General features: G+C 71.0%; 101 protein-coding genes, 5 tRNA genes and 6 pseudogenes (2 of these 112 only partly in view). 43 read left to right on the top strand and 69 right to left on the bottom strand.

Going from position 1 to position 112,929, the window contains the following annotated elements; genetic code table 11:
* The 8 genes and pseudogenes from KKZ08_RS27795 to KKZ08_RS27760 all read right to left on the bottom strand — a co-directional run.
* Positions 1-4,219 carry the 5' portion of an SDR family NAD(P)-dependent oxidoreductase gene (locus KKZ08_RS27795; RefSeq protein ID WP_263303408.1) on the bottom strand. It extends 1,625 nt beyond the left edge of the window, so the window shows 4,219 of its 5,844 coding nt (coding positions 1-4,219); the start codon lies at positions 4,217-4,219; the stop codon falls past the left edge of the window.
* On the bottom strand, positions 4,201-5,982 hold the full coding sequence (locus KKZ08_RS27790) for a polyketide synthase (RefSeq protein ID WP_223777027.1): 1,782 nt from the start codon (positions 5,980-5,982) through the stop codon (positions 4,201-4,203). Before KKZ08_RS27790 ends, KKZ08_RS27795 begins: the two co-directional genes overlap by 19 nt.
* Positions 5,983-6,222: 240 nt before the next feature.
* Entirely contained in the window at positions 6,223-8,157 is a 1,935-nt protein-coding gene (gene ftsH, locus KKZ08_RS27785; RefSeq protein WP_223777026.1) for an ATP-dependent zinc metalloprotease FtsH, read from the bottom strand.
* A gap of 134 nt (positions 8,158-8,291) precedes the next feature.
* A complete protein-coding gene (gene ffh / locus KKZ08_RS27780; RefSeq protein WP_223777025.1) occupies positions 8,292-9,845 on the bottom strand; it encodes a signal recognition particle protein in 1,554 nt (517 codons plus the stop codon).
* A gap of 735 nt (positions 9,846-10,580) precedes the next feature.
* Positions 10,581-13,031 (bottom strand): annotated as a pseudogene (locus KKZ08_RS27775) ([protein-PII] uridylyltransferase).
* 58 nt (positions 13,032-13,089) lie between these two features.
* A complete protein-coding gene (locus KKZ08_RS27770; protein ID WP_127912634.1) occupies positions 13,090-13,428 on the bottom strand; it encodes a P-II family nitrogen regulator in 339 nt (112 codons plus the stop codon).
* Entirely contained in the window at positions 13,425-14,783 is a 1,359-nt protein-coding gene (locus KKZ08_RS27765) for an ammonium transporter (RefSeq protein ID WP_223777024.1), read from the bottom strand. Before KKZ08_RS27765 ends, KKZ08_RS27770 begins: the two co-directional genes overlap by 4 nt.
* Positions 14,784-15,121: 338 nt before the next feature.
* The gene (locus tag KKZ08_RS27760; protein WP_223777023.1) at positions 15,122-16,594 is read right to left on the bottom strand and encodes a hypothetical protein; all 1,473 of its coding nucleotides are present in this window, start codon (positions 16,592-16,594) and stop codon (positions 15,122-15,124) included.
* A gap of 435 nt (positions 16,595-17,029) precedes the next feature.
* Between KKZ08_RS27760 and KKZ08_RS27755 the strand changes: the two genes are divergently transcribed.
* Positions 17,030-17,692 (top strand): bifunctional DNA primase/polymerase, encoded by a 663-nt coding sequence (locus KKZ08_RS27755; RefSeq protein ID WP_223777022.1) that lies wholly within the window; start codon positions 17,030-17,032, stop codon positions 17,690-17,692.
* A 243-nt stretch (positions 17,693-17,935) separates the two neighbouring features.
* Here the strand turns inward: KKZ08_RS27755 and ftsY are convergent, their stop codons facing one another.
* The gene (gene ftsY / locus KKZ08_RS27750) at positions 17,936-19,156 is read right to left on the bottom strand and encodes a signal recognition particle-docking protein FtsY (protein ID WP_223777021.1); all 1,221 of its coding nucleotides are present in this window, start codon (positions 19,154-19,156) and stop codon (positions 17,936-17,938) included.
* 198 nt (positions 19,157-19,354) lie between these two features.
* Between ftsY and KKZ08_RS27745 the strand changes: the two genes are divergently transcribed.
* Positions 19,355-20,800, top strand: a complete 1,446-nt coding sequence (locus KKZ08_RS27745; protein WP_223777020.1) for a cytosine permease — start codon at positions 19,355-19,357, stop codon at positions 20,798-20,800.
* Positions 20,801-20,916: 116 nt separating this feature from the next.
* The gene (locus KKZ08_RS27740) at positions 20,917-21,909 is read left to right on the top strand and encodes an LLM class flavin-dependent oxidoreductase (RefSeq protein ID WP_223777019.1); all 993 of its coding nucleotides are present in this window, start codon (positions 20,917-20,919) and stop codon (positions 21,907-21,909) included.
* 55 nt (positions 21,910-21,964) lie between these two features.
* Here KKZ08_RS27740 and KKZ08_RS27735 read toward each other — a convergent pair whose 3' ends face one another.
* The 4 genes from KKZ08_RS27735 to KKZ08_RS27720 all read right to left on the bottom strand — a co-directional run bounded on the left by KKZ08_RS27735 (position 21,965) and on the right by KKZ08_RS27720 (position 28,279).
* A complete protein-coding gene (locus tag KKZ08_RS27735) occupies positions 21,965-23,389 on the bottom strand; it encodes a sugar porter family MFS transporter (protein WP_223777018.1) in 1,425 nt (474 codons plus the stop codon).
* Positions 23,390-23,607: 218 nt separating this feature from the next.
* Complete coding sequence (gene smc, locus KKZ08_RS27730) at positions 23,608-27,156, bottom strand: chromosome segregation protein SMC (protein ID WP_223777017.1); 3,549 nt, start codon at positions 27,154-27,156, stop codon at positions 23,608-23,610.
* 231 nt (positions 27,157-27,387) lie between these two features.
* Positions 27,388-27,591, bottom strand: a complete 204-nt coding sequence (locus KKZ08_RS27725; RefSeq protein ID WP_223777016.1) for a hypothetical protein — start codon at positions 27,589-27,591, stop codon at positions 27,388-27,390.
* 406 nt (positions 27,592-27,997) lie between these two features.
* Entirely contained in the window at positions 27,998-28,279 is a 282-nt protein-coding gene (locus KKZ08_RS27720; protein ID WP_223777015.1) for an acylphosphatase, read from the bottom strand.
* 173 nt (positions 28,280-28,452) lie between these two features.
* On the opposite strand from KKZ08_RS27720, the gene KKZ08_RS27715 reads away from it, so the two are divergent.
* Together KKZ08_RS27715 and KKZ08_RS27710 are read left to right on the top strand one after the other, a co-directional pair.
* Positions 28,453-29,364 carry a CAP domain-containing protein gene (locus tag KKZ08_RS27715; RefSeq protein WP_223777014.1) on the top strand — a complete coding sequence of 304 codons (912 nt, stop codon included), beginning with the start codon at positions 28,453-28,455 and terminating at the stop codon, positions 29,362-29,364.
* Between the two features lie 71 nt (positions 29,365-29,435).
* On the top strand, positions 29,436-29,816 hold the full coding sequence (locus KKZ08_RS27710; protein WP_223777013.1) for a helix-turn-helix domain-containing protein: 381 nt from the start codon (positions 29,436-29,438) through the stop codon (positions 29,814-29,816).
* Here the strand turns inward: KKZ08_RS27710 and mutM are convergent.
* The 9 genes from mutM to KKZ08_RS27665 all read right to left on the bottom strand — a co-directional run bounded on the left by mutM (position 29,789) and on the right by KKZ08_RS27665 (position 38,928).
* Positions 29,789-30,649 carry a bifunctional DNA-formamidopyrimidine glycosylase/DNA-(apurinic or apyrimidinic site) lyase gene (gene mutM / locus KKZ08_RS27705; RefSeq protein WP_223777012.1) on the bottom strand — a complete coding sequence of 287 codons (861 nt, stop codon included), beginning with the start codon at positions 30,647-30,649 and terminating at the stop codon, positions 29,789-29,791. The two genes, KKZ08_RS27710 and mutM, sit on opposite strands and share 28 nt — an antisense overlap.
* 130 nt (positions 30,650-30,779) lie before the next feature.
* Entirely contained in the window at positions 30,780-31,601 is an 822-nt protein-coding gene (gene rnc, locus KKZ08_RS27700; RefSeq protein WP_223777011.1) for a ribonuclease III, read from the bottom strand.
* Positions 31,602-31,608: 7 nt separating this feature from the next.
* Complete coding sequence (gene rpmF, locus KKZ08_RS27695) at positions 31,609-31,782, bottom strand: 50S ribosomal protein L32 (protein WP_026165248.1); 174 nt, start codon at positions 31,780-31,782, stop codon at positions 31,609-31,611.
* Positions 31,783-31,784: 2 nt separating this feature from the next.
* Entirely contained in the window at positions 31,785-32,495 is a 711-nt protein-coding gene (locus tag KKZ08_RS27690) for a DUF177 domain-containing protein (protein WP_223777010.1), read from the bottom strand.
* Positions 32,496-32,605: 110 nt separating this feature from the next.
* Positions 32,606-33,679, bottom strand: coding sequence for a cell division initiation protein (locus tag KKZ08_RS27685; RefSeq protein WP_223777009.1), 1,074 nt, complete (start codon positions 33,677-33,679; stop codon positions 32,606-32,608).
* Between the two features lie 111 nt (positions 33,680-33,790).
* On the bottom strand, positions 33,791-34,270 hold the full coding sequence (coaD, locus tag KKZ08_RS27680; protein WP_223779214.1) for a pantetheine-phosphate adenylyltransferase: 480 nt from the start codon (positions 34,268-34,270) through the stop codon (positions 33,791-33,793).
* Between the two features lie 26 nt (positions 34,271-34,296).
* The gene (rsmD, locus tag KKZ08_RS27675) at positions 34,297-34,926 is read right to left on the bottom strand and encodes a 16S rRNA (guanine(966)-N(2))-methyltransferase RsmD (protein WP_223777008.1); all 630 of its coding nucleotides are present in this window, start codon (positions 34,924-34,926) and stop codon (positions 34,297-34,299) included.
* A 19-nt stretch (positions 34,927-34,945) separates the two neighbouring features.
* Complete coding sequence (recG, locus tag KKZ08_RS27670; RefSeq protein ID WP_223777007.1) at positions 34,946-37,174, bottom strand: ATP-dependent DNA helicase RecG; 2,229 nt, start codon at positions 37,172-37,174, stop codon at positions 34,946-34,948.
* Between the two features lie 59 nt (positions 37,175-37,233).
* The gene (locus KKZ08_RS27665) at positions 37,234-38,928 is read right to left on the bottom strand and encodes a DAK2 domain-containing protein (RefSeq protein WP_223777006.1); all 1,695 of its coding nucleotides are present in this window, start codon (positions 38,926-38,928) and stop codon (positions 37,234-37,236) included.
* Between the two features lie 239 nt (positions 38,929-39,167).
* Here KKZ08_RS27665 and rpmB point away from each other — a divergent pair, with 239 nt between their 5' ends.
* Entirely contained in the window at positions 39,168-39,353 is a 186-nt protein-coding gene (rpmB, locus tag KKZ08_RS27660; protein WP_016642993.1) for a 50S ribosomal protein L28, read from the top strand.
* Between the two features lie 115 nt (positions 39,354-39,468).
* Here the strand turns inward: rpmB and thiD are convergent, their stop codons facing one another.
* Both thiD and KKZ08_RS27650 read right to left on the bottom strand, forming a co-directional pair.
* Complete coding sequence (gene thiD / locus KKZ08_RS27655; RefSeq protein ID WP_223777005.1) at positions 39,469-40,263, bottom strand: bifunctional hydroxymethylpyrimidine kinase/phosphomethylpyrimidine kinase; 795 nt, start codon at positions 40,261-40,263, stop codon at positions 39,469-39,471.
* On the bottom strand, positions 40,260-41,228 hold the full coding sequence (locus KKZ08_RS27650; RefSeq protein ID WP_223777004.1) for a thiamine-phosphate kinase: 969 nt from the start codon (positions 41,226-41,228) through the stop codon (positions 40,260-40,262). The genes thiD and KKZ08_RS27650 overlap by 4 nt, the downstream gene beginning before the upstream one ends.
* A 209-nt stretch (positions 41,229-41,437) precedes the next feature.
* Here KKZ08_RS27650 and KKZ08_RS27645 point away from each other — a divergent pair, with 209 nt between their 5' ends.
* On the top strand, positions 41,438-41,671 hold the full coding sequence (locus KKZ08_RS27645) for an Lrp/AsnC ligand binding domain-containing protein (protein ID WP_016642988.1): 234 nt from the start codon (positions 41,438-41,440) through the stop codon (positions 41,669-41,671).
* A 20-nt stretch (positions 41,672-41,691) separates the two neighbouring features.
* Positions 41,692-42,189 (top strand): DUF3515 domain-containing protein, encoded by a 498-nt coding sequence (locus KKZ08_RS27640; protein ID WP_223777003.1) that lies wholly within the window; start codon positions 41,692-41,694, stop codon positions 42,187-42,189.
* Positions 42,190-42,208: 19 nt separating this feature from the next.
* Here KKZ08_RS27640 and KKZ08_RS27635 read toward each other — a convergent pair whose 3' ends face one another.
* Genes KKZ08_RS27635 through KKZ08_RS27625 form a run of 3 tightly spaced genes read right to left on the bottom strand, consistent with a single transcriptional unit; the run spans position 42,209 to position 45,265 of the window.
* A complete protein-coding gene (locus KKZ08_RS27635) occupies positions 42,209-43,414 on the bottom strand; it encodes a D-alanine--D-alanine ligase family protein (protein WP_223777002.1) in 1,206 nt (401 codons plus the stop codon).
* Between the two features lie 34 nt (positions 43,415-43,448).
* The gene (locus KKZ08_RS27630; RefSeq protein ID WP_223777001.1) at positions 43,449-44,486 is read right to left on the bottom strand and encodes an NAD(P)H-dependent glycerol-3-phosphate dehydrogenase; all 1,038 of its coding nucleotides are present in this window, start codon (positions 44,484-44,486) and stop codon (positions 43,449-43,451) included.
* The gene (locus KKZ08_RS27625) at positions 44,483-45,265 is read right to left on the bottom strand and encodes a lysophospholipid acyltransferase family protein (protein ID WP_223777000.1); all 783 of its coding nucleotides are present in this window, start codon (positions 45,263-45,265) and stop codon (positions 44,483-44,485) included. Before KKZ08_RS27625 ends, KKZ08_RS27630 begins: the two co-directional genes overlap by 4 nt.
* 142 nt (positions 45,266-45,407) lie before the next feature.
* On the opposite strand from KKZ08_RS27625, the gene cofC reads away from it, so the two are divergent.
* Together cofC and KKZ08_RS27615 are read left to right on the top strand one after the other, a co-directional pair.
* A complete protein-coding gene (gene cofC, locus KKZ08_RS27620; RefSeq protein WP_223776999.1) occupies positions 45,408-46,043 on the top strand; it encodes a 2-phospho-L-lactate guanylyltransferase in 636 nt (211 codons plus the stop codon).
* 37 nt (positions 46,044-46,080) lie between these two features.
* Positions 46,081-46,284 carry a hypothetical protein gene (locus tag KKZ08_RS27615; protein WP_223776998.1) on the top strand — a complete coding sequence of 68 codons (204 nt, stop codon included), beginning with the start codon at positions 46,081-46,083 and terminating at the stop codon, positions 46,282-46,284.
* Between the two features lie 98 nt (positions 46,285-46,382).
* Here KKZ08_RS27615 and KKZ08_RS27610 read toward each other — a convergent pair whose 3' ends face one another.
* The 4 genes from KKZ08_RS27610 to leuC form a co-directional block, all read right to left on the bottom strand.
* Positions 46,383-47,078 carry an HU family DNA-binding protein gene (locus KKZ08_RS27610; RefSeq protein WP_223776997.1) on the bottom strand — a complete coding sequence of 232 codons (696 nt, stop codon included), beginning with the start codon at positions 47,076-47,078 and terminating at the stop codon, positions 46,383-46,385.
* 162 nt (positions 47,079-47,240) lie between these two features.
* Complete coding sequence (locus KKZ08_RS27605) at positions 47,241-47,477, bottom strand: hypothetical protein (RefSeq protein ID WP_223776996.1); 237 nt, start codon at positions 47,475-47,477, stop codon at positions 47,241-47,243.
* Positions 47,478-47,725: 248 nt separating this feature from the next.
* Positions 47,726-48,319, bottom strand: coding sequence for a 3-isopropylmalate dehydratase small subunit (leuD, locus tag KKZ08_RS27600; RefSeq protein ID WP_223776995.1), 594 nt, complete (start codon positions 48,317-48,319; stop codon positions 47,726-47,728).
* Between the two features lie 5 nt (positions 48,320-48,324).
* Positions 48,325-49,749 carry a 3-isopropylmalate dehydratase large subunit gene (gene leuC, locus KKZ08_RS27595; protein WP_223776994.1) on the bottom strand — a complete coding sequence of 475 codons (1,425 nt, stop codon included), beginning with the start codon at positions 49,747-49,749 and terminating at the stop codon, positions 48,325-48,327.
* 181 nt (positions 49,750-49,930) lie between these two features.
* Between leuC and ndgR the strand changes: the two genes are divergently transcribed.
* Complete coding sequence (ndgR, locus tag KKZ08_RS27590; RefSeq protein WP_010984119.1) at positions 49,931-50,647, top strand: IclR family transcriptional regulator NdgR; 717 nt, start codon at positions 49,931-49,933, stop codon at positions 50,645-50,647.
* Between the two features lie 82 nt (positions 50,648-50,729).
* Here the strand turns inward: ndgR and KKZ08_RS27585 are convergent, their stop codons facing one another.
* Positions 50,730-51,215 (bottom strand): DUF4188 domain-containing protein, encoded by a 486-nt coding sequence (locus tag KKZ08_RS27585; protein ID WP_223776993.1) that lies wholly within the window; start codon positions 51,213-51,215, stop codon positions 50,730-50,732.
* A 105-nt stretch (positions 51,216-51,320) separates the two neighbouring features.
* On the opposite strand from KKZ08_RS27585, the gene KKZ08_RS27580 reads away from it, so the two are divergent.
* Positions 51,321-51,995: a MerR family transcriptional regulator gene (locus tag KKZ08_RS27580; protein ID WP_223776992.1), complete on the top strand. Its 675-nt coding sequence runs from the start codon at positions 51,321-51,323 to the stop codon at positions 51,993-51,995.
* Between the two features lie 41 nt (positions 51,996-52,036).
* Here the strand turns inward: KKZ08_RS27580 and KKZ08_RS27575 are convergent.
* The 9 genes from KKZ08_RS27575 to KKZ08_RS27535 all read right to left on the bottom strand — a co-directional run bounded on the left by KKZ08_RS27575 (position 52,037) and on the right by KKZ08_RS27535 (position 56,277).
* Positions 52,037-52,109, bottom strand: a tRNA-Glu gene (locus tag KKZ08_RS27575).
* A 19-nt stretch (positions 52,110-52,128) separates the two neighbouring features.
* Positions 52,129-52,200 (bottom strand) — tRNA-Gln (locus KKZ08_RS27570).
* 24 nt (positions 52,201-52,224) lie between these two features.
* Positions 52,225-52,297 (bottom strand) — tRNA-Glu (locus KKZ08_RS27565).
* A gap of 62 nt (positions 52,298-52,359) precedes the next feature.
* A tRNA-Glu gene (locus KKZ08_RS27560) sits at positions 52,360-52,432 on the bottom strand.
* A gap of 40 nt (positions 52,433-52,472) precedes the next feature.
* Positions 52,473-52,544: transfer RNA gene (locus KKZ08_RS27555), tRNA-Gln, on the bottom strand.
* 87 nt (positions 52,545-52,631) lie between these two features.
* Positions 52,632-53,360 carry an HAD family hydrolase gene (locus tag KKZ08_RS27550; RefSeq protein WP_223776991.1) on the bottom strand — a complete coding sequence of 243 codons (729 nt, stop codon included), beginning with the start codon at positions 53,358-53,360 and terminating at the stop codon, positions 52,632-52,634.
* 375 nt (positions 53,361-53,735) lie between these two features.
* Positions 53,736-55,211, bottom strand: coding sequence for a glutamate--tRNA ligase (gene gltX, locus KKZ08_RS27545; protein WP_223776990.1), 1,476 nt, complete (start codon positions 55,209-55,211; stop codon positions 53,736-53,738).
* Positions 55,204-56,001: a fumarylacetoacetate hydrolase family protein gene (locus tag KKZ08_RS27540; RefSeq protein ID WP_223776989.1), complete on the bottom strand. Its 798-nt coding sequence runs from the start codon at positions 55,999-56,001 to the stop codon at positions 55,204-55,206. The genes gltX and KKZ08_RS27540 overlap by 8 nt, the downstream gene beginning before the upstream one ends.
* A 75-nt stretch (positions 56,002-56,076) precedes the next feature.
* Positions 56,077-56,277 carry a hypothetical protein gene (locus KKZ08_RS27535; protein WP_223776988.1) on the bottom strand — a complete coding sequence of 67 codons (201 nt, stop codon included), beginning with the start codon at positions 56,275-56,277 and terminating at the stop codon, positions 56,077-56,079.
* Positions 56,278-56,863: 586 nt separating this feature from the next.
* Between KKZ08_RS27535 and KKZ08_RS27530 the strand changes: the two are divergent.
* The 7 genes and pseudogenes from KKZ08_RS27530 (at position 56,864) to KKZ08_RS27500 (ending at position 66,754) form a co-directional block, all read left to right on the top strand.
* A pseudogene (locus KKZ08_RS27530) lies at positions 56,864-60,650 on the top strand (nitrate- and nitrite sensing domain-containing protein).
* Positions 60,651-60,659: 9 nt separating this feature from the next.
* Positions 60,660-61,073: a roadblock/LC7 domain-containing protein gene (locus tag KKZ08_RS27525; protein WP_030787430.1), complete on the top strand. Its 414-nt coding sequence runs from the start codon at positions 60,660-60,662 to the stop codon at positions 61,071-61,073.
* Positions 61,074-61,218: 145 nt separating this feature from the next.
* On the top strand, positions 61,219-61,620 hold the full coding sequence (locus KKZ08_RS27520; RefSeq protein ID WP_030787427.1) for a DUF742 domain-containing protein: 402 nt from the start codon (positions 61,219-61,221) through the stop codon (positions 61,618-61,620).
* Positions 61,601-62,200: an ATP/GTP-binding protein gene (locus KKZ08_RS27515; RefSeq protein ID WP_125515316.1), complete on the top strand. Its 600-nt coding sequence runs from the start codon at positions 61,601-61,603 to the stop codon at positions 62,198-62,200. The genes KKZ08_RS27520 and KKZ08_RS27515 overlap by 20 nt, the downstream gene beginning before the upstream one ends.
* Before the next feature lie 341 nt (positions 62,201-62,541).
* Positions 62,542-65,664: a nitrate- and nitrite sensing domain-containing protein gene (locus tag KKZ08_RS27510; protein WP_276573908.1), complete on the top strand. Its 3,123-nt coding sequence runs from the start codon at positions 62,542-62,544 to the stop codon at positions 65,662-65,664.
* A gap of 183 nt (positions 65,665-65,847) precedes the next feature.
* Positions 65,848-66,189, top strand: a pseudogene (locus KKZ08_RS27505) (DUF742 domain-containing protein); the annotation flags it as partial.
* Positions 66,170-66,754, top strand: a complete 585-nt coding sequence (locus KKZ08_RS27500) for an ATP/GTP-binding protein (RefSeq protein ID WP_030361923.1) — start codon at positions 66,170-66,172, stop codon at positions 66,752-66,754. The pseudogene KKZ08_RS27505 and the gene KKZ08_RS27500, both read left to right, overlap by 20 nt.
* Before the next feature lie 216 nt (positions 66,755-66,970).
* On the opposite strand, the gene KKZ08_RS27495 is transcribed toward KKZ08_RS27500, so the two are convergent.
* The 6 genes and pseudogenes from KKZ08_RS27495 to KKZ08_RS27470 all read right to left on the bottom strand — a co-directional run.
* Positions 66,971-67,162 carry an acyl-CoA carboxylase subunit epsilon gene (locus KKZ08_RS27495; protein WP_223776987.1) on the bottom strand — a complete coding sequence of 64 codons (192 nt, stop codon included), beginning with the start codon at positions 67,160-67,162 and terminating at the stop codon, positions 66,971-66,973.
* 21 nt (positions 67,163-67,183) lie between these two features.
* On the bottom strand, positions 67,184-68,776 hold the full coding sequence (locus KKZ08_RS27490; RefSeq protein WP_223776986.1) for an acyl-CoA carboxylase subunit beta: 1,593 nt from the start codon (positions 68,774-68,776) through the stop codon (positions 67,184-67,186).
* 307 nt (positions 68,777-69,083) lie between these two features.
* Positions 69,084-69,929 carry an ABC transporter permease gene (locus KKZ08_RS27485; protein ID WP_223776985.1) on the bottom strand — a complete coding sequence of 282 codons (846 nt, stop codon included), beginning with the start codon at positions 69,927-69,929 and terminating at the stop codon, positions 69,084-69,086.
* A gap of 34 nt (positions 69,930-69,963) precedes the next feature.
* Positions 69,964-70,935 (bottom strand): ATP-binding cassette domain-containing protein, encoded by a 972-nt coding sequence (locus tag KKZ08_RS27480; protein ID WP_223776984.1) that lies wholly within the window; start codon positions 70,933-70,935, stop codon positions 69,964-69,966.
* Positions 70,936-71,101: 166 nt separating this feature from the next.
* Positions 71,102-71,941: a DUF4097 family beta strand repeat-containing protein gene (locus KKZ08_RS27475; protein ID WP_223776983.1), complete on the bottom strand. Its 840-nt coding sequence runs from the start codon at positions 71,939-71,941 to the stop codon at positions 71,102-71,104.
* Positions 71,942-72,175: 234 nt separating this feature from the next.
* Positions 72,176-72,541 (bottom strand): annotated as a pseudogene (locus KKZ08_RS27470) (hypothetical protein); the annotation flags it as partial.
* 214 nt (positions 72,542-72,755) lie between these two features.
* Here KKZ08_RS27470 and KKZ08_RS27465 point away from each other — a divergent pair.
* Together KKZ08_RS27465 and KKZ08_RS27460 are read left to right on the top strand one after the other, a co-directional pair.
* On the top strand, positions 72,756-73,373 hold the full coding sequence (locus KKZ08_RS27465; RefSeq protein ID WP_223776982.1) for a YceI family protein: 618 nt from the start codon (positions 72,756-72,758) through the stop codon (positions 73,371-73,373).
* Between the two features lie 70 nt (positions 73,374-73,443).
* Entirely contained in the window at positions 73,444-73,998 is a 555-nt protein-coding gene (locus KKZ08_RS27460) for a hypothetical protein (RefSeq protein ID WP_223776981.1), read from the top strand.
* Positions 73,999-74,014: 16 nt separating this feature from the next.
* Here the strand turns inward: KKZ08_RS27460 and KKZ08_RS27455 are convergent, their stop codons facing one another.
* Positions 74,015-74,920 carry an alpha/beta hydrolase gene (locus KKZ08_RS27455; protein WP_223776980.1) on the bottom strand — a complete coding sequence of 302 codons (906 nt, stop codon included), beginning with the start codon at positions 74,918-74,920 and terminating at the stop codon, positions 74,015-74,017.
* A gap of 600 nt (positions 74,921-75,520) precedes the next feature.
* Between KKZ08_RS27455 and KKZ08_RS27450 the strand changes: the two genes are divergently transcribed.
* The gene (locus KKZ08_RS27450; RefSeq protein WP_223776979.1) at positions 75,521-76,153 is read left to right on the top strand and encodes a hypothetical protein; all 633 of its coding nucleotides are present in this window, start codon (positions 75,521-75,523) and stop codon (positions 76,151-76,153) included.
* Here KKZ08_RS27450 and KKZ08_RS27445 read toward each other — a convergent pair.
* The 5 genes and pseudogenes from KKZ08_RS27445 to KKZ08_RS27425 all read right to left on the bottom strand — a co-directional run.
* A pseudogene (locus KKZ08_RS27445) lies at positions 76,135-77,095 on the bottom strand (hypothetical protein); the annotation flags it as partial. The gene KKZ08_RS27450 and the pseudogene KKZ08_RS27445 sit on opposite strands and share 19 nt — an antisense overlap.
* Positions 77,096-77,144: 49 nt before the next feature.
* Positions 77,145-78,749 carry a citramalate synthase gene (gene cimA / locus KKZ08_RS27440; RefSeq protein WP_223776978.1) on the bottom strand — a complete coding sequence of 535 codons (1,605 nt, stop codon included), beginning with the start codon at positions 78,747-78,749 and terminating at the stop codon, positions 77,145-77,147.
* Between the two features lie 330 nt (positions 78,750-79,079).
* Positions 79,080-80,339, bottom strand: coding sequence for a hypothetical protein (locus KKZ08_RS27435; protein ID WP_223776977.1), 1,260 nt, complete (start codon positions 80,337-80,339; stop codon positions 79,080-79,082).
* Positions 80,340-80,515: 176 nt separating this feature from the next.
* Positions 80,516-81,127 (bottom strand): TetR/AcrR family transcriptional regulator, encoded by a 612-nt coding sequence (locus KKZ08_RS27430; RefSeq protein WP_223776976.1) that lies wholly within the window; start codon positions 81,125-81,127, stop codon positions 80,516-80,518.
* A gap of 129 nt (positions 81,128-81,256) precedes the next feature.
* Positions 81,257-81,502 (bottom strand): hypothetical protein, encoded by a 246-nt coding sequence (locus KKZ08_RS27425; RefSeq protein ID WP_223776975.1) that lies wholly within the window; start codon positions 81,500-81,502, stop codon positions 81,257-81,259.
* 146 nt (positions 81,503-81,648) lie between these two features.
* On the opposite strand from KKZ08_RS27425, the gene KKZ08_RS27420 reads away from it, so the two are divergent.
* The 3 genes from KKZ08_RS27420 to KKZ08_RS27410 all read left to right on the top strand — a co-directional run bounded on the left by KKZ08_RS27420 (position 81,649) and on the right by KKZ08_RS27410 (position 83,376).
* Positions 81,649-81,891 carry a hypothetical protein gene (locus KKZ08_RS27420; protein WP_223776974.1) on the top strand — a complete coding sequence of 81 codons (243 nt, stop codon included), beginning with the start codon at positions 81,649-81,651 and terminating at the stop codon, positions 81,889-81,891.
* Positions 81,892-81,904: 13 nt separating this feature from the next.
* Entirely contained in the window at positions 81,905-82,054 is a 150-nt protein-coding gene (locus KKZ08_RS27415) for a hypothetical protein (protein WP_223776973.1), read from the top strand.
* Positions 82,055-82,155: 101 nt separating this feature from the next.
* Positions 82,156-83,376 (top strand): right-handed parallel beta-helix repeat-containing protein, encoded by a 1,221-nt coding sequence (locus KKZ08_RS27410; protein WP_223776972.1) that lies wholly within the window; start codon positions 82,156-82,158, stop codon positions 83,374-83,376.
* A 48-nt stretch (positions 83,377-83,424) separates the two neighbouring features.
* Here the strand turns inward: KKZ08_RS27410 and KKZ08_RS27405 are convergent, their stop codons facing one another.
* Positions 83,425-84,258: a hypothetical protein gene (locus KKZ08_RS27405; RefSeq protein WP_223776971.1), complete on the bottom strand. Its 834-nt coding sequence runs from the start codon at positions 84,256-84,258 to the stop codon at positions 83,425-83,427.
* 376 nt (positions 84,259-84,634) lie between these two features.
* Between KKZ08_RS27405 and KKZ08_RS27400 the strand changes: the two are divergent.
* From KKZ08_RS27400 to KKZ08_RS27385, 4 genes and pseudogenes are all read left to right on the top strand, one after another.
* A pseudogene (locus KKZ08_RS27400) lies at positions 84,635-85,231 on the top strand (N-acetylmuramoyl-L-alanine amidase); the annotation flags it as partial.
* Between the two features lie 122 nt (positions 85,232-85,353).
* On the top strand, positions 85,354-85,608 hold the full coding sequence (locus tag KKZ08_RS27395) for a holin (RefSeq protein ID WP_223776969.1): 255 nt from the start codon (positions 85,354-85,356) through the stop codon (positions 85,606-85,608).
* Positions 85,609-85,628: 20 nt separating this feature from the next.
* On the top strand, positions 85,629-85,979 hold the full coding sequence (locus KKZ08_RS27390; protein ID WP_223776968.1) for a hypothetical protein: 351 nt from the start codon (positions 85,629-85,631) through the stop codon (positions 85,977-85,979).
* Positions 85,976-86,644 (top strand): collagen-like protein, encoded by a 669-nt coding sequence (locus KKZ08_RS27385; protein WP_223776967.1) that lies wholly within the window; start codon positions 85,976-85,978, stop codon positions 86,642-86,644. The genes KKZ08_RS27390 and KKZ08_RS27385 overlap by 4 nt, the downstream gene beginning before the upstream one ends.
* A gap of 52 nt (positions 86,645-86,696) precedes the next feature.
* On the opposite strand, the gene KKZ08_RS27380 is transcribed toward KKZ08_RS27385, so the two are convergent.
* Positions 86,697-87,365 (bottom strand): HAD hydrolase-like protein, encoded by a 669-nt coding sequence (locus KKZ08_RS27380; protein WP_223776966.1) that lies wholly within the window; start codon positions 87,363-87,365, stop codon positions 86,697-86,699.
* An 82-nt stretch (positions 87,366-87,447) separates the two neighbouring features.
* Here KKZ08_RS27380 and KKZ08_RS27375 point away from each other — a divergent pair, with 82 nt between their 5' ends.
* From KKZ08_RS27375 to KKZ08_RS27365, 3 genes are all read left to right on the top strand, one after another.
* On the top strand, positions 87,448-88,650 hold the full coding sequence (locus KKZ08_RS27375; protein ID WP_223776965.1) for a transcriptional regulator: 1,203 nt from the start codon (positions 87,448-87,450) through the stop codon (positions 88,648-88,650).
* 102 nt (positions 88,651-88,752) lie between these two features.
* Positions 88,753-89,085 (top strand): hypothetical protein, encoded by a 333-nt coding sequence (locus tag KKZ08_RS27370; protein ID WP_223776964.1) that lies wholly within the window; start codon positions 88,753-88,755, stop codon positions 89,083-89,085.
* Positions 89,086-89,196: 111 nt separating this feature from the next.
* A complete protein-coding gene (locus KKZ08_RS27365; RefSeq protein WP_223776963.1) occupies positions 89,197-90,303 on the top strand; it encodes an NAD(P)-dependent oxidoreductase in 1,107 nt (368 codons plus the stop codon).
* A gap of 4 nt (positions 90,304-90,307) precedes the next feature.
* Here the strand turns inward: KKZ08_RS27365 and KKZ08_RS27360 are convergent, their stop codons facing one another.
* Positions 90,308-91,192, bottom strand: coding sequence for a glycosyltransferase (locus tag KKZ08_RS27360; protein WP_223776962.1), 885 nt, complete (start codon positions 91,190-91,192; stop codon positions 90,308-90,310).
* A gap of 95 nt (positions 91,193-91,287) precedes the next feature.
* Between KKZ08_RS27360 and KKZ08_RS27355 the strand changes: the two genes are divergently transcribed.
* Together KKZ08_RS27355 and KKZ08_RS27350 are read left to right on the top strand one after the other, a co-directional pair.
* A complete protein-coding gene (locus KKZ08_RS27355) occupies positions 91,288-91,980 on the top strand; it encodes a DapH/DapD/GlmU-related protein (RefSeq protein WP_223776961.1) in 693 nt (230 codons plus the stop codon).
* A gap of 195 nt (positions 91,981-92,175) precedes the next feature.
* Complete coding sequence (locus tag KKZ08_RS27350; RefSeq protein ID WP_223776960.1) at positions 92,176-92,415, top strand: hypothetical protein; 240 nt, start codon at positions 92,176-92,178, stop codon at positions 92,413-92,415.
* 44 nt (positions 92,416-92,459) lie between these two features.
* Here the strand turns inward: KKZ08_RS27350 and KKZ08_RS27345 are convergent, their stop codons facing one another.
* Positions 92,460-93,005, bottom strand: a complete 546-nt coding sequence (locus KKZ08_RS27345) for a hypothetical protein (protein ID WP_223776959.1) — start codon at positions 93,003-93,005, stop codon at positions 92,460-92,462.
* A 63-nt stretch (positions 93,006-93,068) separates the two neighbouring features.
* Positions 93,069-93,440, bottom strand: a complete 372-nt coding sequence (locus KKZ08_RS27340) for a hypothetical protein (protein ID WP_223776958.1) — start codon at positions 93,438-93,440, stop codon at positions 93,069-93,071.
* A 181-nt stretch (positions 93,441-93,621) separates the two neighbouring features.
* Between KKZ08_RS27340 and KKZ08_RS27335 the strand changes: the two genes are divergently transcribed.
* Positions 93,622-93,831, top strand: coding sequence for a hypothetical protein (locus KKZ08_RS27335; protein ID WP_223776957.1), 210 nt, complete (start codon positions 93,622-93,624; stop codon positions 93,829-93,831).
* A gap of 323 nt (positions 93,832-94,154) precedes the next feature.
* Here the strand turns inward: KKZ08_RS27335 and KKZ08_RS27330 are convergent, their stop codons facing one another.
* From KKZ08_RS27330 to ureA, 3 genes are read right to left on the bottom strand one after another with little or no spacing between them, the layout of a single operon-like run.
* A complete protein-coding gene (locus tag KKZ08_RS27330; protein ID WP_223776956.1) occupies positions 94,155-95,201 on the bottom strand; it encodes an agmatine deiminase family protein in 1,047 nt (348 codons plus the stop codon).
* A gap of 35 nt (positions 95,202-95,236) precedes the next feature.
* Positions 95,237-96,958, bottom strand: a complete 1,722-nt coding sequence (locus KKZ08_RS27325) for an urease subunit alpha (RefSeq protein ID WP_223776955.1) — start codon at positions 96,956-96,958, stop codon at positions 95,237-95,239.
* Entirely contained in the window at positions 96,955-97,755 is an 801-nt protein-coding gene (gene ureA / locus KKZ08_RS27320; RefSeq protein ID WP_223776954.1) for an urease subunit gamma, read from the bottom strand. Before ureA ends, KKZ08_RS27325 begins: the two co-directional genes overlap by 4 nt.
* A gap of 157 nt (positions 97,756-97,912) precedes the next feature.
* Between ureA and KKZ08_RS27315 the strand changes: the two genes are divergently transcribed.
* Positions 97,913-99,382, top strand: a complete 1,470-nt coding sequence (locus KKZ08_RS27315) for a cytosine permease (protein ID WP_223776953.1) — start codon at positions 97,913-97,915, stop codon at positions 99,380-99,382.
* A 45-nt stretch (positions 99,383-99,427) separates the two neighbouring features.
* Here KKZ08_RS27315 and KKZ08_RS27310 read toward each other — a convergent pair whose 3' ends face one another.
* Positions 99,428-100,357, bottom strand: a complete 930-nt coding sequence (locus KKZ08_RS27310) for a zinc-binding dehydrogenase (RefSeq protein ID WP_223776952.1) — start codon at positions 100,355-100,357, stop codon at positions 99,428-99,430.
* A gap of 123 nt (positions 100,358-100,480) precedes the next feature.
* Here KKZ08_RS27310 and KKZ08_RS27305 point away from each other — a divergent pair, with 123 nt between their 5' ends.
* Complete coding sequence (locus KKZ08_RS27305) at positions 100,481-101,116, top strand: TetR/AcrR family transcriptional regulator (protein WP_223776951.1); 636 nt, start codon at positions 100,481-100,483, stop codon at positions 101,114-101,116.
* A 142-nt stretch (positions 101,117-101,258) separates the two neighbouring features.
* Here the strand turns inward: KKZ08_RS27305 and KKZ08_RS27300 are convergent, their stop codons facing one another.
* Entirely contained in the window at positions 101,259-102,350 is a 1,092-nt protein-coding gene (locus KKZ08_RS27300) for a branched-chain amino acid aminotransferase (protein WP_223779212.1), read from the bottom strand.
* Between the two features lie 258 nt (positions 102,351-102,608).
* Positions 102,609-103,658, bottom strand: a complete 1,050-nt coding sequence (locus KKZ08_RS27295; protein ID WP_223776950.1) for a 3-isopropylmalate dehydrogenase — start codon at positions 103,656-103,658, stop codon at positions 102,609-102,611.
* 128 nt (positions 103,659-103,786) lie between these two features.
* Between KKZ08_RS27295 and KKZ08_RS27290 the strand changes: the two genes are divergently transcribed.
* Positions 103,787-105,403 carry a metallophosphoesterase family protein gene (locus KKZ08_RS27290; protein WP_223776949.1) on the top strand — a complete coding sequence of 539 codons (1,617 nt, stop codon included), beginning with the start codon at positions 103,787-103,789 and terminating at the stop codon, positions 105,401-105,403.
* Here the strand turns inward: KKZ08_RS27290 and KKZ08_RS27285 are convergent.
* Positions 105,397-105,534, bottom strand: coding sequence for a hypothetical protein (locus KKZ08_RS27285; RefSeq protein ID WP_167515840.1), 138 nt, complete (start codon positions 105,532-105,534; stop codon positions 105,397-105,399). The genes KKZ08_RS27290 and KKZ08_RS27285 overlap by 7 nt on opposite strands.
* Before the next feature lie 242 nt (positions 105,535-105,776).
* Complete coding sequence (locus tag KKZ08_RS27280; protein ID WP_223776948.1) at positions 105,777-106,664, bottom strand: LysR family transcriptional regulator; 888 nt, start codon at positions 106,662-106,664, stop codon at positions 105,777-105,779.
* A 101-nt stretch (positions 106,665-106,765) separates the two neighbouring features.
* Between KKZ08_RS27280 and KKZ08_RS27275 the strand changes: the two genes are divergently transcribed.
* Positions 106,766-107,770 carry an NADP-dependent oxidoreductase gene (locus tag KKZ08_RS27275; RefSeq protein ID WP_223776947.1) on the top strand — a complete coding sequence of 335 codons (1,005 nt, stop codon included), beginning with the start codon at positions 106,766-106,768 and terminating at the stop codon, positions 107,768-107,770.
* Between the two features lie 15 nt (positions 107,771-107,785).
* Here the strand turns inward: KKZ08_RS27275 and KKZ08_RS27270 are convergent, their stop codons facing one another.
* Positions 107,786-108,319, bottom strand: coding sequence for a GNAT family N-acetyltransferase (locus KKZ08_RS27270; protein ID WP_223776946.1), 534 nt, complete (start codon positions 108,317-108,319; stop codon positions 107,786-107,788).
* A 78-nt stretch (positions 108,320-108,397) separates the two neighbouring features.
* On the opposite strand from KKZ08_RS27270, the gene KKZ08_RS27265 reads away from it, so the two are divergent.
* Positions 108,398-109,105, top strand: coding sequence for a nitroreductase family protein (locus tag KKZ08_RS27265; RefSeq protein WP_223776945.1), 708 nt, complete (start codon positions 108,398-108,400; stop codon positions 109,103-109,105).
* Here KKZ08_RS27265 and KKZ08_RS27260 read toward each other — a convergent pair.
* Complete coding sequence (locus KKZ08_RS27260) at positions 109,084-110,235, bottom strand: alkene reductase (protein ID WP_223776944.1); 1,152 nt, start codon at positions 110,233-110,235, stop codon at positions 109,084-109,086. The two genes, KKZ08_RS27265 and KKZ08_RS27260, sit on opposite strands and share 22 nt — an antisense overlap.
* A gap of 56 nt (positions 110,236-110,291) precedes the next feature.
* On the opposite strand from KKZ08_RS27260, the gene KKZ08_RS27255 reads away from it, so the two are divergent.
* The 3 genes from KKZ08_RS27255 (at position 110,292) to bla (ending at position 112,546) form a co-directional block, all read left to right on the top strand.
* Positions 110,292-110,654 (top strand): MerR family transcriptional regulator, encoded by a 363-nt coding sequence (locus tag KKZ08_RS27255; RefSeq protein ID WP_223776943.1) that lies wholly within the window; start codon positions 110,292-110,294, stop codon positions 110,652-110,654.
* A 105-nt stretch (positions 110,655-110,759) separates the two neighbouring features.
* Complete coding sequence (locus KKZ08_RS27250; RefSeq protein WP_223776942.1) at positions 110,760-111,656, top strand: alpha/beta hydrolase; 897 nt, start codon at positions 110,760-110,762, stop codon at positions 111,654-111,656.
* A 2-nt stretch (positions 111,657-111,658) separates the two neighbouring features.
* A complete protein-coding gene (gene bla / locus KKZ08_RS27245; RefSeq protein ID WP_223776941.1) occupies positions 111,659-112,546 on the top strand; it encodes a class A beta-lactamase in 888 nt (295 codons plus the stop codon).
* 87 nt (positions 112,547-112,633) lie between these two features.
* Here the strand turns inward: bla and pruA are convergent, their stop codons facing one another.
* A protein-coding gene (gene pruA / locus KKZ08_RS27240; RefSeq protein WP_223776940.1) for an L-glutamate gamma-semialdehyde dehydrogenase crosses the window boundary here: on the bottom strand, positions 112,634-112,929 show its end. Its footprint extends 1,336 nt past the window's final position; the window shows 296 of its 1,632 coding nt (coding positions 1,337-1,632); its start codon lies beyond the right edge, outside the window — the gene reads right to left on this strand; the stop codon is at positions 112,634-112,636.

Below are 112,929 nucleotides of genomic sequence, written 5' to 3'. Positions count from 1 at the left end.
CCCGCTTGGCGGGTGTGCCCGCGGTGGCGATCACCCGGGCGCCGCACCGGTGGGCGTACTGGAGGACGGCGAGGCCGATGCCACCGGCGCCGCCGTGCACCAGGACCGTCTCCCCGGCCCTGAGCCGCGCCAGGTGATCGAGGCTGTAGTGGACGGTGGAGAAGACGACCGGCAGGGTCGCGGCCTCGGTGAAACTCATCCCCGCGGGCATGTGTCCGAGAGCCTGGGCGGCGGTCAGGGTGTGGGAGGCCAGCGACGCCGGCGCCAGGCCGTACACCCGGTCGCCCGGCCGGAACCCGGTCACGTCGGGCCCGACGGCCGTCACCACCCCGGCGCACTCCAGGCCGAGGCCGACCTCCGTGTACGTCCCTTCGATCGCCTCGGCCGGCAGCAGACCGACCGCCTGCATCATGTCGCGGTAGTTCAGCGCCGCGGCCCGTACGGCCACGGCCACCTGGCCCGGCCCCGCGGGCAGGGGCGTGTTCTCGACCCATGCCAGTTGGTAGGAGAGCCCGGGGGAGCGCACCTCAAGGCCGAAGGACGCCTCTCCCCCGGCCGTCTCCTCCGTGCGAGCGGCGGGCAGCTCTCGCTCCCGGGGGACGAACCGGCCGCCGCCCGCGGTGAGCACCACTTCGGTCTCGGTGTCTTCCGCCAGCAGTTCGCGGGCCACCCGGTGGGCGTCGGTGGCCGTCTCTCCGGAGCGGTCCAGCGAGACGGCGCGGAGGGACAGGCGGGGTTCCTCGTTGGCGAGGGTGCGGGCGATGCCCCACACCGCCGCGTCGTGGGTCGCCTCCGGCCGCTCCGGGTGCGGCAGGGCGCCGCTCGGCCGGGTCACCAGCGTCAGCGAGACCGACGCGGTGCCGTCGAGAGCCGCGCAGGCCCCGCTGAGCGCACGCAGGAGCGCCGCGCGCCGGGTGGTGAGCGCGACGGCCCCGGCCGGTTCGTCGCCGGGCGCGTCACCGAGGAGTACGCACACGTCCGCGCCCCCGGCCCCGAGGACGCCCGCCCAGTCGACCGCGCCCTCGTCCGGCGCGTGCACCGAGGCGCGGGTGCCGTCCGCGGCCGGCGGCAGGAGGTCGGCGACGGCTCGGGCCAGGGCGACTTCACCGGCCGTCTCGGCGGCGATCACCCGGTGGCGGCTGGCCGGGGCGGTCGGCAGCGCGGGCGGGGCGAGGGCACGGCGGGGGGTCGCGGCGAGGAGTACGGAGAAGTCGTCGCGGCACTCCGGGGCATCATCATCCGTGCGCACGACGTCGACGAACCCGCACCTGGTCAGCAGGTCCGGCCAGCGCTCGCTGGGCAGCAGCGGTGAGCCGGGGCGCTCGTCGTGGTCGATGCGGTCCCAGAAGGTGTCCACGGTGCCGAAGTAGGGGGCCAGGCAGTGCGTGTCGTGGCTTTCGAGGGCCAGGAGCATGCCGCCGGGGGTCAGGAGACTCGCGACCCGGCGCACGGCGGCTTCGAGGTCCTTGGCGGTATGCAGGGCGTTGGCGGCGATCACCACCTCGAACCGCTCCTCGTGCAGCCCCTGTCCGGCCGGGTCGGCGTCCAGGTCGAAGGTGCGGTAGGTCACGAAGTCGTGGGCGGCGAAGCGGCGTTCGGCGCGGTCGAGGAACGCGGGTGAGACGTCGCTGAAGACGTAGTGGGTCCGCTCGGCGGGCAGGAGGGGGAGCACGGCGGCCGTCATGCCACCCGTGCCGGCGCCCACTTCCAAAACCCGCAGGGGCCGGTCCCCCGGCCAGGCCCGTACCGTCTCGCGCAGGAGTGCCTGCGCGAGACGGTTGTGGAAGCGGAGGGTGACGGCGGTGTCGTAGAGCTGTTCGATGTCCGCGAGGCTTCCGTCGGAGGCCGCCAGGTCCGCCGGGTCGCCTCCGGGGGCCAGGCGGTCCCGCGTGCGGCTGATGGCCAGCCGGCTCTCGGTGGAGTACCGCGGGAACTCCAGGGTCAGTTCGCGCAGGAGTTCCGTGTCCTCGAACCGCGACCGGGTCAGCCGCAGCCGCCCGTCCCGGGCTTCCTCGGCCAGGCCGTGGCGGATCATCTCGGGGCGCATCGTCTCGGCGAACGGCACGCGCCGCGGCTCCATCCCGGCGCCGACCAGGTCATCGATGCCGAAGGCGGCACCGGGATCGGGCAGGAGGGCGGCGACAGCGGCGGCGTACCGGTGGGCGGCGGCCTTCTTCAAGAGCGCGATGAAGCGGTCGTAGCCGGCGTCGTGCCAGTCGGCGCGGCAGGCGGCGATTCGGTCGGCGGCGGCCGAGGCGATCTGCCGCGGGGTGACCGGCGGCCCGTCGCCGGGCCAGGGTCCCGGGTCGGGCGCGGCCCGCATCGTGGTGTGGTGAGTCGTCAGGGCGGTGCGGTGGGCGCCGGCCAGCTTGCGCAGCCGGCAGCGGAGCAGTTCGACGCAGACCCGTCCGACGTCGTCGGTCACCGTGATGTCCCAGCAAGTCTCGGCCGCCGAGAGGGACCGCCGGCGGACGTGGACCCAGCCGCGGGAGGCGGGCGCGCGCCACACGCGGGCGGACCCCACGGCGGCGGGCAGGAAGACCGTGCCGTCCTCCACGGCCGCGCCGATCAGCGGTGCGCCCGCCTGCAAGGCACCGTCCAGCAGGGCGGGGTGCGCCTCGTACTCCTGGCTCGGGGCCTGGTGCACGTACGTGGCCAGCACCTCCCCGTCTCCGACGCGCAGTTCGCGCAGGACCTGGAAGGCGGGGCCGTACTGGAGGCCGGCGCGGCCCACCGTGTCGTAGTGCCGCGCGCCGTCCACGACCCGTGGGCAGCGTGCCCGGACGGCGGCGAGGTCGATGTCGGCGGGCGCCCGGCCGAGCAGTGCCCTCACCCTGGCCCGTACGTGCGCGCGGGGCCGGGCGCTCCGCGCGTCGGTGCTGGTGATGCTCACCAGGCCGTCGTCCGGTGTGACGGCCAGCTGGACGCGTACGCTGCCGGCGTCCGCCCAGGGCACGACCAGCGGGCGGGTGATCTCCAGGCAGTCGACTTCCGCCGGGCCGTCGAGGGTGAGCCGCCCGGCGGCCATCGCCATCTCGACGTAGGCCGTCGCCGGCACGACCACCGAGCCCGCGAGGCGGTGGTCGGCGAGCCAGGGAGCCAGCGCGGGCTCGATGGCCCCCTCCCAGGTAGGAATAGGGGAGGGCAGCCGCTCGCCGAGCAGCGGGTGGTCCAGGCGACCGGAGCCGCTGGTGCGCAGCCAGGTCTGCGGCGTCCCGTTCCAGTGGCGCTCGCGCTGCCAGGGGTAGGCGGGAAGGTCCACCACGCGGCCCGGGCGCGGGAAGTACACGTCCCATCGCAGCTCGGCGCCCTGGGCCATGAGCGTGGCCACGGCGTGGTCCATGGCGTCGGATCCCGCCACGTCACGGAGCAGGGTGGGCGTCACGGCGACCGGGTCCCGCGTGCGGGAGTGGGCGACGCGGTGCAGGTAGGAGCGGAGGACGGGGTGCGGGCCGATCTCCACGAAGACGTCGGCGCCGTCCTCCAGCGCCTTCTGCGTGGCGTCGGAGAAGCGGACGGGTTCCCGAACGTTGCGCCACCAGTAGGCCCCGTCCAGGCCGGAGCCCTCGATCCGGTCGCCGGTCACGGAGGAGAACATCGGCAACTGGGCCGTGGTGGGCCGCAGTTCGGACAGCCCCCGGCGCATCGGTCGCTCGATCGGGTCCATCGCCGCGCTGTGGAAGGCGTGGTCGAGGTCCAGCTCCTTGCAGGCGACTCCCTTGCGGGTCAGCTCGGCCAGGAAGGCCCGCAGGACGTCGGTGGGGCCCGCCACGGTCACGTCCTGGCCGCTGTTCACCGCCGCCACTTCGGCCCCGGGGAAGACGGCGGCTTCCTTGGCCGCCTCGTCCGCGGGGAGCGCCACGGCCGCCATCCGGCCCGTCCCTGCGGTGGTGGCCTGGGTGCGGCTGCGCTCGACGATCACGTGGGCGGCCTGTGCCAGGTCCAGGGCGCCGGCGACATGGGCGGCGGCGACCTCCCCCACGCTGTGGCCGAGCACGCCGTGAGGGGTGATTCCCCGCGCCTGGAGCATCCGCACCAGGCCGATCTGGACCGCGAACAGCAGGGGTTGGGCCACCTCGGTCAGCGCCAGCCGTGAGCGTTGGGCCGGTGCCGACAGCTCGTCGGTCACCGACCAGCCCAGCCGGGGCGCGAGCGCCGCGTCCACGTCCGCGACGGCCTCCCGGAAGACGGTGCTTTCGGTCAGGAGGTCGGCCGCCATGCCGGGCCACTGCGAACCGTTGCCGGAGAAGACGAACGCGATACGCCCCCGGGACACCGCCTGCGGGGCGGTGGCGACAGCTCGGCCCTGCTCGTCCGCCTCACGCGGCGGCGGGATGAACGGCGGCTGGTCCGCCGCGTCGACGCTCGACGCCGTCCCGGAGGGGGCCTTCCCGTCGACGGCCGGTGTCGGACCGCCGAGTGCCCGCAGCCGCTGGGCGGCGGTTCGCGGTCCGGCCAGGACGACCGCACGGTGCGGGTGGGCGCCGCGGCGCAGGCAGGTGGTGTAGGCGATGTCGTAGAACTCCTGCGCGGTGGCCGCGGCGAGCCGGTCCGCCATCCGCGTGGCGGCCTCGGCCAGGGCCTTGGGGGTACGGGCCGAGACCATGACCGGGAGCGCCCGCCCTTCCTGGGCGGTGGGGCGGTGGCCGGGCTCCTCGCGCCGGGGAGCCGACATGGCGGGGCCCCGGTGAGCACGACGTGGGCGTTGGAGCCGCCGAAGCCGAAGGAGTTGACCCCCACGACCGGACGCTCTACGGGGCCGAGTGGCATCGTGTCGTCGGCGGTCAGCAGGTTCAGCGCCGCGAAGTCGATGTCGGGGTTGGGCGGGGAGGCATGCAGCGACGGCGGGATCGTCCGGTGCCGCAGGACGAGCAGGGCCTTCAGCAGACCGGCGATCCCGGAAGCAGGCTCCAGGTGCCCGATGTTGGTCTTGACGGAGCCGATCGGCAGCACACCGGTGGTGCGGCGGCGCCCCAGGGCGCCTCCGATGGCCCGGCACTCCAGAGGGTCGCCGACCAGGGTTCCCGTGCCGTGCGCTTCCAGGTAGACGAGTTCGTCGGGGGAGACGCCCGCGTGGTCGTACACCGATCGCAGCAGGTCTTCCTGTGCGTCCGGGTTGGGCAGCGCGAGTCCCATCGTCCTGCCGTCGCTGTTGGAGGCGCTCGCGAGGACGACTCCGTGGATCCGGTCGCCGTCCGCCATGGCGTCCGCCAGCTTCTTCAAGACGACCAGACCGCCGCCTTCCGCGCGTACGAACCCGTCGGCCGCGGCCGAGAAGGAGGCGCACCTGCCGCTCGGCGACAACATGGCCGCCTGTGAGAACCCCACGTAGTGGTACGGGCTGAGCAGTACGTTCACGCCGGCGGAGAGCACCACGCGGCTGCTGCCGTCGAGCAAGGTGCGACAAGCCCGGTCCAGGGCCACCAGGGACGAGGAGCATGCGGTGTCCACCGCCATGCTCGGGCCGCGCAGGTCGAAGTAGTGGGAGAGCCGGTTGGCGGCGATCGAGGAGGCGGCGCCCGACATCGTGTAGGCGTTGACGCTCTCCGGGGCCATCATCTGGAGGCCGCCGTAGGAGGCGTCCGACACGCCTACGTAGACGGCCGCGTCGGTGCCCGCCAGGCGCTCCGGGGCGATTCCGGCGTCGTCCAGCGCCTCGACGGCCAACTCCATCAGCAGGCGGTGCTGGGGGTCCATGCGGGACGCCTCCTTCGGCGCGATGCCGAAGTAGGCGGCGTCGAAGCCGGTGACGTCGTCGAGGAAGGCGCCCGCGGCGGTGTAGCTCTTGCCTGCGCGTGGCGTCGCGGTGTCGACGAACCGGGACGACTCGAACCGGTCGCCCGGGATCTCACCGACCACGTCGCGGCCCTGCCGCAGCGCGTCCCAGAGCCGGTCCAGGTCGTCGATGCCGCCCGGCAGGCGACACGCCGCCCCGACCACCGCGATGGCCCGCCCCGTCGTCGTTGTGTCGATGTCGTGCATACACAGGCTCCCGGGAGGGGTGACGGGCCATGGATTCGCATGTCGCGGCGCCATTCAACGCATTGGAATCACCCCATGACAAACGGTCACTGAGCCGTGAGTGTTGTCGGCATGCTCGTCCGAAAAGCATCGAATGCGACGAAGCACGTATGCCGCCCCACCCGGCCGCACCGACAGCACGGGCCACGCCCGCCGAGCCCGGGGAGCCGTGGGCGCCGAGGGAGCCGGGGACAGCGGTGATCAGCGGGCCGGCGGGGCCGCGCGCGGGACGCCGGCGACCCGGTAGGCCTCGGCCTCCTCCAGGGTCTCGTTCGCCAGCAGCGCCGCGGCCAGGGCGTCCAGTTGGTCCCGGTGGTCGCGCAGCTGGCGGCAGGCGTTCTCGTAGCACTCGTCGACGATCCGCCGCATCTCGCCGTCGATCACATCCAGCGTCTGCGGGGCGGCCGACAGTCCGTACGCCTGCTGCGCGTCGCTCGGCAGGGCGGACAGGCGCCCCACGAGTTCACTCATGCCCCAGCGGCCGACCATGCCGCGGGCGATGTTGGTGACCTGTTCCAGGTCGTTCTCGGCGCCGGTGGTGACGACTCCGTAGACGACGTGTTCGGCGGCCATGCCGCCAAGGGCGCCGATGATGCGGCCGCGGAGATACTCCTCCGTGTACGCGTACTTGTCGGAGTCCGGGGTCGACAGCGTGACGCCCAGGGCACGGCCGCGCGGCACGATCGTGATCTTGCGGACCGGGTCGGCGCCGGGCTGGAGCATGCCGAGCAGGGCGTGGCCGCTCTCGTGGTACGCCGTGCGCCGCCGCTCCTCCTCCGGCATCACCAGCGGCCGCTCGGCGCCGAGCTGGACCTTCTCCATGGCTTCGGAGAGGTCGGACTGCGTGACCGTCTTCTGCTTGCGCTTGACGGCGATCAGGGCGGCTTCGTTGGCGAGGTTGGCGAGTTCGGCGCCGGTCATGCCCGGTGTCGTACGGGCGACGTGCGCGAGGTCGACGTCGTCGGCCAGTGGGATGGCGCGCGTATGGATCCGGAGGATGGCCTCGCGCCCGCCGCGGTCCGGCGGCGAGACGTTGACGACGCGGTCGAAGCGGCCGGGCCGGGTGAGGGCGGGGTCGAGCACGTCGGCACGGTTGGTGGCGGCGAGGACGATGACGCCCTCGGCCCCGGAGAAACCGTCCATCTCGGTGAGGATCTGGTTCAGGGTCTGCTCGCGCTCGTCGTGGCCGCCCATGCCGCTGCCGCCGCCCCGGGCGCGTCCGATGGTGTCGATCTCGTCGATGAAGATGATCGACGGGGCGACCTTGCGGGCCTCGGTGAAGAGTTCCCGTACGCGCGAGGCACCGACGCCCACGATCATCTCGATGAACTCCGAGGCGGAGGCCGAGAAGAAGGGCACACCGGCCTCGCCAGCGACGGCGCGCGCGAGCAGCGTCTTGCCCGTGCCGGGCGGTCCGGCGAGCAGCACGCCGCGTGGCATCTTGGCGCCCATCGTGCGGTAGGCGTCCGGGTTCTTCAGGAAGTCGACGACGTCATTGAGCTCGCCCTCCACCTCGTCGATCCCGGCCACGTCCTCGAACGTGGTCCGCTTCGCCCCGGGCTCCAGTTCGACCGGCTTGGGCGGCGTCTTGCGCCCGAGCATGCCGCCACCGCCCATACCCGCGCTCATGCGCCGGGCGATGAAGATCCACAGCACCACGAGGAGGAGCATCGGGGCGAGCGAGATGAGCAGGTTGGAGAGGAAGCTGCGCTCCTGCACGACGGGCTCGGCGGTGACGGTGACGCCGTGCTCGGTCAGGTCGTCCCAGAGCTTGTCGTCGGCGAAGGCGGGCCGTTGGGTGGTGAACTTGGTGTACGTCCCCTTCTCATCGCCCGGCTTGTCCCGCTCCTTCTTGAGCTGCCCCTGGATCGCGTCGCCCTTGGAGTAGATCTTCGAGACGTTCCCGGCGTCGACCTGCTTGCTGAACTCGGTGTACGAGATGGTCGGCTCGTCGCCCTCGTTGAAGAAGGACAGCACGAGGTTGGCGATGAGGTAGACGATCAGAGCCGTCAGGATCAGCCCGCCCCAGCCGCCCGGCATCCTCTTCTTCGGAGGCGGCGTCGGAGCGGGCGGGGGCGCGCCCTCGGAGCGCCATGGCTGATCGGGCGCCCGGCGCGGCGGCACAGGGTTGCTCATATCCGGACGTTACGTCACGAAACACACCACGGCACCCGCGCCGGTTCACCCGGAAGACGCCTGGGGCGCCCCTCTTCAGAGGGACGCCCCAGATGTCGTACGAGACCCGGACCGCGCCGGGCGACCTGCCTGCCTCAGCCCATGAACTTCTTGAACTCGTCCGGCAGCTCGAAGTTCTGCGCGGCCTGTCCACCCGGGAGGCCGAAGGCGCCGCCGTCCTGGCCGGCCTGCTCGCGGCGCGTGGCCGCCTCCAGCTCCTCCTGCTTGCGCTTCATCGGGTTGCCGGAGCGGCGCTTGCCCTTGGCCTGCTTCTGCTTCTTCTTCTGCTTGCCGGCGCCACCGCCCATGCCCGGCATCCCGGGCATACCCGGCATGCCGCCGCCCTGGGCCATGCGGGACATCATCTTCCGGGCCTCGAAGAACCGCTCGACGAGGTTCTTCACCGCGCTGACCTCGACGCCGGAGCCCTTGGCGATACGGGCGCGCCGGGAGCCGTTGATGATCGTCGGCTCCTGACGCTCTGCGGGCGTCATGGACTTGATGATGGCGGCGGTGCGATCGACGTCGCGCTCGTCGATGTTGTTGATCTGGTCCTTGATCTGCCCCATGCCGGGCATCATGCCGAGCAGCTTGCTGATGCTGCCCATCTTCCTGACCTGCTCCATCTGGGCCAGGAAGTCGTCGAGCGTGAAGTCCTTGCCCTTGCTGCTCGCCAGCTTGGAGGCCATCTTCTCGGCCTCTTGCTGGGAGAAGGTCTGCTCGGCCTTCTCGATGAGCGTGAGCATGTCGCCCATGCCGAGGATGCGGGACGCCATGCGGTCCGGGTGGAACGCGTCGAAGTCGTCCAGCTTCTCGCCGTTGGAGGCGAACATGATCTGGCGGCCGGTGACCTGCGCGATGGAGAGCGCGGCACCACCGCGGGCGTCACCGTCGAGCTTCGACAGGACGACACCGTCGAAACCGACGCCGTCGCGGAAGGACTCCGCCGTGTTGACGGCGTCCTGACCGATCATGGCGTCGACGACGAACAGGACCTCGTCCGGGCTGACCGCGTCGCGGATGTCCGCGGCCTGCTGCATGAGCTCCTGGTCGATGCCGAGGCGGCCGGCGGTGTCGACGATGACCACGTCGTACTGCTTGGTCTTCGCGAACTCGATGGAGTCCTTGGCGACCTGCACCGGGTCGCCCACGCCGTTGCCCGGCTCGGGGGCGTACACGCCGACGCCGGCGCGCTCGGCGACGACGCTCAGCTGGTTGACGGCGTTGGGGCGCTGGAGGTCACAGGCCACCAGGAGCGGGGAGTGGCCCTGCCCCTTCAGCCAGAGGCCGAGCTTTCCGGCGAGGGTCGTCTTACCGGCGCCCTGGAGACCCGCGAGCATGATGACGGTCGGGCCGGTCTTCGCGAAGCGCAGGCGCCGGGTCTCGCCACCCAGGATGCCGATGAGCTCCTCGTTGACGATCTTGATGACCTGCTGGGCGGGGTTGAGGGCCTGGGAGACCTCGGCGCCGGCCGCGCGCTCCTTGATCTGCTTGATGAAGGCGCGTACGACGGGCAGGGCCACGTCCGCCTCGAGCAGGGCGATGCGGATCTCGCGCGCCGTGGCGTCGATGTCCGCCTCGGACAGGCGGCCCTTGCCCCGGAGGTTCTTGAATGTCGCTGCGAGGCGGTCGGAGAGAGTATCGAACACGGCGGTCGCGAATCCTCAGGTCTGGGGGCGGGCTGACAGGTCGCCTTCCAGAGTATCTGCCGCGCGCCAGTGCCTGGGGCTGCGGTCGCTTCTCCATGCCGCGGGGCACCCGGCGGTATCCCCTTGCCCGCCGCTCCGCGCCGGATTTCCCCCACCCACCCGCCCGTAACCCGGCGTCGAGACGTCGAGGCAGGAGCAGGCCGGGGTCACGCACCCCGCCGGGCGGTACAAGCGCCCGGCGGTAGCCCCTACCCCGCCGCTCCGCGCCGGACGTCTCCCACCCACCCGGCCGTTACTCGGCGTCGAGACGTCGAAGTAGGGACAGGGAGGGATGGGCACCGCCCGCAGACGGATGCGCCCCCGAAGGGAACAGGGAAACAAGGGCCGATGACGCCCCGCAGCTACTCGCGCGCGGCAGAGGAAAGACGCGAGCCGACGATGGCCCGCAGTTCTCCATGCGCCGGGGGAGGGCATGAGCCGACAATGGCCCGCAGTCGTCCACGCGTCTGAGCGAGGGCGCGAGCCGACGACGGCCCGCAGGCGCTCGCGCCCCTGAGGGGACGTGGGGGTATGTGCGCGCGGAGCACAGTGGTGGTCATGAGGGTGGGCGAAGCAGCAAAGGCCCCGCGCCAAGATGGCGAGCACGGACATACCCCCGCGGCCCCGCCCCAAGACGCGCCCCAGGCGCCCCGCGGCCCCACCTACCCGCACCCGCACCCGCACCCCCCACCCCCGCTACCCCCCCACCCCCAACACCTCCTCCACCTCCCGAGCCACCCCCACCGCCCGCTCCCCCACCAACGGCCCCCCATCCCCCCCAGTCACATAGAACGCATCCACCGCATTCGCCCCCCACGTCGACACATGCGCACTCCGCACCACCACCCCGCCCCTCCAACGCCCGCCCGATCCGATGCAACAACCCCGGCGCATCCTGGGCCCGCACCTCGATGACCGTGGCGAGCCGTGACCCCGCCGACGCCACCGTCACCCGCGGCGGCGGCGCCACCGTCCCCCGCCGACGCGGATACGCGGCGTCCCGCTCGGCCAGCCGCCCGGCGATGTCCAGGGACCCGTCCAGCGCCCGCACCAGATCGGCCCGCAACCGCGCCGCCTGCGGCAACGACCCGTACTCCGCCGCCACCCGCCAGTCAAGGAGCAGGACCGAGCCCGCCGCCCCCTCGATCCCCGGCGGCAACGACACCTCCCGCAGCTCCGCCGTCCGCACCGTGAGCCGGTGCAGCGCGAGCACCCCGGCCACGGCGGGCAGCACCCCCGCCCGCTCCGGCACGGCGACGAGCAGTTCCACCCCGAGCGGCTCCGGCTCATCCACGGGCTCCTCCGCCCGCAACGCCACCACCGGCCCACCCGTACGGAACGCCTCCACCGCCAGCCGCTCCTGCTCGGCCGTGGGCGCAGCCCCTTCCTGCGAGGAGCCGGAGTCCGGCTCGTCCCCCGACAGCGACGCCGCCACCCGTTTCACCAGATCGCCGACGAGCGCCCCCCGCCACGCCGACCAGGCCGCGGGCCCGGTGGCCAGGGCGTCCGCCTCGGTCAGCGCGTGCAGCAGCTCCAGCGTCCCCACGGACCCGACGGCCTCGGCGACCCCCCGCACCGTCGCCGGATCGTCGAGATCGCGCCGCGTCGCCGTCTCCACCAGCAGCAGATGGTGCCGTACGAGACAGGCGACCACGGCCACGTCACCCGCGTCGAAGCCGACCCGCGCCGCGACGTCCCGCGCGATGATCTCCCCGGCCACCGAGTGGTCCCCGGGCCACCCCTTGCCGATGTCGTGCAGCAGCGCGGCCACCAGCAGCAGGTCGGGCCGGCCCACCCGCCGGGTCAGCGCGGCGGCCCGTACCGCCGTCTCCACGAGGTGCCGGTCGACGGTCCACGTATGGACGGCGTTGCGCTGCGGCCGGCACCGCACCCGCTCCCAGTCCGGCAGGAGCCGCGTGATGAGGCCCTCCGCCTCCAGCGCCTCCCACACCTCGACGGTCGGCGGCCCCGCGCCGAGCAGCGTCACGAGCTGCTCGCGGGCCTCGGCGGGCCACGGAGTCGGCAGCGGCCGCCCCACCGCGGCCAGCCGCCGCACGGCGTGCAGCGAGCAGGAGCCCGGCCTGCGCGGCGGCCGCGGCGGCCCGCAGCGGCAGCACGGGATCGCGTTCGGGCCGGGCGGCGCGGGCGAGCACGGCCTCCCGTCCTGCTCCACGACCCCTCGGCCAGCGGCGTCCGCTCGGCCGCCGCGCCCCGCCCGCCGAGCATGGCCCGCAGCCGTGGCCGCACGGACCGCGCCCGCAGGACGCGGCCGACCTCGCGCCAGGTGACGTCACCGGCGTAGGAGACGACGCGCGCGGATTCGTACACCTGTCGGAGCAAGGTGTCGGCGTCCAGCAGGCCGAGCGCGGCCGCCACCTGGTCCTGTTCTTGCAGGGCGAGCCGGTCGGTGGCCCGCCCGGTGGTGAGGTGCAGCGCGTCGCGGACGTCGAGCAGTCGCCGCCGGGCATCGGCGAGGCCTTCGCGCGGCGCGTCCGCGAGCCAGGACGCGGCGACGGCCCGCAGCGCCGTGACGTCGCGCAGGCCGCCCCTGGCCTCCTTCAGGTCGGGTTCGAGGAGGTGGCCCAACTCGCCGTGCCGCACCGCCCGTTCCTCGCACAGCTCGCGCAGCTCCGGCAGCCGCTTCGGGGCCTGGTTGCGCCAGTCGGCGAGGACGGCGGTGCGCAGCCCCGCGGTCATCCCGAGGTCCCCGGCGACGTGCCGCGCGTCGAGCAGCCCGAGGTGCGCCTTGAGGTCCTCCCCGGCGGTCTTGCGCGCCTCCGCCGGGGTGCGCACGGAGTGGTCGAGGGCGAGGCCGAGGTCCCAGACGGGGTACCAGAGGCGGTCGGCGAGGGCGGCCACCTCCGCGGCGTCCGCGCTCCCGTCGTGCAGCAGCAGCAGATCGAGGTCGCTGCGCGGCGACAGTTCGCCGCGTCCGTACCCGCCCACCGCGACGAGCGCGACGCCACGGGGCAGCTTCTCGGCACCCGCCCGGAAGAGCCCGGCCAGCCAGTCGTCCGTCAGTTCGGAGAGGGCGGAACGGCGCGGCGGCCCGGACCGCGACCCCTCTTGGAGGAGCCGCAGCCGGGCCGCCGCGTAGCCGCTGGGTACGGTGTCTTCCGCTTCGGTTCGTACGCCCACACTCGTCACCCGGCAGCTCCTGTCCGTTCCGCTCAGTTCAGCCCAGCCCCCTGTCAAAGCCCGCCGCTCACAACGCGTCGGGCCCGCGCTCCCCCGTACGCACCCGCACGGCCGTGTCGACCGGCACGCTCCAGACCTTGCCGTCCCCGATCTTGCCGGTGCGCGCGGCCTTCACCACGACCTCGACGACCTGCTCGGCGTCGTCGTCCTCCACCAGCACCTCGATGCGGATCTTCGGCACGAGATCCACCGTGTACTCGGCGCCCCGGTAGACCTCGGTGTGCCCGCGCTGGCGTCCGTATCCGCTGGCCTCGGTGACCGTCAGGCCCTGGACACCGAAGGCTTGCAGCGCCTCCTTGATCTCGTCGAGCCGGTGCGGCTTGACGACCGCGGTGATGAGCTTCATGCGTCCACCTTCTTGTTCCGCTGTACCTGAGTGCCGTCCACGACCGGGCCGGGCACGGCCGCCGTACGCGGCGCCGTACCACCGCCCGCGCCACTGAAGTCGTAGGCCGTTTCCGCGTGTTCGACCTGGTCGATGCCCAAGACCTCGTCATCCTCGCTGACCCGCATCCCGATCGTCTTGTCGATCAGGAGGGCGAGGATCGCGGAGGCGATCAGGGAGTACGCGAGGACGGCTCCGACACCGGCGAGCTGCTTCCACAGCTGCTCCAGGCCACCGCCGTAGAAGAGGCCCTGGGCCTTCGACTGTCCGCCGCCGGTGGCGAAGAAGCCGACGAGGATCGAGCCGACGACACCGCCGACCAGGTGGACACCGACGACGTCGAGGGAGTCGTCGAAGCCGAACCGGAACTTGAGGCCGACGGCCATGGCGCAGAGCAGACCGGCGATCGCGCCGATGGCGATGGCGCCGAGCGGCGAGCAGGAGCCGCCTGCCGGGGTGATGGCGACGAGTCCTGCGACGGCGCCTGAGGCCGCGCCCAGCGTGGTGAAGGCGCCGTGGCGGATCTTCTCGTAGATGAGCCAGGCGAGCATGGCGGCGGCAGTGGCGACCTGGGTGTTGACGAACATCAGCGCGCCGACGCCGTCGTCGTTGCCGAGCCACGATCCGGCGTTGAAGCCGAACCAGCCGAACCACAGCAGGGCCGCGCCGAGCATCACGAGCGGCAGCGAGTGGGGCCGCATCGGGTCCTTCTTGAAGCCGACGCGCTTGCCGATGACGAGGATGACGCCGAGCGCCGCGGCCCCGGCGTTGATGTGGACGGCCGTGCCGCCCGCGAAGTCGATGACGCCGAGCTCGAAGGCCCAGCCGCCGGTGCCCCACACCCAGTGCGCGACGGGGAAGTACACGACCGTGGCCCACAGCGCGACGAAGAGCGCCCAGGCGGTGAATTTCACGCGGTCCGCGAGGGCGCCGCTGATCAGCGCGGGCGTGATCACGGCGAACATCAGCTGGAAGACGGCGAAGACGTAGACCGGGATGGTGTAGCCGTCCCAGAGCTGGTTGATGCCGAGGCCGCTGAGCCCGACGTAGTCGCCGTTCCACCCGAAGAGGCTGCCGTGGTCGGTGCCGAACGCGACGGAGAAGCCGTACAGCACCCAGAGGATGGTGACGATCCCGAGGCTGATGAAGCTCATCATCAGCATGTTCAGGGTGCTCTTGACGCGGACCATGCCTCCGTAGAAGAAGGCGAGTCCCGGTGTCATGAGCATCACCAGGGCGGAACAGATGAGCATGAACCCGGTGTTGGCGGCAGACAGCTCGGGGGCGTCTGCGGCGATCGTGATGCCTGGGGGCATCGGCGTCTCCTCGTCGTCGTATGCGGCCCGTGCGGGCGAAGCCTGTGCGGTGCCGAGGGGGCCCGTGCTCCTGGGGAGGCGGGGCTGTGGGCCGGTTATGCGCCAAGAGATTGGCGCAGCGCGGTTTCGGCGGGCGCCCCTCGGTGTTTCACCGCAGTGACGAAGAGGTCGTGCGTGTTACGCGGCCATGAACTGCCGGGTCGCGCGGGGCGCGGTTTCCTACCCTGCCCGGGGCGTACGAACCGGCCGCGGCGGCCATCCGGCTGACTGGCGTAGGGGGAGCCGAGTCGGGCTGTTCGGGATGGTTGCGCCGCGGCCGGGGCCGGTCGTGCCGGGCTTCAGACCGCCTCCGCGGTCTCCGGCATCTCGATGGCGAGCCGCTCGGTGATCTCCACCACCTCGGCGACGTCGCCGAAGTCCCGCACGGCGGTGTCGACGGTCTTGCGCAGGCGCGTGTTGACCCGCTCGGAGCGGACCTTCTTGGCGATGTCGAGGGCTTGCCCGGCAAGCACCGTGCTCTGCTCGGGCTCGCGCTGGAGCAGGTGGACGGTGGCCTTGCCGATGAGGTTCAGGGCGTACGAGCGCTGGTGCTCGGCGTCGGTCTCGAAGAGCTGCACGGCGCGGTCCATGACGGGCTCGGCGAGCGAGGCATAGGTGGGGCTGCGCCCGGCCACGTAGGCCAGGTCGCGGTACGAGTGGGCGTTCTCCCCGTTCAGCTCGGCCTCGGAGAAGAAGCGGATCCAGTCCGGCTCGGGCTCGTCGAACTCCTCGGCGTCGGCGAAGGTGTCCTCGGCCATCCGCACGGCCCGCTTGCACTTGCCGGGCTGGCCCATGCTGGCGTACGCCCGGGCCTCCATCGCATACAGCATGGCCTGGGTGCGGGGGCTGGCGCAGTCACGGCTGCCGTACTGCGCGAGGTGGATCAGTTCGAGCGCGTCGTCGGGCCGGCCGAGGTGGATCATCTGGCGGCTCATGCTGGAGAGGATGTACGACCCGAGGGGCTTTTCGCCCGCTTCCTTCGCGGCGTGCAGGGCGAGGACGAAGTACTTCTGGGCGGTGGGCTGCAGACCCACGTCGTAGCTCATCCAGCCGGCCAGCTCGGCCAGCTCGCCCGCGACCTTGAAGAGGCGCTTGGCAGTGGCTTCCGGCTGGGGTTCCTGGAGCAGGTCCGTGACCTCGTGGAGCTGCCCGACGACGGCCTTGCGCCGGAGCCCTCCCCCGCACTGGGCGTCCCACTGGCGGAACATCACCGTGGTGGACTCCAGGAGGTCGAGCTCCGGCTTGGACAGGCGCGCCGGGCGGCGCATCGCGGCGGGCTCGGGCTCCTCGCGGGGCGTCGACGGCGAGGGCACCAGCCAGCGCTGCATGGGCTCGATGAGGGCGGGTCCGGCGGAGAGCGCGAGCGAGGTGCCGAGGAAGCCCCGGCGGGCGAGCATCAGGTCGCTGCGCGAGAACTCGCTGATGAGCGCCACGGTCTGGGGCCCGGTCCAGGGCAGGTCGACCCCGGAGGAGGCGGGTGTGCGGTGCGCGGCGCGCAGGCCGAGGTCCTCGATGGCGACGACGCAGCCGAACCGCTCGGAGAACAGCTCGGAGAGGATGCGCGGGATCGGCTCGCGCGGATTCTCGCCGTCCAGCCAGCGGCGCACGCGGGAGGTGTCCGTGGAGATGTGGTGGGCGCCCAACTGGCGTGCCCTGCGGTTCACCTGCCGGGCCAGCTCGCCCTTGGACCAGCCGCTGCGCACGAACCAGGACGTGAGCATCTCATTGGGGCGCTTCTCAGCGTTCGCTCCGCTTCCGCCACTGCCGCCCACTGGAACGCCCCCATCCTTCAAGCCACCTGTGCGCCGTCACGCTGTGCGCTTCCTACGCCAAGCCCTAACAGAATGCCGCCTCTTGCGGCTGTCCGTCCGGAGAATGTCACCCGTCGAACAGGAAACCGACTTGCCTCCGGCATACCCACGGGAAGTCGAGATCCCTGGGTCGTGTACTCAAAGTAATCCTACGATCACCGCTCCCGCGAGGGCGATCCCGGAAACGCCACCATTCGCCACCCCTTCGAATGAACTCCCGCTCTACGCAACGCGATTGACTTGACAGCGATGACGGAAAGCGGTGGAAAGGAGTGCGCCGGGGCGCATGTCGCCGGATGCACCACCCCTGAGACCTCCAAGCGCCGTCTCAAGAGCAGAGGGTCACGTTCCGATTCCCTCACGTAACCGCGGCACGCTCGACCCGTTGGAGGGGGCATGGGCTTCACGATCGGCGGCACCCGGGGGACCGACAAGCTCCGGACCGTATCAAGGCGGCGCGGCCGCCCGTCGGACTGTACGGCGGTGGCGGAGTACACCGGACTGTGGGGCTGGGACGCGGTGCCCGGCGCCCGCGCCCTGGACGGCACCTGCTCGTGCGGCGCCACCGACTGCGCGGCCCCCGGCGCGCACCCCCTGGGCTTCGCCCCCGAGATCCCGGCCGGCGCCACGCTCGACGAAGTGGCGGACGCCTGGGCCGAGTTCCCCGGAGCGGCCGTGCTGCTGCCGGTGGGGCGTGCCTTCGACGTGATCGAGGTGGCGGAGACGGCGGGGCGGCGCGCCCTGGTCCGCCTGGAGCGGATGGGCCTTCCCTTGGGTCCGGTGGCGGTCACGCCCGACGGCCGCGCGCAGTTCTTCGTCGCCCCGGGCGCCGCCGCCGAACTCCCCCGCCTGCTCTACCGCATGGGCTGGGACGACGCCGCCCTGGACCTCCACGGCCTCGGCCCGGGCGACCACATCACGGCACCCCCCTCCGACCGCGGCGGCCTCGGCCCGGTCCGCTGGCTCCGCTCCCCCGCCCTGGACTCGGCGACGGACCCACCCCAGGTCCGGCTCCTGCTCGGCACGCTGGCGTACGTGGCGCATCGCTCGCCGGCGTAGGGCGCCGGGGGCACGCGTAAGCCGCGGGGAAGCGTTGAGGGGACCCCGAGCGGGGCACGGGGCCGCGCGACGCCCCCGGGACGGAGCTTCACTCCGACCCGCATCGCGTGCGCTGCCCGCTGCCCACCAGGGCGGCGCCGGGGCAAGCGTTCCCCTGAGGGCGGGCCTTCGCGCACCGGCACGCGAAGGCCCCCTCACGCACTCACCGCGCGAGGGGGCCTTGCAACAACCGCAGGCGGACGGTCAGTCGCCGATGAGCGCGTCCACGAATGCCTCCGGCTCGAACGGCGCCAGGTCGTCCGCGCCCTCGCCGAGGCCCACGAGCTTGACCGGTACGCCCAGTTCGCGCTGGACGGCGACGACGATGCCGCCCTTGGCGGTGCCGTCGAGCTTCGTGAGGACGATGCCCGTGATGTCGACGACCTCGGCGAAGACCCGTGCCTGCACGAGGCCGTTCTGCCCGGTCGTGGCGTCCAGGACGAGCAGCACCTCGTCCAGCGGCGCGTGCTTCTCGACGACGCGCTTGACCTTGCCGAGCTCGTCCATGAGGCCCGTCTTGGTGTGCAGCCGGCCCGCGGTGTCGATGAGCACGACGTCCGCGCCCTCGGCGATGCCTTCCTTGACGGCGTCGTAGGCGATCGACGCGGGGTCGCCGCCCTCGGGGCCGCGGACGGTGCGGGCACCGACGCGCTCGCCCCAGGTCTGGAGCTGGTCGGCGGCGGCCGCGCGGAAGGTGTCGGCGGCGCCGAGGACGACCGAGCGGCCGTCGGCGACGAGGACGCGCGCGAGCTTGCCGGTGGTGGTGGTCTTGCCGGTGCCGTTGACGCCGACGACCATCACGATGCCCGGGGTCTCCAGGCCGGACTCGGTCTTCACGGTGCGGTCGAAGTCCGTACCGGCACCCGTGCCGAGCAGGGCGATGAGCTCCTCGCGCAGCAGCGTGCGCAGCTCGTCCGGGGTCCGGGTGCCGAGCACGCGCACGCGCTCACGCAGCCGCTCCACGAGCTCCTGGGTGGGCGCGACGCCGACGTCCGCCGTGAGCAGCGTGTCCTCGATCTCCTCCCAGGTGTCCTCGTCGAGGTGCTCGCGGGACAGCAGCGTGAGCAGCCCCTTGCCGAGCGCGTTCTGCGAGCGGGAGAGCCGGGCGCGCAACCGGACCAGGCGGCCGGCGGTGGGCTCGGGGGTCTCGATCTCCGGGGCGGCCGGTTCCTCGACCACCACGGGGGCGGTCGCCGAGGGCTCGGCGAGCGGGAGGTCCACCTCCTCGATCGTGCGGCGCGGTTCGTCGCGCGGCGTCTCGGCCTCGTCGCCGACCTTCGGTTCGGCGGGAGGTGCGGTGATGGTGGGCGTACTGGACGGGGCCTGCGGGGGCAGCTGCTTCTTCTTGCGGCTGCCGATCACGAGCCCGCCGAGCGCGCCGATCACGACCACGGCGATGACTACAGCAAGGATGACGATTTCCATAACCCACCCAGTATCCGGCATGGCCCTTCCAGAGGCCCAGATTGTGTCTTCCTCCAAAGAACATATGCCACTAGAAGGCACTACTCGGATTAAAGTACGATGGAGGTCCCCGCATCAACGCGCGTAGAGTCCATCGCGATCACCCCCACCGACGGATCGCGACGTTGCGAGCCGAGCGAGAGGCACGGACCCACCCCCATGAGCAGCACCACCGCCGAAACCGAAGGCGCCCTCGAAACACGTGGCCTTGAGCCCGTCCCGGACGCCGAGCGCACGGGCAGGACCCGTGAGCTGTTTCCCACTTGGGTGGCGGCCAACATCAGCGTCCTGCTGCTCACCATGGGCGCGGGTCTGATCGTCTCCAACGGCCTGAACTTCTGGCAGGTCCTGGTCGTCGCCCTCGTCTCGCCCCTGCTGAGCTACGGCATGGTCGGCCTGATCTCCATCGCCGGCAAGCGCGGCGGCTCGCCGGGCATGACGCTCTCGCGCGCGGTCTTCGGCCAGCGCGGCAACCTCTTCCCGGGCGCGCTGATCTGGGTCGCCCGCTGGGGCTGGGAGACCATCAACGCGGTCACGGGCGCGTACGCGATCATCACGGTCCTCAACATCTGCTTCGACGTGGAGTCGAGCACCTGGCTGACCGTCGTCACGCTGGTCGCCTTCGTCGCCTGCACGTTCCTGATCAGTGGCCTCGGCCGCAAGATCCTGCACATCTGCAGCACGTGGTCGACGTACGCCTTCGGCGCGTTCAGCGTGCTCGTGCTGGTCTACCTCCTCGCCGAGACCGACTGGTCCGCCGTCTTCGACAAGCCCGCGGGCTCCACGGCGATGATGGTCGCGGGCGTCGGCACGATCGCCGCGGGCGGCATCAGCTGGGTCCCCACCGGCCCGGACTTCACCCGCTACCTGCCGCGCAACGCCTCGAACAAGCCGCTGGTGGGCCACGCGGTCGGCGGCGCCGCCATCGTCGTCGTCCCGATGGTCCTGATGGGCGCCGTCATGGCGGTCTCCGCGCCGAAGCTCTCCACCGCGCAGGACCCGGTCTCCTTCCTCGGCTCGCTGCTCCCGACGTGGATCGCGGTGCCGTACCTGATCATGGCCCTGGTCGGCATGCTGCTGATCAACTCGATGTCGATGTACTCCGCCGGCTTCACCGCGATGACCCTCGGCATCAAGGTCCCGCGCGCGTGGGCGGTCAGCGTGAACGCGATCATCAGCCTGATCTTCGGCTACATCCTGATGAACGTGGCGACGAGCTTCATGGGCTCGTTCATCTCCTTCCTGACCCTGCTCGCGGTCGCCTTCTCCGCCTGGATCGGCGTCTTCGGCATCGACATGCTGCGCCGCAAGACCTACGACGGCCAGGCCCTGATGGACACCAAGCGCACCAGCGCCTACTGGTACAAGGCGGGCTTCGCCTGGCAGGCCATGACCGCGTGGGCGATCGCCCTGGTCGTGGGCCTGCTCTTCACCAAGGTCGACTGGTTCAGCGGCCCGCTCGCCACGTCCTGGATCGGCCGCCACGGCCTCGGCTGGCTGGCCACGATCGTCGTCGCCGCCGTGCTGTACGCGGTGCTGCCGAAGACCCCGCTCGTCGAGAAGGACGCGGCCGGCAAGGGCGAGCCGGACCTGGTCTCCGCCTGACCGAGAGCCCGCGGAGGCGGTGATACCCGCCAACTTCCGCCACGCTCTACCCATCTGACATGACGTCAACTAACGTCCCCCTTCGCCGCCCACGCTCGGTGAAGGGGGACGTATCCATGCCCACCACAGTCGTACGGTTCAACCTCGTCGATCCCGCGGCCACACCCGCCTCGCTGAGCGAGCGCTACAAGGCCGCCCTGGAGATGGCCACGTACGCGGACGACCGCGGCATCTCGACCGTCCAGACCGAGGAGCACCACGGCGCCGAGAACAACTGGCTGCCCTCCCCGTTCGCCTTCGCCGGCGCGGTCTTCGGCGCGACGCGGCGCATCGCGGTGACGGTGTCCGCGATCATCGGCCCGCTGCACGATCCGCTGCGGCTCGCCGAGGACATCGCCGTACTCGACCTGCTCAGCGGCGGCCGCCTGGTCACCGTGGCGGGGATCGGCTACCGGCCCGAGGAGTACGAGCGGGCGGACGTCGACTTCAAGCGGCGCGGTGAGCTCCAGGACGAGCTTCTGGAGACGCTGCTCGCGGCCTGGACGGGTGAACCCTTCGACTTCCGCGGCCGCACGGTGCGCGTCACCCCGCGCCCGTTCAGCCGGCCGCATCCGCTGCTGCTGGTCGGCGGCTCGTCGAAGGCGGCGGCCCGGCGCGCGGCCCGGTTCGGCCTGCCGTTCTTCCCGAGCGCGCACCTGCCCGAGCTGGAGGCGTACTACACGGAGCAGCTCGCGGAGCACGGCACCGAGGGCTGGACGATGATGCCCGCCGCCGAGACCCCGCTCCTGCACATCGCCGACGACCCCGACCGCACCTGGGCCGAGCACGGCGCGCACTTCCTGCACGAGGCCCGCACCTACGCCTCCTGGCAGACGCGGGCGAAGGGGGCCATCCGCTCGGCGGTGAAGTCGGCGGCCACCACGGTCGAGGAACTGCGCGCGGAGGGCATCTACCGCGTCCTGACGCCGGAGGAGTGCGTGGCGTACGCGAAGGGCGGCACCGGCGGCCTGATCCTGCACCCGCTCGTCGGCGGGATGCCCGTGGACGAGGGCTGGCGCAGTCTGCACCACTTCTGCGAAAACGTACTGCCCCGGCTCAAGGACAGGTAGTGAGCACGAGTCCTTGAGCCGGGGCAGCTTCCTGGAGAGGAGGGGGCAGCGGGGTTTAGCCCATCTCCTCCAGGGCCTTGCCCTTCGTCTCCTTGACGAACTTCATGACGAAGGGGATCGAGATCGCGGCGAAGGCGCCGTAGACGATGTACGAGCCGGTCAGCGACCACTCGGACATGCTCGGGAAGGTCTTGGTGATCGCGAAGTTGGCGAGCCACTGCGCGGAGGCGGCCACACCGAGCGCGGCGGCGCGCAGCCGGTTCGGGAAGATCTCGCCGAGCAGCACCCAGACGACCACACCCCAGGACAGGGCGAAGAAGAGCACGAAGACGTTGGCGGCGATGATCGCGGTCAGGCCCTGCGCGTTGGGCAGCGAGACGTGGTCACCGGAGCCGGTCCGGTACGAGAACGCCCAGGCCATGGTGAAGAGTGCGGCCGCCATGCCCGCCGAGCCGATGATCGCCAGCGGCTTGCGGCCGATGCGGTCGACGAAGATCATCGCGATGACCGTGCCGATGATGTTCACGATCGACGTCTCGAACGAGTACAGGAACGAGCTGGAGGGGTCCTTGCCGATCGACTGCCACAGCTGGTTCGAGTAGTAGAAGATCACGTTGATGCCGACGAGCTGCTGGAAGACCGAGAGCCCGATGCCGATCCAGACGATCGGCAGGAAGCCGACCTTGCCGAGCAGGTCCTTGAAGGACGGCTTGTGCTCCCTGCGCAGGCCGTGCTCGATCTCGTCGACGCGCGCGTCCAGGTCGATGGCGTGGCCCTCGACCTCGCCGAGGACCTTCTTGGCCTCGGCGTGCCGGCCGGCCGAGACGAGGAAGCGCGGCGACTCCGGGATGATGAAGGACAGCAGCCCGTAGAGCAGGGCCGGGATGACCATGACGCCGAGCATCCACTGCCAGGCCTCCAGGCCCGCCAGCTTGCCGCGCTGGTTGCCGTCGGCCATGTTCAGGATGCCCCAGTTGACCAGCTGGGAGACGGCGATGCCGATGACGATGGCGGCCTGCTGGAAGGAGGCGAGGCGGCCGCGGTAGGCGGGCGGCGCGACCTCGGCGATGTACGCCGGGCCGATCACCGATGCCATGCCGATGCCGATGCCGCCGATCAGGCGCCACATGGTCAGGTCCCAGGCCGCGAAGGGCAGGGCCGAGCCGACGGCGCTGGCCGCGAAGAGCACGGCGGCGATCTGCATGCAGCGGATGCGGCCGATGCGGTCGGCGATGCGACCGGCGACGGCGGCACCGACGGCACAGCCGAGCAGCGCGGTCGCGATGATCCAGCCGAGCGTGTCGGCGTCGACGTCGAAACGGTGCTGGATGGCGACGGTGGCGCCATTGATCACCGAACTGTCGTAGCCGAAGAGGAAGCCACCCATCGCGGCGGCCGCCGTAATGAAGATGACATGGCCGAGATGGTCCGGATGGGCCTCTCTGGCTCCGGACTGCGGCGCCTGCGATGTGCTGGTCACGTGTACTCCTCGGGCCACCGGCTGCACTGCCGGGGGTGGGGGCGAGCCCTTCAAGTGGCGCACAACTTCACGCCGCCCACCACCTGAAGGTAAAAGCAACGTTGCAGAGACTATGCCTTCAAGTTTCGAAGTCAATAGTTGGTCTGCTGTGAATTTTTAGGCACCGTGAGGACGCTCATGTTCAAGTCTTGAAGACGTGGGTGACAGCACAACCGCGCCTAGCGCAGTCGCTGGCTGATCACCTTCGAGACGCCGTCGCCCTGCATGGACACGCCGTACAGCGCGTCCGCGACCTCCATCGTGCGCTTCTGGTGCGTGATCACGATGAGCTGCGAGGCCTCCTGGAGCTCCTGCATGATCCGGATCAGCCGCTGGAGGTTCGTGTCGTCCAGAGCGGCCTCGACCTCGTCCATCACGTAGAACGGGCTGGGCCGCGCCTTGAAGATCGAGACGAGCAGCGCCACGGCCGTGAGCGAGCGCTCACCGCCCGAGAGCAGCGAGAGCCGCTTGACCTTCTTGCCCGGCGGCCGGGCCTCGACGTCCACGCCCGTCGCGAGCATGTTGTCGGGGTCGGTCAGGACGAGCCGCCCCTCACCGCCGGGGAACAGCCGCGAGAAGACGCCCTCGAACTCGCGGGCCGTGTCCCGGTAGGCCTCGGTGAAGACCTGCTCGACGCGTTCGTCGACTTCCTTCACCACTTGGAGGAGGTCGGACCTGGTCTTCTTCAGGTCTTCGAGCTGCTCGCTGAGGAACTTGTGGCGTTCCTCCAGCGCCGCGAACTCCTCAAGGGCCAGCGGGTTCACTTTCCCGAGCTGCTGATACGCCCGTTCGGCTGACCTCAGCCGCTTCTCCTGCTCCTCGCGGACGAACGGCACCGGCTTGTTGCGCGGATGCTCCGGGTCCTGCGGCAGCTCCTCGCCCTCGGCGGGGGGCGAGGGCGGCACGGGCTGATCGGGGCCGTAGTCGGCCACGAGCCCCGCCGGTTCCACACCGAGTTCCTCCAGTGCCTTGGCCTCCAGCTGCTCGATCCGCAGCCGCTTCTCAGCACCTAGTACCTCGCCGCGGTGGACTGAATCCGTCAGCTTGTCGAGTTCTTCCTTCAGGCCGCGTCCCCGGGCACGCTCGGCCGCCAGCTCCCGCTCCCGCACCTCCTTGGCGCGCTCGGCCGCCGTGCGCTCCTCATCGGCGCGTACGAGGGAGACCTCGACGTGGGCGAGCAGCTGCCGCCCACCGGAGGCGACGGCCTCCGCGACGGCGGCCTCGTGGCGCAGCCGTGCCTTGCGCCGTTCGGCACGCGCGCGTGCCTCGCGTTCGGCGCGCGCGGCCCGGTCGAGCGAGTCGGCGCGGCCCGCGAGGGCCTTCACGCGCTCCTCGTGCGTACGTGCCTGGAGCCGCGCCTCCATCTCGGTCTGGCGGGCGTTGGCCCCGTCGGCGGCGAGGCGGTCACGCATGGAGGTGTCGGGCTCCTCCTCCGCCGGGGTCTCCTCGGCCACGGCCAGCCGCTCCGCCAGCTCCTCGGCCTCCTCGACCGCCCGCTCCAGCGCCTCCTGTGCCTTGGCCGCCGCGGCCGCCGACCGCTCGGCCTCGCCCGACGCGCCCCGCGCCTGCCCGGCGAGCCGCCCCAACTGCTGCGCCACGGAGGACTTCTCCCGGTCGGCGGCCCTGCGCCGCTCCCCCAACTCCTCGACGAGCGCGGCACATTCCTTGCGCCGCTCCTCCGCCATGTGCTGCCGGTCCGCCAACTCCTCACACCGCGAGGCCAGTTCGGAGAGCTCCGCCGCGGCCTCGTCCACGGACGCCTGCACCTCCAGCAGGCTGGGCGCCCCGGCCGACCCGCCCTGCGCGAAGTGCGCCCCGAGCAGGTCGCCCTCCGCGGTGACGGCGGTCAGGTCCGGGTGGGCGTAGACGAAGTCCTCGGCGTCCTCCAGCGTGCCGACGGCGACGAACCCGCGCAGCAGCCGCCGCACCGCGGGCATCAGCTCATCGGGCCCCCGCACGAGATCGGCGACGTACGGCGGCCCACCGGAACGCTCCGGCCGTACGTCCTCGGGGGCGCCGCCCAGCAGCAGCGCCGCGCGCCCCGCGTCCTGCTTGCGCAGCAGCCGGATGGCCTCGGCGGCCGTACTCGGACCGCTGACCGCGACGGCGTCGGCCCCGGCGCCGAGCGCGGCGGCGACCGGCACCTCGTACCCAGGAGCGACGGTGAGCAGTTCGGCGGCCGGGCCGAGGAGCCCCGTCAGCTGGTCCCTGGCGGCGAGCAGGGCGCCGGTGCCGTCCTTGCGCCGCAGGCCGAGCGCGAGCGCCTCGTGCCGGGCGGCGACGGCCCGCTTGCGCTCGGCGGCGGTCGCCTCCTCGCGCGCCGCGGTGAGCGCGGTCTCGGCCTCGGCGAGGTCCCGCCTGGCCGCGTCGTGCCGCTCCCCCAGCTCCGCGTCGCCCGCGTCGAGCCCGTCGACCTCGGCCTTGAGCTGCTCGTACTCCTCCTGTGCGGCGACCGCGCGCTCGGCGGCCTCGTCCCGCGCGAGGGCCAACCGGTCGATCTCGGCCTGGGCGGAGGCGGCGCGCGAACGGGCCGCGTTGACCTGCCCGCCGAGGCGCGCGAGCCCTTCGCGGCGGTCGGCGATGGCCCGGGCCACGTCCTTCAGCCGCCGCTCCTCGACCGTCAACTGCCGCTCGAGGTCCGCCCGGTGGGCCACCGTGTCCTCCAGAGCGCGCTCGGCGGCTTCGAGGGCGGCTTCGAGCTCGGCCTCCTGCTCCCGGATCCGCGCGGCCTCGCGCTCCATGTCCTCGGGGTCGCGCCCACGCCGTTCCTCGGGCGGCGCGGCGGTGGCGCTCTTGACCCGGGCGTCGGCCAGCGAGACGGTGCCGCGCACCCGCTCGGCGAGTTGGGAGAGTTCGTACCAGGTCTGCTGGGCGCGCTGGAGCCGCGGGGTGAGGCGGCGGACCTCTTCTTCGAGCCGGGCCTCGCGCTGGAGGGCGGCCTTCAGCTCGGCCTCGGCGCGCTCCTTGCGTTCCTTGAGGGCGGCCTCGTCGGCGACCTCCGCGTTCAGCGCCTCGCGCAGCCGGACGAGGTCGTCGGCGAGCAGGCGCAGGCGGGCGTCGCGCAGGTCGGCCTGGATGACGGCGGCCCGGCGGGCCACGGCGGCCTGCCGGCCGAGCGGCTTGAGCTGGCGCCGCAGTTCATCGGTGAGGTCCTGGACGCGCGCGAGGTTGGCCCGCATGGCGTCGAGCTTGCGCAGCGCCTTCTCTTTGCGCTTGCGGTGCTTGAGGACGCCGGCGGCCTCCTCGATGAAGGCGCGGCGCCCCATCGGGTCGGCGTGCAGCACCCCGTCGAGCTGGCCCTGCCCGACGATGACGTGCATCTCGCGGCCGATGCCGGAGTCGGAGAGGAGTTCCTGGATGTCGAGGAGGCGGCAGGTGTCGCCGTTGATCTGGTACTCGCTGCCGCCGTTGCGGAACATGATCCGCGTGATGGTGACCTCGGCGTACTCGATGGGCAGGGCGCCGTCTGAGTTGTCGATGGTGAGGGAGACCTCGGCGCGGCCGAGCGGGGGCCGCCCGGTGGTGCCGGCGAAGATGACGTCCTCCATCTTGCCGCCGCGCAGCGACTTGGCGCCCTGCTCTCCCATGACCCAGCTGAGGGCGTCCACGACATTGGACTTGCCGGAGCCGTTCGGTCCGACGACGCAGGTGATGCCCGGTTCGAACTTCAGCGTCGTGGCCGACGCGAAGGACTTGAATCCGCGCAGGGTCAGGGCCTTGAGATGCACGCCGTCGGACTCTACCTTTCACTGGCCGTTTCACCGATGAAGGTGCAGGGCACATCAGACGGTAAAGAAAGCAGCGTACGCCGGGACGGACCGGGCCAAGAGAGAAGGGACGCCGAGGCGGCGTCCCTTGCAGATCTGGAGACAGCGGCTGACAGGACAGCCTGACCACGTGCTTAGTGCGAGGCGCCTTCACGGGAGGAAGGCCCTGGTGCGTACATCGTCAAATGGTGGTCAGGTGAGCGCAGGCTCCGCCTGGGGTACGTCGATGCTCTCCATGAGCGATTCGTGAGAAGCGGCAGCCGCGAGCGCGTCGTTCTCCGCCTGGATCCGAACGAGCTCGGATTCCAGGTCCTGGACGCGCTGCTGGAGCCGTCGCATCTCGGCGAGGAGTCGCGGGTCGCTGCCGCCGACGTAACCGAGAAGCGCCTTTGCCATGATGGATGGTCCTCCACAATGAGTGACCGACCGAAGCGGTGCGGTGTGGGTCGTGAGGGAATCGCACCCGCGGTGTCTGGCACTCTTTGTTCTGCTGGTCTTGCTGGCCGTTCTCACATGCCAAACAGCTAAGGTGCGCGGGGCTTCCAGAGTCTCACCAAAAAGTTTGACGGTCAACACGATCACGCCCCGTATTGGCGGGCGACCCGGGGGCGCGCGACCTCGGAACGGGCGGCGCGGCAACTCCTTCGGGGCCCTGGGGGCGTGGAGATCATCCTTACCTGCGGAGCCTGCCACGACAAGCCCTTCTTGGCAACCACCAGGTATTTCCTGCCCCGGGCAGTTGCCTGGAGCACCCGGACGGGCCGCTCCGAAACCCGTCCGGTGACGTACGTCCGGGGCACGGTCAGCGGATGGCGAACGTCTCGTATATGCCGCGTGGTGTGTCCCAGATCTCGGTGACCCCGTCGACGCGGCCGGGTGTGTCGCCCCCACGCAGCCAGTCGAGCAGTTCCTGGCAGCCGGCCCGGGGGCCTTCGGCGACGACTTGCACGCGGCCGTCCTCCAGATTGAGAGCAAAACCACTCAGGCCGCCGATCTCCAGCGCCTTGGCGCGCGTGAACCAGCGGAAACCCACGGCTTGCACGCGTCCGCGCACCCAGGCGGTGAGCCGTACATCTTCGTTCATAGGTGCACGCTAACCGGCCAATTGCCCTGGGAGCACTTCGCCCCCATACGCCATCGCGTACAGTCGCGTTTCGCTAAACCTCACCCGTATGGGTGAGTCGCATTGATCATAAAGAGTTGATCGCAAAGGTCACAGAGATCGTAAAGATCGAAAAGAACGGAAAGGGCCAGGAGATGGGACGCCACCGACGCTCCGGCGCTGAGCAGGCAGCCGCCACCCCTGCGCGGCACCCGGCCGGGACCGGCCGGGCGGCGGCGTCGCACCGCCGCAAGGGCCGCGCCTTCGCTCCGGTGCGCACGGGCCTGCTCGGCGTCTCCGCGGCCGTCGCGATGGGCGCCGTCGCGGTCGCCTCGGGGGTGCTGCCCGGCGGTGACGGCTTCCGGCTGGACGGTGGCGGCGAGCCGGGTGAGGTGCGCTCCGCGAGCGCCCCCGTCGAGGTGGACGCCCAGGGCGGTTCGGGCGGCGAAACCGACCGCGGTGAGCCGTCCCCGAGCCGGGGCTCCGGCCGTTCCGAGTCCCCGAAGGCCACTCCGTCCAAGACCGAGGCGGCCCCGAAGCCCTCCAGGACGCCGTCGAAGACACCGTCCGAGAAGCCGTCGTCGGCGGCGCCGAAGCCCGACGCCCCCAAGCCGTCGACGCCGAGTCCCTCGCGTACGCCCGTGGAGAAGCCGAAGGCCCCTCCGGCGCGTGCGCAGAGTCCGTCCGGCGAGAGCGCGGCGGAGGCCGCGGTGCTCACGCTGGTCAACGAGGAGCGGGCCAAGGCCGGTTGCCGTCCGGTGACCGCCGACAGCAGGCTCGCCGCGCTGGCCGGCCGGTTCAGCGCGGACATGGCGGAGCGCGACTTCTTCGGCCACACCGATCCGGACGGCGCGACGCCGTGGGACCGCGCCGAGAAGGCCGGCATCCCCGACCTGGGCGGCGAGAACATCGCGCGCGGCCAGGCCGACGCCCGGGCGGTCATGGAGTCCTGGATGAACAGCCCCGGCCACCGCGCCAACATCCTCAACTGCGACTACGAGACCATGGGCGTCGGCGCTCACTTCGCGCCCGGCGGCCCCTGGTGGACGCAGGACTTCGGCTTCTGACCCACACCCGGAGCGCTAACTGCCGGTAAGCGCAACCCGCTGGTGTGCGCTGTGCGGAGTATGGTGTCTGCATGGATTCCACGGACATGGCGTACGACGTGTTCTCGCGGCACTGCCCCTCGCGGGGCACGCTGGAGCACGTCACGGGCCGCTGGGGGGCGCTCACTCTCGGCGCGCTCCACGACGGCACGTTCCGCTTCAACGAACTGCGCCGCCGCGTCGACGGCGTGAGCGAGAAGATGCTCTCCCAGACCCTGCACGCGCTGGAGCGCGACGGCCTGGTGCGGCGTGACGCGCAGCCGACGAACCCGCCGCGCGTGGACTACCAACTCACCCCGCTGGGACGGGAGATCGCCGAGCGGCTGCTGACCCTGATCCGCTTCGTGGAGAGCCGTCAGGACGACGTGCTCAGGGCGCGGGAGCGTTACGACGCGACGCGCGGCGGCCGCTGACAGCTCGGGCAGAAATAGCTGGACCGGTTCATCCACGGACGGCGGCGGATCGCCGTGCCACAGCGGCGGCAGGGCTCGCCCTCGCGGCCGTAGGCGTCCAACGACCGGTCGAAGTAGCCTGATTCGCCGTTCACGTTGACGTAGAGACTGTCGAAGCTGGTGCCTCCGACGGCGAGGGCCGCGTTCATCACGTCCCGTACGTGGCCGAGGAGTTCGGCCGTGCGGGGGCGGGTGAAGGTGGCGGTGGGCCGCTCGTAGTGCAGCCGCGCGCGCCACAGCGCCTCGTCCGCGTAGATGTTGCCGACGCCGCTGATCAGCGACTGGTCGAGCAGCGCCCGCTTGATCGTCGTACGGCGCCGGCGCAGCGCGAGGTGGAAGGCCGCGTCGTCGAAGGCGTCGTCGAGCGGGTCGCGCGCGATGTGCGCGATGACGTCCGGAAGCCCGTCCGGGGTGTTGTCGTGCAGCGAGAGCCCGCCGAAGGTCCGCTGGTCCACGAAGCGCAGCTCGGTGCCCTGGACGTCGTCGAAGCGCACACGGATCCGCAGATGCTTCTCGTCCGGGGCGTCGTGCGGCTGCACCAGGAGCTGGCCGCTCATGCCGAGGTGGGCGAGGACGGACTGCCCGGAGTCGGCGAGCGGCAGCCACAGATACTTGCCGCGCCGCTGCGCGAGCCCGATCCGGTGCCCCGTCAGCCGGGCCCCGAAATCCTCGCCGCCCGCGAGATGCCGCCGCACGGCACGCGGATGCAGCACCTGCACGTCCCCGACGACCCGCCCGCTGACCCACCGCTCAAGACCGCGCCGGACGACTTCGACTTCGGGCAGCTCGGGCATTTCTCCTCCGAGGAGACGTGTCAGGGGCGGCAAGTGACTGGAGCGCGGGGACAAATGCCGCGCGGGGGAGGAAATGGCGGTGCCGGTCACCCCCCGGAAGGGGTGACCGGCACCAAAGGACAGGCGGCCGTCAGGCCGAGGGGGTGTCGGCGATCCCCTCGGACTGCGCGGCAGCGACAGCGGCCTCCGCCGCCTTCAACCGCTCGTCCGCGGCCGCGCGGATCGCGCGCCACGCGGACTCAGCGGCCTGCTGCTCCGCTTCCTTCTTGCTGCGGCCGGTGCCGGTGCCGTACGAGACGCCTCCGACGCGGGCGGCAGCAGTAAAGGTCTTCTCGTGGTCGGGGCCGCTCTCCGTGACGAGGTACTCGGGTACGCCGAGGCCCTCCGTCGCGGTGAGCTCCTGGAGACTGGTCTTCCAGTCCAGGCCCGCGCCCAGGTTCGAGGACTTTTCGATCAGCGGGTCGAAGAGCCGGTGCACCAGCTCGCCCGCCGCGTCCAGACCCTGGTCCAGATAGACCGCGCCGATCACCGCTTCCAGGGTGTCGGCGAGGATGGATGCCTTGTCCCGGCCTCCCGTGCCCTCTTCGCCCCGGCCGAGCCGGATGAAGGAGCCGAGTTCGAGGCCGCGGCTGACCTCCGCCAGCGCACGCGAATTGACCACCGCGGCCCGCAACTTGGCCAGCTGGCCTTCGGGCAGGTCGGGGTGGGTGCGGTACAGCGTGTCCGTGACGACGAGGCCGAGCACGGAGTCACCGAGGAACTCCAGACGCTCGTTCGTCGGCAGGCCGCCGTTCTCGTACGCGTACGAACGGTGGGTCAGCGCACGCACCAGAAGGGCGGACTCGAGCTTGTACCCGAGCCGCCCTTCCAGAAGCGTGTGGGACGAGGCCGTTGTCTCCGCCAATTTCTTGGCGTCTTCCGCCTTCTTGGGGCTAGACACGGTGCCTCTCACCAGCCGCTCAGACCTCGAGGACCTGGCGCTTGTTGTAGGTGCCGCAGCTCGGGCACGCGATGTGCTGCTGCTTGGGCTCCTGGCAACGCTCACACGAAACCAGGGTGGGGACCGCAGCCTTCCACTGCGACCGGCGGTGGCGCGTGTTGCTGCGCGACATCTTCCGCTTCGGAACAGCCACGGCTACTTCTCCTGCTTCTCGTCGACGCCCGCTTCCGCTTCGGCGCCGCTCATCTCGTCCTTCTCGCCGTCCTGGATGGTGCCAGCGAGTCCCTGCAGTGCCGCCCAACGGATGTCGACGGCGTCATGGTGGTGGTCCGGGTCGTCCGCGAGCCGTACCCCGCACTGGGAGCACAGGCCCGGACAGTCGTCCTGGCACACCGGCTGCATCGGCAGTGCGAGCACCACCGCATCACGCAGCACAGGCTCGAGGTCGAACATGCCGTCCTCGAGAAAGAGCCTGTCCTCATCGTCCTCGGCGTCGTCGGCCGGTTCCGCTGCGCGGCCCCGGTCGTCGGCGTCAGGGTACGAGAACATCTCCTGGAAATCCGCTGCGAGCTCCAGCTCGAGCGGCTCCAGACACCTTACGCACTCCCCCTCGGCCGATGCACGGGCGGTGCCTGTGACAAGCACCCCTTCCATGACCGACTCCAGACGGATCTCCAGCTGGACGGGGGCGCCCTGCGGCACTCCGATGACCCCTTCGATGCCGAGGGCCGGCGAGCCGGGCGCCTCGATCTCGCGGGTCAGCCGCTGCATGGCACCAGGACGCCGACCCAGCTCGTGTGTGTCGAACACGAGGGGGTTTCGGTGATCAAGGCGCGTGCTCAGAGCTTTTCCTGCTTTCGAATCCTGGAAGTCCAAAGGAAGGGCCGCCGCACCGATGCGGCACATGTGCCACGTGGGCGGGCAGCCGGAGTCGCGGACGTATGCGCGACCGAAGAGCCAGGATACTTGACCTTTCGCTCTCGGCCCAATCCGGCCCGGTGCCCCTGCCGGCGCCCCTACTGCCGCCCCTGCTCGTACTGGCGCAGCTGCTCGGCACTGATCATGGTCGTGTCGAAGAGGCTGGTCTCCTCCAGGGCCGGGGGCGCCTCGTACGGGGGCTGCTGGGGCTGTTCGTATCCTTGCCGGCCTTGCTGCGCGTATCCGTACTGATGCTGCTGGTCCTGGTGCTGGTGCTGGGCCTGGTACGCGTAGGGGTCCTGCTGGCCGTACGGCTGCTGGTACGCGTACTGGTCCTGCTGCTGGTACCCGTACGGGTCGGGCTGCTGCTGGGGCGGCTGAGGCGCGTAGGGCTGCTGGGCCGGGATCGGCGGGGCCTGGGGCGGCTGCTGCGGGGCGGGCGGCTGCTGGGCCGGGGCCGGGGCGGCGAGGTCCGCGAGGTACTCGGCGTCGGTGGTGTGCCCCTGCGTGGTGACACCGTCGCCGAGGCTGCCGAGCTCGTCGGCGGGGGCCCGGCCGTGCAGGGTCTGGCGGCCGCGGCCGACCGCCTCCAGGGTCTTGGCGAGGACCGCCTCGAAGGCGCCGAGCTTGGCGTCGACGTACGCGTCGGCGTTGCGGCGCAGGGTCTCGGGGTCGTGGCTGCGCTCGGGGGCGTCGTCGTCCTCGTACCCGTTCTCGTCGAGGCCCGGGCCGGTGCCGAGGAGCTTCTCGCGGCCGCGGCCGACCGAGCCGAGGGTCTTGGTGAGGACGACCTCGAAGTTGGCGAGCTTGCCGTCCACGTAGTCGTCGGCCTCGGCGCGGATCTCCTCGGCGGCCTGGCGGGCCTCGGCGAGGATGCGGTCGGCCTCGCCCTGCGAGCGGCGGGCGACCTCCGTGTCGGAGATCAGGGAGCCGCGCTCGGCGTGCGCGCTCGCGATGATCCGCTCCGCCTCCTGGCGGGCCTGCTCGACCAGCTGCTCGCGGCCGCCGATCAGCTCCTGGGCCTGGGCGAGGGAGCCGGGCAGGGCCTGGCGCACCTCTTCGAGCATCGAGAGCAGATCGGCGCGGTTGACCACGCACGAAGCCGACATGGGCATGGACCGGGCGCTGCCGACCGCCTGGACGATCTCGTCGATCTTCTTCTGCACGTCCACCGTGTGCTCGCCACTCTCTACAGCTGGTTGGGAGACGGACGGGACGACTGTAAGGCCAGGGGACGCCCGCCCGACACCGGATGACGGGCTGTCACCGGGTCGGCCGAGGGGTCACTTCTTGCCCAGGCGTTCGACCAGGGCCTCGTGGACCACCGGCGGCAGCAGGTGCGCCACGTCGCCGCCCCAGGCGGCGACCTCCTTGACCAGCGAGGAGGAGAGGAAGCTGTAGGTGGGGTTGGTGGGCACGAACAGGGTCTCGACGCCCGAGAGGCCGTTGTTCATCTGGGCCATCTGGAGTTCGTAGTCGAAGTCGCTGACCGCGCGCAGGCCCTTCACGATGGCGGGGATGTCGCGCTGCTTGCAGAAGTCGACGAGGAGGCCGTGGAAGGACTCGACCTCGACGTTGCCGAAGTCGGCGGTGACCTGGCGGATCAGCTCTATCCGCTCCTCGATCTCGAACAGGCCCTTCTTCGACTGATTGATCATCACCGCGACGTGCACCACGTCGTACAGCTTGGAGGCGCGGGCGATGATGTCGAGGTGTCCATTGGTGATGGGGTCGAACGACCCCGGACAGACGGCGCGGCGCAACGTGAGTCCCTCGCTCTCCGGTCCGGTCATGGCGCGATCACTGAGTCGTCGCACGTAGAGGCGGCGCGACCGTACCAAAACGTCCCTTCGCCGTAGCGACGGGACCTGAGGAGCTCAAAACCCTCCGGCCAACCGAATTCTCCGCCTCTTGTACTGCGTTCAACGGTGACGAGCGCTTCGTCCGTGAGCCAGCCCTCCGAGCGGAGTGTGAGCAGTATCTCCCGAAGATCGTCATCCGTTACGGCGTACGGAGGATCGAGAAAGACGAGGTCATACGGGGTGGGGGGCGCCCCTTGCCGGATGATCTGGGCGGCTTTGCCCGCTCTCACCTCGGCGCCGGGCAGACCGACCGCCCGCACGTTCTCCCTGATGGTGCGGGCCGCTCTGGCGTCGGCCTCGACGAGCAGCGTGTGCGCCGCGCCCCGGGAGAGGGCCTCCAGGCCGACGGCGCCGGAGCCCGCGTACAGGTCGAGCACACGCGCCCCGTCGAGCGTGCCCTGGAGGGCCTGCCAGGTGGAGAAGAGGCCCTCGCGCGCGCGGTCGGACGTGGGGCGGGTGCCGTTGCCCGGCGGGACGGCGAGACGGCGTCCGCCGGCCGTACCGGCGATCACGCGGGTCATCTGATTCCTTCTGGCCGATGGGTGAGCTGCCTCCACGATATGGCGTGCACGGGCTTCACCCCTTGTCGAGGTACTGCTCGCGCTCGGCGTCGAGCAGGGCGTCGAGGGCGGTGCGCAGCTCCGGCAGGCGCTCCAGGTCCGGGTCCGCGGCGACGACCTGGACCGCCTCCTCGCGGGCGGCGGCGATGATCTCCTCGTCGTCGATGACCGCGAGCATGCGCAAGGAGGAGCGGACGCCGGACTGGGCCTGGCCGAGCACGTCGCCCTCGCGGCGCTGCTCCAGGTCGATGCGGGAGAGCTCGAAGCCGTCGAGCGTGGCGGCGACGGCGCCGAGGCGGGCGCGGGCGGGGCTGGCCTCGGGCATGTCGGTGACCAGGAGGCAGAGGCCAGGGGCCGAACCGCGGCCGACGCGGCCGCGGAGCTGGTGCAGCTGGGAGACGCCGAAGCGGTCCGCGTCCATGATCACCATGGCGGTGGCGTTCGGGACGTTGACCCCGACCTCGATGACCGTCGTCGCGACCAGGACCTGTGTCTCGCCCGCGGCGAAGCGGCGCATCACGGCGTCCTTGTCGTCGGGCTGCATGCGCCCGTGCAGGACTTCCACCTTCAGGCCGCTCAGAGGGCCGCGCGCGAGCTGCTCGGCGACCTCCAGGACGGCGAGCGGCGGCCGCTTCTCGGCGGTGGCCGCCTCCTCGGCCTTCTCCTCGGCGGACTTCTTCTTGGCGCCCTTCTTGGGGGCGGCCGGTTCGTCGATGTCGTCGCCGATGCGGGGACAGACCACGTACGCCTGATGCCCCTTCTCCACCTCTTCGCGCACGCGCTCCCACGCGCGGGCGAGGAAGTGCGGCTTGTCCTGGGCGGGCACGACATGGCTGGCGATCGGCGAGCGCCCGGCGGGGAGCTGGTCCAGGACGGAGGTCTCCAGGTCGCCGAAGACCGTCATCGCGACCGTGCGGGGAATGGGCGTGGCCGTCATGACCAGCAGGTGCGGGGGCTGCTTGCCCTTGCCGCGCAGGGCGTCGCGCTGCTCCACGCCGAAGCGGTGCTGTTCGTCCACGACGACCAGGCCGAGGTCGTGGAACTGCACCTTGTCCTCGATCAGGGCGTGGGTGCCGATGACGATGCCGGCCTCGCCGGTGACCAGGTCGAGCAGGGCCTGGCGGCGGCCGGCGGTCCCCATGGACCCGGTGAGCAGCGTGACCTTGGTGGCCTGCTCGGCGCCGCCCAACATGCCGCCCTCGGCCAGCTCGCCCATCATCTCGACGATGGAGCGGTGGTGCTGCTGCGCGAGGACTTCGGTGGGCGCGAGCATCGCGGCCTGCCCGCCCGCGTCCACGACGGCGAGCATGGCGCGCAGGGCCACCATCGTCTTCCCGGAACCGACCTCCCCCTGGAGGAGCCGGTGCATCGGGTGTTCTGTGGCGAGGTCGTCGAAGATCTCCTTGGAGACCTTCTCCTGGCCCTCGGTGAGGGTGAAGGGCAGTTTGGCGTCGAAGGCGTCGAGGAGGCCACCCTGCTTGGGCCTGCGGGCCACGGCGGGCAGTTGCGCGTCCGCGTACCGCCGCCTGGCGAGGGCTACCTGGAGGACGAAGGCCTCGTCCCACTTCAGGCGGTCGCGGGCGGCGGCGATGTCCGCCTTGGAGTGCGGCCGGTGGATCTTCAGGAGCGCTTCCGGGAGCGGGATGAGGGCGCGGCCGTCGCGCAGGGAGGGCGGCAGCGGGTCGACGGCCTCCTGGGCGCTGGGCAGGACCATGTCGACCGACTTGGCGATCTTCCAGGACTCCAGCTTGGCGGTGGCCGGGTAGATGGGCAGGAGGGCACCGGCCCAGTTGCCGACGGCCTCGCCGACCTGGTCGCCCTCGGCACGCAGCAGCTCGTACGCGGGATGGGCCAGCTGCATCTTGCGGTTGAAGACCGAGACCTTGCCCGCGAACATCGCGCGGGTGCCCGGGAGCAGGTCCTTGTGGGGCTTGTGGATGCCGCGGCCGAAGAAGACGAGCTGGACCTGGCCGCTGCCGTCGGTGATGGTGACCTCGAGGCGCTGGCCCCGGCCGCCGTTGAACTTGAGGATGCGTGCGCTCGCGACCTGGGCGACCACCGTGACGTGCTCGTCCAGCGGGAGCTCGGCGAGGCGGGTGAGCTCGCCCCGCTCGGCATACCGCCGCGGGTAGTGGTGCAGGAGGTCGCCGACCGTGTGCAGGTCGAGGTGCTCGGCCATCACCTTCGCGGTGGCGGGTCCGACCACTTTCTTCAGGGGTTCATCGAGCGCAGGCACGAGATCCATTGCACACCACGCCACTGACAATCCGTCGCAGGTCCTTCGAACCCGCTGGTCAGCCGGGCCTACTCGACACCGATCAGCATCAGCGCGGACTGGCGGCCGCCCCGGTAGATGACCGTGTCGACGGCCAGGTACGTCTCGCGCACGTGCTTCTCCAGCCGCTCGGCGACGGCGTCGGGCACGGATTCGCCGAGCACGAGCGTGACCATCTCGCCGCCCGCCGACAGCATGCGGTCCAGGACCGAGGCGGCGGTGGGGGCGACCTCCGAGCCGATCACCGCGACATCGCCGTCGATCAGGCCGAGGACGTCGCCCGCCTGGCAGATGCCCGCCATGGTCCAGGACTGCCGCTCGGCGACGGCCAGTTCGCCGTAGCGGGTCGCGCCGGCCGCCGACGTCATGGCGACGACGTCCTCGTCGAAGCGGCGGTCCGGCGCGTGCACGGCGAGGGCGGCGATGCCCTGGACCGCGGAGCGGGTGGGGATCAGGGCGACGCGCACGCCTTCGGTCCTGGCCTGTTCCGCCGCGGCGGCCGCGGTGTGGCGCAGCTCGGCGTCGTTGGGCAGCAGCACCACTTCGCGCGCGTGGGCCCGCCGGATGGCGTCGACGAGCTCGCCGCTCGCGGGCGGCTCCCCCACGCGCGTGGGCACGGTGGTCGCCCCGGCCTCGGCGTAGAGCCCGGCGAGGCCCTCGCCGGGCACGACGGCGACGATGGCCCGCTGCGTACGCTCCCGGGGCGGCTGCGCGGTGGTGTGCGCGTCGCCCACGCCGAAGTGGGTGATGCGGATGCGGTGCGGGCGGCCGGCCTCCACGCCCGCCTCGACGGCCGCGCCCGCGTCGTCGACATGGACGTGGACGTTCCAGAGCCCGTCGCCGCCGACCACGACGAGGGAGTCGCCGAGCCGGTCGAGCCGGGCGCGCAGCCGTGCGACCGCGCTGTCGTCGGCTTCCAGGAGGTAGATCACCTCGAACGCCGGTCCGCCGCCGTCGGCCGGCAGCTCCTCGCACTCGGCGGCCTCCACGCGCGCGTGGAGGCCGTCTGCGGCCTTGTGCGACAGCGTCTCGCCGGACAGGGCCCGCACCAGAGCGCCCAGCACGGCGACGAGACCGCGCCCGCCCGCGTCCACGACTCCCGCGCGCCCCAGCACGGCGAGCTGCCCCGGCGTCGCGTCCAGGGCCACGCAGGCGCCGTCGTACGCCGCCCTGGCCACCGTCCCGCAGTCGGTGCTGCCCGCCGCGCCCGCCGCCTTCGCCGCCGCGGTCGCCACCGTCAGGACGGTGCCTTCCACCGGGTGCGCGACCGCCTCGTACGCGGACTCGGCTGCCCGGCGCAGGGCGAGCTCCAGGACGTGCCCGTCGGCGTGATCGGCGTGATCGGTGTGAGCGGTGTGAGCGGTGTGATCCGTGTCATGGGTCTCCGCGCGCTCGTCGCCTTCGGGGCCGCCGAGGATCTGGGCCATGCCCCTGAACAGCTGGGAAAGGATCGTGCCCGAGTTCCCGCGGGCCCCGATGAGGGCGCCGTGCGCCATCGCGCGCACGGTCTCCGCCAGAGAGGGCAGGGCAGGGTCGTGGCCCGTGAAGGCCGCGTCGACCGCCTGGGACGCCGACTCCACCGTCAGATACAGGTTCGTGCCGGTGTCCCCGTCCGCGACCGGATAGACGTTGATGGAGTCGATCTCCTCGCGGGCCCTGCCGAGGGCGTCCAGAGCCAGTCGGCACCAGGCGCGCACCGCGACCGCGTCGAGGTTCTGCGGCACCTGTTCGCCTCCTTGACCATCCGGAATGGACGCAGCGTAGACCGAGGGTGAACACGGGGCCCGGGGCGGGGGCCGGGCGAGCCGTGGTAGTTTCGTTGTACCGAAGCAGTCGTTGTATGCTGCTCCGGTTGCCCGATACTCATCGGGACATTCCTCCTGGCAACGCCACTTCGATCATTGCACTGATCTCGGCATGCCGGGATTAACCGTAAGTGCATCTGAAGTCTTTGGAGTGACCCGTGGCTGCCAACTGCGACGTCTGCGGCAAGGGGCCGGGCTTCGGCAACAACATCTCGCACTCGCACCGCCGTACGCCCCGTCGCTGGAACCCGAACATCCAGCGTGTGCGTGCCGTGGTGAGCGGGACGCCGAAGCGCCTCAACGCCTGCACCTCGTGCATCAAGGCCGGCAAGGTCTCGCGCTGACGTCAGCGCGGCACCTAGCTGGTTGCTGAAACTGCCGGTCCCCTTCGGGGGGCCGGCTTTTTCGTATGCCCCGCGCACAGGCGTGTGAGGGCCGCGTGCAGCAGCCCTCGTACGCCTACGCCTCCCGGAACCGCCAGCCGTGATCCACCGGCCCGATCCCGCCGCCGAGCGCGAACCCCGCGGCGATCGCCCCCGTCACGTACTCCTTGGCCGCCGCCACGGCCGTCGGGACGTCCTGCCCCTTGGCGAGCTGCGCCGCGATGGCGCTGGCGAGGGTGCAGCCGGTGCCGTGCGTGTGGCGGTTGTCGTGGCGCGGGGCGCGCAGCACATGCTCCTCGGAGCCGTCGGTGAGCAGGTCCACCGCGTCGCCCCGGAGATGACCGCCCTTGATGAGCACCCACCGCGGTCCGTACGCGAGGACGGCGGCGGCCGCGCGGCGCATGCCGTCCTCCGACGTGACCTCGACGCCGGTGAGCTGGGCCACCTCGTCGAGGTTGGGCGTGGCGAGGGTGGCGGCCGGCAGCAGCTTCGTGCGGACCGAGTCCAGGGCGGACGCGGCGAGCAGCGAGTCGCCGTGCTTGGAGACGCCGACCGGGTCGACGACGGCGGGCGCGTCCGTGCCCGCGAGCAACTCCGCGACCGTCTCGACGAGTTCGGCCGAGGCGAGCATGCCGGTCTTCACGGCCTGTACGCCGATGTCGTCGACGACACTGCGGTACTGGGCCCGCACGGCGTCCGCCGGTAGCTCCCAAAAGCCCTGCACGCCCAGGGAGTTCTGCGCGGTGACGGCCGTGACGACGCTCATGCCGTGCGTGCCGAGGGCGAGCATCGTCTTCAGGTCGGCCTGGATGCCCGCGCCGCCTCCGGAGTCGGAGCCGGCGACGGTGAGCACCCGTGGCGGCGCGCTCACTCCGCGTCTCCGTTGTCCCCGAAGTGGTCCCAGCCCTTGCTGGTCCAGGGTGCGCCGTCCACGGTCACCTGGGGCAGCGCCGAGGGGTTGAGGACCTCGCCGATGACCTTCCAGCGGGCCGGCAGCTTCACGTCCGGCGGGAACGTCGCCACGATCGCGTGGTCCTCGCCGCCGTTGAGCACCCACTGGAGCGGGTCGACGCCGACGGCCTGGCCGATGTCGTTCATCTGCGTGGGCACGTCGACGTCTCCGGAGCGGATGTCGATGCGTACCTTGCTGGACTCGGCGATGTGGCCGAGGTCCGCGATGAGCCCGTCGCTCACGTCCGTCATGGAGGTCGCGCCGAGCCCGGCGGCCGCGGGACCCGCGTGGTAGGGCGGCTCGGGCCTGCGGTGGGCCTCCACGAAGGCGCGCGGCGAGCGGAAGCCCCGGGAGAGCACCGCGTGCCCGGCGGCGGACCAGCCGAGCCAGCCGGTGACGGCGACGACATCGCCGGTCTTGGCGCCCGAGCGCGTGACCGGCTCGTGGTTGCGCAGGTCGCCGAGGGCGGTGATCGCGACGGTGATGGTGTCGCCGCGGACGACGTCGCCGCCCACCACGGCGGCGCCCGCGACCTGGCACTCGTCGCGCAGGCCGTCCATCAGCTCGGTGGGCCAGCTGGCGGGCAGTTCGGCGGGGACCACCAGGCCGAGCAGGAGCGCGGTCGGCACGGCGCCCATGGCCGCGATGTCGGCGAGGTTCTGGGCGGCGGCCTTGCGGCCCACGTCGTAGGCGGTGGACCAGTCGCGGCGGAAGTGCCGCCCTTCCAGGAGGATGTCGGTGCTCGCCACGACCCTGCGGTCCGGAGCGGACACGACCGCGGCGTCGTCGCCAGGGCCGAGCCGTACGGCCGGAGTGGAGGTGAGCCGCGAGGTGAGCTCTCTGATGAGCCCGAACTCCCCCAACTCGCCCACGGTTCCCTTCACCGAGTCTCACCATGCCCTTTCACGCTGCTCGGCTTGCGGTCGCGAGCCGTCTTCGTCATCGGTACGGTCGACGTGACCGTCCCCTTCTGCTGTCCGTGCGCCGCGATGTGCGCGCCACAGCCCACCCGGGTCTCCCCGCGGCGCGCGGCGACGCGGTACCGTGGCGTCCCTTCTCCCCACATGATCCTCGTGGCCGCCCTGGAGGTTCCGTGGTACAGGCGTACATCCTGATCCAAACAGAGGTCGGCAAGGCCTCGACCGTCGCCGAGCTGATCGGCAAGATCCCCGGCGTGATCCAGGCCGAGGACGTGACCGGTCCCTACGATGTCATCGTGCGCGCCCAGGCGGACACGGTGGACGAGCTCGGCCGCATGGTGGTCGCCAAGGTCCAGCAAGTGGACGGCATCACCCGAACCCTGACCTGCCCGGTCGTGCACTTGTAGCCCCCGTCTACCCTGGCCCGGTGAACATCCCTCGTCTCCGGCGCCGCTGCCTCATCGGTACGTCCGCGCTCGCCCTGTCGATCACGACAGCGGCCTGCTCAGCTACGGACGACCAGGCGTCGGTGGTGGTTCCGTCCCCGGAGGCGAAGGCCGCGGGGCTCTGCCGGGACCTGCACGCGCAGCTCCCTCGGAAGGTCGACGGGCTGGAGCGCAGCGACCCCGGGCCGAAGTCCGAGTTGACCGCCGGATGGGGAGACCCGGCGATCATACTGCGCTGCGGTGTGGAGCGGCCCCCCGAGATGATCGATCCCGAGTACGCGGGGAAGAACGGCGTGCGGGTGAACGGCGTCGCCTGGCTGCTCCAGAAGCGCGACGACGGGTCGTACGTCTTCACCACGGGGGCGCGTCTCGCCTACGTCGAGGTGACGCTGCCCGAGGAGCGGACGGGGGACGGCCTCAGCCCGCTCACGGACTTCGCCGCCCCCATCAAGAAGACCATCCCCAAGGGGATCGCCTGACACCCTCGGACCCCGGCGGCTAGCGCAGGTCCGTCGAGCGGTTCAGCGCCGCCTGAATGAGGCGGTCGACCAGCTCCGCGTAGCTGACGCCGCTCTTCTCCCACATCTGCGGGTACATCGAGATGGGCGTGAAGCCGGGCATCGTGTTGATCTCGTTGATCACGAACCGGCCGTCCTCGGTGAGGAAGAAGTCCGCGCGCACCAGGCCCTCGCAGGACGCCGCCTCGAAGGCCTCGACCGCGAGCCGCTGGATCTCCTCGGTCTGCTCGGGCGTCAGCGGCGCGGGCACGATGCCGGGCGTCGAGTCGATGTACTTCGCCTCGAAGTCGTAGTAGTCGTGGCTCTGCACCGGCGGGATCTCGGCCGGGACGCTGGCCCGCGGGCCGTCCTCGAACTCCAGGACGCCGCACTCGATCTCGCGGCCGCGCAGGAGCGCCTCGACGAGGATCTTGGGGTCGTGGCGCTGGGCCTCGGCGATCGCCTCGTCGAGGCCTTCGAAGGAGTCGACCTTCGTGATGCCGATCGAGGAGCCCGCGCGCGCGGGCTTGATGAACAGCGGCCAGCCGTGCTCGCCCGCGAACTCCGCGATGCGCTGCCGGGCGCCCGCCTCGTCCTGGCGCCACTCGCGCGGGCGGATCACCAGGTAGGGGCCGACCTCCAGCCCGAAGGACGTGAAGATGCGCTTCATGTAGTCCTTGTCCTGGCCGACGGCCGAGGCGAGGACCCCGGAGCCGACGTAGGGCACTCCGGAGAGTTCGAGCAGCCCCTGGATGGTGCCGTCCTCTCCGTAGGGGCCGTGCAGCATCGGGAAGACGACGTCGACGTCGCCGAGCACCTTGGGCACGGAGCCGGGCTCGCTGTAGACGACCTCGCGGTTGCCCGGGTCGACCGGCAGGAGCACGCCGCCGTCCACGGAGTCGGCGATCTCGGCGACGTTCGGCATCTTGCGGTCGGTGATGGCCATCCGCTCCGGCTCGTCCGCCGTCAGCGCCCAACGGCCGTCGGTGGTGATGCCGATGGGCAGGACGTCGTACCTGGTGCGGTCGATGGCGCTCAGGATCGCGCCGGCCGTGACGACGGAGATGCCGTGCTCCGAGCTGCGGCCGCCGAACACGACGGCCACGCGCGGCTTGCGGAGCTGCTGCCCGGAGCTCGACTCGGGGCTCGACTCGGAGCTCGCCGCAGGGCTCGCTTCAGGGCTCAGGGGGAGGTTCTCGCTGCTCATATCGCGTTGAGCGTACCTGCTGACCGAAAAACAGTCAGCGACGCTCGGGCTTGGCGCTGCGCGACATCAGTTCCTTGAGGGCCACCACCGGAGGCGTGCCGTCGTGGACGATGCCGACGACGGTCTCCGTGATGGGCATGTCGACGCCGTGCCGGCGGGCCAGATCCAGCACGGACTCACAGGACTTGACGCCCTCGGCGGTCTGCTTGGTGACCGCGATCGTCTCCTCCAGGGTCATGCCCTTGCCGAGGTTGGTGCCGAAGGTGTGGTTGCGCGAGAGCGGCGATGAGCAGGTCGCCACCAGGTCGCCGAGGCCCGCGAGTCCGGAGAACGTCAGCGGGTCGGCGCCCATGGCGAGCCCGAGGCGGGTGGTCTCCGCGAGGCCGCGCGTGATGAGCGAGCCCTTGGCGTTGTCGCCGAGGCCCATGCCGTCCGCGATGCCGACGGCGAGGCCGATGACGTTCTTGACGGCGCCGCCGAGTTCGCAGCCGACGACGTCGGTGTTGGTGTACGGGCGGAAGTACGGCGTGTGGCAGGCCCTCTGGAGGCGCTGGGCGACCGCTTCGTCCTCGCAGGCGACCACGGCGGCTGCGGGCTGCCGCGCGGCGATCTCCCGCGCGAGGTTGGGCCCGGTGACGACGGCGACGCGCTCGGAGGGGACCTTCGTGACGTCGCCGATGACCTCGCTCATGCGCATGGCCGAGCCCAGTTCGACGCCCTTCATGAGGGAGACGAGGACGGTCTCGGGGGCCAGCAGCGGCGCCCACGCGGCGAGGTTGCCGCGCAGCGTCTGGGAGGGCACGGCGAGGACCGTGAAGTCGGCGTCCGCGGCGGCCTCGGCCGGGTCGGTGGTCGCCCGGAGGTTCTCGGGAAGTGCGACACCGGGGAGGTAGTCCGGGTTGGTCCGCGTGGAGTTGACCGCGTCGGCGAGTTCGGCGCGACGGCCCCACAGGGTGACGTCGCACCCCGCGTCGGCGAGCACCATGCCGAAGGCCGTACCCCAGGAGCCCGTTCCGAAGACGGCGGCCTTGACCGGGCGCACCGGGTCCGCGGGGTGCACGGGGTTCGTCACTTGCTGTCCTCCGAGGTGCTGTGGGTGGTGCCGTGCCGCGCCTGGCGGCCCGCTGCCTTGCGTCGTTGCGCCAGCCGTGCCCTGCGCGGGTCGTACGGCCGGTCGGGGGCCTTCTCGCCCCGGATCTCCTCCAGGAGCCCGGTGATCGCGGCCATGATGGCCTCGGTCGCCTCGCGGAGCACCTCGGGCGTCGGCTCCTTGTCGTAGAAGCGCGACAGGTCGACGGGGGGTCCGGCCTTCACCTGAAGGGTCTTGCGCGGGAAGAGGTGGGGCTTCTTGCTGTACGGCGGCAGGGCGAGGTTGGCGCCCCACTGGGCGACGGGGATGACCGGGCACCTGGTCTCCAGGGCGACCCGCGCGGCGCCGGACTTGGCGGTCATCGGCCACATGTCGGGGTCCCGGGTGAGCGTGCCCTCGGGGTAGAACGCGACGCACTCGCCGCGCTCGATGGCGGCGACCGCGGCACGGAAGGCGTCGAGCGCGTTCGTCGTCTCGCGGTAGACCGGGATCTGGCCCGTGCCCTTCATGACCCTGCCGACGAAGCCGTCCTTGAAAAGGCCGTCCTTTGCCAGGAAACGGGGCAGTCGGCCGGTGTTGTACTGGAAGTGTGCGTACGACAACGGGTCGATATGCGAGTTGTGATTCACCGCCGTGATGAATCCTCCGTCGGCCGGAATGTGTTCCATTCCACGCCAGTCCCGCTTGAACAGAACCACCAGCGGCGGTTTTGCGATGACCGCCGCCAGGCGGTACCAGAAGCCGATTCTGCGGCGGGACACGCGGACACCTTCCTCCATGAACCTGGTCGGCCGCACAAGTGTCGCCCCAGGCTGCCGGTCTGTCGAGAACACCGTACGCCCGCCCGGGTAGCAAGGCCCCCCAGCAGGTCACAATGGGCGCGACGACAAGGACGGAGCGCCCGTGCAGTGGACCCTGGTCATACCCCTGAAGCCGCTGGAGCGCGCCAAGAGCAGGCTCGCCCCGACCGCCGGCGACGGCCTGCGGCCGGGCCTGGCCCTGGCGTTCGCGCAGGACACGGTGGCCGCGGCGGTCGCGTGCCCGGCGGTGCGGGATGTGGCGGTCGTCACGGACGACGCCCTGGCGCGTCGTGAGCTCGCGGCGCTGGGCGCGAGGGTCGTGCCGGACGAGCCGGGAGCGGGCCTGAACGCCGCCCTGCGGCACGGCGCGGCGGTCGTCCGCGCCGGCCGGTCCGAGGCATACGTCGCCGCCCTGAACGCCGATCTGCCCGCGCTGCGCCCGCTGGAATTGGCCCGGGTCCTCGACGGCGCCGCCCTATTTCCCCGGGCATTTCTGGCGGACGCCGCCGGAATCGGGACGACATTGCTGACCGCAGCGGCCGGTACGGAATTGAGCCCCGCATTCGGCATGGATTCCCGTGCCCGTCACGCGGTGTCCGGTGCGGTGGAACTCGCACTGGACGGCGTCGATTCCGTACGCCAGGACGTGGACACCGGTCAGGACCTGCGGGCCGCCCTCGCGCTCGGCGTCGGCGCGCGCACCGCGAAGGCCGCCGCCCGGCTGCTCATCGCCGACTGAGCCAGAGCCGGCTGAGCCGACTGAGTACGCTGCTGTCATGCAGGCGACCGCGTACACGTACGACTCCGAGACCCGCAGCGGCAGCGTGCTGCTCGACGACGGCACCCCGGTGCCCTTCGACGCCCCCGCGTTCGACGCGGGCGGGCTGCGACTGCTGCGGCCGGGGCAGCGGGTGCGCGTCGAGGTCGAGGGCGAGGGTGAGGCGCGCCGCATCACCTTGGTGACGCTCCAGACGTTCTGAGGCACCCCGGGGGCCGCCTGCCCCCACGACGGCGGGCACACGACGCGGGCCGGGCTCCCCTGGGGGAGCCCGGCCCGGCGCGTGAGTGCCCTGTGCCCTTACTTCTTGCGGGCGGTGGCCTTCTTGGCGGTCGTCTTGCGCGTCGTGGCCTTCTTGGCGGGCGCGGTCTTCTTCGCGGTGGCCTTCTTGGCGGCCGGCGCGGTCTTCTTCGCCGTGGTCTTCTTCGCGGCGGGGGTGGCCTTCTTGGCGGTGGTCTTCTTGGCCGCCGCCTTCTTGGTCGTCGGCGTCGCCGTCGCCTTCTTGGCGGTGGTGGCCTTCTTCGCCGTCGCCTTCTTCGCCGCCGTCGCCGTGGTCTTCTTCGCCGGCGTGGCCTTCTTGGCGGGCGCGGTCTTCTTCGCCGTGGCCTTCTTGGCGGTGGTGGCCTTCTTCGCGGCGGCCTTCTTGACCGTCGCCGAAGCGCCGCCGGTCAGGCTGCCCTTGGGCGCCTTCTTGACCGCGACGTCGTTCTTCGGGAGCTTCTTCGAGCCGCTGACCAGGTCCTTGAAGCCCTGTCCCGCACGGAAGCGCGGAACCGAGGTCTTCTTGACGCGCACGCGCTCCCCGGTCTGCGGGTTGCGGGCGTAACGGGCCGGGCGGTCGACCTTCTCGAACGAGCCGAAGCCGGTGACCGAAACACGGTCTCCGCTGACCACGGCACGGACGATGGCGTCCAGGACCGCGTCGACGGCGTCGGCGGCCTGCTGGCGGCCCCCCACCTTGTCGGCAATCGCTTCTACGAGCTGCGCCTTGTTCACGTCTTCCCCTTCGGAGACATTGCCGGGAGCGAAATACTCCGGCTTTTTCGCACGTTAGGCAGATATATACCGCAAATCAAACACGAAACGGGCTAATCACCCTTGTGCCGCAACGGACTGGCCCATCTCGGAGTTCCTCGAAGGCCCGTTGAGGCTTGAGGCTCAGGTGTCTTCGGGGAATCGGCCCTCGTCAGCTTCGTCGAGGGAAGCCATCAATCGCTCCAGACGCCTTGCCGCATCGGCGAGATCGTGTTTGGCCGCGGCCGTAATGACCAACAGCTTCCGGGTCAGCGCCATCCGTACGCCCTCCGGGACTTGCAGTGCGCGCACTCGTGAGTGCGCTTCCTTCAGTTGGTCCGCGACGAGCCGGTAGAGCTCGAGTTGGCTGTCGCGTCCCATGCACCGATTGTGCCATCTGGGGCGAGTTGTCGCCTCCGCAGGGGGTAACTACCGCCGTTCGCCGCCCTCATGAGGGTACCCGGTCCAGCCGAGTACAAGGGGATTTCCGGCCTCTTCTTCCGTCCGGGTCAAGGGAGTTGAGGCCACCCGTTCAGGTCATCGGGCACGTCCGGGGAGCAGACGCAGATGTACCCCCAACCGTCCACGATTGGGGGTACATCAGGGCATTACGGGGGTGTTGCGAGATGTCAGACCTGCACGGTCCGCGGCTTGTACGAGGGGCGCTTGGACTCGTACGCGGCGATGTCGGGCTCGTTCCGCAGCGTGATGCTGATGTCGTCCAGGCCGTTCAGGAGCCGCCAGCGGGCGTTCTCGTCGAGTTCGAAGTCGGCGGTGATGCCCTGGGCGCGGACCTGGCGGTCCTGGAGGTCGACGGTGATCTCGGCCTGCGGGTCGTTCTCGGTCAGCTCCCACAGCGCGTCCACGACCTGCTGGTCGAGTACGACGGTGAGCAGGCCGTTCTTCAGCGAGTTGCCGCGGAAGATGTCGGCGAAGCGGGAGGAGACGACCGCCTTGAAGCCGTAGTTCTGCAGGGCCCACACGGCGTGCTCGCGGGAGGATCCGGTGCCGAAGTCGGGGCCGGCGACCAGGACGGTGGCGCCGCGCCGCTCGGGCCGGTTGAGCACGAACTCCGGGTCCTTGCGCCAGGCCTCGAAGAGCCCGTCCTCGAAGCCGTCCCTGGTGACCTTCTTCAGCCAGTGGGCGGGGATGATCTGGTCGGTGTCGACGTTGCTGCGGCGCAGCGGAACGGCCCGGCCGGTGTGCGTGGTGAATGCTTCCATGGTTCTCAGACTCCGGCGGTCACGGGGGCGTCGGACAGGTCGGCGGGCGAGGCCAGGTGGCCGGTGACCGCGGTCGCGGCGGCGACCTGCGGGGAGACCAGGTGGGTGCGGCCGCCCTTGCCCTGCCTGCCCTCGAAGTTGCGGTTGGACGTGGACGCCGAGCGCTCGCCGGGGGCCAGTTGGTCGGGGTTCATGCCGAGGCACATGGAACAGCCCGCGTGCCGCCATTCGGCGCCGGCGGCGACGAAGACCTTGTCGAGGCCCTCCGCCACGGCCTGGAGGGAGACCCGGACCGAGCCGGGGACGACCAGCATCCGTACGCCGTCGGCGACTTTGCGCCCCTCGACGACGGAGGCGGCCGCCCGCAGGTCCTCGATACGGCCGTTGGTGCACGAACCTACGAAGACGGTGTCGACCTTGATGTCGCGCAGCGGCTGCCCGGCGGTCAACCCCATGTATTCCAGGGCCTTTTCGGCGGCGTGGCGCTCCGAGGCGTCTTCGTACGAAGCCGGGTCGGGGACGCGGGCCGACAGCGGCGCGCCCTGGCCCGGGTTGGTGCCCCAGGTGACGAACGGCGCGAGCGAGGTGGCGTCGATGTGGACCTCGGCGTCGAAGACCGCGTCCTCGTCCGTCTTCAGGGTCTTCCAGTACGCCACCGCGGCGTCCCAGTCCTCGCCCTGCGGGGCGTGGACGCGGTCCTGGAGGTAGTCGAAGGTGGTCTCGTCCGGGGCGATCATGCCCGCGCGGGCGCCCGCCTCGATGGACATGTTGCAGATGGTCATCCGGGCCTCCATCGAGAGCTTCTCGATGGCCGGGCCGCGGTACTCCAGGACGTAGCCCTGGCCGCCACCGGTGCCGATCTTCGCGATGACGGCGAGGATCAGGTCCTTGGCGGTGACGTCGTCGGGCAGTTCGCCGTCGACGGTGATGGCCATGGTCTTGGGGCGGGCCATCGGCAGCGTCTGGGTGGCCAGCACGTGCTCGACCTGCGAGGTGCCGATGCCGAACGCCAGCGCGCCGAAGGCGCCGTGCGTCGAGGTGTGGGAGTCGCCGCAGACGACGGTGGTGCCCGGCTGCGTCAGTCCCAGCTGCGGTCCCACCACGTGGACGACACCCTGCTCGACGTCGCCCAGCGGGTGCAGGCGCACACCGAAGTCGGCGCAGTTCTTGCGCAGCGTCTCCAGCTGGGCCCGCGAGACCGGGTCGGCGATGGGCTTGTCGATGTCGAGGGTCGGGGTGTTGTGATCCTCGGTCGCGAGGGTGAGGTCGAGCCGCCGCACCTGACGGCCGGCCTGACGGAGGCCGTCGAAGGCCTGGGGGCTGGTCACCTCGTGCAGCAGGTGCAGATCGATGTAGAGGAGGTCGGGCTCGCCCTCGGCGCGCCGGACGACGTGGTCGTCCCAGACCTTCTCCGCGAGTGTCCTACCCATCGCTTTCCCTCCGACCGGCCGCTTCGCCGGCCCAACTAGAGAATCTGTTCGCCGACGCGCGTACCCCTCGTGCCGCGCGTCGGCCGCGAAATCCGTTGGTCCGCGGATCGCTCGTACAGAGTGGCGCGTTCCACGGAAATATGAACTTGCGTTTCACAGAGTGAGACGCGAGTATCGACGCATGGACAACTCTAGCGGCGTCGGCGTTCTCGACAAGGCGGCTCTTGTCTTGAGCGCCCTGGAGTCCGGTCCGGCCACCCTCGCGGGGTTGGTCGCGGCCACCGGACTCGCACGACCCACGGCCCACCGACTGGCCGTGGCACTGGAACACCACCGGATGGTGGCGCGGGACATGCAGGGCCGTTTCATTCTCGGCCCGCGCCTCGCGGAACTCGCGGCGGCGGCCGGTGAGGACCGCCTGCTCGCCACGGCGGGCCCGGTCCTCACGCACCTGCGCGACGTCACGGGCGAGAGCGCGCAGCTCTACCGCCGCCAGGGCGACATGCGCATCTGCGTGGCCGCGGCGGAGCGCCTCTCGGGCCTGCGGGACACCGTCCCGGTCGGCTCGACGCTGACCATGAAGGCGGGCTCGTCGGCCCAGATCCTGATGGCCTGGGAGGAGCCGGAGCGCCTGCACCGCGGACTCCAGGGCGCCCGTTTCACGGCGACGGCCCTTTCGGGTGTACGCCGCCGGGGCTGGGCCCAGTCGATCGGCGAGCGGGAGCCGGGCGTCGCGTCGGTCTCCGCGCCGGTGCGCGGCCCCTCCAACCGCGTGGTCGCCGCCGTCTCGGTCTCCGGACCCATCGAGCGCCTGACCCGCCACCCGGGCCGCATGCACGCGCAGGCGGTCATCGACGCCGCCGGACGCCTCTCCGAGGCCCTGCGCCGCACCGGCTGACATACGTGACGCGGGAGGGGCCGCCTCAACGCCGCGGCGGCCCCTCCTGACGGACGTACGACGGACGTACGACGGACGCCCCTCAAGCCGCCTTGAGGCGATCGGCCGCCCGCTCGCCTCGACGGCCCACGGGAACCACACCGGTGGCCTTCCCCAGGCCGAACGCCGGCATGTTGACGTACACCGCCTCATGGGCGCCGGCCGGCACGAGGTACGTCTCGTGCCAGAAGCCGACCTTCCCCCTGCCTTCCCGCAGCCGCTGGTTGAAGGCCGCCCAGGCGGGGCGGTGCGCCTTGTCCTGCGCCACCGAGTAGGCGAGCAGCTTCTCGCGCGACTCCCAGTACTGGACGACGTACATCAGGCGCGGCCCGCCGAGCAGCAGCCGGTACCCCAGCATCCCGCTCCCCCGGTCCTTCGACAGCTCCTTGAGCATGCGCGGCATCGCCTGGAAGACGGGCCACCAGCTGCGTACGGCAGCGAAATTGTTGATGCGCATCCCGATGTGGAAGACGACCACGTCGCCCGTCGCCTCGGCGGTCATGCGCCCTTCGATCGGCTTGTCGCTCATGACGGTTCCCCCTTCGTAGAGCCCTGATCGAACGTTGGATAGCTCTGCTATCCATGATTGGATAGTGCCACTCTCCAAAGAGGTACGCAAGAGGAGGCGCGAGCGATGAGACTGGCGGAGCTGAGCCGGCGCAGCGGGGTCCCCACGGCCACGATCAAGTACTACTTGCGCGAGGGGCTGCTGCCGCCGGGCCGGCGCGTGACGGCGACCCAGGCCGAGTACGACGACGCCCACCTCCGGCGGCTGCGGCTCGTCCGGGCGCTGATCCAGGTGGGCCGGGTGCCGATCGCCTCTGCGCGCGAGGTCCTGACCGCCCTGGAGGACGAGTCCCTGGACCACAACTCCCGACTGGGCACGGCCGTTTGGGCCCTGCCGCACGGTCCGGAGCCGACGGAGGACGAGGCCCTCCAGGAGCGGGCGGGCCGCACGGTGGACGCGTTGCTCGGCCGCCTCGGGTGGGGGTCCGCCCAGGAGTACGCGGCCGAGTCACCGGCGTACCGGATGCTGGTGACCGCCGTGGCCGCCCTGGCCAGGCTCGGATATCCGTGCACCGTCGAGGACTTGGCGCCCTACGCCCACGCGGGTCATCAACTGGCCGTGAGCGACCTGGACTTGATCGAGCGGTACGAGTCCGCCGACGAGCAGTTGGAGGCGGCCGTCGCGCTCACGGTGCTGTACGAACCGGTGCTGCTCGCGCTGCGCCGGATCGCGCAGGCCGAGGAGTCCCACCGCCGCTACGGGCAGCAGAGCCCTGGCAAGTGCGCGAAGTGCGGGGAATGACGAAGGGGCCCTCCCACTGGGAAGGCCCCTTGCCGTTTCTGTACCCCCGACCGGATTCGAACCGGCGCTACCGCCTTGAGAGGGCGGCGTGCTAGGCCGCTACACAACGGGGGCTAGCTGCTGCTGTACTGCGCTGGGCTACCAGGACTCGAACCTAGAACAAAGGAACCAGAAACCTTCGTGTTGCCAATTACACCATAGCCCACTGGTGGTCTAGACCAGACCACAGTACCCCCGACCGGATTCGAACCGGCGCTACCGCCTTGAGAGGGCGGCGTGCTAGGCCGCTACACAACGGGGGCCCTAGCGATCCTGCATCAGGAACAGTGGGTGCGACCCGAGCTGTTCCCGTGGGAAGGATCTGTACCCCCGACCGGATTCGAACCGGCGCTACTGCCTTGAGAGGGCAGCGTGCTAGGCCGCTACACAACGGGGGCTTTGCGGATGAGATCCGCGGTTGCAGATGAGCTCTGCGAGCTGGCCTACCAGGACTCGAACCTAGACTAACGGAACCAGAAACCGTCGTGCTGCCAATTACACCATAGGCCATCAAAGCGCAACCCCGAGTGGGGGTTTTGTTTGATTTACGCTTCCCGGCCGGACCTTTCGGCCCTCTCGGGCGGCGCAGAAAGAACATTACCCGAAGGTGGACTGCGCTCCAAAACGGGTATCGGCGCGCAGCAGCGCGGGCAGCTCGCTCAGGCGCGAGATGCGGTGCACGCCCGAGGGGGCCTCGACCACCGAGCCGTTGCGGTCGAGCCAGATCCCGACGAGCCCCGCGTCCCGGGCGCCCCGGGCGTCGATCTCCGGCTGGTCACCCACGTAGGCGACCTCGGCGGGGGCCAGTCGCAGCGCCGTACAGACCGCGTGGAAGGCCTCGGCGGCGGGCTTGGAGACGCCCAGGTCGGCGGCGCACAGGACGGCCTCGAAGCGGTCGCGCACGCCGAGGACGCGCAGTTTGCGGTCCTGGACCAGCAGGGCGGAGTTGGAGAGCACGGCGTGGCGGTAGCCGTCGGCGAGGGCGTCCAGGGTGGGGAGGGTGTCGGGGAAGAGGGACCAGGCCGATTCGTAGTGACCGACGTAACGGCCGAACCAGGCGTCCGCGTCGGCGTCGGTCAGCTCCGGGGCGTCCAGGAAGTCACGGACGCGGTCGCGGCGCTGCGCCTCGAAGGTGATCCCTCCCGCGCCGAAGCGGGCCCAGTGGAACTCGGTGAGCGTCCGCCAGCGCTCCAGGGCGCGCTCGGCGGAGTCGTACCGCTCAAGGAGCCCCTCGGCGGTGAGGTGCGCGTGCATGCCGGTGGTGTCGGCGCGCGCGTAGTCGAAGATCGTGTCATCGATGTCCCAGACCACGGCTCTGATGGGCATGACTCGACGGTAATCGCAGCCGCCGCGCCCGGCTGGGGGTTCGGGGGTTACCCCCCGAAGAACACAGTATCGATGCCCCAGACCACAGCCCTGACCGGCATGACTCGACGGTAATCGCAGCCGCCGCGCCCGGCTGGGGGGTTCGGGGGTTACCCCCCGAAGAACACAGTATCGATGCCCCAGACCACAGCCCTGACCGGCATGACTCGACGGTAATCGCAGCCGCCGCGCCCGGCTGGGGGTTCGGGGGTTACCCCCCGAAGAACACAGTATCGATGCCCCAGACCACGGCTCTGACGGGCATGGCTCGACGGTATGCGAAGGGCCCGGGAGCCGTCTCGGCTTCCGGGCCCTTCAGCCGCGTACGGCGGGGGATCAGGCGGTGAGCTTCGCCAGGGCCGCGTCGATGCGGGTCAGGGACTTCTCCTTGCCCAGGATCTCCAGGGACTCGAAGAGGGGCAGGCCGATGGTGCGGCCGGTGACGGCGACGCGGACCGGGGCCTGGGCCTTGCCGAGCTTGAGGCCGTGCTCCTCGCCGGCCGCGAGGACGGCCTCCTTGAGGGACTCGGGGGAGGTCCAGTCGGCCGCCTCCAGCTTGGCGCGGACCGTGCGCAGCAGGGCGTCGGAGCCCTCCTTCATGGCCTTGGTCCAGCTGGCCTCGTCGAAGACCGGCTCCGGCAGGAACAGGAAGTCGACGTTGTCGGTGATCTCCGAGAGGACCTTCACGCGGGTCTGCGCGTGCGGCGCGATGGCCTGCCAGGCGGCCTCGTCGAAGTCCTCGGGCGCCCAGTTGGCGTGCGGGGCCCTCAGCCAGGGCTCGCAGGCCTCGGCGAAGGCCTTCACGTCCAGCATGCGGATGTGGTCGGCGTTGATCGCCTCGGCCTTCTTCAGGTCGAAGCGGGCGGGGTTCGGGTTGACGTCCGCCACGTCGAACTTCGCCACCATGTCGGACATCGAGAAGACATCCTGGTCCGCGGAGAACGACCAGCCGAGGAGCGACAGGTAGTTCAGCAGGCCCTCGGGGAGGAAGCCGCGCTCGCGGTAGATGTTCAGGGACGCCTGCGGGTCGCGCTTGGAGAGCTTCTTGTTGCCCTCGCCCATGACGTACGGGAGGTGGCCGAACTCGGGGATCGTCTTGGCGATGCCGAGTTCGATGAGCGCCTTGTAGAGGGCGATCTGGCGCGGGGTGGAGGAGAGCAGGTCCTCGCCGCGCAGGACGTGGGTGATCTCCATCAGGGCGTCGTCGACCGGGTTGACCAGCGTGTACAGCGGGGCGCCGTTGGCACGCACGATGCCGTAGTCGGTGACGTTCTCCGGCTGGACCGTGATCTCGCCGCGGACCAGGTCGGTGAAGGTGGTCGCCTCGTCGGGCATCTTGAAGCGGACGATGTGCTTGCGGCCCTCGGCCTCGTACGCCTCGATCTGCTCGGCGGTCAGCGCGCGGCACAGGCCGTCGTAGCCCGACGGCTTGCCGGCGGCGCGGGCGGCCTCACGGCGGGCGTCCAGCTCCTCGGTGGTGCAGTAGCAGGGGTAGGCGTAGCCGCCGTCCAGGAGCTTGGCCGCGACGTCCTTGTAGATGTCCATGCGCTGCGACTGGCGGTACGGCGCGTGCGGGCCGCCGATCTCTGGGCCCTCGTCCCAGTCGAAGCCCAGCCAGCGCATCGAGTCGAGGAGCTGCTGGTACGACTCCTCGGAGTCGCGCGCCGCGTCGGTGTCCTCGATGCGGAAGACCAGGGTGCCCTCGTTGTGCCGGGCGTAGGCCCAGTTGAACAGGGCGGTGCGGACCAGGCCCACGTGGGGGTTGCCGGTCGGGGAGGGACAGAAACGTACGCGGACGTTCGCGTTAGCCACGCTTGATCACCTTGTTGGTGAGAGTGCCGATGCCTTCGATGGTGACGGCGACCTCGTCGCCGACGTTGAGGGGCCCGACGCCGGCCGGGGTGCCCGTGAGGATGACGTCGCCGGGGAGCAGCGTCATGGCCTCGGAGATGTTGACGATCAGGTCCTCGATGGAGTGGACCATCTCGCTGGTGCGGCCGAGCTGGCGCTGCTGGCCGTTGACCGTGCACTGGACGGTGAGGTCGTTCGCGGCCGCCAGGTCCAGGCCCGTCTCCACCCAGGGGCCGAGCGGGCAGGCACTGTCGAAGCCCTTGGCGCGGGCCCACTGCTTCTCGCGGCGCTGCACGTCGCGTGCGGTGACGTCGTTCGCGCAGGTGTAGCCGAAGATCACGTCCTTGACCCGCTCGCGCGGGACCTCGCGGCACATGCGGCCGATGACCACGGCCAGCTCGGCCTCGTGGTGCAGCTCCTCGGAGAACGAGGGGTACGTGATGGCGTCCCCGGAGCCGACGAGCGAGGTGGACGGCTTGAGGAAGGCGAACGGGACGTCCGGCGTCTCGTTGCCGAGCTCCGCCGCGTGCTCCGCGTAGTTGCGGCCGAAGGCCACGATCTTGTTCGGGAGCACCGGCGGCAGCAGGCGGACCTTGCTCAGCGGCACCTTGGTGCCGGACAGCTCGAAGTCGGCGTACGGGATGCCCTTGATGATGTCGAGGACGAGCCCGCCCTCCTTGCCGGGGGCGCTCTCCCCCTCGACCGCGCCGTAACCGACATTGCCGTCGATGGAGAACCTGGCGATGCGCACGTGAGCCTTAGCCTCTTGAGGTGGGTGGGGTCTGACACTCCAGGCTAACGTCGATCGCCGCCGAGTGGCTCGACCTCAGGCGCCGGACGGGGTGAACGCCTCGGGGGTCTCCATGAGGATCGTGCGCCGGGGGTTGGCGGTCTGCGTGGGCAGGGTGACGGCGTGCTCCGGCTGTTCGGCCGCGCGCTGGACGTCGTCGGCGTCCTTGAGATGCGCGAGGGTGGTGCGGCGCGGGTTGGCTATGTTGCGGAACATCGTCGACTGCACAGTCTTCATCTGCTGTTCGGACCTTGTCGGTTGGGGCGTCATCTACTGGACGCGGCTTTGTCGGATTCGCCATCCCTGTAAAGCGTCAGGCTAAACATCCAATTCCCGGCCAAAGTCAGGAAGAGGCCATGATCTTCATGTGAGTTTGCTCACGAGCGAGCGGGCAAAAAGGTCAAATCGCACCCCCCGCACCGCACTTGGAAACGGACATTGCGCCACTGAAGGCACCATTCCGCTCCTGATCATGAAGACTGGGACACCCCCCGGGCACCCCCTCCCCTTAGCGGCTTTGCGGTGATCAGTCCGTTTTCTCCTGGATCACTTTCTACGGCTCGTGACCCTCCACTCACGCCGCGTCACCTGGTTCGCGGCGCGACACACGGGCCTTGTTGGAGATCCTGCACTGTGCTGGAATTCCCGGGACCGCCGCGGGATCGAACCGGCGCGCAGGGGCGCAACGCAGCGCCGAGTGGCGGCGGGAAGGGGGAGCAGCGCCGGTCACTCACGACCACCCATGGGGCGCTTGACGCCCCACGACGCCGACACCGTCCCGCCGTTACGCGGCAGGACGCCTGGTCCAGAGGTTGCGACGCTAGTGCAGGGACGTTTCAAGAGGGATGGCAAGGGGTCTCCCCAGGCCGGTCGCGGCCGAGGGGATGCCGCGGCGGAGCCGGAGCGCGGCGGAACCGACCGCGGCTCCTCGCCCCAGCACGCCCAGAACCCCGGCCCGGGTGCGCTCGGCGACGGCTCCGGCGCCGCGCGCCAGAGCGTGCCGGGCGGCGGCCCGACGGCCGCCCCGGCCAAGGGCAAGGGCAAGGGTGCGTCCGGCGCCAAGCCGCCCACCGGCCCCGGCTCGCGAATAGCTCTGCGCAACTGGCGCATCTCCACCCGACTGGTCTCGCTGCTCGCCCTCCCCGTGATCACCGCGACCTCGCTCGGCGCGCTCCGCATCAACTCGTCCCTGGACGAGATCCAGCAGCTCGACAACATGAAGCTGCTGACCGACATGACCAAGCAGGCCACCGCGCTGGCCGCGGCGCTCCAGGAGGAGCGCGACAAGTCGGCCGGTCCCCTCGCGCACGGCGCGAAGGCCACGGACTACACGGTCAAGGGCGCGCGCGACAAGACCGACCGCGTCTACCGCAGCTTCCTGCGGGGCACCCAGGACCTGAACGACACGGACGGCGAGAAGGGTCTTCTCGGCGTCCGGCACAGCGCGGTCCAGATCACCCAGCAGCTCCAGGGGATCAACAAGGTCCGCAAGGACGCCTACAGCGACGACGCCTCCACCTCGCAGACCGTCGAGGCCTACAGCCAGCTCGTCGAGCAGCTGCTCGCCCTGTCGCAGGACATGGCGCAGGCGACCAGCAACCCGGACATGATCCAGCGCACGCGCGCCCTGGCCGCCTTCTCCTCGGCCAAGGAGTACGCGTCCGTGCAGCGGGCGATCATCGCCGCCGCCCTGCCCGCGAACGACAGCGAGTACGGCAAGATCTCCGAGACCGACCGCACCTTCGGTCTCAGCGCCAACGAGAAGGAGCGCTCGCAGCTCCAGACGTTCAGCAAGATCTACGCGGGCAACCCCGACGAGCTGACCAAGCCGATCGACGGCGGCAACGCCCAGATCAAGGCCGCCAACGAGTACGCCAAGCGCGTCCTCGAGCAGGAGGGCGGCATCAAGCTCCAGGACAAGCGGTCGTACAAGGACTGGGTCGACAACGACACCACCAAGATCGACGCGATGTCGAAGATCGAGCTGACGCTGCTCGGCGAGATGGAGCAGAAGGCCCGCGAGCTGCGCAACGAGTCGGAGCAGGCGGCCATCCTCAACGGTGCGCTGATCCTGCTCGTGCTCGGGGTCTCGCTCGTCGGCGCCTTCGTCGTGGCCCGGTCCATGATCCGCTCGCTGCGCCGGCTCCAGGACACCGCGACCAAGGTCGCCCAGGACCGTCTGCCCGAGCTGGTCAAGCAGCTCTCGGAGTCCGACCCGCAGGACGTCGACACCTCCGTCGAGTCCGTCGGTGTGCACTCCCGGGACGAGATCGGCCAGGTGGCCGCGGCCTTCGACGACGTGCACCGCGAGGCCGTCCGCCTCGCCGCCGAGCAGGCCCTCCTGCGGGGCAACGTCAACGCGATGTTCACCAACCTCTCGCGCCGCTCCCAGGGCCTCATCCAGCGCCAGCTCTCGCTCATCTCCGAGCTGGAGTCCCGCGAGGCCGACCCGGACCAGCTCTCCTCGCTCTTCAAGCTCGACCACCTCGCGACCCGCATGCGCCGTAACGGTGAGAACCTCCTCGTCCTCGCCGGTGAGGAGCCGGGCCGCCGCTGGACGCGGCCCGTGCCGCTGGTCGACGTGCTGCGTGCCGCCGCCTCCGAGGTGGAGCAGTACGAGCGCATCGAACTCTCCGCCGTGCCCGCCACCGAGGTCGCGGGCCGCGTGGTCAACGACCTCGTGCACCTCCTCGCCGAGCTGCTGGAGAACGCCACCTCGTTCTCCTCGCCGCAGACCAAGGTGAAGGTCACCGGTCACGCGCTGCCCGACGGCCGCGTGCTCATCGAGATCCACGACACCGGCATCGGCCTCTCCCCCGAGGACCTCGCCGCGATCAACGAGCGGCTCGCCTCGCCGCCCACCGTGGACGTCTCCGTCTCCCGTCGCATGGGTCTGTTCGTGGTCGGCCGCCTCTCGCAGCGCCACGGCATCCGCATCCAGCTGCGCCCCTCCGACTCCGGTGGTACGACCGCGCTGGTCATGCTGCCCGTCGATGTCGCCCAGGGCGGCAAGAAGGTGCCCGGCAAGCCCGGTGCTCCCGGTGTGACCGGCGGTCCCGCCGCGGCTCAGGCCGCCGCGGGTGCCGCGGCGCGCGCCGCGGGGCAGACGGGCAACGGCGGCCCTGCCTCGGCAGTGGTCCCGGCCGCGGCGGTCCCTGCGCTCGGCGGCGGCCCGCCGCCGCGGTCCGGGCGGTGCGGGTCGGCAGGGTGCCGGTGCGCCGCGCCAGCAGGTCGCCGGTTCGGGCCCGCGGGCCGCGCTGCCCGCCCGCGACGGCGGACAGCAGCGTCCGCAGGGCGCAGGCGCTCCGCAGGGCCGTCGACCGCAGACTCAGCAACCACCGCAGGCACAGCAGTCGCAGGCGCCCCAGGGTGGTCGCGGCGGCGGTGCGCAGCAGCCTCCGGTCCCCCAGCAGCGTACGAACGCCATGAACCCGCCGGCCGACGCCGGTGACCAGGGGCGTCGGCCTCAGCTGCCGCCCCGTGGGGGGCCGCGTGCCGAGCTGCCCGGGGGCAACCCGCAGCCGCGCGTGCCCAGTTGGAGCGACGAGAACGCGCAGCCGCAGGTCTCGCACGAGCCCTTCGACGCCCCGCGCGGTCACGAGGAGCACGAGTCCACCGGTCAGTTCGCGCAGCCCACGGCGGCTCCCGACGACCGGCAGGGCCCCGGCTCCACCGCGGAGTTCCCCCGCCCGGACTTCAACGCGCCGCCGCCCGGCACGCCCGCGCCGCAGGACCAGGGCACGGGCCAGTTCGTCCGCTCGGACGTCTTCGGCGGCCAGGGCGACGCGCAGCAAAACCCCCAGCAGGGCCGGCCCGGCCGGCGGCAGAACCAGCCGGGTCAGCAGCAGGACCAGGCGGGCGGCCCGGCGCAGCAGGGCGGCCGGGAGATGCCCGACTACACCGTCCCGCGCCCGCCGGCCCCGCGCCGCGGCCAGGGCGACGCCCACCAGGGCCTGCCCCAGCAGCCGCAGGCCACCGGGCAGCACCCGCAGGTCTCCGGACAGCAGCAGCCGCACGCCACCGGGCAGCACGCGCTGCCCGCGCAGCCCGCCTCCGCGCGGCCCGAGGACCTGCTGCCCGCCGCCGGTCCCGGTGACGGTCGTACACCGCTGTACGACACGCTGGAGACCAACTGGTTCCAGCAGCAGCAGAACCAGCGGGCGCAGGCCGAGCAGCAGAGCCGTCAGCAGGAGCAGCAGCAGGCGCCCCAGGGCGGCGACCAGCAGCAACCGCTGCCGTCGCGTCCCCAGCGCCCGGGCACGGCCGCTCCGGCGAACACGAACGCGAACGCGAACAGCAATGGCGGCGCCGGCACCACCTGGCGTTCCTCGCCCAACGACGAGCTGGGCCGCCAGGCCGAGCGCGTCCGCCAGCCCACCGCGGGCGGCATCACCACCTCTGGACTGCCGCGCCGCGTCCCGCGGGCCAACCTGGTCGCGGGCACGGCCCAGCAGCAGCAGGAAAGCAGCACGGGTCCGCAGGTCTCGCGTGCGCCCGATGACGTCCGCGGCCGGCTGACGAATCTCCGTCGGGGCATTCAGCAGGGTCGCCAGGCCGGTACCGGCCAGACCGGCAGTTTCCCTCGCCCCACTCACCAGCAGGAGCGTTAGTTGAGTCCGATGAGCCAGGCGGCACAGAATCTGAACTGGTTGATCACCAACTTCGTGGACAACACCCCCGGGGTGTCCCACACGGTCGTGGTCTCCGCCGACGGCCTCCTTCTGGCCATGTCCGAAGGCTTCCCGCGCGATCGGGCCGACCAGCTCGCCGCGGTGGCCTCCGGGCTCACCTCCCTCACGGCCGGGGCCTCCCGGATCTTCGAGGGCGGCACCGTCACGCAGACCGTGGTGGAGATGGAGCGGGGGTTCCTCTTCATCATGTCGGTCTCGGACGGTTCGTCCCTGGCCGTGCTCGCGCACCCCGAGTGCGACATCGGCCTCGTCGGATACGAGATGGCCCTGCTCGTCGACCGGGCGGGCGCCGTACTCACCCCGGACCTCCGCGCCGAGTTGCAGGGCAGCCTGCTCCACTAGCCCCAAGCCGGCTCCGAAAGAGCTTTCGCCCCTTCGGCCGCCCCACCGACCGAACGTACTGACCAACCGTCCGGCCGCCACACTGCCCCCACCGGCTCTGTCAGACGGCACACGCAGATGACCTGCTGTCCCGCCCGGAGGATCCATGACCCCGCCCACCGCCTCTCACAACCCGTACGGCGATCCCTCGTACGGAATGGAGGGCGACCAGCCGCTGGTGCGTCCGTATGCGATGACCGGCGGCCGGACCCGGCCCCGCTATCAGCTCGCGATAGAGGCGCTGGTGAGCACGACGGCCGATCCGGCCCAGCTGATGGGGCTGCTCCCCGAGCACCAGCGGATCTGCCACCTGTGCCGTGAGGTCAAGTCGGTGGCCGAGGTCTCCGCCCTCCTGTCGATGCCGCTCGGGGTGGCGCGGATCCTCGTGGCGGACCTGGCCGAGGCCGGGCTCGTCGCCATCCACCAGCCCGGCGGCGACGAGTCCGCCGGCGGCCAGCCTGACGTGACACTGCTCGAAAGGGTGCTCAGTGGACTTCGCAAGCTCTAACGGCTCGGGTGGCTCAGGCTCCGGCTCGGGCCGTTCCACCACCTCCGCCAAGATCGTGGTGGCGGGCGGCTTCGGCGTGGGCAAGACCACGTTCGTAGGGGCCGTCTCGGAGATCAACCCGCTGCGCACCGAGGCCGTCATGACGTCCGCGTCCGCGGGCATCGACGACCTGACCCACACCGGGGACAAGACCACCACGACGGTGGCGATGGACTTCGGCCGCATCACCCTGGACCAGGACCTGATCCTGTACCTCTTCGGTACGCCCGGACAGGACCGCTTCTGGTTCATGTGGGACGACCTGGTCCGTGGCGCCATCGGCGCGGTCGTCCTGGTCGACACGAGGCGGCTCGCCGACTGCTTCCCCGCCGTCGACTACTTCGAGAACTCCGGACTTCCCTTCGTGATCGCCCTCAACGGCTTCGACGGCCACCAGCCGTACACGCCCGACGAGGTGCGCGAGGCGCTCCAGATCGGTCCGGGTACGCCGATCATCACCACCGACGCGCGACACCGTGCAGACGCAAAGAGTGGCCTGATCACACTGGTTGAACACGCACTTATGGCACGTCTCAAGTAGGCAGGTGTATACGGCAGTTGTCGTAGGCCACGCGGAGCGGTCTGTGTCTTTTGACACGACCGCCCCGCGTGTTCATAACGTTTCGACAGAGAATTGCCCCGGTGGCCGCCACGCGTCGCGGTCGCCCGGTGTCGCTGTGCGCACAAGAGCCCCGTCTTTTGGCGGGGCTCGCTCTTTATGACCGATTTATCTGAGGCTTACACCACTCCCGACTTCGTCTTCCCACTGTTTGGTAGAGCGATGCCTGACGTGCTGGAATGCGCTGAACTGCCCAGTAGCACGGGCCTTGGAGACGACAGCGGCACGAGAGTGAGTGCCGCCGCCGAGAGGTTGTTGGTCGAGTGAGGCGAAGCAAGACGAGCCCCGCGGCACCCCCCACCGGGGACGCGCGGGGCAACTTCACCCCGCCGCCGCGCACAGCGGCGTCCCCCGTTGACGTGAGCCCCACTCCCGGCAACGAGCCCCCGGCTTCCTCCGGCGGACGGATGTCCCCCCGCAACTGGCGCGTACCGACCAGGCTGAACGCGATCCTGCTCATACCCGTGCTCGTCGGTCTCGTCATGGGCGGCTTCCAGGTGAAGGGCTCCATCGACACCTGGAGCGAGGCCCAGGACGCCGAGAGCACGGCCCGCCTGGTGCGGGCCTCCCTCGACTACGGCAACCGCCTCATCGAGGAGCGCGACCTCTCCGCCGCACCGCTGCTGAACGGCAAGCGCAACGACCCCGTCGTCGTCAGGGCCCGCAAGGCCACCGACAAGGCGGCCGCCGCGTTCAAGGACGCCGTCGAGGAGATGCCGGACAAGGAAGGCCTCAACCGCCGTCTGGCCGCCTTCCGCAAGGTCGAGCCGCACCTGGCGCCGCTGCGCCAGGCCGCGTACACCACCAAGCTCAGCGGCGCGAAGACCGAAGAGGGCTACGTCGCCATCCAGCACCCCCTGATGGAGTTCGCCAACGAACTCGGTCTGGGCACCGGCAACATCACCAGCTACGGCCGCACCGTCTACGCGATCTCGCTCTCCAAGGCCGCGCTGTCGCTCCAGCGGTCCCTCGGCACGCACCTGCTCGTCAAGCCGGGCCCCGGCACCGGCTCGCTCGCGCTCCAGCGCACCTCGCTCTCCTCGTACGCCTACCTGGAGCGCATCGCCATCGAGGAGTACACCGGTGGCGGCACCCCCGAGGACGTCGCCAAGCTGGAGCAGGCGAAGAAGGAACTGAAGGCCGCCGCCGAGAAGCAGGCGAACCCGGCGCCCAGCCAGGAGAAGATGGTCGCCGCCCTCGCGACCCTGCCGAGCACGCAGCCGAGCGCCCGCGTCGAGCTGGCCGGCAAGGGCATCACGCGCCAGGCCTGGTGGGCGACGACCACCGCCAAGTTCGACGCCTACCGCACCATCGAGTCGGACCTCGCCGACAAGGCCGTGGACGAGGCCTCCGACATCGCCGCCACCGCGCAGCGCAACGCGTACATCACGGGCGCCATCGTGGTGCTCGCGCTGCTCGCCGCCTTCATCCTGGCCGGGATGATGGCCCGCCAGATGTCCCGCTCGATGCGTCAGCTGCGCACCGCCGCCTTCGACATCGCCGAGCAGCGCCTGCCGATGCTCGTCGACCAGCTCTCGCGCACCGACCCCGGCCGCGTCGACACCCGTGTGCAGCCCATCCCGATCACCTCCACGGACGAGATCGGCGAGGTCGCCCGCGCCTTCGACCAGGTGCACCGCGAGGCCGTGCGGCTCGCCGCCGAGCAGGCGCTGCTCCGCGGCAACATCAACGCGATCTTCACCAACCTCTCGCGCCGCAACCAGTCGCTGATCGAGGGCCAGCTGACCCTCATCACCGACCTGGAGAACAACGAAGCCGACCCGGACCAGCTGGAGAACCTCTTCCGCCTGGACCACCTGGCGACCCGTATGCGCCGCAACGGCGAGAACCTCCTGGTCCTCTCCGGCGAGGAGCCGGGCCGCCGCTGGGACCAGCCGGTCCCGCTGGTCGACGTGCTGCGCGCCGCCTCCTCCGAGGTGGAGCAGTACGAGCGCATCGAGCTGTCGGGCGTCCCGGAGGCCGAGATCCACGGCCTCGCGGTGACCGACCTCGTGCACCTGCTCGCCGAGCTCCTGGAGAACGCCACCACGTTCTCCTCCCCGCAGACCAAGGTCCGCGTCACCGCGACCCGGCTGCCCGACGGCCGCATCATGGTCGAGATCCACGACAAGGGCATCGGCCTCACCGCCGAGGACTTCGCGGACATCAACCACAAGCTGGCCAACCCGCCGACCGTGGACGCCGCGATCTCGCAGCGCATGGGCCTGTTCGTGGTCGGCCGCCTCGCCGACCGGCACGGCATCCGCGTCCAGCTGCGCCCCTCGGGCGAGCAGGCGGGCACGACCTCTCTGGTCATGCTGCCGGACGGGATCACGCACGGTGGCGGCGGCGAACACCACGCACAGGACCCCGAGTTCACCGTCTCGTCGATCATCCCGGAGCAGCAGGTCCTGGAGGCCGAGCCGCTGCACACCGCCGCGGAGCTGGGCTTCGACGACAGCCGCTACCACGGTGACGGCGCCGAGGGTCAGCACGGCCTCGACCCCGTCGGCCGTTCCCTGATGCGTGAGGAGCGCCGGGCCGCCCTGGAGGCACAGGCCCAGCAGCCGGGCGGCAGCCGCCCGCTCTTCCGCGACGAGGTGGAGCCGCAGCGGCCGCAGCACGAGCAGCCACAGCAGGGCGCGTACGAGCAGCAGCAGGCGCCGGCGTACGACGAGCAGCGGCAGGTCACCTACGACCAGGGCCAGAACGCGTACGGCAACGAGCAGTACGCCGGTGAGCAGTACGCCACCGATCAGTACACCCAGGACCCGTACGCCAACACGCAGTACGCCGAGGGCGGTTACGGCAACGAGCAGCAGCAGGCGCCCGCGTACGACGAGCAGTACTACCCCGACGCGGCGGCCGCGGCCCAAGGCGGCTACCAGGACCCCCAGATCTCCTATCCGGAGCGGTCCCGTCAGGACGACTGGCCCAGCGGTGACGGCTACCAGCCCGAGTACGGGCAGGAAGCGGAATCCGCTCAGGCGGCCCCCGCGGCCGACTCCGAGCGCGTAGGCTTCGAGCGGCCGGGACCGGCTCCGTCCGTCGTCCACGACATGACCGAAGCGGGTCTCCCCCGCCGCGGCTCCTCGTCCCCGAACGGGAACGGGAGCGCCCCCGACGCGGGTGCCGGTCAGGACGGCCAGGGCGGTCAGGGCGATGCCCAGGGCGGCCGGGACGGCTCCGACTGGCGTTCGTCCAACGACGAGCGCTGGCAGCGGGCCGAGCGCCTCAAGGAGCCGAAGGCGGGCGGGGTCACCCCGTCCGGGCTCCCGCGGCGGGTGCCCAAGGCCAATCTGGTCGAGGGCACCGCCGAACAGACCCCACAGGGCGGCCCCCAGGTCTCCCGCGACCCCGAGGGACGCTCGCGGGAGCCAGGCTGAGCAACCGTGACCCGACCGGCGGACGTCCGAGCGGCCGCGACGCACACTCATGGCAGTGACACCGAGATGGCCAGGGGCTCTCGAGCCCTGATGAGCGAGCGGCTACAGACCAGGAGCCGTCATAGTGGTGAGGCCCGGAGTGAGCCAGCAGCCCCCACCCGCACCGGGCGCCCGCTTCTGGCGCACAACCCACTGGTGCGGCCGTACGCCATGACGGGCGGCCGCACCAGGCCGCGCTACCAGCTCGCCATCGAGGCGCTGGTGCACACCACCGCCGCCCCGCACCAGCTCCAGGGCCAGTTGCCCGAGCATCAGCGGATCTGCAACCTGTGCCGCGAGATCAAGTCAGTCGCTGAGATCTCGGCACTGCTCTCCATTCCCCTGGGCGTCGCCCGGATCCTCGTAGCCGACCTGGCGGAGGCCGGACTTGTCGCCATCCACCAGCCCGGCGGCGACGAGTCCGCCGGCGGCCAGCCAGACGTGACACTGCTCGAAAGGGTGCTCAGTGGACTTCGCAAGCTCTAGCGGCGGAGCAACAGCCCGCTCCACCACCAGCGCGAAAATCGTGGTGGCGGGCGGCTTCGGCGTGGGCAAGACCACGTTCGTCGGGGCGGTCTCTGAGATCAACCCGCTGCGCACCGAGGCCGTCATGACGTCCGCGTCCGCGGGCATCGACGACCTCACCCACACCGGAGACAAGACGACGACCACCGTCGCCATGGACTTCGGCCGCATCACCCTGGACCAGGACCTGATCCTGTACCTCTTCGGTACGCCCGGACAGGACCGCTTCTGGTTCATGTGGGACGACCTGGTCCGTGGCGCCATCGGCGCGGTCGTCCTGGTCGACACGAGGCGGCTCGCCGACTGCTTCCCCGCCGTCGACTACTTCGAGAACTCCGGCCTTCCCTTCGTGATCGCCCTCAACGGCTTCGACGGCCACCAGCCGTACACGCCCGACGAGGTCCGCGAGGCGCTCCAGATCGGCCCGGACACGCCGATCATCACCACCGACGCGCGACACCGCGCGGACGCGAAGAGCGCGCTGATCACACTGGTCGAGCACGCGCTGATGGCGCGGCTCCGTTAGCACGCGCCTTTCTTGCCGGTACGCGGATGAGGGCCCGCACGCTGCGGCGTGCGGGCCCCTGTCAGTTCCGGAGAGGATTGTGGGGGCGAGGCGGGTCAGGCCTTCGGCGGGAGCGCGCCGGGTATCGGCGGGCGCGACAGTTCCCCGTGCCCCTTCGGGGACGCGTAAGGCCCCGCCCTCCCGGAGGAGTGCGGGGCCTTGGTGGTGCGGGGGGTGTCAGCCCTGCCAGCTGTGCGGGGCGCGGAAGCCCGGGGTGCGCTCCAGGCGGCGCCAGCCGGCCTTGTCACGGCCGCGGCGGGCCGGGGCGGCGGGCCGGGCGGCGGCGCGGGCCAGCAGGATCGCGGTGATGGCCGCGACTTCCTCGGGCTCGGCGTGGCCCTTTTCGACACGGATGTCGGGGGGTGTCATGTGCAGCGTTCTCCTTGTGGGCTACTGCGGGGGGTTGCCGTGCTTGCGCGAAGGCAGGTCGGCGTGCTTGTTGGCGAGCATCGCGAGGGAGTTGATGAGCACCTCGCGGGTCTCTGCGGGGTCGATGACGTCGTCCACCAGGCCGCGTTCGGCGGCGTAGTAGGGGTGCATCAGCTCGGCCTTGTACTCCTTGACCATGCGGGCGCGCATGGCCTCGGGGTCCTCGGCGGCGGCGATCTGCCGGCGGAAGATCACGTTGGCCGCGCCCTCGGCGCCCATCACCGCGATCTCGTTCGTCGGCCAGGCGTAGGTCAGGTCGGCGCCGATGGACTGGGAGTCCATGACGATGTAGGCGCCGCCGTAGGCCTTGCGCAGGATGAGCGAGATGCGGGGCACGGTGGCGTTGCAGTACGCGTAGAGCAGTTTGGCGCCGTGGCGGATGATGCCGCCGTGCTCCTGGTCGACGCCGGGCAGGAAGCCCGGCACGTCAAGCAGCGTCACGATCGGGATATTGAAAGCGTCGCACATCTGGACGAAACGTGCGGCCTTTTCCGACGCCTCGATGTCCAGCACACCGGCGAGCGACTGCGGCTGGTTGGCGACGATCCCGACGACCTTGCCGTCCAGGCGGGCCAGCGCGCAGATGATGTTGCGCGCCCACCGCTCGTGGACCTCCAGGTAATCGCCGTCGTCGACGATCTCCTCAATGACCTTGATCATGTCGTACGGGCGGTTGCCGTCCGCCGGGACCAGGTCGAGCAGCACGTCCGAGCGGCGCTCGGCCGGGTCCTCGGACTCGTGCGCCGGGGGGTTCTCCCGGTTGTTCGAGGGGAGCATCGAGATGAGGTAACGGACCTCGGCGAGGCAGGTCTCCTCGTCGTCGTACGCGAAGTGCGCGACGCCCGACGTCCCGGCGTGCACGTCCGCGCCGCCGAGGCCGTTCTGGGTGATCTCCTCACCCGTCACCGCGCGGACCACGTCCGGCCCCGTGATGAACATCTGTGAGGTCTCGCGCACCATGAACACGAAGTCGGTGAGGGCGGGCGAGTACGCCGCGCCGCCCGCGCACGGGCCGAGCATCACGCTGATCTGCGGGATGACACCGGAGGCCTTGGTGTTGCGCTGGAAGATGCCGCCGTAGCCCGCGAGCGCGCTGACGCCCTCCTGGATACGGGCGCCCGCGCCGTCGTTCAACGAGACCAGCGGCGCACCGGCCGCGATGGCCATGTCCATGATCTTGTGGATCTTCGTGGCGTGCGCCTCGCCGAGCGCGCCGCCGAAGATGCGGAAGTCGTGCGCGTAGACGAAGACCGTACGGCCCTCGACCGTGCCCCAGCCGGTGATGACACCGTCGGTGTACGGCTTCTTGGCCTCCAGGCCGAAGCCCGTGGCGCGGTGCCTGCGCAGCTGCTCGACCTCATTGAACGAGCCCGGGTCGAGGAGCAGCTCGATCCGCTCGCGTGCGGTCAGCTTGCCCTTGGCGTGCTGCGCCTCGGTCGCCTTCTCGCTGGGTCCGCGCAGCGCCTCCGCACGGATTTCGTGCAGTTCGGCCACACGCCCACGCGCGTCGGTGGGCTCGCCCCCGGAGGAGGCGGTCTCGTCCAAAACGGTCATGTAGCGACCTTACGGAGCGCCCGCGGGGAAACGGACCGTCGACTCCGTACAGTCTCCGGGCCGTTTTCCTGGCAGCCCCGGACAGAAGCGGGCGGGGTTGCTGAAGAAGTGACTGCTCACAGCCGCAGCCTCTGTGGGGTCTCCACAAAAAGGGGCCCGCGCCATGGCCCGGGAGGCGCCCTGGCCGACTGAGACACGGCTCACAGCGGCGGCCGGTGCACGCCGTTCCCGCACCGTAGCGGCACGGCCCGTGCCGCCGCCCACCGGGTGCGGGCCGAGTTGGCGGGGGCCGACAAGCCGCGGAGTCTCAGCGGGTGGCGTCGCGGTTGAACAGGGACCGCGCCCAGAGGAATCCGCCGACCGTGATCAGTACGCCCCAGCCGACGGCCAGCGGCCCGTAGCGACCGATCTCGTCACCGAGGAGCAGCCCGCGCAGGGTCTCGATGAAGGCGGTGTACGGCTGCCACTCGGCGAAGTGGCGCAGCCAGTCCGGCATCGAGCCGAGCGGCACGAAGGCGCTGCTGAGGAACGGCAGCAGGAAGGAGAAGGGCAGGGCGACGCTGCTGGCCGCCTCGGGGGCCTTGACCAGCTGGCCGAGCGCGACCGCGAGCCAGGTGAGGGCGCAGCACATGAGGGTGAGAAGACCGGCCGCGGCGATCCACTCGACGGGCTCGGCGCCGGAGCGGAAGCCCGCGAGGAAGGCGACGCCGATCACGAGGACGATGCTCAGCAGCGTCTGGATGACGGCGCCGACGGCGCGCCCCGTGAGGATCGATGAGCCGTTGACCGGCATCGTCCGGAAGCGGGTCACGATGCCCTCGGTCATGTCGGTGCAGACACCGACCGTGGTGGGCAGGACGCCCGAACCGACGGCCATCAGCAGGATGCCGGGGACGAGGTACTCGATGTAGTCACCGGACCCCTGGCCGCCCATGCCGGCCGACATCGTGCCGCCGAAGACGTAGTTGAAGAGCAGCAGCATGGCGATGGGCATGCTGACCAGGCTGATCGTCATGGCCGGGTAGCGGCGGGCGTGCTTGAGGTTGCGGCGCAGCATGGTCAGGGAGTTGCGCAGGGCCGACGGGGCGGCGGGGCGCGGGCGGACGACGGCCGCCGGGGCCGCGGTGGACGTGGGGGCGGTGGAGGCGCTCATCGGGTCGTCGCTTTCTCGTTGTCGGGACGGCCGGTCACGTTGTCGGGGCAGCCGGACGCGTCGTCGGGTGGCCGGTCACGGCGAAGAAGACGTCGTCGAGGTCGGGGGTGTCGATCGCGAGGCCCTCGACCTCGGCCTCCGTGGCCTCGACCCAGTCGAGCAGGGCCTTCACGGACTTCACGCTGCCGTCGCCGGGGACCTGGAGGGTGAGTGCCTCGCTGTCGGCGGTGCCGACGCCGAGGGCGCGGGCGGCGCGGTCCAGGCCGGCCGCGTCGGGGAACCGCAGGACGACGTGGCCGCCGGGGACGAGGCGCTTGAGTTCGGCGGGGGTGCCCTCGGCGACGAGCTTGCCGCCGTTCAGCACCGCGATGCGGTCGGCGAGCTGATCGGCTTCTTCCAGGTACTGCGTCGTCAGGAAGACGGTCACGCCGTCGCCGACGAGTTCGCGGACGATCTCCCACATGCCGTGGCGGCTGCGCGGGTCGAGGCCGGTGGTCGGCTCGTCGAGGAAGATGACGCCCGGATCGCCGACCAGGGTCATCGCGATGTCGAGGCGGCGCCGCATGCCGCCCGAGTACGTCGAGGCGGGCCTCTTCGCGGCCTCCACCAGGTCGAACCGCTCGACGAGGCCTGCGGCGAGTCGCCTCGCCTGGCGGCGGCGGTATCCGTAGAGCTCCGCCATCAGGAGCAGGTTCTCCTCGCCGGTCAGCAGGTTGTCGACGGCCGAGAACTGACCGGTGACGCCGATCGACGCGCGGACCGCCCCGGGGTCGCGGGCCAGGTCGTGGCCCGCGACGCGCACGTCGCCGGCGTCCGGGGTGATCAGCGTCGAGAGGATCTGTACGGCGGTCGTCTTGCCGGCGCCGTTCGGGCCGAGCAGGGAGAAGATCGACCCCTTCGGGATGTGCAGGTCGATGCCGTCGAGCACGGTCTTCTCGCCGAAGGACTTGCGCAGGCCGGTGGCGGTGATGGCGGCGGGGGCCGGCGGCTGGTGGGGGACGGTCATTGCTTGGTCCCTTTCGGTTCGGGGGCGCGGGGCCGAGGTTCAAGGGTTCGCGGGGCTTTCGGGCAGCACCATTACCGGACACCAGTTCGATACTGATTCCGTGGCGATGCGCGGGGCGTGTGGAGAGGACAGGCAGGCGGCCCCTCGGCGAAGGGCGCCCGGGCGGTCAGGCCCGGCGGATCGTGATGTCACCCATCCCGGTGCGGGCCCGCACCTTGAGCGTGTCCGCGGGCTCGGCCGGCGGCTCGGCCTCCGCCAGCGCGTTGCGCACGGCTCCCGCGCGGGTCCGCACGTCGAGCCAGGCCGCCGTCCCCTCGCGTACGCCGAACTCGACCTGGCCCGCGGCTGTTTCCAGGACGGCCGTGCCGCTCGCCAACTCGCCCACGCGGATGGCGCCGTTGGCGCTCTTCACCGTCACGTCCGCCGCCGCGCGCTCGACGGTGACGGAGCCGTTCGACACCTTGACCGAGAGCTCGCCCTCGATCTCGCCGAGGTCGACGATCCCGTTGGAGTTCTTGACGGTCACGGCGCCCTTGGCCGCCGCGAGCCGGATCTCGCCGGAGGCCGTGGTGACGTGGGCCGAGCCGTTCGCGCGGCCGACGGAGACCTCGCCGTAACCCGTGGTCAGCCGCAGGGCGCCCGCCTGTTCCAGCTGGATGTCACCGGCGGATGTCTTGACCTCGCAGTCGCCGAGCCTGCCCCTGGCCGAGAAGTGTGCCAGCGCGGCGGTGGCCCGCACCTCGGAGCCGGCCGGCAGCGTGACCTCCACGTCGATCGAGGAGCCCTTGGAGAAGGGGGACAGCTCCTTGGGCCCCTTGACCAGGAGCGTCCCGTTCGCGAACTCGACGCGGGTGCGCTCGGCGGCCCTGACGTCCGCCTCCCTGGTCTCGCTGTTGGGGCGTACGTCGACGACCGTGGAGGCGCCGTCCCCCGCGATGACGCGGAAGGATCCGGCCTCGATGGAGAGGGTGGCGGTGATGGGCTCGGGGGTGTCGAAAGCAGGCATGGCTGTCCCGTCCTGGTGGCTCGACGAGCCCCAGGGGGCTCGGTGTCGGTGTGGGTGAAGCAGCGAAGCGGTGAGGGGCGTGGCGGCGACGGCTCGTGGGGGCCGGTCAGCGCACCCAGCCCGTGAAGCCGCCGCCGAAGCCGCGGGCCTCGCGGCGGTTTGGTCGCCCGGCCCGCCGCCGGGCTGGAGGGCCGCGAGAGGGAGAGCCAGGGCCAGCTTGTCGCGACTTCACGTGGGCAGGCGGAGGTTGATGCGGGCCGTGGCTCCGTCGTCCGGAGCCTCGGGGGCGGGGGGCGTGGGCGGCTTCACCGCCATCAGCGCCGCGTACTCCGCCTCGGCGTCGAACGGCTCCGCCGTCGGCGGGGGCGTCACCACGAACTCGGGGTCGAGACCGCGCAGTCGCACGTCCACCGAGCCCGGCGCGAGATCGCTGGTGATCTCTTCCGCGGCGGCGGACAGGGCGTTCAGGAGGGTGAGCCGCGCGGCCGATTCGAGCGGGGCGGTGAGGCGCTCGGCCAGGGCGCGGGCCTCTTCGCCACCGGCCTCGGCGGCCACCGCGAGCTCCTGCCGGAGCTGGTCGACGTACTGAGTGAGTTTCATGACGCCATAGTGGCACCATTGTGGTGCCATCGCAAGCGTCGGCCGCGCCAGAGTGGCACGGGAGGGCCCACCACTTCCGGGATCCAGCAGCCAACAGACCTACGAAGTTGAACCCAGAAGTTGAATATTGAACCGAATCGCGCTACCTTGAATCTCGTTGAACCTTCAACAAGAACAGCTCCCCAGTAGAGCTCGTCCCCCCAAGGAGCACGCCATGGGTCTCTTCGGCCGCAAGAACGACACCACAGCCACCACCCCGGCCACCGCGCCCGTCGCGATCGACCCGGCGCTCGCCGCGCTGACCGGTGACTACACGATCGACCCCGCCCACTCGACGATCGGCTTCGTCGCCCGGCACGCCATGGTCACGAACGTCAAGGGATCGTTCCGCGACGTCTCCGGCACACTGCACCTGGACGGCGCCGACCCGTCCCGCTCGACGGCTTCCATCGACGTACGGATGGACAGCATCGACACCGGCAACGCCGACCGTGACGGCCACCTGAAGAGCGCGGACTTCTTCAAGGCGGAGGAGTTCCCCGAGATGACCTTCCGCACCACCAAGGCGGAGGCCCTCGGCGGCGACGACTACCGCGTCACCGGCGATCTGACGATCCTCGGCACGACGAAGCCGCTCTCCATCGGCCTGGAGTTCAACGGCTCGGCCACGGACCCGTTCGGCAACGAGCGCGTCGGCTTCGAGGGCAAGGCCGAGATCCTGCGTTCGGAGTGGGGCCTCACCTGGAACGCCGCGCTGGAGACCGGCGGCGTGCTCGTCTCCGACAAGATCAAGCTGAACTTCGACATCTCGGCGATCAAGGCGGCCGCCTGAGCCCGGGGCGCCACGGCGCCCCCGACGGCCGCCCGCACCACGGGCCGCGGCCGCACGCTACGGTTTCGCCGTGCCCGAGTTCATACAGCAACTGCCCGCCCTCATAGGCGTGATCGTCGGCGCCCTCGGGTCGTACATGGCGATCACGCGGGGCGACCGGATCCGCTTCCAGCGGGAACAGGCGGCCCGCTGGGAAGAGCGGCGGCTCGCGATCTACACCGAGTACGCCAGGGTCCTGAAGCAGTCCGTCACGCTGACCTACCGCGTCGCCGCCCACCTCGGCAATGACCCCCACCCCCACCCCCTCTCCCCCGACGAGGCCGAGCCCCACTTCACGGAGGCCGCCGACGCGCGGGACCCGGCGGGCGAGGCGCTGCTCATGCTCGGGGCGCCGGACGTGGTGGACAAGGCGCGGGTGTGGGTGCTCACGGTGATCGAGATGGAGCGGTTCCTGCGGGGCGCCACCCGGGACCCGGACGCCTGGGCCGGGCTGTTGGAGCGGCAGCGCGCCGCGCGGCAGGGGTACTACGCGGCGGTGCGGCGGGATCTGACGCTGCCGCCGGGGCACTCCGGGCAGTGGGCGGTGACGGGGTCCATGACCACTCCCGCCCCGCGGGGCGACTGAGACCGGGCCCGGGACGTCATGCCGCCCGTCGGCCGACGGCGTGGCCCAGGATCGCTTCGGCCAGCGGACCGAGCACCGCCGGGGGCAGTGCGTGCCCCATGCCCGGCACCTCCACCAGCCGGGCGCCCGCTATGACTTGGGCCAGGTGCTGGGGGTGCGGCGGCGGGAAGACCGGCTCGGCGGGAGCCGAGACGACCAGGGCCGGAACCTCGTTCCGGGCCAGCTCGGCGGTGCGCAGCATCCCGGAGTCGTCGGCGCGGCCGTGCGCGGTCGAGACCGCGTACGTACCGGCATGCTCGATGATCCGCCGCTCCAACTCCCTGAAATGGGCGGCGTCGAAGGGGAGCCGCCCGCCGGCCAGCACGCGCCAGTGCTCCACCCGCCGGTCCAACTCGGCCTCGAGGCCGCGGTCCTCGACCGGGCGCGCCCACAGCTCCAGCACCTCCGGCGCGATGCCGGGAAGCTCCGCGACGGGCACGCTCGTACCGTCGGGTCGCACGTACGACGTCTCGCTCAGCGCGCACGTCCCCAACAGGGTGGCGCTCAGTACCCGTTCGGGGTGGTCGGCCAGCACCAGCTGGGTGAGCATGCCGCCCAGCGAGAGGCCGACGAGGTGCGCCCTGTCGACCCCGAGGCCGTCCAGGACGGCCACGATGTCCTGCGCCAAGTCCGTGACGCGGTAGGGGTTCTCGTCGAAGGGGTGGCTCGACCTGCCCGTGTCGCGGTGGTCGTAGCGGATGACGTGGTGGTGCTCGGCGAGCACCTCCACCAGCGGCTCCGGCCAGCCGACCCCGGAGGCCTGCGCCCCCATGACCAGGAGCAGCGCCGGTGCGCCGACCGGCCCACGCCGCTCCGTCCACAGCCGCACTCCTGGCGCGACCTCGACGTACTGCTCCCGCACCCGCTCGTCTCCATGCCTCATGAGTAACCCTCCCGCACGACCGGACCGATCCGACATCGAGACGGAACGTATCGTCTCGATGCAGGACGCGTCAAGGCGCGCCCTCGTTGAGGACAACGGTCAGCGTGCCGCCCTGATCGCATGAGCACACTTCATGGCTGCTTTTGTTCGATCCCGTAGGCCGCTTCCCGGCTGTCTATAGCGCTGTTACGTTGAAGTCGCCTCAAGCCCGATGAGTTCGGCCGAATAGCGAAGAGTGCCCGGCAGGCGGGGCATGGAGTGTGCTGACGTCAGCGACATCAGGGGGCCTTCATGTCTTCAACCCCTCCTCCCTCAGCACCAGCCCCGGGCAGCGAGCCGCCGAGAAGCGGTTCACCTTCGACCGAGTCTTCCTCGGCTTGGGCAAGGCCCTCCGCCGAGCCGGCTCCGGATGCCGCAAACCGGGCCGACACTCGGTCCACTGCGTCCGATGAGGGGGAGGGGGGCGGCGATAACGCCCGGCCGAACACGGTCTGGCAGTGGACCCTGAGGGTATTCGCGGTGATCGGCGCTATTGGTGTCCTCGTCTCGTCGGCCGTGGCGGTTTGAGGGCTTCCGGCGGCCGTGCGGAGCTCGGAGGTCGTGAAGCAGGCCGAGGCTCGTGAAAAGAACAAGGACAAGCAAAATGACGCGAAGGAGGAACGCCTCACGATCGGTCCTGCGATCGACATCCAGGCTGGAGAGCCGAAACTCTATTTCAGCCGCCGATACGCGCTCGCTCAGCGCACCACGAATGCGGAAAGTCTTCCGGACGGCGGATTCCTGTCGCACACATACTGGGCCTGGTTCGCGAAGCAGAAGGGCTTGCGAGTCAATGAAGCCACGGTCCGCGTCACCATCTTTCCCATCCACCGCGGCACGGTGGTGATCCAGAACATGCGGATCACCAATCTCTCCTGCAAACCCACGCGCTACACCGGCACCGCTGTGATTCCCCCCGCTTTCGGAGACAGCGGCGGCGAGGCGCTTCCCACGGCAGTCGCCTTCGACCTCACAGAGCCCAGCCCCAGGCCGTGGAAGAACCAAGGCTGGGACCCTGACGAGGACGCGTACAAGCTCTCTGGAAATGCCTTCGCCAAGGCCATCTACCTTGACGGTGGCGAAGATTTTGACGCCAGAGCGTTCGACCTCTCCTTCTTCACCAAGAACAAGGACTGTGAGTTCGGTGTCGAGGTGAACGTTACGACCCGCCCGCCAGGCGGGGCCTCCCAGTAGGGACGACGCTCCCCCGAGTCCGTGGCGACCGTGCGCACCATCGGGTCCTGCCCGTCCGCCAGGCGTGCCGCGTCGGCCGCGCAGACGGGGACCTCACGGCGGCACGCCAGAAGCGTCCGTCCTCCGGGCCTGGCGCCGTCCTCCAGGGGGGCCGCCGGCCATGTACGACTTGGCCTTCTCGTACGCGTCGAGCGCGCGCTCGTAGTCGGCGCGCATCGCGTCGTCCGCCCCGGGCTCGGCGGGATGGAAGTCGAGCCGGTCCAGTTCCTCGCCGAACGCGGTGATGTCCTCGTCGACGACGACGGACAGTTTGCGCAGCGCCTCGCGCTGCGCCTGCTCGTGGCGCCGCTGCTTGCGCCGGATCACGGCGTACGCGCCCACACCCCCGGCCACGAGGACCACGCCCACCCCGGCGAGGGCGCCCACCGAGACGCCGTCGCCGGCAGGTGCGCCGCTCCAGGACCGCGGCGCCCCGCCCGCCGCCTGCGCGATCGCCTCGTCGACGAATTCGTTGAGCTGCGTGTTCGCGTCCTGGCCGCGCACGAGCGAGACGAGGTTGGTCACGGCGTTGTGCGTCAGCACCGACCGGTCGGCCTTGGCGTCGAAGCCGTCGCCGAGCCGGACCGCGTACACCCCGGTCACGCCCGTCTCGGTGCGCAGCTTCTGGAAGATGTCCTGCCGCGGGAAGTCCTGCGGCAGCACGGCCACGAACACCGGCTTGCCCGCGTCCTCGATCTTCTGGGCGAGGGCGTCGGCCTGGGAATCGGACAGCTGGTCCGACGCCGCGGGATCGACGTACACCGGATCCTTCTGCCAGGCCTCGGCCACCTCCGAGGTGTCGCCCACGGCCGACGCCCCGGGAGCCGCCGTGAAGGACGCGGCGCCCAGGGCGAGCAGCAGCCCGGAGAGCCCCACACTGAACCGCTTCGTCCGATTCCTCATACTTCGAACGTAACCCAGCGGGGCCGCCGACGGAGGTTCGGGGCGGGGGTTACTCGACCGGCTCGACCCCGGCCCGCAGCAGGCCGTACGTGTAGGCGTCCTCCAGCGCGCCCCACGACGCGGCGATGACGTTCTCCGCGACGCCCACGGTCGACCACTCCCCCACGCCGTCGGAGGTGGAGATCAGCACGCGCGTGGTGGACGACGTGCCGTGCTTGCCCTCCAGGATGCGGACCTTGTAGTCCACCAGCTCCAGCTTGGCGAGCTGCGGGTAGATCCGCTCCAGGCCGACCCGCAGCGCCCGGTCGAGGGCGTTGACCGGGCCGTTTCCCTCCGCCGTGGCGACGATGCGCTCGCCCTTGGCCCACAGCTTCACGGTCGCCTCGTTGGCGTGCGTGCCGTCGGGGCGGTCCTCGACGATCGCCCGCCAGGACTCCACGCGGAAGTAGCGGCGGGCCCGCCCCTCGGCCTCCTCCCTCAGCAGCAGCTCGAAGGAGGCGTCGGCGGCCTCGTACGTGTAGCCCTGGAGCTCGCGCTCCTTGACGCGCTCCACGACCCGGCCGACCAGCGCGCGGTCGTCGCCGAGGTCGACACCGAGCTCCTTGCCCTTGAGCTCGATGGAGGCGCGGCCCGCCATGTCGGAGACGAGCATGCGGATGCGGTTGCCGACCAGGTCCGGGTCGATGTGCTGGTACAGGTCCGGGTCGACCTTGATCGCGGAGGCGTGCAGTCCGGCCTTGTGCGCGAAGGCGGAGACACCCACGTACGGCTGATGCGTGGAGGGCGTGAGGTTGACGACCTCGGCGATGGCGTGGGAGACGCGGGTCATCTCGCGCAGCGCGCCCTCGGGCAGGACCTGCTTGCCGTACTTCAGCTCCAGGGCGGCGACGACCGGGAAGAGGTTGGCGTTGCCGACGCGCTCGCCGTAGCCGTTGGCCGTGCACTGCACGTGCGTGGCGCCGGCGTCGACGGCGGCGAGGGTGTTGGCGACCGCGCAGCCGGTGTCGTCCTGGGCGTGGATGCCGAGCCGGGCGCCGGTGTCGGCGGCGACGGTGGCCACGACGGCCTGGACCTGCGCGGGCAGCATGCCGCCGTTGGTGTCGCACAGGACGACGACGTCGGCGCCCGCCTCGGCGGCGGCCCGTACGACGGCCTTCGCGTACTCGGGGTTGGCGCGGTAGCCGTCGAAGAAGTGCTCGCAGTCGACGAAGACACGACGGCCCTGCGAGTGGAGGTAGGAGACGGTGTCCCGCACCATCTCCAGGTTCTCCTCCAAGGTGGTGCGCAGGGCCAGCTCGACGTGCCGGTCGTGGGATTTGGCGACGAGCGTGATGACGGGGGCGCCCGACTCCAGGAGGGCGTTGACCTGCGGGTCATCGGCCGCCTTCGCGCCCGCGCGGCGGGTGGCGCCGAAGGCGACGAGCTGGGCGTGCCGGAAGGTGATCTCCTGCTGGGCCCGCGCGAAGAACTCGGTGTCGCGCGGGTTGGCGCCGGGCCAGCCGCCCTCGATGAAGCCCACGCCGAAGTCGTCCAGATGCCGGGCGATGGTCAGCTTGTCCGCGACGGTCAGGTTGATGCCTTCGCGCTGGGCGCCGTCGCGCAGCGTCGTGTCGAAGACGTGGAAGGAATCGTCGGGGGCGGGGGTTTCCGTCATGCTGATCTGGCTCCTGTGTCGGATCTCGGTCTACCGGAAGGACCGGCTCCACCGCCCCCAATGATCCCGCGCGCTCCGCGTCCGGCTGAAGTTGGGCCGGGAAACGAAAAAACCCCTCGCGGGTGCGAGAGGTCTGCGCGCGGGTCGAGGACGACGGTGTCCGCCCGTACATGGTGGTACGAGACGGTCACTGCGGACCGGCGCGCCTGCTGCCAATAATCATGGCGAACGAGAGCACGGTGGCAGCCTGCCACAACCCGGACACTCCGCGCTGCCCCGTCTCACGATGCGGGCGGCGTGTCCACACGCCGCCCGCTCGGCCGCGCGATGTCAGCGCAGGCGGCGTACGAAGGCGTCATCGCCGTCGTTCGTGTCACCGCTCAGCAGCCTCTCGTCGCCCGAGAGGAAGGCGATGCGGCGGGCTCCGGCCGAGATGCCGCCCGGGGCGACCGTCGCCGTGGCCGCGCCGCCCGCGGTGTCCGGCGTGACCAGGGTGGTGTCGCCCTCCTTCAGGTCCCGCAGGTAGACGGGCCACTCCTTGCCGTACGTCGAACCCGGCTCGGCCAGCTCCGTCATGAAGGTGAGATGGCGGCTGTCGGCGCTGATGGCCGGCGCGCGGGTGTAGACCTCGCCGGGGCCGCCCTGGGTGCCGTGAACGCGCTGGTTGGTGCCGGTGGCGATGTCGTGGACGAAGACGTTCCACGCGGCGTCGTCGTCGTTCGGGACCAGGTGGGTGTCGCGGGACTCGAAGACGACCGTGCGGCCGTCGCCGCTGATGGACGGGGCCAGGGACTCCTTCTCGGTCCTGGAGCCGTCGTGGGAGCGGTCGATCTGCGTGACCTGTCCGGTCCCGCGGTCGCGCAGCCACAGGTCGCTCCAGTCGTCGCCGCGCGGGCCGTTGACGAAGGAGGTGGCGTAGACGACGCGGCGCCCGTCGTCGCTGACGGTCGGCGAGTGGGCGTCGCGCTCTCCGTCGCCGCCCGGGTAGGGGTGGCTGACCTTCTCGGTGGTGCCGGCCTTCCGGTCGCGCAGGAAGACCGCCGTGCCGTCGAATCGCGGCCCGTCCGTGGTGAGGACGGCGTACCGCGCGTCGGCGCTCAGCGAGACGCCGCCCGCGCTGTCACCGGGGTAGCCGTCGGGCAGTTCGACGTCGAGGCGCTCGACCTTCCTGGTCCTGCGGTCGTAGAGCCGCACGTCCCGGTCGGAGGAGGAGTCGGCGGGGCTGGAGACGAAGGCGACGTAGCGGCCGTCGGCGCTCAGCGAGGGGCCGCTGACCTGGCGGCCCGCCAGTGCGATGCGCTCGGTCCTTCCGGTGCGCAGATCGCGTACGAAGATGTCGCGCGCGCCGTTCGTGTCGCCGGCGACCAGGTCGGTGGCCTCGGAGTCGAAGGCCGCGAACCGGCCGTCGCGGCTGAGCACGGCCCCCGCGGACCTGTCGTTCGCGGCCTTGCCCCCGGGCGTGACGCTGACGCCCTCCGTGCGGGGCGCGGCCGGGGCGGCGGCGGCCGCGGGCAGGGCGGTGGCCGTGACGGCGGCGAGGAGGGCGGCCGTCAGTGCGGTGCGGTGCTTGGTGGTCTTGGTGGTGCGCATGAGCTGTTCCCCCGTTGTTCCTTGGCGTGCCGGCCGGGCTGGTCGTACACCGGGCCGAAGGCGACGACGGTGCCGTCGGCGCTGATCGCGCGGCCTCCACCCGGATACAAGCGCACCGCCCGGGGGTGGGGCAATCCGCCGGTATGCGTACAACCTGGACAGGCCGCCAGGTGTCCCTACGCGCCCGAGGCGGCGAGCGCTTCGTCCAGGAACTCCCGTACGTGCGCGAGGACTTGGTCCCGGCCGGTCCCGCGCAGCCCGATCGCCACATGGATGGAGAACCCGTCGAGGAGCGCCCGCAGCCGGGCGGCGAAGCGGTCGGGGTCGACCGGTCCGAACTCGCCGCGTGAGGCACCCTCGGCGAGCAGCGCCACGAGGTCGCGGTGCCAGGCGCCCTCGATCGCGGCCTGCCGGTCGCGGCCCTCCTCATCGGCGTTGAGGGAGCGGTTCCAGACCTCGAGCCAGAGCGTCCAGTGGGGGTCGCCGGGGCCGTCGGGGACATACAGCTCGACGTAGGCGTCCAGGCGCGCGCGGGCCGTACCGGGGCGGGCGAGCAGGCGGCCGCGCTCGGTGCCGAGGCGGCCCTCGCTCCACTCCAGGGTGCGCAGCAGCAGCTCGTCCTTGGTGCGGAAGTAGTAGAGGAGGTGGCCGGAGCTCATGCCGACCTCGCGGCCGAGCGCGGCCATGGTCAGCTTCTCCAGGCCGCGCTCGGCGATCATCTCCATGGCGGCGGACAGCACGTCCTCACGCGGTGGGGCGTTCTTCCGCGCGCGGGCCTGACCGGCCATCCGTCACTCCTTGATCACACCTTCGGCTGCTGCTGGGTGATGCAGTGGATGTCACCAGGGGCCAGCCGCACATCCCACTGACCTGCATCGATAGCCATTCTCCCATCATGGATGGGAGAAAAATGGGAGCTAGCCCCGGGCGCTACCCCTGCCTCCACCTCGATGCGCTGCCGCATCCGCCTCAAACCGCGCCTGTAACACGCTCACGATCTGGCGCTCCATCTTAGGCGTCACCTTCCGGTACACCCCACGCACGCCCTGGACCACATGCCCGAGCCTCTCCTCGATCGCAATATCCGGCACACCGTCCTCTTCGAGGTGGGGACCGTGAGCGTGCCTCACCAGGTGGATCCGCTTCTTCTCGAAAGCGTCCACCGCTGGCACCTTGGGCCGCTCGTAGCGGCCCGTACGCTCGTCGGCCCCGTCGCGGACCGGCTTCCAGTAGTACGTGTTGAAGTCGGTCGTCAGCAGCGGGCCGCCGTCCGTCTCCCGCTGGGGGCGGCTCCCAGCTGGCGGCCGGCGTGGATGCGGACGACACGACGCTGACCGTCGCCATCACTGCGGGCCCGCGGTGGACGACTGACGCGCACGAGATGCCGATCTTGAACGACGTGGGCGGCGAGCTCATGTCCGTGACCGCGATCAGCGGCACCAGCAGCCCGCAGACGTTCACGGTCGGCGCCCGCTCGGTCAACGGCGTCACCAAGCCGCATGCGAGCGGGACAGCCGTGCGGCTGGCCCGGCCCGCCATCACCTCACTGTGAAGGGGGGCATCCCTTGACCACGCCCATCACCTGGCTGCCCGGCATGGGCATCACCGCCGGGCGCCTCGGCGCGGTGGCCCAGTCCGACTCGCTGCTCGCCACGAACTACGGGGCGGACGCGTCCGGTTCCACGAACGCGGCGCCGGCATCCAGCTCGCCCTGAACCTCGCGCGCGACGTCGGCGGCGCCCAGGTCCTGGTTCCACCGGGGGCCTACCTGATCGGGCAGACCCCGCGGATCTACACCAACACCCGGCTGACCCTGATGGAGGGCGCCGAGTTCCGGCGCAACGTGGCCGGGACGATGCTGATCAACGGCGACTCGGGCCAGTCCCTGGGCGGGTACACCGGTCACTCCCGCATCACGATCGAGGGCGGCCTGTGGAACGTGCGCGGCACGACCGCCGACCTGACTGCGTCCGCGATGTGCATCAGCATCGGGCACGCCACGGACATCGTCATCCGGGACCTGGAGATCAGGGACACCCCCGGCTTCCACGCAGTCGAGCTGAACTCCACGAACCACGCCACCATCACGAACTGCCGCTTCCGTGGCTACGTCGACCCCGGTGGCAGGGACTTCTCGGAGGCCCTCCAGCTCGATCTGGCGAAGAGCAACGCCGTCTTCGGAGGCTTCGGACCGTACGACAACACGGAGACGAAGGACGTCACGATCAGCGGAAACACCTTCGTCAGTTGCGGCTCTGGCGTCAGGATCCGCACCGTGATCGTGGGAGACCCGGAGGACACCAAGCTCCCCGACAGCACCCAGACCAACGCGTCCCAGAGCATGCGGAACATCGCCGTCACGGGCAACTCGTTTCGGAATGGCGGCGGTTACGACAACGTCATCGCGGCCCAGGGCGAGACGTCCGGCACGATCTTGAACCTGGCGATCACGGGCAACGTCATCGACGGCACGACCGGGAATCAGAGCGGGATCCGCCTACACCGCGTCTCCCGCGCGACGGTCGCCCACAACGTGATCTCCAACGTCGACAACACCGGCATCCCCACGGAGGCCCAGAACAACACCACGATCTCCGGCAACGTCGTGTGGACCGCCGGGGACCACGGAATCACCATGGTCGCCTCCGACTACTCCAACCCGATCGGCAACACGATCCGCGACGCCGGGATCTTCGTGAACGGGCCCGGCACCGACATTCAGGTCCGGGACAACTTCGTGGATGGCGCGAACCGCAACAACAGCTCGTCCTACGCCATCCGCTTCTCGACCACAGCCGTGGCCGGCATCGCCGTGTCGGGCAACAAGTGCCGCCCCGGCTCCACGCCCACCACGAAGGCGGTCCGGGGTCTGTCCATCACCTCTGGCAACACGGGCGTTCACCGCTTCGGCAACGACTGCCGAGGAACCTGGTCGGGCGCTGGCGGCCAGGGCATTGACGACGACTCCACGAGCCCGGACAAGACCGCTACCCGACATCGGCGGCGAAGCCGCGTGACTCGAAAGGCAATCGAATGAGCTACCTCTGGGCCTCTCCCGCCCTCGTGCCCAACCACAACGCGACGGTCACTCGGTGGCGGCCATCATCGCCACGAAGATGAGGCCCGCCGTCACGGCCCACAGCACCAGCGCTCCGAGCGTGGCCAGCACGCGCATGTAGACGGGGTAGACACCGACGCTCTCCGCGGGTTCGTCCGGGTGGTAGCAGATCTCGATCTCGCTCGCGTACGCGTCCCGGTAGTAGCTGTGGGTCTTGCCGCTCGGGTCCGTGTACTCGTAGGTCCCGCTCTTTCCGTACGGACTGGTGCGCACGGCCATCACCGAGATGCCGCGCCACGGGAGGAGCCACATCCACATGGCCCGCTGTGCCGTGACGCCGCTCGCCGCGTTGAAGAGCACCGTCACGATTCCCATCGGCACCGCGAGCAGGAGCATGCCTGGCTCCCCGTGCATGACGAACAGCACGCTCGTCCAGATAAGCGTCGCGAGACCGGGTACGAGGGTGACCAGGAGCCAGACCCCGGCTCGCGCCTGCGCGCCTGCGCTGACAGGTGTACGGGGCGGGGGCGGAGTCCGCAGGGAACGGGTCGTCACCAGCGCGGCGCCGTCGAAGGACGGGTCCGGCTCCGGCAGCCCGGCCAGAGCCGTGCCCACTGCCGTCGCGAACAGGCTGACCGCGGCCGCGTTGCTGCCCTCGACCCGGTGGACGACGGGCGTGGCCCCGGCCGGGACCCGCAGCTCCACGGTCACGGCCCGGCCGTCCGGTACGACGTCCCGAACGGCCCGCAGGGGTATGCGTGTCTCTTCATCCCCGAGGCGCAGCGTCAGTGCGTCATCCTCATATCGGAGAACGGCGCCGCCGCTGCCGCGCAGGACAGGGGCAGATGGTGTGGTTGGCATGGACGCGATCGTAAGGGACGCGCCTGACCGCCATCCTCGCCACGGGCGTTGACCCTCGTTGGCAGGCGTCACTGTTCCTGGTTCTCGCCTACGTAGCCAGTCCCCTGTCCTTCTTACCGTTCGCTCTGCCCCGAGCCGTCTGGCCGGGGTCTTTTTCATGCCCTGGAGGGCTCACGGCTCTGCATCCACTCCCGCAGGATCTCGGACAGCGGGCGTACGCCGCGGACGGCGAGGTGACCGGCGGGCTCACCCATGACGGCCGCACGATGCCGCTGTGGGAGGAGCTCGGCGAGGACATTCAGGCCGCCTGGACTGTGGCCGCCAGCTCGCTCTACCAGGCAGGCGCGGACGCCGCATCGCAGGCAGGTGGTCGCTGATGGCCGCGCCGCTGTCTGCCGCCCGCTTCCTGGACGCCCTGCGCGATGAGGGTGTGACGGTCGTCGAGGTCGGCGACTGGGAGCACCACAACCGCAACCACAAGGGGCCGTGGGGCCCGGTGCACGGCGTGATGATCCACCACACCGTCACCCGCGGCGCGAAGGCCTCCGTGGACATCTGCCGGAAGGGCCACTCCACGCTCCCGGGTCCGCTCTGCCACGGTGTGATCACGAAGGACGGCCGTGTCCACCTCGTCGGCTACGGCCGTACCAACCACGCGGGCATGGACGACGACGTCCTCCAGGCCGTCATCGCTGAGAAGGCACTGCCTCCGGACAACGAGGCGAAGACCGACGGCAACCGGCACTTCTACGGCTTCGAGTGCGAGAACCTCGGCGACGGCCGCGACCCCTGGCCGGCCGCTCAGGTTGAGGCGATCGTGCGGGCCTCCGCCGCTCTGTGCCGCGCCCACGGCTGGGGCAAGGGCGGCGACACCTCCGTCATCGGCCACGCCGAGTGGCAGCCCGGAAAGATCGACCCGCACGGGCCCGGCGTCTCGATGCCGGACATCCGCAAGCGGGTCACCGAGCGGCTGAAGCACGCGGCCAGTTGGTCGCCCGGCGGCACGAAGCCGCCCACCGCCCCGAAGCCCACGACCGAGGAGCGGCTGACCGCTCTGGAGAAGCGCGTCACCGCGCTGGAGAAGAGGAACTGACCATGAACACAGGCGCTTTCTGGAAGGCCACCTTCGAACGCATGGTGCGCACGTTCGCGCAGGCCGTCCTCGGCATCGCGGGCGCCGACGGCCTCGGCCTGCTCAACACCAACTGGGCCGACGCCCTCGCCGTGGGCGGCCTGGCCGCCGTCGCCGCGCTGCTCACTGCGATCGTCACTAGCGGCGGACCGGTCGGCCCGAGCATCACCGAGACCGTCGCCCGGCCGGACACTCCGCGACGGCCCACCTCGATCTGACCTGACGGGAGGGCCCACGCGTGCCCGAGGATCAGACCGTCGGGGAACTCGGGCGCGCAGTCACCGCCCTGCGCCAGGACATCCAGGCAATGGCGCAGGGCATCAACTCCCGCCTCGACAAAGTCGTCTCAACCGAGGTCTACAGCCTCCAGTCCGCCTACACCGACCAGCGGATCACCCAGCTCTCGCAGGAGGTCCAGAAGGTCTCTGACGCGCGAGACACCCTGGAGACGGCGTTCGAGCAGTACCAGCTCTCGGAGCGTGACCGGCGCGAACGCGAGCGGCAGGCACGGCTGTACCAGCTCGTCGTGCCCGTGCTGTTGGCGCTGCTGTCCGCAGCGGTGGCGGTGTGGGCGGTGGTGGCGCAATGAAGACAACGCACCGACGTCGGCGGCTGCGGCTGCCGCGTGTGGAGTGGTTGATCGGGCTGACGCTGATCGTGGTGGTCACCTTCCTTGCTGTGCTCACCGTCGTGGTGGTGCGCCAGGCTCAGGACTTGCGTACCGCCAACGGTGCGCGCGGCCAGCTGGCCCGTCAGGTGGAGCGGATGGGCGGGACGCCGATCGCGGGGCCGCCCGGGTCTCGCGGGGAGCCCGGCGAGTCCCGGCCCGGGCCCCGCGGCCCGCAGGGCGAGCGTGGTGAGCCGGGCCCGCCCGGCGCATCCGGGCAGCCGGGCAAGGGCGGCAGCATCGGCCCCGCAGGGGAGGGAGGGAAGGACGGGGTGGGGAAGCCGGGCAAGGACGGCGAGGCCGGAACTCCGGGCGCAGACGGCGCCGCGGGTCCACCCGGACCGCAGGGCGAGCCCGGCCCGGCCGGACCCGAAGGCCCCGCGGGCCCGCCGGGGAAGGACGGTGCCGACGGCGAGGACGGGCGGGACGGGCCGTCGTGCCCGGACGGCTACAGCCTCCAGGCGCCGGCCGACGACCCGGACGCGCTCGTGTGCCGCCGAGATGGGGCACCGCCACAGCCCGATCCGGCCGACGACCCGCCGACACCGCAGGCCGCACTCGATCCGCAGCGCCGCCAGTACCGATGACACAGGCCCCCTTCGCCTACGGGCGGAGGGGGCCCTTTCGGCACGTCTGGGCTCAGGACTTGATGGCGGCGAGTGCCCGTTCCGTGTCCGTCAAGCCGTCCAGCACTGCGTCCGCACCAGCACTCCGCAGCTCATCAGCAGTGGTGCGCCCTGTGGCGACGGCGACGATCCGGACGCCAGCATCCAGTCCTCCCGCAACGTCCGCCGGCGTATCTCCCAGGAACACTGCATCTTCGGCCCGAGTCGAGGAACGTGCCAGGGCCATGCGCAGCAGCTCGGGGCGCTCCTCCCCATCCTGGCCGTACGCTCCGTCGTCGAGCCGCATGTAGTCGTCAAGTCCGAAGACCGCCAACTTGACCTGCGCGGCTCCACGTACGTTGCCCGTCACCACGGTCTGCCGCACGCCCTGCTCCGCGAGGCGAGCAAGGATCGCGGCGGCTCCGGGCAGCGCGTGCCCGCGCTCGCGCAACTCGGCGGCCCGCCGGACATGCACGGCGGCGAGAGCGTTGGCGAAGGACTCGAACAGCTCATCGCTGTACGGAAGGTCGTGCAGCCGCGCGGTCTCCCGGAGAATCACGCGCTCCGTCGACCCGGTGACGGACGCCTGCTCTCGCATCTCGACGCCGGTCACCTCGCGGAATGCCTCCGCCCACAATTCGCGACCAAGGCCTCCGGTCGCCATCAGCGTATGGTCGATGTCCCACAACACCAGCTCTGGCACGGCGTCCCCTCTCTCGATGGATTCCCGTGTCCCCGCGTAGCGGGCACCTTACGCTCAGGCGTAGCGGGCAAGGAGTGGGCGCATGGTGGCAGCGGACCTCCCCATCGGAGACCGAATCAGGCACTACCGCGGCGGGCGCCGACAGGACGCGGTCGCCGGACTGGTCGGCATCTCCCCTGACTATCTGTCGCAGATCGAGCGCGGCCTCAAGATGCCGTCCCTGCCCATCCTGTACGCCCTTGCCCAAGAGTTGGGGGTGCCCACCGCCGCACTGTTGTCGGAGCAGCCGCCGACCGAAGAGGAATCAGCGGACACGGCCGAGGCCGCAGTTGGTCGGGCGCTCCTCGGGTACGGTCCGCCGTTCAGCGCTGGGCCCGCCACGGCGGTCGAGTTGAGAGACCGAGTGGAAGCCGCTTGGCAGTTCTGGCAGACCGCGGGCGACCGATTCACGCAGGCAGCACAGACTCTGCCTGTGCTGGTCGCCGACGTCGAGCGCACGGTACGCGCCGCTCGGGCTGGAGCGGACCCAGCCGAGCGCCGCGGTGTGCTCCGGGTGGCCGCGGATCTGTACTGCCTGCTCCGCTCGTATCTGCGTCGTACCGGTCGTGTCGATCTCGCCACCATCGCAGCGGACCGGGCGATGCGCGCCGCCGAGGACGCCGACGATCCGCTGCGTATCGCCACGGCGCAGTGGAATCTGGGACACGTGTTGCTCGCCGCTGGTCAGCCCGCCGAGGCAGAGGAACTGGCGCTGCGGGCGGCCGAAAACGTAACCACTGCGCGGATGCCGGAGGCGGAGCGAACCGCGATGAGTGGTGCCCTCCAGCTTGTGGCCGTCGTCGGCGCAGCCCGTCGGCGCCGTTGGTGGGAGGCGCGCGACCGGCTCGTCCAGCACGCGGCGCCCGCGGCCCGCACGGTGCTCGACAGCAGCAACGTGGGCTGGACGGTGTTCGGGCCGACCAACGTGGCATTGCACGCCCTGTCCATCGACATGGAGGCGGGTGAGACCGGCGAGGCCCTGCACACCGCAGACGCCATCGATACGAGCGATCTGCCAAGCGTGGAACGGGAGTTCACGTTCGGCCTGGAGGTCGCGGCCTGCCACAGCCAGCGGCGAGACGACGCTGCCGTGCTTCTCGCCCTGCTCGGTCTGGAAGCCGCCGCCCCGGAAGACCTCGCTCGGACTCCGCTCGCGCGGCAACTGGTGCTGACGGTGATTCGCCGGGCCCGAGCCATGCACGCACGTCAGGCCGAGCAGTTGGCCGTGCGGATGGGAGTCGTTTAACTGGCGAGCCTGTGGCTCACCCGAACTGTCAGCTCGGGTGAGCACGAGGGGCTCTCCTACGGTCACTGGTGTGATGCAGACCACCTGACTGTGAGGGCCCCTATGACGACCACTAGCGGCACAACAACAGCTGTATCGATCGAACTGCCCGATCTGGCAGGGCTCGCTGAGGAGCAGTTGTGTGGTCGCCGCTGTGTCTGGTGTACGGCGAGCCTCGACAGCGCCGTCGCCGTCGGCCTCGGGGAGCGTCGCGAGGTCAGCGCCAACGGCAGCGTGACCCGATGGTTCCCCCGCAGCTGCCGCCGTTGCGGCTTCGAGCACATCTATGGGGCGCTCCTCGACCACACCCAGTCCTGCGAGCAGTGCGCCGACGACCTCACCCGTTGCCGCATCGGTACGGCCCTGCGCATGGCCATGCGGACGGTACGGCGATGAGCGAGGGCGTCCGGGTCTGGCGGCGCGGCACCGAGATCACCGAGATCACCGAGATCACCGAGATCACCGAGCAGTATCCCGTCGCGTTCGTGTGAACGATTGGAGATCACCATGAAGGCCCAGCCCGACACGCTCGCCGAGCACCTTGCGGGCAAGACCGTCCTCGTCACCGGCGGCGCCGGACTCATCGGCAGCCGCATCGCAGCCCACCTGCGCTCACTCAACGCGCGGCCGATCGCGCTGTGCACTCTCGACGCCTACCCGTATCAGGTCTACCGCGACCTCTTCGGCGTCCGCGAGGACGACCCGGCTGTCCTCGTCGGAGACGTGCAGGACACCGCCCTGGTCCGTCAGGCCGTCGCTCGCAGCGACTACGTCATCCATGCTGCGGCGCTCGCCGACGTCGCCGCATGCACCCGCCGCCCGATGGACGCCATCGCCAGCAACGTCACCGGCACCCAGACCGTTCTGGACGCAGTCGCCGCCAGCGACCGGATCCACCGCATGGTGTTCGTGTCGTCCGCCAGCGTCTACGGCAACGGCAACCCCGACGACTGGGCCCCGCCCATCGACGAGCACCGCTCCACCCGCGAGCTCCTCGGCACCGTCTTCGGCCGGACCCCACCACAGTTCCACGAGGACCGCGCGCTGCGCCCGATGTCGGTGTACGGCAACTCCAAGGCGTGGGGCGAGACCCAGACCGCCCTGACCCTCGATGCCGTGGGTACCTCGTACGCGATCGTGCGCTACTTCTCCGTCTACGGCGAACCTCAGGTCATCAAACCGAACTCGCACTCCTGGGTAGTCGCCTGGTTCGCCACTCGCGCCGCCCTCGGCCTGCCCCTGCACCTCAACGGCGGCGGCCACCAAGTACGCGACCTAGTCCACGTCGACGATGTAGCCGCGGGCACCCTCCGTGCCCTGGTCACCCCCGGCGCGCACCGTCAAACCATCAACATCGGAACAGGCACGCCCACCGCGATCCGGACCGTGGCCGAACTGGTGGCCGCCCAGTACCAAGACGTCGACTTCCTGGAGACACCGATGCCGCCTGGTGACCCACTGGGCGGTTACGCCTCGATCCGCCGCATGGAGCGGCTGCTCGGTTGGCGCCCGACGGTGAGCGTGTCCGAAGGCGTCGCCCGCTACACGGCCTGGCTCAAACGGGCACCAGAAGCAATTCCTACCTGGCTTCGCGACTCCGCGACCGCCGCGTAGAACCTCAGATCACAGGCGGCCGGCCGAGCCGCGTCATCCGGGCCACGGTCCGCCAGCGCATCGCTCGGCGCCGCCCGCACGGGGTGCGCACACCCTCGGCGAAGCCGCCGATCCACGCCTTCAGGCCGCCCGCCGTGCGGGTTCGGGCCAGCGTGAGCACGATCCACACGCCCAGGTACACCGGCACGAGGAGGGCAGGCAGATGCCGTTTGGCGAGCCAAACCCGGTTACGGGCAGTCATCCGGTAGTAGACCGCATGCCGGGCCGGGGAAGTCTTGGGGTGCTGGAGCAGCAGCTCCGGCTCGTAGAGGATCTTCCATCCGTCATCGAGGGCCCGCCAGGCGAGGTCAGTCTCCTCGTGGGTGAAGAAGAACTCCGCCGGCCAGTCTCCGACCCGGTCCAGCATCGGCATCGCGAAGGCGTGGGCTCCGCCGAGAAATGCGGTCACCAGGCCACCCCGCATGGGGTCCTTCGCGCGCAGCCTCGGGATGTGGCGGCGGGCGGTCTCACCGTCTTCATCGGCGATCCGGAAGCCGATGATGCCCAGGCCCGGGTCGGCGGCGAACAGATCGCGGATCCGGCGGAAGACGTCATCCTGGACAAGGAGTCCATCGTCGTCCAGCTCGACCACGACGTCGATGTCGCCGAACTCCCGGAGCCGGGCGATGCCCGTGTTGCGGCCGCCGGGACAACCCAGGTTGTCCTCGTTCTCGATGACCGTCACCTCGCCGGGCAGGCCCGGGAAGTCGGGCAGCGGCGAGCCGTTGCCCACGATCACGATGCGCGCGGGCGCCACGTCCTGCTTGGCCACCGACGCAAGCAGCTCGTCGACCTCGCGCGGCCGGTTCCCCATGGTCACGATCACGACCCCGAGGCGTGGCAGCTCCACAGAAACGACTCCCTCTCGACGGCGACGGAGACCGCGAGCCTATCCGTTCACTCCCCTGCCCCATTCCGTTCAATACCCGTTCGAAGGAGCACCTGATGGCCCCCGGCCCGCTTCTCCTGGGCGACTACCTCCAGGCGCCTGCCTGCCCTCAGCTCACGGCAACCCCCTACGGCAGCCTCGGCAAGACCGACCTCGCCGAGTTCCTCGCCGCCTGGCCCGACCTCCACCGCGAGGCACTAAGCCGGATCGAGCACCGCATCCATCCCAGCGCCCGAGTCCACCCCACCGCCCTGATCGGCGACGACGTCATCATCGGACCGGGCGCCCAAGTCTGGGAATTCACCACCGTTCGTGACGGCTCCGTCATCGGCGCCGGCGCCTCCGTCGGATTCAACTGCGAGGTCACCCGCGCCTTCATCGGCGAAGGCGCCGTGCTCGGCCACCGCATCGGTATCAACCGCACCCTCGTCGGCTCCGGTGCGCACCTCTCCGCCAACCTCACCGTCGCCGCGATCAGCATGTGGAGCCCCCAGATGCGCACCCCCGAACGCGAGATCATCCTGCGCACCTCTGAAGGCATCTACCGCTGCGGGACCCCGCAGTTCGGCGCACTCATTGGTGACGGCGTCCAGACGGGCAACAACATCAGCCTCGGCCCCGGCCTCGCCGTAGGGCGCAACTGCCGCATCACCAGCGGCGTAACACTCGCCGGACGGACCATTCCCGACCACCACACCGTGAGCAACCCGCGCACTACCGACGTGCATGTCCACCGTCACCGGCGGTAGCGGCGCGCGGTTACGCGCCACCGATAGCGCGTTCTACCAAACGGCCGACCGCCCGTGGGCTGCTGTCCCCCGCCGAGGCCGAGTAGGCCCCCGTCCGGCGGCCCGGGGCGGGTCGCGCACGGGACGGGGCGGCCCGCTGATGGTGAGCTCAGGGGCGGGCCGCCCACCACCCGCCGACGCGAAGGAGAGGAAGCCATGCCCCACAGCGAGCTGAAGCCGGTGCACTGCGCGCCCTGTCTCTACGCGCTGCTGACCGGGGGCGGCGATGAGCCGCACGCCTGCCAGCTGCTGACCTCCCTCACCGTGGACGGCGACCGCATCGTCATCATCGCCCGACCGGTGAACTGCCTGTGCCGGTGCCCGCGCGCCGAGGAGAGCCCGGCGCTGAAGGCGGCCCGGGCAGATGCCAGACGGAAAGCCAATGACGGCGGGTGAGTGCGTTACGCGACGTCGCGGAGCGGGACGAAGCGGCACAGCCCCTACGGCAGGTCACGCTCAGGCGATCGCCCCCACCATGACATCAGTTGATAGGTCGACCGCAGACGGAGTACAGAGCGCAGCTCGGCCAGCTCCTTGCTGACGGCGCGTTCACTCAAGCCGACCTGGGCGCCCACCTGTTGTTGGTGATATCCGGCGTCCAGCTGCCGCAGGATCTTGCGCTGGCGCTCATTCGTGATCGCCCCATTCGCCGCCTGAAAAGCCTGCTGCCACGGCGTCCCGAAATCCCAGTACTCAGCGAAGACCCGTCGGGACCAGGCCACTGCCGCCACGTCGAAGACGTGCCAACCTGCATCGGATTCGGAGTCAGGCAAAACATGGTTGTCGATGAAGAGATGCCGCCGGCCTATGAGAGCCATTCGTGGCGGCAGATGGCTACCCACACGCACCTCCCCGCCGCTCTCCAGGATCTCGGCCACGTACTCCCGCGTCCCCGGATGGCCGAGTGCGCTGGCGGCGTACAGCGACCGCACCTGTACGCCGCGACCGGAAACTGCCCGGGCCCGCTCCACGCCGAGGCGCTGCACCGAAGGGTCACGGTCCTCGGGTTGGCCCGGCTGCGAGGTGAACAGCTCGGTCTCGGCCTCGCCCTACGCCTGTCCGATGCGCGGGTTCATGAGGCTTTTCGAGGGCAGGAACTCAGACCCCGGGCCCCCGTACATGCGGTTCGGGTCGAAGTGTGTGACGAGAGACTCCAAGGCTGGAATCCGCGCCATGCGGTCAATGGCCCGGGACATAACGGCGCGTTCCGCGGCGAGCAATCGCTGTGCGGCTGTGCGCGGGTCCAGAGCGATATGCCCGCCGCTCTCGTACGGATTGCGGTCGACCAGCCCCAGCGCCGTCAGTCGCGTCAGTCTCGCGTCGTCAACCGGTTCTCCTGCCGCAACGGCTCTGTACGCCTCGATATCGAGGTCCGAGAGCGGCAGCTCTGCCTCGTCTTCCGGATCCCCCATCGCGCCCATTCGCACCCCTCTCCTGCAACTTCCAGCGCATCCGTGCACGCCCCCGTTACTCGTTCGCGGAAACCCGAACGTTCGGGTTTCCGCAGCGTGAACCGCTGGTCCTTGCGCAAATGCCAGGCTGCGTACAGCAACTCAGAAGCGAAAGTGTGTTCGATTCAACGTGTGCGGGAATAGGGGATTCATGATCAAGAAAGCGATACGCGCCGGCGTGGCCGCGCTCCTCCTCGCCAGCGTGATTGCGGGAGGCACCGCCGCGACCGTCACCGATAAGGAGGCCAGGGCGACCGTCGTAGCCGTGGGCGACCCCGGCTGGGGAGTCGCCCCCCAGGGCGGGGAGGAACTCGCGGCACTCACCGCGCCCGACAAGCCAGGCGATCCCGGCTGGGGATGAGTTCCAGCCCACAAGACGCCGCCCGTCCGCCAGCACCCCAAAGGCGGGCGGGCGGTCTGAGTCGCCGGCGGACACAGAAGGCTCGCTAGCGACATATCCACGGGGTGCTCGTTGCAGGACGACAAGGGCGGGGACATGAGTCCTCCTCCCCGGGTGGCAGCCCCGCCCTGGTCCCCTCGGTGAGGCCCCGACATGACGGCGCATCGGAGCCTCACCCTCTCCCATGGGAGACGAATGGGAGTTGATCACTCCCAACACGGGCAGTCTCAGGCTAACCAAAGCTGACTAAGGTCAGGTTTTTCCGATGAACTTTCCAGGTCAGCTCACCGACCAGCAGTAGAAGGCTGCTGCTGGGTGATGCAGTGGATGCCACCACCCCCGGCAAAGATCGTACGGGCGTCGACGAGCGTCACGGTCCGGCCGGGGAAGAGACCGCGGAAGATGCCCGCGGCTATCTCGTCGTTCGGGTCGCCGAAGGCGCACAGGACGACGCCGCCGTTGCAGAGGTAGTGGTTGATGTAGGAGTAGTCGACCCAGCCCTCGTCGTCCTTGAGGACGGTCGGGGCGGGGACCTCGACGATCCGCAGGGTGCGGCCGCGCGCGTCCGTCTGGCCGGACAGGGTCGCGATGATCTCCTTGCTGACCTCGTGGTCGGGGTGGGCGGGGTCGCGCTGGGAGTGGACGAGGACGACGCCGGGCGCGGCGAAGGCGGCGACGATGTCGACGTGGCCGAGGGTGCCGTAGCCGTGGCCGGGGTAGTCGGCGGTGAGGCCGCGCGGCAGCCAGATGGCCTTGGTGGTGCCGAGGTGGGCGTGGATCTCCGCCTCGACCTCCTCCTTGGTCAGGCCGGGGTTGCGCTCGGGGCCGAGCTGGACGGTCTCGGTGAGCAGCACGGTGCCCTCGCCGTCGACGTGGATGCCGCCACCCTCGTTGACGAGGGCCGAGGTGTACGTCCGGGCTCCGGCGAGGTCGGCCACGTACGCGCCGATCTTGGAGTCGTGGTCCCAGCGGGCCCACTCCTGGGCGCCCCAGCCGTTGAACGTCCAGTCCACGGCGGCCAGCGTGCCCTTGCCGTCGGTGAGGAAGGTGGGGCCGATGTCCCGCATCCAGGCGTCGTCGAGCTCCCGCTCCACCACCTCGATGTCCGGTCCGAGGAGTTCGCTCGCGTACGCGGACTGGGCGGGCCCGCAGACCACGGTGACGGGCTCGAAGCGGCGTACGGCGCGGGCGACGTTGGCCCAGGCGAGGCGGGACTCGTCCAGGGCCGCGGGGTCGTCGAAGGTGGGGTTGGGGCACGGCCACGCCATCCAGGTGCGTTCGTGCGGGGCCCACTCGGCGGGCATGCGGAAGCCGTCGGCGGCAGCAGACATGGCGTACACCTTCACAGGGAGGAGAGGGAGGAGGGTCAGAGGAAGTAGAGGCGGTTGAGGGAGACCGAGTCGGCGGGCTCGGAGCGGATCGGGTCGCCGTCGAGGGTGACGAGGCCGGTCTTCTGATGCACGTCCACGGCCCCGGTGCGGGAGTTCAGGCGCAGGTCGGCGGGGCCGATGCCGCGCGTGCCGCGCACGGCGACGCGGCGGCGGCGGGTGGGCATCAGGTCGTTGCCCTGGTCGACGGCGGCCTGGGCGACGAACGCCACGGAGATGTCGGCGGGTGTCGCGCCGTACGCCCCGAACTGCGGCCCGAGGACGAGCGGTTCGCAGGTGTCGGTCGCGGCGTTCGGGTCGCCGACGACGCCGTAGGCGGGGAAGCCGGACTTGAGGACGAGCTGCGGCTTGGCGCCGAAGTACTCGGGGCGCCACAGCACGATGTCGGCCATCTTGCCGACCTCGATGGAGCCGACCTCGTGGGCCAGGCCGTGCGCGAGGGCGGGGTTGACGGTCAGCTTGGCGATGTAGCGCAGGACGCGCGCGTTGTCGTCGTGCGGGCCGTCGCCCTCCATGGGGCCGAGCTCGGCCTTCATCTTCCCGGCCATCGCGAAGGTGCGGCGTACGGTCTCGCCGGCGCGGCCCATGCCCTGCGCGTCGGACGAGGTGATGCCGATGGCGCCCAGGTCGTGGAGCACGTCCTCGGCGCCCATCGTTCCGGCGCGGATGCGGTCGCGGGCCATGGCGGCGTCGCCCGGCAGGTCCGTCTTCAGGTCGTGGACGGAGACGATCATGCCGTAGTGCTCGGCGACGGCGTCCCGGCCGAAGGGCAGGGTGGGGTTGGTGGAGGAGCCGATGACGTTCGGGACGCCCGCCATCTTCAGGACGTTCGGTACGTGTCCGCCGCCGCAACCCTCGATGTGGAAGGCGTGGATGGTCCGGCCTTCGAGGACCTTCAGGGTGTCCTCGACCGACAGGCACTCGTTCAACCCGTCGCTGTGCAGGGCGACTTGGACGTCGTGTTCCTCGGCGACGCGCAGTGCGGTGTCGAGCGCGCGGGTGTGCGCGCCCATGTCCTCGTGCACCTTGAAGCCGGACGCGCCGCCCTCGGCGAGCGCCTCGACCAGCGGGGCGTCGTGCGAGGACGAACCCCGGCCGAGGAAGCCGATGTTGACCGGCCAGGCGTCGAAGGCGTTGAACGCGTGGCGCAGCGCCCAGGGCGAGTTGACGCCGACACCCCACACCGGCCCGAACTCCTGGCCGATGATCGTCGTCACGCCGGAGGCCAGCGAGGCCTCCATGATGCGCGGCGAGAGCAGGTGGACGTGGGTGTCGACGGATCCGGCGGTGGCGATCAGCCCCTCCCCCGACACGATGGACGTGCCGGTGCCGACGACGACGTCGACGCCGTCGAGGGTGTCGGGGTTCCCCGCGCGCCCGATGGCGTGGATACGGCCTTCCCTGATGCCGATGGACACCTTGCGGATGCCCTGCACGGCGTCGATGACGACGACGTTGCTGATGACGACGTCACAGGTCTCGCGGACGGCGGCGGCCTTCAGGTGCAGCCCGTCGCGGGCCGTCTTGCCGAACCCGGCGAGGAACTCGTCGCCGTACTTCTGGGCGTCGGACTCGACGCGGATCGTCAGCCCGGAGTCGCCGAGCCGGAGGTGGTCGCCGGCGCGGGGGCCGTGCGTGGCGGCGTACTCGTACGGGCTGAGGCGGCGCGGTTCCGCGGGGTGGCCTCCGGGGCGGCTCATCGCTCGGCCTCCTGGTCGGTCTGGTCAGTCGGTTCCGGTACGCCGCCGGTCTGGTCAGTCGGTTCCGGTACGCCGCCGGTCTGGTCAGTCGGTTCCGGTACGCCGAGGTAGCCGCAGGCGGCGGCGCGGCGCAGTGCCTCTTCGCGGGCGCCGGGCGCGTCCAGCGGGCCGTCCACCAGGCCCGCGAAGCCGATGGCGATGCGCTCGCCGCCGATGGGCAGCAGCCCGACCTCGCCGCTCTCGCCGGGCCCGAAGCGGACGGACGATCCGGCGGGGACGGCCAGCCGCATGCCGTACGCGGCGGCGCGGTCGAAGTCGAGCCGGGGGTTGGCCTCGAAGAAGTGGAAGTGGGAGGTCACGGAGACGGGCACGGTGGCGGTGTTGCGCACGCCCAGCGTCACGGTGGCCGGGGGCTCCTCGTGCGCGGGGCCGGGCAGCAGCGCGCCCGGCGCCTCACTGCCGAGACCGCCGGAACCGCCGGAACCGCCCGAACCCGCGCCGATGGGGTCGGAGACGACCGCGAGGCGCGATCCGTCGTCGAAGACGGCCTCCACGTGCACCTCGGCCACCACGTCGCCGACGCCGGGCAGGACGTCGTCCGGGCCGAGGACGGAGCGGGCGCGCTCGACGGCCTCGGCGAGACGGGCGCCGTCGCGGGCGGCCTCGCACACCGTGTCGGCGATCAGCGCGGTCGCCTCGGGGACGTTGAGTCTGAGGCCGCGCGCCTTGCGGGCCCTGGCGAGCTCGGCGGCCCCGAAGAGCAGCAGCCGGTCGCGTTCGGTGGGCGTCAGTCGCACGCCGTGCACCTCCCTGATCACAGATTTAGAACGCCACTCTAACCACGAAATCCGCACGCCGGAAGCATTGACGCGAGAGGTTGGCGCGGGTCACATTGAGCGCTGCTCAAAACTCTGTGAGCGCCATCGAGATCAGCCGAGCGTCAGGGGCACCCTCATGCCGATAGAACAGCGCGGAGTCGACACCATCCCGGACCGGGAGCGCACCAGCGGCCCCAGAGACCTCGTGTCGATCCTGATCGGCTCCAACCTCTGCCTGGGGGTGATCGTCTTCGGCTGGCTGCCGGTGTCGTTCGGCCTCGGCTGGTGGGAGTCGGTGAGCGCGGTGGTGGCGGGCACGGTGCTCGGCACCGCGCTCACCGCGCCGCTCGCCCTGGTGTCGCTGCGCACCGGGACGAACCTCTCCACCTCCTCCGGCGCCCAGTTCGGCGTGCGCGGCCGGCTCGTCGGCTCGGTCGTCGGCCTGCTGCTCTCGCTCGGCTACACCGCGCTGACCATCTGGATCGGCGGCGACGTGATGGTGGGCACGCTGCACCGCCTGACCGGGCTGCCGACCGGCGGTCTCTCGTACGGCGTGGTCTACGCCCTGCTCGCCGCCGCCACCGTGATCGGCGCCGTCTTCGGCTACCGCGTGCTGCTGCGGCTCTCCCGGATCCTCGCCTTCGGCATGACGGCGCTGCTGATCCTCGGCGTCATCGCGTACGCCCCCGACTTCACGACCTCGGCGCTGCCCGGCGCGGGCGGCTACCTCCTCGGCTCGTTCTGGCCGACCTGGCTCCTCGCCCTGGTCGCGGCGGGCCTGTCGGGGCCCATCGCCTTCATCACGCTGCTCGGCGACTACACCCGCTACGTCTCCCCGGCCCGGCACAGCTCCCGCGCGGTGCTCGGTGCGGCCTGGGCCGGGCTCCTCGCGGGGCTGCTGATCCCGCAGCTCTTCGGCACCTTCACGGCGTACGCGGCGCGCGCCGCCCTCGACTACGCGGGCGGGCTCGTCGACGCCTCTCCCAGCTGGTACCTGCTGCCGCTGCTGCTCGCCGCCTCCGCCGGGTCGGTCGGCAACGCGGGCCTGATGCTGTACTCGATGGGCCTCGACCTGGACGCGATCCTGCCCCGCGCCTCCCGCGCCCGCGCCACGTACACCGTCGCCGTCGCCGCCACGGCCTGCGTCTTCGTCGGCCACTTCGCGTGGGAGGCGCAGGACGCGATGACGTCGTTCGTGCTGCTCCTGACCGCCATCGGAACACCCTGGGCGGTCATCACCCTGATCGGCTTCGCGCGCTGTCGCGGCCAGTACGACGCGGACGCCCTCCAGGTCTTCAACCGCCGCGCACGGGGCGGCGTGTACTGGTACCGCGCGGGCTGGAACGCGCAGGCCACCACGGCCTGGGCGCTCGGCGCCGCCGTCGGGCTGTTCGCGGTCTCCCTCCCCTCGTACGAGGGTCCGCTGCTGTCGCTGACGGGCGGGGTCGACTGCAGCTTCCTGCTGTCCGGGGTGGTGGGTGGCGCGGTCTATCTGGCGCTGACGGCACGCGAGAAGCCGGCCACCGCGGGCGGCGCCCCGACAGCGACTCCGGCCACCGCCGCCATGGAGCCTGCCGTGGACACCTCCGTCGACCACCTGGCCTGACGGAGGCTTCGGCCGGCCGGAGGCCCCGCGGCGGTGCGCCGGGCCTCAGCCGATGTCCAGGATGGCCTTGCCGTGCAGGCGGCGGTCGAGCAGCGCGCCGGCCGCCTCCCGGACCTCGCCCCAGGGGCCCCGCCAGGAGGTGCCGGGGTCGAGCGCGCCCGCCGCCACCTGCCCCGCGAGCCAGGTCAGCGCCCCGGAGATGTCGGCGCAGCCGAACAGGTGGAAGCTGACCACAGAGCGGTCGTGGCGGCCCTGGTCGCCATAGAGGGTCCCGTACGGGAAGTGCTCGGCGTCACCGCCGGAATGCCCGACGGACACCAGCGTGCCGTGCTGCCCCAACTGCTCGTACGCCTCGACGAGTTGCCGGCCGCCGACCACGTCCACCACGCCGTCCACCGGAGCCGCGGCCGCGGCGGGCGTGTGGATCACCTCGTGCGCGCCGAGGGCCCTGAGCGCCTCGCCCCGCCCCTCGGGATCGCCGGTCACCGCGACGACCTCCGCACCGCCCTGCCGGGCGAGCTGCACCGCGTACCGCCCGACGCCGCCGGTGGCGCCCGTGACCATGACGCGTCTGCCGAGGATCGGGCCGATGCGGTCCAGGGCACGCAGGGCGCTGGCACCGGCGACCGGCACGGTGCTGATGGCCCCCGGGTCGGCGCCCTCGGGCACGGTGCCGATCAAGTCCGTGGAGACGGCGCGGAGTTCGGCCCAGCCGCCGGCGCCGTCCACGGTCACCACCGGGGTTCCGGCCGCGGGCCCCGAGCCGTCGGCGGCGGCCCGCTCGACCACGCCGGCCGCGTCCCAGCCGAGGACCGCGCCTTCCTTGGCGTCCTCCAGGACGAAGCGGATCTCTCCGTAGTTGAGGGAGGTGGCGGCCACCCGTACCAGGGCCTGGTGCGGCGCGGGCTCGGGGTCCGGAGCCTCGCCGAGGCGCAGGCCGCCGGGGGCGGAACGGTCGACCAGCAGTGCACGCATGAATGTGAAGCCTTTCGACGTATGCCGACGGGTGGGCGACCCATACTGCCAACTGCCACCGAGTGGCACAAGCCCTCAAGAGGCATTCGCTTCCGCGTCCCATCCGGCCGCTACACTCCCGGCATGGACGCGATGGACCTCGAAGGGCTGCCCCTGCGGGAGCGCAAGAAGCTGCGGACGCGGCAGGCGCTCGTCGACGCGGCGCTGGAGCTGTTCACGGAGCGGGGCTTCGACGGCGTCACGCTCGACGCGCTGTGCGATGCGGTGGAGGTCAGCAAGCGCACGTTCTTCCGTACGTTCAGCAGCAAGGAAGACGTGGCGATGGCGCCGACCCAGGATCTGTGGGTGGCGTTCCTCGAAGAGCTGGAGAAGGCGGAACCGGCCGCGGGGCAGCCGCTGTTCGACGTACTGCGGGACACGCTGCTCGGCGCGGTCGCGCGGATGCCGGGTGAGGGGTGGGCCCAGCGGGTGCTGCTCAGCCGGCGGCTGGCGGCGGTGACTCCGTCCATGGACGCGCATGGCCTCGCGTTCTGCGACCGCACGAGCCGGGCGGCCCTTGTCGCGGCGCGGCGTCGGTTCGCCCTGCCGGGCGGGGGTGATCTGCGCCCCAGGCTGGCGATCGACCTGCTGGTGGCGGCGTTCCACCGGGCGCTGGAGGGGTGGGCCGAGGGCCCCGCGGCGACCCGGGACTCCCTCGCGACGGCAGTACGGGATGCCTGCGGCGCGGTGCCGGGGAGCCTTGCCCTGCCGGCGCGGTAACGGGAGCCGTCACCATGCGACGCGCAAGGCCCCCCAGGGGCGCGGGGAACTGCGCGCCCAGCCCCCACACACCCGCAGCCGAAAACAAAAGGGACCCCGCGCTCACCACAGCCGCGGGGCCCCGACAATCTCCGCCAAGCCCTCAGCCGAGCCCGTGCATCCAGCCATGCACATCCCCGACCGTCCCCCGCTGAATGTCCAGCAACGCATCCCGCAGCTTCATCGTGACCTCCCCCGGCTCGCCACCGCTCTGCCGCCACTCCCCCGCATTGCACTTGACCGTGCCGACCGGCGTGATGACCGCCGCCGTGCCGCAGGCGAAGACCTCCGTCAGCGTGCCGTTCTCGGAGTCGGCCTTCCACTGGTCGATGGAGACGCGGGCCTCCACCGACTCGTACCCGAGGTCACGGGCGACCGTGAGGAGCGAGTCACGCGTGACGCCCGCGAGCAGGGAGCCGGTCAAGGTCGGCGTCACGATCTTGTTCCCGTACACGAAGTACAGGTTCATGCCGCCCAGTTCCTCGACCCACTTGTGCTCGACCGCGTCGAGGTAGGCGACCTGGTCACAGCCCTTCGCCGCGGCCTCGGCCTGCGCGAGCAGCGACGCGGCGTAGTTGCCGCCGGTCTTCGCGTCGCCCATGCCGCCGGGCACCGCGCGCACACGGTCCTCCGAGAGCCAGATGGAGACGGGCTTGACGCCACCGGGGAAGTAGGCGCCGGCCGGCGAGGCGATGACGACGAACAGGTACTCGTTCGCGGGCTTCACACCGAGGCCGACCTCGGTCGCGATCATGAACGGGCGCAGGTAGAGGGACTCCTCGCCACCGTGCGCCGGAACCCACGCCTTGTCCTGCTTGACCAGCACGTCGCACGCCTCGATGAACGTCTCGACGGGCAGCTCCGGCATGGCGAGGCGCCGCGCGGAGGACTGGAAGCGGCGGGCGTTGGCGTCGGGCCGGAAGGTGGCCACCGAGCCGTCGGGCTGCCGGTAGGCCTTGAGGCCCTCGAAGATCTCCTGGGCGTAGTGCAGGACGTTCGTCGCCGGGTCGAGCGCGAGCGGGCCGTAGGGGACGAGCTGACCGTCGTGCCACCCGCGGCCTTCCGTCCACTTGATCGTCACCATGTGGTCGGTGAAGTGGCGACCGAACCCGGGGTTGGCCATGATCGCCTCGCGCTCCGCCGCGGCCAGCGGCGACGAGGAGGGCTTGAGCTCGATGGTCGGCGTCGTCGTCATGAGTGCTTCGTCCTTCACGGTGTGATGGTGACGGACCGCGCTCACGCCCGTACCGAGCGGTACTCCCACCGGTACTACGACGTCCGAGCTTCCCTGTCTTCACGGCCCCACGTTCGATTATCGCTCGCGGGGTCCCGAGGAAGAAACGGCATGAATGCGGCCCGGGGATCGATGGTGACACCCCGGGGCCGCATACGAGAAGCCGCCGGGTGTCCTGAGGGGACCCGGCGGCTTCCGTGTGATCTTCGAGCTGCCGGGTCAGCCCGCTACTCGTACGGCGAGCGCGTCGCCGATCTGCTCGGTGCTGCGCACGCTCTCCCCGCGCTCGGCGAGGTCCGCGGAGACGGCGGCCTCGATGCGGGCGGCCTCGGGCTCGTACCCGAGGTGGCGCAGCAGGAGGGCGACGGAGAGGACGGTGGCCGAGGGGTCGGCCTTGCCCTGGCCCGCGATGTCCGGCGCCGAGCCGTGCACGGGCTCGAACATGGACGGGAACTCGCGGCTCGGGTTGATGTTGCCGGAGGCCGCGACGCCGATGCCGCCGGAGACGGCCGCGGCGAGGTCGGTGATGATGTCGCCGAAGAGGTTGTCGGTGACGATCACGTCGAAGCGGCCGGGGTCGGTGACCAGGTAGATCGTCGCGGCGTCGACGTGGATGTAGTCGGTGGTGACCTCGGGGAACTCCTTGGCCACCTTATTGAAGACGTTCGTCCACAGGTGTCCGGCGTAGGCGAGGACGTTGTTCTTGTGGACCAGCGTCAGCTTCTTGCGCGGGCGGGCCTGCGCGCGGGCGAAGGCGTCGCGGACCACGCGCTCCACGCCGAAGGCGGTGTTGACGGAGACCTCGGTGGCGACCTCGTGCGGCGTCCCGGTGCGGATCGACCCGCCGTTGCCGGTGTAGGGGCCCTCGGTGCCCTCGCGTACGACGATGAAGTCGATCTCGGGCTGGCCCTTGAGCGGGGTCGCGACCCCCGGGAGCAGCTTCGAGGGCCGCAGGTTCACGTGGTGGTCGAAGAGGAAGCGGAGCTTCAGCAGGAAGCCGCGCTCCAGGACACCGGAGGGGACCGAGGGGTCGCCGATCGCGCCGAGGAGGATCGCGTCGTGCCGCTTGAGGGCTTCGACGTCGGCGTCGGTGAGGGTCTCACCGGTGGCGTGGTACCGCTTGGCGCCGAAGTCGTACTCCGTGGTCTCCAGCTTCACATCCGGCGGGAGGACGGCGCCAAGGACCTTGAGCCCCTGGGCCACGACTTCCTGGCCGATGCCGTCACCGGGGATCACTGCGAGATTGAGGATGCGAGAGCTAGCCGACATGCGGGCAGCCTACTCTTCGTCCCAGGGGATGACATGAGCTGTCCGACATGCGGACATCTGCTCGGCAGACAGGTTCTGTTCACTCCGATGTGTGGCGGGAGTTGGGCGACGCTGGGAAATTCCCTGCCATGGACACACCGAACCTCGGCACTCCGAACCTCGGCATTCCGGAGCGGCTGGCGGCCCGGATGAGCATGCCGGAGCAGCACGAGTACCTGCGCGGCAAGCTCTCGCGACGCAAGGTGCTCGCCCGTTCGTTCGCGGCGGCGGGGACGGTGGCCGGCGCCGGTCTGCTCACGGGCAGTTCGAGCACCGTGTACGGGCATGGCGTGCCGGCCGCGCACACGTCGAGCGCCCCGGCCGCCCCGGTGCGGGTCGACGGCAAGCTGGTCGCGCCCTTCGGCCGGCATCTGGCGTTCGGGGCCGACCCGAGGACGCAGATGCGCGTCTCCTGGCAGGTGCCGCTCGCCGTCAAGTCCCCTTACCTGCGGGTGGGCCCGAAGCCCTGGGAGTTGAGCCAGAAGATCGAGGCGGAGGTACGCGACCTGCACACGCCCTCGCTCTCCAAGAAGCTGCCGACCGTGGAGCAGTACTACCTGCACGCGGCGCTCGACGGCCTGGAGCCCGGCACGACGTACTACTACGGCGTCGGCCACGACGGCTTCGACCCGGCCTCACCCGAGCGGATGGCGACGGTCGGCTCGTTCAGGACGGCGCCCGCACGGGCGGAGAAGTTCGTGTTCACGGCCTTCGGCGACCAGGGCGTCAGCTATCACGCGCTCGCCAACGACCAAGTGATCCTGGGTCAGAACCCGGCCTTCCATCTGCACGCGGGCGACATCTGCTACGCGGACACCACCGGGCACGGCAAGGACTCGGACACCTATGACGCGCGCGTATGGGACACCTTCCTCGCCCAGACGGAGTCCGTCGCGCAGTCGGTGCCGTGGATGGTGACGACCGGCAACCACGACATGGAGGCGTGGTACTCGCCGAACGGCTACGGCGGGCAGTCCGCGCGCTGGTCGCTCCCCGAGAACGGCTTCGACCCGCGGAGCGCGCCCGGCGTGTACTCCTTCACGTACGGCAACGTCGGCGTCGTCGCGCTGGACGCCAACGACGTCTCGTACGAGATCCCCGCCAACCGGGGCTACACGGACGGGAAGCAGACCGCCTGGCTGGACAAGCGGCTGGGCGAGCTGCGGACGGAGGACGGCGTCGACTTCGTCGTCGTCTTCTTCCACCACTGCGCCTACTCGACGTCGCGGCACGCCTCCGACGGCGGGGTCCGCGACGCGTGGCTGCCGCTGTTCACGAAGCACCAGGTGGACCTGGTCGTCAACGGCCACAACCACGTCTACGAACGCACCGACGCCATCAAGGGCGGCGAGGTCGGCAAGCCCGTGCCGGTCGGCGCGTCGACCGATCCGACGCGCGACGGCATCGTGTACGTCACCGCGGGCGGCGCGGGCAAGGACCTCTACGAGTTCGGCCCCGGGGTGAAGGACAGCTACGAGGGCGACGTCCACGATCGCGACGAGATCGCGACCTTCCGCTGGACGAAGTCGCGGCGGGCCGACCCCGAGAAGGTCGCGTGGTCACGGGTGCGCTACACCGGTTTCTCGTTCCTCGCGGTGGAGGTGAGCGCGGGCGCGCGCCCGAAGCTCTCGGTCTCCGCACTCGCCGAGAGCGGCGAGCGCGTCGACCACTTCGAGGTCGTACGCGGGGCGCGCGGGTCTCAGTGACCCGTCTCCCCGCCGTTGTCCCTGCGGTCGAGGGCGCGCTGGAGGGCCAGGGCGGCGTTCTTGCGCTCGGTGCGCTCGGAGTCGCTCTTGCGGGAGGTGTGACGGACTCGGCGGACGGTCGTCTCGGCCATGGGAGATCCACTCCTTGAAGCAAAGAAAAGGGAGATTTTCGAGACTCCCCCACTGCCTAATGGGCGTGGGGGAACCCCCAAGCGACGGGGAGCTGCGGAGCGGCAGGGTTCGCCTGCGCTGGGCTCCGGCTCACGACCGCCATTCGCTTGATCGAGCGAGACGTTCGGCTCCTACAAAGCTAAGGCAGGCCGGAGCGTCTGTCTCCACAATTACTCGGGCTTCCTACTATCTGAGACGGGCTTCACGCGTGCGCCGCTCTCAGTTCGCGGATCAGGGCCCGTACTCCGACGGAAGAGGCCAGCTCAGGGGTGGTGACATAGCCGACGGAGCGGGTCGGGCGGTCCGCCCCCAGGTCGGTGATCTCGACGGAGTCGGGCGCTCCGGTCAGCGAGAGGGCGGGCATGATCGCCATGCCGTGGCCGTTGGCCACCATCGAGAGCACCGCGCCGTCGTCTTCCGTCAGGACGGTCGCCCGCGGGATCCAGTCCTGCCCGGCCCACCACGCGCGCGTATACGACCCGCAGTTCTCGTGCCAGTCCACCAGCGGCAGGGAGCGCGGGTCGGGATGGCCCGCCGGGTGCACGAGGGAGTACGGCTCGTCGAGGAGTACGCCGCCGATGAGCCCGGCGGGCACGGGCGAGGAGCCGCCGAGCGTCGCGATGCCGAGGTCGGCGCGGCCCTCGGCGACCTCACCGGCGGTGCCCGCGCCCAGCTCGCGCACGACTCTGACCTCCGGGCGGATGCCGGGGTGGCGGGCGGCGAGGCGCTCCAGGGCGGCCGGGAGCAGGTGCAGGGCCGCGCTGCGGAAGGCGGCGATGCGCAGGGGGCCCTCGACGACGCCCCTCTCGGCGCCGCGCGCCTCCGTCACCAGGGTGTCGAGCAGCCGCAGGACGCGCCGGGCGTAGGCGGCGGCGACGGCTCCGGCGGCCGTGGGCGTCGCCCCCTTGCGGCCCCGCTCGAAGAGCACGGCGCCGACCTTGCGTTCCGTGCCGCGGATGGAGTGCGAGACGGCGGACTGGGTGAGGCCGAGGGCCCGCGCGGCGGAGGAGAACCCGCGCTCGCGGTCCACGGCGGCCAGGACGCGCAGCTCGTGCGGGGCGAGGTCGGCGGCGGTGTACGCGGCGTCCATCAGGGCTCCCACCTGCTTCTATGAGGGCCCTTCATGGATCAGGGCGTTCCATGAGCGCAACCCTCTGCCCGAGCCCCGCATTCCTGCCTACGGTCACGGACATGACCGAGACCGCGCTCACCGTGCACCAGACCGCCCGCCCCCACGGCTTCCCCACCGCCGCCCACTTCGCGTTCGTGGAGTCCCCGCTGCCCGCGCCCGCCCCGGGCACCGCCCTCGTCGAGAACCTCTACTGGTCCGTCGACCCCTACCACCGCGAGATGATGGACGGCGACTTCGCGCTGAACGCCCCGCTGGAGGGCCGCACCATCGGCCGTGTCGTCGCCTCCCGCGACCCGGCCCTCACCGAGGGGGAGATCGTCTTCCACCGGCAGGGCTGGCGTACGCACTCCGTGGTGAAGCCGGACGAGGTGCGGCGCCGCCCCCGCTTCGAGGGCGTGCCCCTGACCGCGTATCTGGGCATCCTCGGCGGCACCGGCCTGACGGCGTACGTCGGCCTCACCCGCATCGCCGAACTGCGCGAGGGCCAGGACCTGTTCGTCTTCGCCGCGGCGGGTGGCGTCGGCACGGCGACCGGGCGCCTGGCCCGCCTCATGGGCGCGGGACGGCTCGTCGGCAGCGCCGGTTCGGCGGCGAAGGCGGCGTACCTCACCGAACACGTCGGCTACGACGCGGTCTTCGACCACCGCTCGGGACCGGCCGCCGGCCTCCTCGCCGAGGCCGTGCCCGACGGCATCGACGTGTACGTGGACAACGTGGGCGGCGAGCAGCTGGAGGCGGCGATCTCCGCGCTGCGCGAGCGCGGGCGGATCGTACGCGTCGGCACGATCGCGCAGTACAACGCGACGGGCACGCCGTACGCGCTGCGCAACCTCCCCGACATCGTCGAGAAGAGCCTGCGCATGGAGGGCTTCCTGGTCCGCGACTACCCGCATCTCCAGGAGGAGTTGTACGGGTTCGTGGTGCCGCATCTGCGGAGCGGCCGGGTCGCGCTCGACGAGACGGTGGTCGAGGGGTTCGACCGGATCGTGGACGCGTTCCTCGGGATGCTGCGGGGCGAGAACCAAGGGAAGATGATCGTCCGCGCGGCCGGGGCCGAGGCCTGACGCGGCCGCGGGTGGTCAGAACACGTCTCCGTCACGCCAGTCGATGAGGAGCTCGTGCGCGGGGTCGAGGCCGGCGCCCCACAGCAGCGGCGGGTCCTCGTCCGGCAGGTGGAGCGCGCCCGCCGGGCCGAGCGTGCCGACCCGACCCTTCCACCGCTGCCAGCCGCGCGCGAGGTAGAGCCGCTCCCCCTCGTCGGACGCCGACAGGGCGCCCATCGCGTACGCCTTGTCGATGACGCGTTCCAGTGCGCCCATCACCTGGCCGCCGAGCCCCTGCCGCCGCAGGCCGGGGCGGACGGCGACCGCTTCCACGTAACCGACGCGCAGGGAGCGGCCGTTGTGCAGGATCCGCCGCTGCACCACGGAGCCGTGCGCGAGCAGTGTGCCCGCGCCGTCGTGGACCAGGGCGTGCACGCCGCCGAGGCCGTGGTCCCAGTCCTGGTCGCTGAAGTCGCCGTCGAAGGCCTCGTCGAGCAGAGCGCGGGCGGCGCGCAGGTCGGCGGCGGTCAGGTCGCTGGTGTGGGCGGTACGCAGGGAGTTCTCCGTCACCTTCCCACCGTACTCAGCCCGGATCTGATTGGTCTGCACCATGGCGCGGAGGCCGGTGCCCGCAGCAGAATCGGACGCATGCCTGAGACCGAGCAGCAACGAGAGTGGACCCCCATCCATGGCGAGCCCTACCGCTCCGTGCCGTACCGGCCCGTGCGGATGCCCGAGGCCCAATCCCTGGATCGGGCGGCGGAGTTGCGGAAGCGGATGCAAGAGCGGCGCACGGTGCGGCAGTTCGCCCCGGACCCGGTGCCCGCGCAGGTGGTGCGGGACGCCATCGCGTGCGCGGCGACGGCGCCGTCCGGGGCGCACCAGCAGCCGTGGACGTTCGTCCTCGTCCAGGACCCCGATGTCCGCCGCCGCATCCGCGAGGCCGCCGAGCACGAGGAGCGCGTCTCGTATGACGGGCGGCTCGGCGAGGAGTGGCTGGCGGCCCTGCGGCCCCTCGGCACGGACGAGGTGAAGCCGCACCTGACGGACGCGCCCGCGCTGATCGTCGTCTTCCAGCAGCGGTACTGGCTGGGCGAGGACGGCACCAAGCACAAGCACTACTACGTGGACGAGTCGGTCGGCATCGCGGTCGGGATGCTGCTGTCCGCCCTGCATCTGTCCGGCCTCGCCGCGCTGATCCACACGCCGAGCCCGATGCGGTTCCTGTCCCAGGTGCTCGGCCGCCCCGAGAACGAGAAGGCGTTCGCGGTGATCCCCGTCGGGTATCCGGCGCCGGACTGCCAGGTCCCCGACCTGGTGCGCAAGTCGCTCGATCAGGTGCTCATCGAGGTCTGAGCGGAGGTCTGAGCGGAGGCCTGAGCGGATACGAGCCGGCTCTCCTGGGCGAGGGTGGGGTAGTCGGTGTAGCCCTCGGCGCCCTCCGCGTACAGGTGCGCCTCGTCGATCGGCCGGAGGGCCGCGCCGGCCGCGAACCGCGCCGGCAGGTCGGGGTTGGAGATGAACCCCCGCCCGTACGAGACGAGGTCGGCGACCCCGGACGCGAGCAGGGCCTCGCCCGCCTCCCGCGTCGTGGGGTCGCCGTTCTCGCCGACGTTGGCGATGAGGAGGCCGTGCCAGCGGGGGCGCAGGTCGGCGAGGGCCGGGTAGCGGTCGTTGTCGGTGAGGTGGAGGTAGGCGAGACCGAGCCCGTCGAGCTCGTCGAGCAGCGCGCTGTAGACCGGGCCGGGGTCGGCCTCCGCCATGCCGAACTGCGGGTTGCCGGGCGACAGGCGCAGCCCGAGCCGTGCGGCGCCGATGGCGTCGGCCACCGCGCGCACCACCTCGACGGCGAAGCGGATGCGGTCGGCGATGGAGCCCCTGCCGTACTCGTCGTCGCGGAGGTTGCTGTTGTCCGCGAGGAACTGGTGGATCAAGTAGCTGTTGGCGCCGTGCAGTTCGACTCCGTCGAAGCCCGCCGCGATGGCGTTGCGGGCGGCGGCCACGAAGTCCCGCACGGCCGTGTGGATGTCGTCCCGGGTCATCTCGCGCGGCGTGACGGCGTCGGCCTTGCGGTGTCCGGGCACGTGCACGGGGCTCGGGTCCACGAGCACGGCGGACGGCGCGGCGGGCACGTCACCGTCGACGCGGGACAGCGGGTGGCCGTGACGGCCGCCGTGCATCAGCTGGGCGTATATCCGGCCGCCCGCGGCGTGCACGGCGTCGGTGACGCGCCGCCAGCCCTCGATGTGCGCGGCGGTCTCCAGCCCCGGGTAGCGCCAGCCGCTCTGGCCGCGGCTGCTGGGCCAGATGCCCTCGGTGACGATGAGGCCGGCGCTCGCACGCTGGGCGTAGTAGTCGGCGACGACCGGCAGCGGCGTGCCGTCGGCGGTCGCCCGCAGCCTGGTCATGGGGGCCATCACCATGCGGTTGGGGAGAAGGCCGAGGGGGCCTGCGGAATAGGGCTCGAGAAGCGTGGTGTTCGTCATGCCGGAACGGTAGAAGTTGACACCGGTGTGAGTTTCAAGTGCGGAGGTCCGCGAGGATGAGAATCGGCGAGCTGGCGAAGCGCACCGCCGTGAGCGAGCGTTCGCTGCGCTACTACGAGAAGCAGGGGCTGCTGCACGCGGACCGTACCCCGGGCGGCCACCGCGACTACCCCGAGAGCGCGGTGGACCGGGTCGTCCACATCCAGGAGCTGTTCGCGGCGGGCCTGTCCAGCGCGAAGATCGTCCAACTCCTGCCCTGCATGCGGGACCAGGACGGCGGCCCCTCGGAGAAGGCGACGCCGTGGCTGGTCGACGAGCTGACCCAGGAACGCGCGAGGATCGACCGCCAGGTGGAGGACCTGCTGCGGGCCCGCGAGGTACTGGACGAGGTCATCACGGCGGCGGGCCGGACCCACTGACCCTCCCCCACGTCCACTAACCGCTCACAACACATTGACCGGTTAGGTGTTCGCGTGCTCTACTCGCCCCACGCCAACCACCAAAGCGCATTTCAGGGGTTAGAGATGAGCAGCGCGCACCGGAACCGCACCCACTACCGCTCCACGACCGTCCGGGGCCACGAGATCGCCTACCGCGAGGCAGGCCCCGCCGACGCCCCCGCCCTCCTCCTGCTGCACGGCTTCCCGACCAGCTCGCACATGTTCCGGGACCTCATCCCGCTGCTCTCCCACCGCTACCGCGTCATCGCCCCCGACCACATCGGCTTCGGCCGCTCGGCGGCGCCGGCCGCCGACGAGTTCACGTACACCTTCGCCGAACTCGCCGAGGTGACCGCCGAGTTCGCCGACGCCGCAGGTCTTGACCGCTTCGCGCTGTACGTCCAGGACTACGGCGCCCCGATCGGCCTGCGCCTCGCGCTCGCCCACCCCGAGCGTGTCACCGCGATCGTCACGCAGAACGGCAACGCGTACGAGGAAGGCCTCGGCGCCGAGGCCTGGGCGCCGGTCCTCGCCTACATCGCGGACCCGAACGAGAAGACCGCCGCGCCCATCCGGGAGATCCGTTCCCTGGAGGGCATCACGTGGCAGTACACGCACGGCGTCCCCGACCCGAGCCTGCTGAACCCCGACGCCTGGCACCACGACGCGGCGCTGATGGCACGCGAGGGCCAGGACGCGATCCAGCTCGCGCTCATCGGCGACTACGGCGCCAACATCGGCCTGTACCCGGCGTTCCAGGAGTACTTCCGCACCTCCCGGGTCCCGCTGCTCGCGGCCTGGGGCGCCCACGACGAGATCTTCGTGCCACACGGCGCCCTCGCCTTCCTCCGCGACCTCCCGGAGGCCGAGGTGCACCTGCTGCCCACCGGGCACTTCGCCCTGGAGACGCACGCCACGCAGATCGCCGGGCTGATCGACGACTTCCTGGCCCGGCACCAGGGCCCCCGGGTACGGTCGTGATCATGAACGCAACCCCCTCCCGCAGAACCCTCCTTGGCGCCGCCGCCGTCGCCCCCGTACTCCTGTCCGTGCCCGGCACCGCGCACGCCACCGCCTTCCCTGACGCCCGGCGGCGGCTGCGCGAGCTGGAGAAGGGCTATCCGGGCCGCATCGGTGTGCACGCCCTGAACACCGGTACCGGCGCCACCCTCGGCTACCGCGCGGACGAACGCTTCGCCATCGCCTCCACGTTCAAGGTGCTGGCCGCCGCCGCGATCCTGCGCAGGGCGCGCGAGCAGGAGCCCGGACTGCTCGACGTACTGATCCGGTACGGGCGCGACGACCTGGTCACGCACTCGCCGAGGTGCGAGATGCACCTCGAAACCGGCATGACGGTACGGGAGTTGTGCGACGCCACGATCACGTACAGCGACAACGGCGCCGCCAATCTGCTGATGCGGCGCATCGGCGGGCCGTCCGGCATCACCGAGTTCGCCCGCTCGCTCGGCGACTCCCGCACCCGCCTCGACCGCTGGGAGCCCGACCTCAACACCAACGTCCCCGGCGACCGGCGCGACACGACGACCCCCGCGTCCATGACGGCCGACCTGCACAAGTTGATCCTCGGCGACGCCCTCCACCCGCGCGACCGCGACCAGCTCATCCGGTGGCTCCTGGAGAACACCACCGGCGACAAGCGGATCCGGGCCGGCCTCCCGAAGGACTGGCGGGTCGGCGACAAGACCGGCAGCCCGGCCTACGGCGGAGTCAACGACGTCGCCGTCGCCTGGCCGCCGCGCCAGGCCCCCTGGATCATCTCCGTCTACACGACCCGCCTCGACCCGGACACCCCCGGCGAGGACCGCATCGCCGAGGACATCACCCGGATCGTCGTCGACACGCTCGGCTGACCCCGGACACGACACCGCCTCCGACCGGGGTGGGGCCCAGATCGGAGGCGGGGTTCAGGGGCGGGCCGGTGCGGCCCGGGGAGGGCGTCAGCCCATGTGCGGGTAGCCGTACTCGGTCGGCGGCACCAGCGTCTCCTTGATGGCGCGCGTCAGCGTCCACCGCTGGAGGTTCTGCGGGGCGCCCGCCTTGTCGTTGGTGCCGGAGCCACGGCCGCCGCCGAAGGGCTGCTGGCCGACGACGGCGCCGGTCGACTTGTCGTTGATGTAGAAGTTGCCCGCCGCGTAGCGGAGCTTGTCCATCGTGTACGCGGCCGCCGCGCGGTCACCCGCGATGACCGAGCCGGTGAGCGCGTAGTCCGAGACCGACTCCATCTGGGCCAGCA

This window comes from Streptomyces sp. 135 (assembly GCF_020026305.1).
Classification (GTDB): Bacteria; Actinomycetota; Actinomycetes; order Streptomycetales; family Streptomycetaceae; genus Streptomyces.
Note: the sequence above shows the minus strand (reverse complement) of the source record. Positions and strands in the feature narration are given on the sequence as shown.

What these genes read in the sequence shown, in the direction of transcription:
- KKZ08_RS27790 (WP_223777027.1), bottom strand. Translation starts at nt 5,982, where the DNA reads ATGCACGACATCGACACAACGACGACGGGGCGGGCCATCGCGGTGGTC.
- ftsH (WP_223777026.1), bottom strand. Translation starts at nt 8,157, where the DNA reads ATGAGCAACCCTGTGCCGCCGCGCCGGGCGCCCGATCAGCCATGGCGC.
- KKZ08_RS27770 (WP_127912634.1), bottom strand. Translation starts at nt 13,428, where the DNA reads ATGAAGCTCATCACCGCGGTCGTCAAGCCGCACCGGCTCGACGAGATC.
- KKZ08_RS27765 (WP_223777024.1), bottom strand. Translation starts at nt 14,783, where the DNA reads ATGCCCCCAGGCATCACGATCGCCGCAGACGCCCCCGAGCTGTCTGCC.
- KKZ08_RS27755 (WP_223777022.1), top strand. Translation starts at nt 17,030, where the DNA reads ATGGGCTTCACGATCGGCGGCACCCGGGGGACCGACAAGCTCCGGACC.
- ftsY (WP_223777021.1), bottom strand. Translation starts at nt 19,156, where the DNA reads ATGGAAATCGTCATCCTTGCTGTAGTCATCGCCGTGGTCGTGATCGGC.
- KKZ08_RS27745 (WP_223777020.1), top strand. Translation starts at nt 19,355, where the DNA reads ATGAGCAGCACCACCGCCGAAACCGAAGGCGCCCTCGAAACACGTGGC.
- KKZ08_RS27740 (WP_223777019.1), top strand. Translation starts at nt 20,917, where the DNA reads ATGCCCACCACAGTCGTACGGTTCAACCTCGTCGATCCCGCGGCCACA.
- KKZ08_RS27725 (WP_223777016.1), bottom strand. Translation starts at nt 27,591, where the DNA reads ATGGCAAAGGCGCTTCTCGGTTACGTCGGCGGCAGCGACCCGCGACTC.
- KKZ08_RS27720 (WP_223777015.1), bottom strand. Translation starts at nt 28,279, where the DNA reads ATGAACGAAGATGTACGGCTCACCGCCTGGGTGCGCGGACGCGTGCAA.
- KKZ08_RS27715 (WP_223777014.1), top strand. Translation starts at nt 28,453, where the DNA reads ATGGGACGCCACCGACGCTCCGGCGCTGAGCAGGCAGCCGCCACCCCT.
- KKZ08_RS27710 (WP_223777013.1), top strand. Translation starts at nt 29,436, where the DNA reads ATGGATTCCACGGACATGGCGTACGACGTGTTCTCGCGGCACTGCCCC.
- mutM (WP_223777012.1), bottom strand. Translation starts at nt 30,649, where the DNA reads ATGCCCGAGCTGCCCGAAGTCGAAGTCGTCCGGCGCGGTCTTGAGCGG.
- KKZ08_RS27690 (WP_223777010.1), bottom strand. Translation starts at nt 32,495, where the DNA reads ATGTGCCGCATCGGTGCGGCGGCCCTTCCTTTGGACTTCCAGGATTCG.
- recG (WP_223777007.1), bottom strand. Translation starts at nt 37,174, where the DNA reads ATGGATCTCGTGCCTGCGCTCGATGAACCCCTGAAGAAAGTGGTCGGA.
- KKZ08_RS27635 (WP_223777002.1), bottom strand. Translation starts at nt 43,414, where the DNA reads ATGAGCAGCGAGAACCTCCCCCTGAGCCCTGAAGCGAGCCCTGCGGCG.
- KKZ08_RS27615 (WP_223776998.1), top strand. Translation starts at nt 46,081, where the DNA reads ATGCAGGCGACCGCGTACACGTACGACTCCGAGACCCGCAGCGGCAGC.
- KKZ08_RS27605 (WP_223776996.1), bottom strand. Translation starts at nt 47,477, where the DNA reads ATGGGACGCGACAGCCAACTCGAGCTCTACCGGCTCGTCGCGGACCAA.
- leuD (WP_223776995.1), bottom strand. Translation starts at nt 48,319, where the DNA reads ATGGAAGCATTCACCACGCACACCGGCCGGGCCGTTCCGCTGCGCCGC.
- leuC (WP_223776994.1), bottom strand. Translation starts at nt 49,749, where the DNA reads ATGGGTAGGACACTCGCGGAGAAGGTCTGGGACGACCACGTCGTCCGG.
- ndgR (WP_010984119.1), top strand. Translation starts at nt 49,931, where the DNA reads ATGGACAACTCTAGCGGCGTCGGCGTTCTCGACAAGGCGGCTCTTGTC.
- KKZ08_RS27585 (WP_223776993.1), bottom strand. Translation starts at nt 51,215, where the DNA reads ATGAGCGACAAGCCGATCGAAGGGCGCATGACCGCCGAGGCGACGGGC.
- KKZ08_RS27580 (WP_223776992.1), top strand. Translation starts at nt 51,321, where the DNA reads ATGAGACTGGCGGAGCTGAGCCGGCGCAGCGGGGTCCCCACGGCCACG.
- KKZ08_RS27550 (WP_223776991.1), bottom strand. Translation starts at nt 53,360, where the DNA reads ATGCCCATCAGAGCCGTGGTCTGGGACATCGATGACACGATCTTCGAC.
- KKZ08_RS27535 (WP_223776988.1), bottom strand. Translation starts at nt 56,277, where the DNA reads ATGAAGACTGTGCAGTCGACGATGTTCCGCAACATAGCCAACCCGCGC.
- KKZ08_RS27525 (WP_030787430.1), top strand. Translation starts at nt 60,660, where the DNA reads ATGAGCCAGGCGGCACAGAATCTGAACTGGTTGATCACCAACTTCGTG.
- KKZ08_RS27520 (WP_030787427.1), top strand. Translation starts at nt 61,219, where the DNA reads ATGACCCCGCCCACCGCCTCTCACAACCCGTACGGCGATCCCTCGTAC.
- KKZ08_RS27495 (WP_223776987.1), bottom strand. Translation starts at nt 67,162, where the DNA reads ATGACACCCCCCGACATCCGTGTCGAAAAGGGCCACGCCGAGCCCGAG.
- KKZ08_RS27490 (WP_223776986.1), bottom strand. Translation starts at nt 68,776, where the DNA reads ATGACCGTTTTGGACGAGACCGCCTCCTCCGGGGGCGAGCCCACCGAC.
- KKZ08_RS27485 (WP_223776985.1), bottom strand. Translation starts at nt 69,929, where the DNA reads ATGAGCGCCTCCACCGCCCCCACGTCCACCGCGGCCCCGGCGGCCGTC.
- KKZ08_RS27480 (WP_223776984.1), bottom strand. Translation starts at nt 70,935, where the DNA reads ATGACCGTCCCCCACCAGCCGCCGGCCCCCGCCGCCATCACCGCCACC.
- KKZ08_RS27475 (WP_223776983.1), bottom strand. Translation starts at nt 71,941, where the DNA reads ATGCCTGCTTTCGACACCCCCGAGCCCATCACCGCCACCCTCTCCATC.
- KKZ08_RS27465 (WP_223776982.1), top strand. Translation starts at nt 72,756, where the DNA reads ATGGGTCTCTTCGGCCGCAAGAACGACACCACAGCCACCACCCCGGCC.
- KKZ08_RS27455 (WP_223776980.1), bottom strand. Translation starts at nt 74,920, where the DNA reads ATGAGGCATGGAGACGAGCGGGTGCGGGAGCAGTACGTCGAGGTCGCG.
- cimA (WP_223776978.1), bottom strand. Translation starts at nt 78,749, where the DNA reads ATGACGGAAACCCCCGCCCCCGACGATTCCTTCCACGTCTTCGACACG.
- KKZ08_RS27435 (WP_223776977.1), bottom strand. Translation starts at nt 80,339, where the DNA reads ATGCGCACCACCAAGACCACCAAGCACCGCACCGCACTGACGGCCGCC.
- KKZ08_RS27430 (WP_223776976.1), bottom strand. Translation starts at nt 81,127, where the DNA reads ATGGCCGGTCAGGCCCGCGCGCGGAAGAACGCCCCACCGCGTGAGGAC.
- KKZ08_RS27410 (WP_223776972.1), top strand. Translation starts at nt 82,156, where the DNA reads ATGGAGGGCGCCGAGTTCCGGCGCAACGTGGCCGGGACGATGCTGATC.
- KKZ08_RS27405 (WP_223776971.1), bottom strand. Translation starts at nt 84,258, where the DNA reads ATGCCAACCACACCATCTGCCCCTGTCCTGCGCGGCAGCGGCGGCGCC.
- KKZ08_RS27395 (WP_223776969.1), top strand. Translation starts at nt 85,354, where the DNA reads ATGAACACAGGCGCTTTCTGGAAGGCCACCTTCGAACGCATGGTGCGC.
- KKZ08_RS27385 (WP_223776967.1), top strand. Translation starts at nt 85,976, where the DNA reads ATGAAGACAACGCACCGACGTCGGCGGCTGCGGCTGCCGCGTGTGGAG.
- KKZ08_RS27375 (WP_223776965.1), top strand. Translation starts at nt 87,448, where the DNA reads ATGGTGGCAGCGGACCTCCCCATCGGAGACCGAATCAGGCACTACCGC.
- KKZ08_RS27370 (WP_223776964.1), top strand. Translation starts at nt 88,753, where the DNA reads ATGACGACCACTAGCGGCACAACAACAGCTGTATCGATCGAACTGCCC.
- KKZ08_RS27365 (WP_223776963.1), top strand. Translation starts at nt 89,197, where the DNA reads ATGAAGGCCCAGCCCGACACGCTCGCCGAGCACCTTGCGGGCAAGACC.
- KKZ08_RS27355 (WP_223776961.1), top strand. Translation starts at nt 91,288, where the DNA reads ATGGCCCCCGGCCCGCTTCTCCTGGGCGACTACCTCCAGGCGCCTGCC.
- KKZ08_RS27350 (WP_223776960.1), top strand. Translation starts at nt 92,176, where the DNA reads ATGCCCCACAGCGAGCTGAAGCCGGTGCACTGCGCGCCCTGTCTCTAC.
- KKZ08_RS27340 (WP_223776958.1), bottom strand. Translation starts at nt 93,440, where the DNA reads ATGGGCGCGATGGGGGATCCGGAAGACGAGGCAGAGCTGCCGCTCTCG.
- KKZ08_RS27335 (WP_223776957.1), top strand. Translation starts at nt 93,622, where the DNA reads ATGATCAAGAAAGCGATACGCGCCGGCGTGGCCGCGCTCCTCCTCGCC.
- KKZ08_RS27330 (WP_223776956.1), bottom strand. Translation starts at nt 95,201, where the DNA reads ATGTCTGCTGCCGCCGACGGCTTCCGCATGCCCGCCGAGTGGGCCCCG.
- KKZ08_RS27325 (WP_223776955.1), bottom strand. Translation starts at nt 96,958, where the DNA reads ATGAGCCGCCCCGGAGGCCACCCCGCGGAACCGCGCCGCCTCAGCCCG.
- KKZ08_RS27315 (WP_223776953.1), top strand. Translation starts at nt 97,913, where the DNA reads ATGCCGATAGAACAGCGCGGAGTCGACACCATCCCGGACCGGGAGCGC.
- KKZ08_RS27310 (WP_223776952.1), bottom strand. Translation starts at nt 100,357, where the DNA reads ATGCGTGCACTGCTGGTCGACCGTTCCGCCCCCGGCGGCCTGCGCCTC.
- KKZ08_RS27305 (WP_223776951.1), top strand. Translation starts at nt 100,481, where the DNA reads ATGGACGCGATGGACCTCGAAGGGCTGCCCCTGCGGGAGCGCAAGAAG.
- KKZ08_RS27300 (WP_223779212.1), bottom strand. Translation starts at nt 102,350, where the DNA reads ATGACGACGACGCCGACCATCGAGCTCAAGCCCTCCTCGTCGCCGCTG.
- KKZ08_RS27295 (WP_223776950.1), bottom strand. Translation starts at nt 103,658, where the DNA reads ATGTCGGCTAGCTCTCGCATCCTCAATCTCGCAGTGATCCCCGGTGAC.
- KKZ08_RS27290 (WP_223776949.1), top strand. Translation starts at nt 103,787, where the DNA reads ATGGACACACCGAACCTCGGCACTCCGAACCTCGGCATTCCGGAGCGG.
- KKZ08_RS27285 (WP_167515840.1), bottom strand. Translation starts at nt 105,534, where the DNA reads ATGGCCGAGACGACCGTCCGCCGAGTCCGTCACACCTCCCGCAAGAGC.
- KKZ08_RS27280 (WP_223776948.1), bottom strand. Translation starts at nt 106,664, where the DNA reads ATGGACGCCGCGTACACCGCCGCCGACCTCGCCCCGCACGAGCTGCGC.
- KKZ08_RS27275 (WP_223776947.1), top strand. Translation starts at nt 106,766, where the DNA reads ATGACCGAGACCGCGCTCACCGTGCACCAGACCGCCCGCCCCCACGGC.
- KKZ08_RS27265 (WP_223776945.1), top strand. Translation starts at nt 108,398, where the DNA reads ATGCCTGAGACCGAGCAGCAACGAGAGTGGACCCCCATCCATGGCGAG.
- KKZ08_RS27260 (WP_223776944.1), bottom strand. Translation starts at nt 110,235, where the DNA reads ATGACGAACACCACGCTTCTCGAGCCCTATTCCGCAGGCCCCCTCGGC.
- KKZ08_RS27255 (WP_223776943.1), top strand. Translation starts at nt 110,292, where the DNA reads ATGAGAATCGGCGAGCTGGCGAAGCGCACCGCCGTGAGCGAGCGTTCG.
- KKZ08_RS27250 (WP_223776942.1), top strand. Translation starts at nt 110,760, where the DNA reads ATGAGCAGCGCGCACCGGAACCGCACCCACTACCGCTCCACGACCGTC.
- bla (WP_223776941.1), top strand. Translation starts at nt 111,659, where the DNA reads ATGAACGCAACCCCCTCCCGCAGAACCCTCCTTGGCGCCGCCGCCGTC.